This is a genomic window from Hoeflea prorocentri, from assembly GCF_027944115.1.
In the GTDB taxonomy this organism is placed as follows: Bacteria; Pseudomonadota; Alphaproteobacteria; order Rhizobiales; family Rhizobiaceae; genus Hoeflea_A; species Hoeflea_A prorocentri.
Genome location: NZ_JAPJZI010000002.1, coordinates 340,001 through 455,026 on the forward strand (window position 1 = coordinate 340,001; position 115,026 = coordinate 455,026).

General features: G+C 57.7%; 101 protein-coding genes, 1 tRNA gene, 2 rRNA genes and 2 pseudogenes (1 of these 106 running past the window's edge). 61 read left to right on the forward strand and 45 right to left on the reverse strand.

Annotation, left to right across the window (positions count from 1 at the left end):
- The 9 genes from OQ273_RS23155 to OQ273_RS23705 all read left to right on the forward strand — a co-directional run.
- Positions 1 to 1,795, forward strand: a 23S ribosomal RNA gene (locus OQ273_RS23155); it begins 1,002 nt to the left of the window's first position.
- 390 nt (positions 1,796 to 2,185) lie between these two features.
- Positions 2,186 to 2,300 (forward strand): 5S ribosomal RNA (gene rrf / locus OQ273_RS23160).
- 113 nt (positions 2,301 to 2,413) lie between these two features.
- Positions 2,414 to 2,490, forward strand: a tRNA-Met gene (locus OQ273_RS23165).
- An 88-nt stretch (positions 2,491 to 2,578) separates the two neighbouring features.
- Positions 2,579 to 2,848, forward strand: coding sequence for a DUF736 family protein (locus OQ273_RS23170; protein WP_267993474.1), 270 nt, complete (start codon positions 2,579 to 2,581; stop codon positions 2,846 to 2,848).
- A 171-nt stretch (positions 2,849 to 3,019) separates the two neighbouring features.
- The gene (locus OQ273_RS23175; RefSeq protein WP_267993475.1) at positions 3,020 to 3,460 is read left to right on the forward strand and encodes a VOC family protein; all 441 of its coding nucleotides are present in this window, start codon (positions 3,020 to 3,022) and stop codon (positions 3,458 to 3,460) included.
- A gap of 1,339 nt (positions 3,461 to 4,799) precedes the next feature.
- Positions 4,800 to 6,056: an MFS transporter gene (locus OQ273_RS23180; protein WP_267993476.1), complete on the forward strand. Its 1,257-nt coding sequence runs from the start codon at positions 4,800 to 4,802 to the stop codon at positions 6,054 to 6,056.
- 22 nt (positions 6,057 to 6,078) lie between these two features.
- A complete protein-coding gene (locus tag OQ273_RS23185) occupies positions 6,079 to 6,657 on the forward strand; it encodes a GNAT family N-acetyltransferase (protein WP_267993477.1) in 579 nt (192 codons plus the stop codon).
- Positions 6,641 to 7,249: a LysE family translocator gene (locus tag OQ273_RS23190; protein WP_267993478.1), complete on the forward strand. Its 609-nt coding sequence runs from the start codon at positions 6,641 to 6,643 to the stop codon at positions 7,247 to 7,249. Before OQ273_RS23185 ends, OQ273_RS23190 begins: the two co-directional genes overlap by 17 nt.
- A 740-nt stretch (positions 7,250 to 7,989) precedes the next feature.
- The gene (locus tag OQ273_RS23705) at positions 7,990 to 8,226 is read left to right on the forward strand and encodes an alpha/beta hydrolase family protein (RefSeq protein ID WP_333781708.1); all 237 of its coding nucleotides are present in this window, start codon (positions 7,990 to 7,992) and stop codon (positions 8,224 to 8,226) included.
- A 93-nt stretch (positions 8,227 to 8,319) separates the two neighbouring features.
- Here OQ273_RS23705 and OQ273_RS23200 read toward each other — a convergent pair whose 3' ends face one another.
- A complete protein-coding gene (locus OQ273_RS23200) occupies positions 8,320 to 9,489 on the reverse strand; it encodes an MFS transporter (protein WP_267993480.1) in 1,170 nt (389 codons plus the stop codon).
- An 865-nt stretch (positions 9,490 to 10,354) separates the two neighbouring features.
- Here OQ273_RS23200 and OQ273_RS23205 point away from each other — a divergent pair.
- The gene (locus tag OQ273_RS23205; RefSeq protein WP_267993481.1) at positions 10,355 to 11,248 is read left to right on the forward strand and encodes a LysR family transcriptional regulator; all 894 of its coding nucleotides are present in this window, start codon (positions 10,355 to 10,357) and stop codon (positions 11,246 to 11,248) included.
- 199 nt (positions 11,249 to 11,447) lie between these two features.
- On the opposite strand, the gene OQ273_RS23210 is transcribed toward OQ273_RS23205, so the two are convergent.
- On the reverse strand, positions 11,448 to 11,912 hold the full coding sequence (locus OQ273_RS23210; RefSeq protein WP_267993482.1) for a PaaI family thioesterase: 465 nt from the start codon (positions 11,910 to 11,912) through the stop codon (positions 11,448 to 11,450).
- 433 nt (positions 11,913 to 12,345) lie between these two features.
- On the opposite strand from OQ273_RS23210, the gene OQ273_RS23215 reads away from it, so the two are divergent.
- Genes OQ273_RS23215 through OQ273_RS23225 form a run of 3 tightly spaced genes read left to right on the forward strand, consistent with a single transcriptional unit; the run spans position 12,346 to position 14,922 of the window.
- Complete coding sequence (locus OQ273_RS23215; RefSeq protein ID WP_267993483.1) at positions 12,346 to 12,828, forward strand: hypothetical protein; 483 nt, start codon at positions 12,346 to 12,348, stop codon at positions 12,826 to 12,828.
- Entirely contained in the window at positions 12,825 to 13,721 is an 897-nt protein-coding gene (locus OQ273_RS23220) for a DMT family transporter (RefSeq protein WP_267993484.1), read from the forward strand. The genes OQ273_RS23215 and OQ273_RS23220 overlap by 4 nt, the downstream gene beginning before the upstream one ends.
- Before the next feature lie 4 nt (positions 13,722 to 13,725).
- A complete protein-coding gene (locus OQ273_RS23225) occupies positions 13,726 to 14,922 on the forward strand; it encodes a multidrug effflux MFS transporter (RefSeq protein ID WP_267993485.1) in 1,197 nt (398 codons plus the stop codon).
- Between the two features lie 280 nt (positions 14,923 to 15,202).
- On the opposite strand, the gene OQ273_RS23230 is transcribed toward OQ273_RS23225, so the two are convergent.
- Genes OQ273_RS23230 through leuC form a run of 4 tightly spaced genes read right to left on the reverse strand, consistent with a single transcriptional unit; the run spans position 15,203 to position 18,773 of the window.
- On the reverse strand, positions 15,203 to 16,087 hold the full coding sequence (locus tag OQ273_RS23230) for an isocitrate lyase/PEP mutase family protein (RefSeq protein ID WP_267993486.1): 885 nt from the start codon (positions 16,085 to 16,087) through the stop codon (positions 15,203 to 15,205).
- Complete coding sequence (locus OQ273_RS23235) at positions 16,084 to 16,725, reverse strand: isochorismatase family protein (protein ID WP_267993487.1); 642 nt, start codon at positions 16,723 to 16,725, stop codon at positions 16,084 to 16,086. The genes OQ273_RS23230 and OQ273_RS23235 overlap by 4 nt, the downstream gene beginning before the upstream one ends.
- Positions 16,722 to 17,366 (reverse strand): 3-isopropylmalate dehydratase small subunit, encoded by a 645-nt coding sequence (leuD, locus tag OQ273_RS23240; RefSeq protein ID WP_267993488.1) that lies wholly within the window; start codon positions 17,364 to 17,366, stop codon positions 16,722 to 16,724. The genes OQ273_RS23235 and leuD overlap by 4 nt, the downstream gene beginning before the upstream one ends.
- Positions 17,367 to 17,369: 3 nt before the next feature.
- Positions 17,370 to 18,773, reverse strand: coding sequence for a 3-isopropylmalate dehydratase large subunit (gene leuC, locus OQ273_RS23245; protein ID WP_267993489.1), 1,404 nt, complete (start codon positions 18,771 to 18,773; stop codon positions 17,370 to 17,372).
- A gap of 178 nt (positions 18,774 to 18,951) precedes the next feature.
- Between leuC and OQ273_RS23250 the strand changes: the two genes are divergently transcribed.
- Together OQ273_RS23250 and OQ273_RS23255 are read left to right on the forward strand one after the other, a co-directional pair.
- Positions 18,952 to 21,009, forward strand: coding sequence for a hydantoinase/oxoprolinase family protein (locus tag OQ273_RS23250; RefSeq protein WP_267993490.1), 2,058 nt, complete (start codon positions 18,952 to 18,954; stop codon positions 21,007 to 21,009).
- A 4-nt stretch (positions 21,010 to 21,013) separates the two neighbouring features.
- On the forward strand, positions 21,014 to 22,792 hold the full coding sequence (locus OQ273_RS23255; protein ID WP_267993491.1) for a hydantoinase B/oxoprolinase family protein: 1,779 nt from the start codon (positions 21,014 to 21,016) through the stop codon (positions 22,790 to 22,792).
- On the opposite strand, the gene OQ273_RS23260 is transcribed toward OQ273_RS23255, so the two are convergent.
- Positions 22,793 to 23,851, reverse strand: coding sequence for a LacI family DNA-binding transcriptional regulator (locus tag OQ273_RS23260; protein ID WP_267993492.1), 1,059 nt, complete (start codon positions 23,849 to 23,851; stop codon positions 22,793 to 22,795).
- Positions 23,852 to 24,038: 187 nt separating this feature from the next.
- Here OQ273_RS23260 and OQ273_RS23265 point away from each other — a divergent pair, with 187 nt between their 5' ends.
- The 14 genes from OQ273_RS23265 (at position 24,039) to OQ273_RS23330 (ending at position 38,185) form a co-directional block, all read left to right on the forward strand.
- Entirely contained in the window at positions 24,039 to 25,157 is a 1,119-nt protein-coding gene (locus OQ273_RS23265; protein WP_267993493.1) for a sugar ABC transporter substrate-binding protein, read from the forward strand.
- Between the two features lie 5 nt (positions 25,158 to 25,162).
- Entirely contained in the window at positions 25,163 to 26,809 is a 1,647-nt protein-coding gene (locus tag OQ273_RS23270) for a sugar ABC transporter ATP-binding protein (protein WP_267993494.1), read from the forward strand.
- The gene (locus OQ273_RS23275) at positions 26,806 to 27,807 is read left to right on the forward strand and encodes an ABC transporter permease (RefSeq protein WP_267993495.1); all 1,002 of its coding nucleotides are present in this window, start codon (positions 26,806 to 26,808) and stop codon (positions 27,805 to 27,807) included. Before OQ273_RS23270 ends, OQ273_RS23275 begins: the two co-directional genes overlap by 4 nt.
- Before the next feature lie 149 nt (positions 27,808 to 27,956).
- On the forward strand, positions 27,957 to 29,288 hold the full coding sequence (gene hisD / locus OQ273_RS23280; protein ID WP_267993496.1) for a histidinol dehydrogenase: 1,332 nt from the start codon (positions 27,957 to 27,959) through the stop codon (positions 29,286 to 29,288).
- A gap of 546 nt (positions 29,289 to 29,834) precedes the next feature.
- A complete protein-coding gene (locus OQ273_RS23285; RefSeq protein WP_267993497.1) occupies positions 29,835 to 31,082 on the forward strand; it encodes a GAF domain-containing sensor histidine kinase in 1,248 nt (415 codons plus the stop codon).
- A complete protein-coding gene (locus OQ273_RS23290) occupies positions 31,083 to 31,838 on the forward strand; it encodes a response regulator transcription factor (protein ID WP_267993498.1) in 756 nt (251 codons plus the stop codon).
- 129 nt (positions 31,839 to 31,967) lie between these two features.
- Positions 31,968 to 32,177, forward strand: a complete 210-nt coding sequence (locus tag OQ273_RS23295) for a tautomerase family protein (RefSeq protein WP_267993499.1) — start codon at positions 31,968 to 31,970, stop codon at positions 32,175 to 32,177.
- Positions 32,174 to 33,064: an SMP-30/gluconolactonase/LRE family protein gene (locus tag OQ273_RS23300; RefSeq protein ID WP_267993500.1), complete on the forward strand. Its 891-nt coding sequence runs from the start codon at positions 32,174 to 32,176 to the stop codon at positions 33,062 to 33,064. The genes OQ273_RS23295 and OQ273_RS23300 overlap by 4 nt, the downstream gene beginning before the upstream one ends.
- Positions 33,065 to 33,141: 77 nt before the next feature.
- Positions 33,142 to 34,341 (forward strand): ABC transporter substrate-binding protein, encoded by a 1,200-nt coding sequence (locus OQ273_RS23305; RefSeq protein ID WP_267993501.1) that lies wholly within the window; start codon positions 33,142 to 33,144, stop codon positions 34,339 to 34,341.
- A 94-nt stretch (positions 34,342 to 34,435) separates the two neighbouring features.
- Positions 34,436 to 35,329: a branched-chain amino acid ABC transporter permease gene (locus OQ273_RS23310; protein WP_267993502.1), complete on the forward strand. Its 894-nt coding sequence runs from the start codon at positions 34,436 to 34,438 to the stop codon at positions 35,327 to 35,329.
- A gap of 3 nt (positions 35,330 to 35,332) precedes the next feature.
- On the forward strand, positions 35,333 to 36,256 hold the full coding sequence (locus tag OQ273_RS23315; protein ID WP_267993503.1) for a branched-chain amino acid ABC transporter permease: 924 nt from the start codon (positions 35,333 to 35,335) through the stop codon (positions 36,254 to 36,256).
- Positions 36,253 to 37,008 carry an ABC transporter ATP-binding protein gene (locus OQ273_RS23320; RefSeq protein WP_267993504.1) on the forward strand — a complete coding sequence of 252 codons (756 nt, stop codon included), beginning with the start codon at positions 36,253 to 36,255 and terminating at the stop codon, positions 37,006 to 37,008. The genes OQ273_RS23315 and OQ273_RS23320 overlap by 4 nt, the downstream gene beginning before the upstream one ends.
- Positions 36,998 to 37,699, forward strand: a complete 702-nt coding sequence (locus OQ273_RS23325) for an ABC transporter ATP-binding protein (protein ID WP_267993505.1) — start codon at positions 36,998 to 37,000, stop codon at positions 37,697 to 37,699. The genes OQ273_RS23320 and OQ273_RS23325 overlap by 11 nt, the downstream gene beginning before the upstream one ends.
- Before the next feature lie 21 nt (positions 37,700 to 37,720).
- Complete coding sequence (locus OQ273_RS23330) at positions 37,721 to 38,185, forward strand: OsmC family protein (RefSeq protein WP_267993506.1); 465 nt, start codon at positions 37,721 to 37,723, stop codon at positions 38,183 to 38,185.
- A gap of 268 nt (positions 38,186 to 38,453) precedes the next feature.
- On the opposite strand, the gene OQ273_RS23335 is transcribed toward OQ273_RS23330, so the two are convergent.
- Both OQ273_RS23335 and OQ273_RS23340 read right to left on the reverse strand, forming a co-directional pair.
- Positions 38,454 to 39,128 carry a Crp/Fnr family transcriptional regulator gene (locus tag OQ273_RS23335; protein ID WP_267993582.1) on the reverse strand — a complete coding sequence of 225 codons (675 nt, stop codon included), beginning with the start codon at positions 39,126 to 39,128 and terminating at the stop codon, positions 38,454 to 38,456.
- Positions 39,129 to 39,210: 82 nt separating this feature from the next.
- Positions 39,211 to 39,873, reverse strand: a complete 663-nt coding sequence (locus tag OQ273_RS23340) for a peroxiredoxin (RefSeq protein ID WP_267993507.1) — start codon at positions 39,871 to 39,873, stop codon at positions 39,211 to 39,213.
- A 102-nt stretch (positions 39,874 to 39,975) separates the two neighbouring features.
- Between OQ273_RS23340 and OQ273_RS23345 the strand changes: the two genes are divergently transcribed.
- A complete protein-coding gene (locus OQ273_RS23345) occupies positions 39,976 to 40,893 on the forward strand; it encodes a LysR substrate-binding domain-containing protein (protein WP_267993508.1) in 918 nt (305 codons plus the stop codon).
- Positions 40,894 to 40,914: 21 nt separating this feature from the next.
- Here OQ273_RS23345 and OQ273_RS23350 read toward each other — a convergent pair whose 3' ends face one another.
- From OQ273_RS23350 to OQ273_RS23405, 12 genes and pseudogenes are all read right to left on the reverse strand, one after another.
- A complete protein-coding gene (locus tag OQ273_RS23350) occupies positions 40,915 to 41,349 on the reverse strand; it encodes a DsrE family protein (protein ID WP_267993509.1) in 435 nt (144 codons plus the stop codon).
- A 25-nt stretch (positions 41,350 to 41,374) separates the two neighbouring features.
- A pseudogene (locus tag OQ273_RS23355) lies at positions 41,375 to 42,007 on the reverse strand (SLAC1 anion channel family protein); the annotation flags it as partial.
- A gap of 18 nt (positions 42,008 to 42,025) precedes the next feature.
- On the reverse strand, positions 42,026 to 42,250 hold the full coding sequence (locus OQ273_RS23360) for a hypothetical protein (protein WP_267993510.1): 225 nt from the start codon (positions 42,248 to 42,250) through the stop codon (positions 42,026 to 42,028).
- 30 nt (positions 42,251 to 42,280) lie between these two features.
- Positions 42,281 to 42,649, reverse strand: coding sequence for a DUF5368 domain-containing protein (locus OQ273_RS23365; RefSeq protein ID WP_267993511.1), 369 nt, complete (start codon positions 42,647 to 42,649; stop codon positions 42,281 to 42,283).
- A gap of 12 nt (positions 42,650 to 42,661) precedes the next feature.
- Positions 42,662 to 43,963, reverse strand: a complete 1,302-nt coding sequence (locus tag OQ273_RS23370) for an NAD(P)/FAD-dependent oxidoreductase (RefSeq protein WP_267993512.1) — start codon at positions 43,961 to 43,963, stop codon at positions 42,662 to 42,664.
- A 50-nt stretch (positions 43,964 to 44,013) separates the two neighbouring features.
- Positions 44,014 to 44,154: a cytochrome bd-I oxidase subunit CydX gene (gene cydX, locus OQ273_RS23375; RefSeq protein WP_267993513.1), complete on the reverse strand. Its 141-nt coding sequence runs from the start codon at positions 44,152 to 44,154 to the stop codon at positions 44,014 to 44,016.
- 14 nt (positions 44,155 to 44,168) lie between these two features.
- Positions 44,169 to 45,332, reverse strand: a complete 1,164-nt coding sequence (gene cydB, locus OQ273_RS23380; protein ID WP_267993514.1) for a cytochrome d ubiquinol oxidase subunit II — start codon at positions 45,330 to 45,332, stop codon at positions 44,169 to 44,171.
- 5 nt (positions 45,333 to 45,337) lie between these two features.
- Positions 45,338 to 47,005 (reverse strand): cytochrome ubiquinol oxidase subunit I, encoded by a 1,668-nt coding sequence (locus tag OQ273_RS23385; RefSeq protein ID WP_267993515.1) that lies wholly within the window; start codon positions 47,003 to 47,005, stop codon positions 45,338 to 45,340.
- Between the two features lie 127 nt (positions 47,006 to 47,132).
- Positions 47,133 to 48,731, reverse strand: a complete 1,599-nt coding sequence (locus OQ273_RS23390; protein WP_267993516.1) for an amino acid ABC transporter ATP-binding/permease protein — start codon at positions 48,729 to 48,731, stop codon at positions 47,133 to 47,135.
- The gene (locus tag OQ273_RS23395; RefSeq protein WP_267993517.1) at positions 48,728 to 50,398 is read right to left on the reverse strand and encodes an ABC transporter ATP-binding protein/permease; all 1,671 of its coding nucleotides are present in this window, start codon (positions 50,396 to 50,398) and stop codon (positions 48,728 to 48,730) included. The genes OQ273_RS23390 and OQ273_RS23395 overlap by 4 nt, the downstream gene beginning before the upstream one ends.
- A 1-nt stretch (position 50,399) precedes the next feature.
- On the reverse strand, positions 50,400 to 51,122 hold the full coding sequence (locus OQ273_RS23400; protein WP_267993518.1) for a Crp/Fnr family transcriptional regulator: 723 nt from the start codon (positions 51,120 to 51,122) through the stop codon (positions 50,400 to 50,402).
- A gap of 354 nt (positions 51,123 to 51,476) precedes the next feature.
- On the reverse strand, positions 51,477 to 52,502 hold the full coding sequence (locus tag OQ273_RS23405; protein ID WP_333781709.1) for a LacI family DNA-binding transcriptional regulator: 1,026 nt from the start codon (positions 52,500 to 52,502) through the stop codon (positions 51,477 to 51,479).
- A 413-nt stretch (positions 52,503 to 52,915) separates the two neighbouring features.
- Between OQ273_RS23405 and OQ273_RS23410 the strand changes: the two genes are divergently transcribed.
- The 4 genes from OQ273_RS23410 (at position 52,916) to OQ273_RS23425 (ending at position 56,151) form a co-directional block, all read left to right on the forward strand.
- Complete coding sequence (locus tag OQ273_RS23410; protein ID WP_267993519.1) at positions 52,916 to 53,425, forward strand: TRAP transporter small permease; 510 nt, start codon at positions 52,916 to 52,918, stop codon at positions 53,423 to 53,425.
- A complete protein-coding gene (locus tag OQ273_RS23415) occupies positions 53,422 to 54,705 on the forward strand; it encodes a TRAP transporter large permease subunit (protein ID WP_267993520.1) in 1,284 nt (427 codons plus the stop codon). The genes OQ273_RS23410 and OQ273_RS23415 overlap by 4 nt, the downstream gene beginning before the upstream one ends.
- 19 nt (positions 54,706 to 54,724) lie before the next feature.
- Positions 54,725 to 55,699: a DctP family TRAP transporter solute-binding subunit gene (locus OQ273_RS23420; RefSeq protein WP_267993521.1), complete on the forward strand. Its 975-nt coding sequence runs from the start codon at positions 54,725 to 54,727 to the stop codon at positions 55,697 to 55,699.
- 122 nt (positions 55,700 to 55,821) lie between these two features.
- Positions 55,822 to 56,151 (forward strand): hypothetical protein, encoded by a 330-nt coding sequence (locus OQ273_RS23425; RefSeq protein ID WP_267993522.1) that lies wholly within the window; start codon positions 55,822 to 55,824, stop codon positions 56,149 to 56,151.
- A 40-nt stretch (positions 56,152 to 56,191) separates the two neighbouring features.
- On the opposite strand, the gene OQ273_RS23430 is transcribed toward OQ273_RS23425, so the two are convergent.
- From OQ273_RS23430 to OQ273_RS23440, 3 genes are read right to left on the reverse strand one after another with little or no spacing between them, the layout of a single operon-like run.
- Positions 56,192 to 56,335: a hypothetical protein gene (locus OQ273_RS23430; RefSeq protein WP_267993523.1), complete on the reverse strand. Its 144-nt coding sequence runs from the start codon at positions 56,333 to 56,335 to the stop codon at positions 56,192 to 56,194.
- The gene (locus tag OQ273_RS23435; protein ID WP_267993524.1) at positions 56,301 to 57,098 is read right to left on the reverse strand and encodes a pyrroline-5-carboxylate reductase family protein; all 798 of its coding nucleotides are present in this window, start codon (positions 57,096 to 57,098) and stop codon (positions 56,301 to 56,303) included. The genes OQ273_RS23430 and OQ273_RS23435 overlap by 35 nt, the downstream gene beginning before the upstream one ends.
- Positions 57,086 to 58,279, reverse strand: a complete 1,194-nt coding sequence (locus tag OQ273_RS23440) for an alpha-hydroxy acid oxidase (RefSeq protein WP_267993525.1) — start codon at positions 58,277 to 58,279, stop codon at positions 57,086 to 57,088. The genes OQ273_RS23435 and OQ273_RS23440 overlap by 13 nt, the downstream gene beginning before the upstream one ends.
- A gap of 146 nt (positions 58,280 to 58,425) precedes the next feature.
- On the opposite strand from OQ273_RS23440, the gene OQ273_RS23445 reads away from it, so the two are divergent.
- The 6 genes from OQ273_RS23445 (at position 58,426) to OQ273_RS23470 (ending at position 64,519) form a co-directional block, all read left to right on the forward strand.
- Complete coding sequence (locus OQ273_RS23445) at positions 58,426 to 59,172, forward strand: GntR family transcriptional regulator (protein ID WP_267993526.1); 747 nt, start codon at positions 58,426 to 58,428, stop codon at positions 59,170 to 59,172.
- A 31-nt stretch (positions 59,173 to 59,203) separates the two neighbouring features.
- Positions 59,204 to 60,103 carry a 4-hydroxy-tetrahydrodipicolinate synthase gene (dapA, locus tag OQ273_RS23450; RefSeq protein ID WP_267993527.1) on the forward strand — a complete coding sequence of 300 codons (900 nt, stop codon included), beginning with the start codon at positions 59,204 to 59,206 and terminating at the stop codon, positions 60,101 to 60,103.
- A complete protein-coding gene (locus tag OQ273_RS23455) occupies positions 60,100 to 61,380 on the forward strand; it encodes a metal-dependent hydrolase family protein (protein ID WP_267993528.1) in 1,281 nt (426 codons plus the stop codon). The genes dapA and OQ273_RS23455 overlap by 4 nt, the downstream gene beginning before the upstream one ends.
- A 104-nt stretch (positions 61,381 to 61,484) precedes the next feature.
- Positions 61,485 to 62,633: a C4-dicarboxylate TRAP transporter substrate-binding protein gene (locus tag OQ273_RS23460; protein ID WP_267993529.1), complete on the forward strand. Its 1,149-nt coding sequence runs from the start codon at positions 61,485 to 61,487 to the stop codon at positions 62,631 to 62,633.
- A gap of 57 nt (positions 62,634 to 62,690) precedes the next feature.
- A complete protein-coding gene (locus OQ273_RS23465) occupies positions 62,691 to 63,218 on the forward strand; it encodes a TRAP transporter small permease (protein ID WP_267993530.1) in 528 nt (175 codons plus the stop codon).
- Positions 63,215 to 64,519 (forward strand): TRAP transporter large permease, encoded by a 1,305-nt coding sequence (locus tag OQ273_RS23470; protein WP_267993531.1) that lies wholly within the window; start codon positions 63,215 to 63,217, stop codon positions 64,517 to 64,519. Before OQ273_RS23465 ends, OQ273_RS23470 begins: the two co-directional genes overlap by 4 nt.
- 145 nt (positions 64,520 to 64,664) lie before the next feature.
- On the opposite strand, the gene OQ273_RS23475 is transcribed toward OQ273_RS23470, so the two are convergent.
- Genes OQ273_RS23475 through OQ273_RS23485 form a run of 3 tightly spaced genes read right to left on the reverse strand, consistent with a single transcriptional unit; the run spans position 64,665 to position 67,485 of the window.
- On the reverse strand, positions 64,665 to 65,969 hold the full coding sequence (locus tag OQ273_RS23475; RefSeq protein WP_267993532.1) for a TRAP transporter large permease: 1,305 nt from the start codon (positions 65,967 to 65,969) through the stop codon (positions 64,665 to 64,667).
- Entirely contained in the window at positions 65,959 to 66,462 is a 504-nt protein-coding gene (locus tag OQ273_RS23480) for a TRAP transporter small permease (protein ID WP_267993533.1), read from the reverse strand. Before OQ273_RS23480 ends, OQ273_RS23475 begins: the two co-directional genes overlap by 11 nt.
- Before the next feature lie 3 nt (positions 66,463 to 66,465).
- Entirely contained in the window at positions 66,466 to 67,485 is a 1,020-nt protein-coding gene (locus OQ273_RS23485) for a TRAP transporter substrate-binding protein (RefSeq protein WP_267993534.1), read from the reverse strand.
- A gap of 123 nt (positions 67,486 to 67,608) precedes the next feature.
- Between OQ273_RS23485 and OQ273_RS23490 the strand changes: the two genes are divergently transcribed.
- Positions 67,609 to 68,055 (forward strand): MarR family winged helix-turn-helix transcriptional regulator, encoded by a 447-nt coding sequence (locus tag OQ273_RS23490; protein ID WP_267993535.1) that lies wholly within the window; start codon positions 67,609 to 67,611, stop codon positions 68,053 to 68,055.
- A 213-nt stretch (positions 68,056 to 68,268) separates the two neighbouring features.
- On the opposite strand, the gene OQ273_RS23495 is transcribed toward OQ273_RS23490, so the two are convergent.
- The 7 genes from OQ273_RS23495 to OQ273_RS23525 form a co-directional block, all read right to left on the reverse strand.
- Complete coding sequence (locus tag OQ273_RS23495; RefSeq protein ID WP_425493439.1) at positions 68,269 to 69,876, reverse strand: GMC family oxidoreductase; 1,608 nt, start codon at positions 69,874 to 69,876, stop codon at positions 68,269 to 68,271.
- Positions 69,877 to 70,092: 216 nt separating this feature from the next.
- Complete coding sequence (locus tag OQ273_RS23500) at positions 70,093 to 71,181, reverse strand: ABC transporter ATP-binding protein (protein ID WP_271292130.1); 1,089 nt, start codon at positions 71,179 to 71,181, stop codon at positions 70,093 to 70,095.
- A gap of 133 nt (positions 71,182 to 71,314) precedes the next feature.
- On the reverse strand, positions 71,315 to 72,118 hold the full coding sequence (locus OQ273_RS23505; protein WP_267993537.1) for a carbohydrate ABC transporter permease: 804 nt from the start codon (positions 72,116 to 72,118) through the stop codon (positions 71,315 to 71,317).
- The gene (locus OQ273_RS23510; protein WP_267993538.1) at positions 72,115 to 73,038 is read right to left on the reverse strand and encodes a carbohydrate ABC transporter permease; all 924 of its coding nucleotides are present in this window, start codon (positions 73,036 to 73,038) and stop codon (positions 72,115 to 72,117) included. The genes OQ273_RS23505 and OQ273_RS23510 overlap by 4 nt, the downstream gene beginning before the upstream one ends.
- A 16-nt stretch (positions 73,039 to 73,054) precedes the next feature.
- Positions 73,055 to 74,404, reverse strand: a complete 1,350-nt coding sequence (locus tag OQ273_RS23515) for an ABC transporter substrate-binding protein (RefSeq protein ID WP_267993539.1) — start codon at positions 74,402 to 74,404, stop codon at positions 73,055 to 73,057.
- Positions 74,405 to 74,507: 103 nt separating this feature from the next.
- Positions 74,508 to 76,019, reverse strand: coding sequence for an aldehyde dehydrogenase family protein (locus OQ273_RS23520; RefSeq protein ID WP_267993540.1), 1,512 nt, complete (start codon positions 76,017 to 76,019; stop codon positions 74,508 to 74,510).
- A gap of 40 nt (positions 76,020 to 76,059) precedes the next feature.
- A complete protein-coding gene (locus OQ273_RS23525) occupies positions 76,060 to 77,178 on the reverse strand; it encodes a mandelate racemase/muconate lactonizing enzyme family protein (protein WP_267993541.1) in 1,119 nt (372 codons plus the stop codon).
- 204 nt (positions 77,179 to 77,382) lie between these two features.
- On the opposite strand from OQ273_RS23525, the gene OQ273_RS23530 reads away from it, so the two are divergent.
- From OQ273_RS23530 to OQ273_RS23540, 3 genes are read left to right on the forward strand one after another with little or no spacing between them, the layout of a single operon-like run.
- Positions 77,383 to 78,069: a FadR/GntR family transcriptional regulator gene (locus OQ273_RS23530; protein ID WP_267993542.1), complete on the forward strand. Its 687-nt coding sequence runs from the start codon at positions 77,383 to 77,385 to the stop codon at positions 78,067 to 78,069.
- Between the two features lie 46 nt (positions 78,070 to 78,115).
- Positions 78,116 to 78,556, forward strand: coding sequence for a cupin domain-containing protein (locus OQ273_RS23535; RefSeq protein WP_267993543.1), 441 nt, complete (start codon positions 78,116 to 78,118; stop codon positions 78,554 to 78,556).
- Between the two features lie 32 nt (positions 78,557 to 78,588).
- Positions 78,589 to 80,268: a GMC family oxidoreductase gene (locus OQ273_RS23540; RefSeq protein ID WP_267993544.1), complete on the forward strand. Its 1,680-nt coding sequence runs from the start codon at positions 78,589 to 78,591 to the stop codon at positions 80,266 to 80,268.
- Positions 80,269 to 80,319: 51 nt separating this feature from the next.
- On the opposite strand, the gene OQ273_RS23545 is transcribed toward OQ273_RS23540, so the two are convergent.
- The 6 genes from OQ273_RS23545 to OQ273_RS23570 form a co-directional block, all read right to left on the reverse strand.
- The gene (locus OQ273_RS23545; RefSeq protein WP_267993545.1) at positions 80,320 to 82,266 is read right to left on the reverse strand and encodes a tetratricopeptide repeat protein; all 1,947 of its coding nucleotides are present in this window, start codon (positions 82,264 to 82,266) and stop codon (positions 80,320 to 80,322) included.
- 147 nt (positions 82,267 to 82,413) lie between these two features.
- On the reverse strand, positions 82,414 to 82,845 hold the full coding sequence (locus tag OQ273_RS23550; protein WP_267993546.1) for a hypothetical protein: 432 nt from the start codon (positions 82,843 to 82,845) through the stop codon (positions 82,414 to 82,416).
- A gap of 23 nt (positions 82,846 to 82,868) precedes the next feature.
- Positions 82,869 to 83,447: a UDP-4-amino-4,6-dideoxy-N-acetyl-beta-L-altrosamine N-acetyltransferase gene (pseH, locus tag OQ273_RS23555; protein WP_267993547.1), complete on the reverse strand. Its 579-nt coding sequence runs from the start codon at positions 83,445 to 83,447 to the stop codon at positions 82,869 to 82,871.
- A 29-nt stretch (positions 83,448 to 83,476) separates the two neighbouring features.
- Entirely contained in the window at positions 83,477 to 84,532 is a 1,056-nt protein-coding gene (gene pseI, locus OQ273_RS23560) for a pseudaminic acid synthase (RefSeq protein ID WP_267993548.1), read from the reverse strand.
- 115 nt (positions 84,533 to 84,647) lie between these two features.
- Entirely contained in the window at positions 84,648 to 87,782 is a 3,135-nt protein-coding gene (locus tag OQ273_RS23565) for an efflux RND transporter permease subunit (RefSeq protein WP_267993549.1), read from the reverse strand.
- Positions 87,779 to 88,891: an efflux RND transporter periplasmic adaptor subunit gene (locus OQ273_RS23570; protein ID WP_267993550.1), complete on the reverse strand. Its 1,113-nt coding sequence runs from the start codon at positions 88,889 to 88,891 to the stop codon at positions 87,779 to 87,781. Before OQ273_RS23570 ends, OQ273_RS23565 begins: the two co-directional genes overlap by 4 nt.
- A gap of 210 nt (positions 88,892 to 89,101) precedes the next feature.
- On the opposite strand from OQ273_RS23570, the gene OQ273_RS23575 reads away from it, so the two are divergent.
- Positions 89,102 to 90,892, forward strand: coding sequence for a cytidylyltransferase domain-containing protein (locus OQ273_RS23575; RefSeq protein WP_267993551.1), 1,791 nt, complete (start codon positions 89,102 to 89,104; stop codon positions 90,890 to 90,892).
- A 29-nt stretch (positions 90,893 to 90,921) separates the two neighbouring features.
- Here OQ273_RS23575 and pseC read toward each other — a convergent pair whose 3' ends face one another.
- A complete protein-coding gene (gene pseC / locus OQ273_RS23580; protein ID WP_267993552.1) occupies positions 90,922 to 92,082 on the reverse strand; it encodes a UDP-4-amino-4,6-dideoxy-N-acetyl-beta-L-altrosamine transaminase in 1,161 nt (386 codons plus the stop codon).
- Between the two features lie 8 nt (positions 92,083 to 92,090).
- Entirely contained in the window at positions 92,091 to 93,083 is a 993-nt protein-coding gene (pseB, locus tag OQ273_RS23585) for a UDP-N-acetylglucosamine 4,6-dehydratase (inverting) (protein WP_267993553.1), read from the reverse strand.
- Between the two features lie 458 nt (positions 93,084 to 93,541).
- Here pseB and OQ273_RS23590 point away from each other — a divergent pair, with 458 nt between their 5' ends.
- From OQ273_RS23590 to OQ273_RS23665, 16 genes and pseudogenes are all read left to right on the forward strand, one after another.
- Entirely contained in the window at positions 93,542 to 94,021 is a 480-nt protein-coding gene (locus OQ273_RS23590; protein WP_267993554.1) for a universal stress protein, read from the forward strand.
- 33 nt (positions 94,022 to 94,054) lie between these two features.
- Positions 94,055 to 95,704 carry an MFS transporter gene (locus OQ273_RS23595; RefSeq protein WP_267993555.1) on the forward strand — a complete coding sequence of 550 codons (1,650 nt, stop codon included), beginning with the start codon at positions 94,055 to 94,057 and terminating at the stop codon, positions 95,702 to 95,704.
- Between the two features lie 110 nt (positions 95,705 to 95,814).
- Positions 95,815 to 97,179: pseudogene (locus OQ273_RS23600) on the forward strand (NarK family nitrate/nitrite MFS transporter); the annotation flags it as partial.
- Positions 97,180 to 97,347: 168 nt separating this feature from the next.
- A complete protein-coding gene (locus tag OQ273_RS23605) occupies positions 97,348 to 98,550 on the forward strand; it encodes a DegT/DnrJ/EryC1/StrS family aminotransferase (protein ID WP_276562525.1) in 1,203 nt (400 codons plus the stop codon).
- A gap of 99 nt (positions 98,551 to 98,649) precedes the next feature.
- Positions 98,650 to 100,104, forward strand: a complete 1,455-nt coding sequence (locus OQ273_RS23610) for an aldehyde dehydrogenase family protein (protein ID WP_267993557.1) — start codon at positions 98,650 to 98,652, stop codon at positions 100,102 to 100,104.
- Positions 100,105 to 100,374: 270 nt separating this feature from the next.
- Positions 100,375 to 101,322: a substrate-binding domain-containing protein gene (locus tag OQ273_RS23615; protein WP_267993558.1), complete on the forward strand. Its 948-nt coding sequence runs from the start codon at positions 100,375 to 100,377 to the stop codon at positions 101,320 to 101,322.
- 130 nt (positions 101,323 to 101,452) lie between these two features.
- Positions 101,453 to 102,490 (forward strand): ABC transporter permease, encoded by a 1,038-nt coding sequence (locus OQ273_RS23620; RefSeq protein WP_267993559.1) that lies wholly within the window; start codon positions 101,453 to 101,455, stop codon positions 102,488 to 102,490.
- On the forward strand, positions 102,487 to 103,230 hold the full coding sequence (locus OQ273_RS23625; protein ID WP_267993560.1) for an ATP-binding cassette domain-containing protein: 744 nt from the start codon (positions 102,487 to 102,489) through the stop codon (positions 103,228 to 103,230). Before OQ273_RS23620 ends, OQ273_RS23625 begins: the two co-directional genes overlap by 4 nt.
- Complete coding sequence (locus OQ273_RS23630) at positions 103,227 to 104,009, forward strand: SDR family NAD(P)-dependent oxidoreductase (protein WP_267993561.1); 783 nt, start codon at positions 103,227 to 103,229, stop codon at positions 104,007 to 104,009. Before OQ273_RS23625 ends, OQ273_RS23630 begins: the two co-directional genes overlap by 4 nt.
- Before the next feature lie 15 nt (positions 104,010 to 104,024).
- Complete coding sequence (locus OQ273_RS23635) at positions 104,025 to 104,672, forward strand: RraA family protein (protein ID WP_267993562.1); 648 nt, start codon at positions 104,025 to 104,027, stop codon at positions 104,670 to 104,672.
- A gap of 25 nt (positions 104,673 to 104,697) precedes the next feature.
- The gene (locus OQ273_RS23640) at positions 104,698 to 105,399 is read left to right on the forward strand and encodes a FadR/GntR family transcriptional regulator (RefSeq protein ID WP_267993563.1); all 702 of its coding nucleotides are present in this window, start codon (positions 104,698 to 104,700) and stop codon (positions 105,397 to 105,399) included.
- Positions 105,396 to 106,283: an SMP-30/gluconolactonase/LRE family protein gene (locus OQ273_RS23645; RefSeq protein WP_267993564.1), complete on the forward strand. Its 888-nt coding sequence runs from the start codon at positions 105,396 to 105,398 to the stop codon at positions 106,281 to 106,283. Before OQ273_RS23640 ends, OQ273_RS23645 begins: the two co-directional genes overlap by 4 nt.
- Before the next feature lies 1 nt (position 106,284).
- Positions 106,285 to 108,015 (forward strand): IlvD/Edd family dehydratase, encoded by a 1,731-nt coding sequence (locus OQ273_RS23650; RefSeq protein WP_267993565.1) that lies wholly within the window; start codon positions 106,285 to 106,287, stop codon positions 108,013 to 108,015.
- A 5-nt stretch (positions 108,016 to 108,020) separates the two neighbouring features.
- Positions 108,021 to 108,935 carry an aldose epimerase family protein gene (locus OQ273_RS23655; protein WP_267993566.1) on the forward strand — a complete coding sequence of 305 codons (915 nt, stop codon included), beginning with the start codon at positions 108,021 to 108,023 and terminating at the stop codon, positions 108,933 to 108,935.
- Positions 108,932 to 110,077 carry a fumarylacetoacetate hydrolase family protein gene (locus tag OQ273_RS23660; RefSeq protein ID WP_267993567.1) on the forward strand — a complete coding sequence of 382 codons (1,146 nt, stop codon included), beginning with the start codon at positions 108,932 to 108,934 and terminating at the stop codon, positions 110,075 to 110,077. The genes OQ273_RS23655 and OQ273_RS23660 overlap by 4 nt, the downstream gene beginning before the upstream one ends.
- Before the next feature lie 11 nt (positions 110,078 to 110,088).
- Entirely contained in the window at positions 110,089 to 111,594 is a 1,506-nt protein-coding gene (locus tag OQ273_RS23665; RefSeq protein WP_267993568.1) for an aldehyde dehydrogenase (NADP(+)), read from the forward strand.
- A 58-nt stretch (positions 111,595 to 111,652) separates the two neighbouring features.
- Here the strand turns inward: OQ273_RS23665 and OQ273_RS23670 are convergent, their stop codons facing one another.
- From OQ273_RS23670 to OQ273_RS23680, 3 genes are all read right to left on the reverse strand, one after another.
- Entirely contained in the window at positions 111,653 to 112,633 is a 981-nt protein-coding gene (locus tag OQ273_RS23670) for a YeiH family protein (protein WP_267993569.1), read from the reverse strand.
- Between the two features lie 140 nt (positions 112,634 to 112,773).
- Positions 112,774 to 114,495 (reverse strand): SulP family inorganic anion transporter, encoded by a 1,722-nt coding sequence (locus OQ273_RS23675; protein ID WP_271292131.1) that lies wholly within the window; start codon positions 114,493 to 114,495, stop codon positions 112,774 to 112,776.
- Positions 114,496 to 114,651: 156 nt separating this feature from the next.
- Positions 114,652 to 115,026 (reverse strand): hypothetical protein (locus tag OQ273_RS23680; protein WP_267993571.1); only part of this gene is annotated, 375 nt, incomplete at its 5' end.

Here is a 115,026-nt window from a genome sequence, read left to right on the forward strand (position 1 = left end):
CGTCGTGGAGAGGGCAACAACCCTGACCTCCAGCTAAGGTCCCCAAGTTATGGCTAAGTGGGAAAGGATGTGAGGATCCCAAAACAACCAGGATGTTGGCTTAGAAGCAGCCATCATTTAAAGAAAGCGTAACAGCTCACTGGTCTAAATAAGGGTCTTTGCGCCGAAAATGTACCGGGGCTCAAGCCATACACCGAAGCTGAGGGCTTGCTTTTGCAAGCGGTAGCGGAGCGTTCCGTAAGTCCGTGAAGGGATACCCGTGAGGGATCCTGGAGATATCGGAAGTGCGAATGCTGACATGAGTAACGATAAAGGGAGTGAGAGACTCCCTCGCCGAAAGACCAAGGGTTCCTGCTTAAAGTTAATCTGAGCAGGGTTAGCCGGCCCCTAAGGCAAGGCCGAAAGGCGTAGTCGATGGGAACGACGTTAATATTCGTCGGCCTGGCGGTAGTGACGGATCGCGTGTGTTGTCAGTCCTTATTGGATTGGTCTGGCAGCGAAGCGGTTCCAGGAAATAGCTCCGCCATATAGACCGTACCCGAAACCGACACAGGTGGTCAGGTAGAGCATACCAAGGCGCTTGAGAGAACTGCGTTGAAGGAACTCGGCAAATTGCACGCGTAACTTCGGAATAAGCGTGACCTTGCAGGAGGCAACTCTTGTGGGGTGGCACAGACCAGGGGGTAGCGACTGTTTATCAAAAACACAGGGCTCTGCGAAGTCGCAAGACGACGTATAGGGTCTGACGCCTGCCCGGTGCCGGAAGGTTAAAAGGAGTGGTGCAAGCTGCGAATTGAAGCCCCGGTAAACGGCGGCCGTAACTATAACGGTCCTAAGGTAGCGAAATTCCTTGTCGGGTAAGTTCCGACCTGCACGAATGGCGTAACGACTTCCCCGCTGTCTCCAACGCAGACTCAGTGAAATTGAATTCCCCGTGAAGATGCGGGGTTCCTGCGGTCAGACGGAAAGACCCCGTGCACCTTTACTATAGCTTTACACTGGCATTCGTGTCGGCATGTGTAGGATAGGTGGTAGGCTTTGAAGCCGGAGCGCCAGCTCTGGTGGAGCCATCCTTGAAATACCACCCTTATCGTCATGGATGTCTAACCGCGGCCCGTTATCCGGGTCCGGGACAGTGTATGGTGGGTAGTTTGACTGGGGCGGTCGCCTCCCAAAGAGTAACGGAGGCGCGCGATGGTAGGCTCAGACCGGTCGGAAATCGGTCGTCGAGTGCAATGGCATAAGCCTGCCTGACTGCGAGACTGACAAGTCGAGCAGAGACGAAAGTCGGTCATAGTGATCCGGTGGTCCCGCGTGGAAGGGCCATCGCTCAACGGATAAAAGGTACGCCGGGGATAACAGGCTGATGACCCCCAAGAGTCCATATCGACGGGGTTGTTTGGCACCTCGATGTCGGCTCATCGCATCCTGGGGCTGGAGCAGGTCCCAAGGGTTTGGCTGTTCGCCAATTAAAGCGGTACGTGAGCTGGGTTCAGAACGTCGTGAGACAGTTCGGTCCCTATCTGCCGTGGGTGTAGGAATATTGACAGGATCTGCCCCTAGTACGAGAGGACCGGGGTGGACACATCTCTGGTGGACCTGTTGTCGCGCCAGCGGCATAGCAGGGTAGCTATATGTGGAACGGATAACCGCTGAAGGCATCTAAGCGGGAAACCAACCTGAAAACCAGTAGTCCCCATAGAGCCGTGGAAGACGACCACGTCGATAGGCTGGAGGTGGAAGTGCGGTAACGCATGAAGCTGACCAGTACTAATCGCTCAATAGACTTGATCGTTCCCATTGATCAATGCCCATCTTCAAGCACCTTTGGTGCTTGAACATTACTTTATGTCCTCACGGGTGAACGCGGCTGCGCCGCTAACCTGCGGACAGCGCGGGCAATACCGGCGGGAAAACCCGCCGTGCCCGGCGCGCAGTCGCGCTTGCGAAGCAAAGCTTCGGGTTCTTCTTTCTTGAAAACTCAAGGGAAATGAACACGGTGCAAAGCACCGCAAGGCCGGCCAGCCGTCGCCGCAAATGCGGCGCGCACGCGCAGGCCAGATCATCAAAGATGATCGGTACGGCCGTGAGCGCAAACAAATCAATCCGGATAGCTTATCCAAAAAGTCGAACAACTTTTTGGGCATCCGGAAAAAACCAGCTTCTCATTTTTGCTCTTTGCCGACCTGGTGGTTATGGCGGGGTGCCTGCACCCGTTCCCATCCCGAACACGGCCGTGAAACACCCCTGCGCCAATGGTACTTCGTCTCAAGACGCGGGAGAGTAGGGCGCCGCCAGGTCCGCAAAACGCAAAACAAAAATATCTTCTCTGAATGATGTTCCGAACCCGATAGACAGATCCACCGCGTTGCGGTGACAGTTTCGTGTGAGGGTTGCTGAACAGAAAAGTTGACGCGGGGTGGAGCAGCCCGGTAGCTCGTCAGGCTCATAACCTGAAGGTCGCAGGTTCAAATCCTGCCCCCGCAACCACTCAGACCGACATTCCCGAACAGGGTATGTCGGTTTTTTGGTTTTTGTCGTTACTTGCCGACCATTCCAGGATCCTGCTGAAGTCACCATGCACGGTTGCGTCGATCTGACGGCGTTTGGAGCCAGGCATGAGCGCGATGCGCTCAATAGACCGCGTTTGGCCGCTGCCGCCTCGTCTCTCGTTCGTGGGGATTTTGGAGCGCTGTGGTCGAAGACCTCGACCGAGGGACGCAACTATCTTGGCTTCAAGCTGGACGGTCCCCGCTTCACTGCTTCGCTTGACACCAACCTCTTCGATGACGGGGATGAGGGCTACGGCCTCATCTACTCCCGCCCTGGCCGCCGGAACGGCGCCTGAGCGGCCGGCATGCGCCTCACCCGGGAACCCTCCGAGCGGTGCGGATCATGCGGTTGATTGGCGAGTTGAGCCAATAAACCACTATTGAACCGCCAGGTTCCGGAGGCTAGGTGTGTGAACAGCAGTTATGCGCATGGTATAGCGAGAAGCAGATAAATGATGGAGACAAACATGAACCAAGGTCTTTCGGAGCTTGGAGTGCTTTTTGTCGCTGGTTTTGGTCCGATAACCCGAGATTCGGAGAATAGTCGGACACTTTATGTAGAGACACTTGGTCTGCCACTCAAACCATACGGCGACAACAAGGACTATCTTTCGACTGAGGATGGCGAGCTAAAAGGGTGCAGGCATTTTGCGCTTTGGCCGCTGATGCAGGCCGCACAATCATGTTTCGACCGTGATGAGTGGCCTACCGATCTGCCAATACCACAGGCATGGGTAGAGTTCGATGTGGAGAACATCTCCATCGCTACCGAAAGGCTGTTGGCTCGGGGCCATCATCTGCTGATCTCCAACAGGCAAGAGCCCTGGGGCCAAAGAGTGACCCGCTTTCTTAGTCCAGAGGGCTTGTTGGTTGCTGTGAGCGAAACGCCGTGGTTGCGTAACTCGTAAAGTCCGCTACAGATCAGAAGAACCTGCGAAAGCCAGCCTGCTTGTGTCGTAAGTCGTTGTAACAAGTGCGACGTCATCTGGAGCACAGGTCGCTTGCAGCGATATCGCGCTTTGCCCATTGAGCAGACATCCAGTCTTTACTCAGAATCGTCCGCTCGCGCCCGATAGGCGATACGTCATACGCTTGTGCCAGTTCATACAAAGCAATCACGGCTGGGTTCCGGCAACGGTTTTTGAAACTATTGACATATCGTTGGCCTAAGCCGGGGCCTCGGCAGGTTGCAGCCAAGGTCAAGGCCGGCGACGAGTGGTTCAACTGTTGCGGAAAGAGCGTTTAGGTCGACTTCTGCCGACGATTGCCAAACGGGTTTCGGATATCACCGCTCGGCAGTAACTCTGAGTGAAACGATCAAATAGGACTGTGAGAGTTTCGAAATTTAAGTAGGTTCTGTTGGGGTTTGTAGAGCCGTCTTGCGAAGGCCTCGGCTTTGGTCGTGTCGTCAAATGCGTTCCTTCGTGCCACGTCGCCAACACCCCGAATGCGCCAATGGAAAAAGAGGCCCGAAGATCTTACTGGAACAATCGCCATGGGTGTGTTCGAAGTTATATCAGCGATGTACGATCAGAACAGATCACCCCGAAAGGTGATGTGGATTTTGTTCCCATCCAGATCGAAAAAGTAAGCCCCAAAGTAGCCCTCTCCATATTTTGAGCGAGGGCCCGGGCGCCCACAATCCTGTCCACCGGCGACGATAGCGGCCGCATGGGAGAGGGTCACCGCTTCCGCCGAAGGCGCACAGAATGCAATCATGACGCCGTTGCCAGGAGTTGCTGATCTGCCGTCATAGGGCTCGTATGCGTAGAACCTTGGCAGTGCCTTGCCATCCTGGATCCAGCACTTTGCTTGCGGGCCTCCATCTGGAGCAACCGGTCTTTGGTATAACCCAAGCGGATGCAGCACTGCATCATAAAACGATGCGGCAGCGCTCAGGTCCGTTGTCCCGAGTGTTATGTGACTAAACATCAAAACCTCAAAACTACATCGTATTCCTTGGGCTCACGGCAGGCTCTACCTGTAAGCGTGGCCAAAAGAAGTTATTTGCGACAAGAGCCATATGGTGTTCAGGAAGATGCATTTCACGATCGTTTCTCTATTGAATAATCATCAGAATATCTGGTTGTTTGGCTACATCGCTTTCGAAAATCGAATTTGTAAATTCCTCTATAAATGTTTGTGCCAAACTGGGATCTGACCATCCTTTGACTGACAGAGCGCAATGGTCAGCCGTTACTTGGGTTCGTTCAAGCGCCTGGATTTTATCTTGGGAGCGGCTTTCAGATGAGCACAAGGACGTCGAGCAACCTGATGCCGGTGCTCATCTCGGGCAGTGCGATCATACTCGTCAGTTTCGCGATCCGAGCTTCTTTTGGCGTTTTCCAAATACCGATCGCAAGTGAGTTTGGTTGGCTAAGGGCGGAGTTTTCCTTTGCGATCGCTATTCAAAATCTTTTCTGGGGGATAGGGACTCCAATATTTGGTGCGTTCGCCGACAAATTCGGTGACAGAAAGGCGATTGTCGCTGGCGCCCTTTGCTATGCAGCCGGACTGGTTTTGTCGTCCTATGCAGTAACGCCTGGCCAGCACCAACTTCTTGAGATGTTGGTTGGATTCGGTATCGCCGGAACGGGGTTTGGCGTTATCCTGTCCGTCATTGGTCGCGTCGCAAGTGACGAGAACAGATCCATAGCCTTGGGTATTGGAACTGCGGCAGGTTCGGCAGGTCAGATCGTCGGCCCGGTCACTGCAGAATTCCTCTTGAGGTTCATGCCCTGGCAATCGGTCTTCATCGTGTTCGCTGTCGCGATCCTCGCAATCTTGATCGTCCTGCCTTTCATTCGCAACACATCGGAGCAGAGTGTTTTGCAATCGGAACCTATGGGTGTCGTTCTCAAGAAGGCAGTCTCAGATCCGACTTACACTATGATTTTCATTGGATTTTTCTCCTGCGGCTATCAACTTGGGTTCATAACGGCACATTTTCCCGCATTCATAGCGGAGGTTTGCGGACCAATTGCATCCGGCGGTTTGCTTTCCTCGATGGGCATATCGACTACGTCGGCCCTCGGCGCTTTGGCGATCGCAGTTATCGGGCTGGCCAACATCTTTGGAACCATTGCTGCCGGCTGGCTTGGGCAGACATACTCAAGAAAGTACCTTCTAGCTGCCATCTATCTGGCGCGTACAGTTGTTGCGGCAACATTCATCATATTTCCGATAACGCCGGCATCTGTATTGATCTTTTCGGGCATCATGGGAGCGCTTTGGCTTGCAACCGTCCCTCTCACGTCAGGCCTCGTCGCGCAGATCTACGGCTTGAAATACATGGGCACGCTTTATGGGCTGGTGTTCTTTTCCCACCAACTCGGAGGTTTCCTCGGAGTTTGGTTGGGCGGCCGCATGTATGATCTGTCTGGCGACTACACACTGGTTTGGTGGATCGGCGTTGGTGTTGGAGCCTTCTCTGCGCTTGTTCACTTGCCAATCGACGAAAACCCACTTGAGCAAAGGCGGAGGCTGCAAGGTGCGGCGGCATAGTCTGGTCAGTTGGAAATTTCAGATGACGCACAAATTTGGGCATACGAACGACGGTCCGGTAGACGCTGCACCGGTGATTTCGACAAAGCGATTATTGCTCAGACCACATCACTTGGATGACTTGCCGGATATGTTCAAGATGTGGAGTGATCCAGAGATTGTAAAATACATCTGCGGAGCGCCTTCTACTCTTAGTGCTACCTGGCTTCGCATGCTGCAATACACGGGACATTGGCGGCATATGGGGTTTGGCTATTGGGCGATCGAGCGGCTGTCCGACAACCGATTTGTTGGCGAAGTCGGGCTCGCAAACTTCCGGAGAGGCTTCCCACCTGAACTGCTCGATGTCCCAGAAATTGGCTGGTGCATAACCAAGGCCTTTCAGGGGAAGGGCTACGCCAGTGAAGCGGTTGACGCAGCGCTTGAATGGGCCGCAAATTCTGCCGGTGAGCATAAGTGCGTCTGCCTGATTGATCCGGAAAACCGCATCTCTATATCGCTTGCCGGCAAGATGGGTTTCACGTTTCTTGATGAGATCTCAAACTCTGGACAAACACTGCTCGTCTTTTTTCGAACTTGCTTGCATGGATCTGATGATTGAGCACACACTCCTCTTATGGACATCGGCAGTCCCTTTGATGGGTAGTCCTGGACCGGCTACTTTGAGTCTTGCCGCAATAGGCTCAGCGTTCGGCTTCAGCCGCGGAATTCCATACCTTGCCGGCATTGTCTTCGGAACCACTGGTGTCCTCATCCTGATCGCGTCCGGATTAACCACGATGTTGTTGGCAGCACCAGGACTTATTGGGGTCTTAAGCATCCTTGCGGCTGGCTACATTCTCTACTTGGCTTGGAAAATAGCCACGGCGCCAGTTGGCGCGCAAGAATCGCGATCGGCAGCAAGCCCCGCCATGTTACCAGGCTTTGTTCTAGCAATCGCAAATCCAAAGGCTTTTGCCGCGATTGGCGCGGTTTACGCGTCCCATACGATAGTCCAGGCAGATCTGGCCCTGGATACAGCCGCCAAAACATTTGCATTGTTCCTGGTCATAGTTTTGGTGAACACCAGTTGGCTTGCCATGGGGGCCTTGTTTGCGTCCATGCTTACGGATCCGGTGATCGGGAGAATCACGAACATCGGAATGGCGGTTATATTGGTCATATCAGTCTGTTTCGCGCTGTTGCTCGGATGACGGCCGGTGAAATCCTGACGGGAAGTGTTTGAGTAGTCACTCGTGACCAAGTGCCGGCGTTTTCGTGTTGGCCTTCGATCAGAGTTCGCCTTGGGGCTGCCGGGGTCAATCAAGATGTAGAAAAGGGCGACATTCGAAAAAAGGTACTTTCAAGATGGACGCGCAGTCAGCAAACACTCAATACGGAGAAACAAAGAGACTACGCCTGAATGCAACCTGACATTATCAGAAGACTGTTGCCAAATTGGGGGGCCACTTACGGCCCGTCAACAAAGGGTCCATTCCCGGGCATCGTTTTGCTTCATGGCTCTGAGGGCGGCTTTTCGGGTTGGACACACCGAACAGCCGTCATCTTTGCGGCGCATGGCTACCTCTGCTACCCGCACAGCTATTCAACCGGAGGAAATGCGTGGAACTCTGGGAGTATTGAGGACGTAGATATCTCCCGCACTGCGGATGCACTTTCTGCCCTCCGAGGTTTCGAGCACTGCAGTGGGAAGGTCGCGGTCTACGGTGTTTCTCGGGGGGCGGAGCACGCCTTGCTGCTTTCCTTTTTGACCGCTAAGGGAAGTAGCCAAAGAAGGCCAGATGCGGTTGCGTGCCTTGCTGCACCTGACGTAATTTGTGGAGCATTCGATGCACGTAGATTCCGTGACAGTGGTGACCCGGGATGGCAGGTTTGGGACCCGTCTCGGCGTGCATGGTTGTGGAATGGATCTTCGGACGAACTATTACCGACCATGCCGATTGATGTTGAGACATTTGAAGGTCCTATGTTCCTTTCGGTAGGAACGAATGATCAAACATGGTCGTCTGAAATGACCGCAAGGCTGCAAGACAGGCGTGAAAAAGCCGGTTTGCCAGTTGAAGCGCACTATTACACGGGTGAAGGCCATGTGCCTGGCAGCGAAGGTGAAAACATGCACCATGCATTGCTGTTGTCGTTCTTCCGTCGAACCTTGGCTCCTGATGTTTGATCACTTTCCGATCGATGCAATCCAACCGAAAGAGTAATCGATTGCGCAAATAACAAACTGATCACGGCGATGCATCAGTCAAGTAAGCCCCTTTCACTTCAGGGCCTTACTCAAAAGCACCAACTCGACGAGGCACAGCGTCGCAAGTAGATAGACCAAAGCAGGCCAACCGAAACTGGCAGCGATTGCACCTATGACGGGTGGACCAACCAAGGCTCCGAGCCCACCCATTTGTGTCAGCATCCCATTTGCCGCGCCAACCTGGCTTGTCCCGTTCGACAAACGGGGTACTGCGGCGAAACACATTGCCACAAGGGCTCCGACGAAAAAGAGGACAGCAACACATCCGATAACCGCTACGACAAGGTTCATCGCGCCAAACGCGAAGACAGACGCCGAAGCGGCACCTATTGCGGACAGTACGTATATTGATCGGTCGGCAACTCTCGAATTGATTCTCCCGTAGAAAAGGTTCCCGGCAAGACTCCCGAGAGCAATCAGGCCGGTCAATCCGCCGGCTTCGGTCATAGAGATCGAAAATCGATCAGAAAGATACAGTGGCAACATGCTCAGTATCGCAACTGACAACAGCGTCGTGATCAAGAAAGCTGCCGAAAGCGTCCAAAGAGATTTGGAGAGCTGGCGGATGGTTGTCCGGAACGCCACCTCGCCGGACATTGGCGGCGGTACACCAGGTAAATACCTGGAAGCGACTACCGCGGCAGATGCCGTCGCCACACCACATAAAGCAAACCAAGCACGCCAGCCCAGTTCTTGTGCAATTGACCCGCCAAGCGCGGAGGCCAGACTAATTCCGGCAATGAAAAATGTTCCCCAGAATGCAAGTGCAGTAGCCTGTTGGTCGGGGCGGACCGTTGCCGCGATGATAGTGGGCGCCGCGACAACAACAGCAAGATAGGCGAAGCCTTCGAGGATTCTTAGAACAAGCAGGATCTGGAAACTTGGAGATACGGAAGCCAACAGCGTCAATGCAGCGAGAAGGTAAGCACCAAGGATGATCGATCTGATTAACCCGAAGGCGACCACGAGCAAACCTGCCGCAATACCCGAAAGGGCCGAGGCAAATGTTATCAGTGAAACGAACCAGCCAAAGCCGACAAAATTGACGTCGAAACTCTGTGCAAGCATTTCGAAAGTTGGAGAAATTCGCCCGACCTGCGCTGCTGCCAGCACACTCAACGCATAGACTGCTGTCCAAATTGCCCGAGACTGCCACTTACTTCGTTCTTTTTCTGTTTCCACTATCATAGCCTGCTAGAGCACAGCTTTAATCGATCTTCGCCGCACCGCTTGAACTTGGTTCAATGCAGTGTGCTGATCGAAACACGTCGCTGTATGTGACAACTGAAGTTTTGTTCTGGTTCTCTGTTTCGGCAGCGCTGATACGCTGAGAAGTCAGTCTGTGCACATGGTGACGTTTCACAACACATGACGCCAAAAACGGCATTGTCGGTCGGTTGGACCCGCTTTGCCGCTGCAACGACCTGACCTGCCAAGGGTTCGCGCAAAACGACGATTCCCTCGTCATCCTCCACAACATACTCTTGCTCTCCGCGACAATCATGAGTGTCGAAGGCGCCGTGCCAAGAACGTTGGCGCTCGTGCCTATCGGCTCCGATCTCGCGCCGCCCAAAACCCGCAAGGCGAGACGTTTCGCGGAAGTGGTGCGGCACAGCGCTGGCACATATCGGCAGACCTGCACTATCTGCCAGTTCAAGGGCCTGCCGTTCTGCTGTTGAAATGTCTGGACGAACACGAGTTGTCAGAACTACATCTCCCGGCTTAACGATATCGAGAACGCCTTGGATCCAATGGTCATTGGACGGCATCTTTACCATTGTCAGACGCCCATAACGGTGTAGCGACGCGCATGCGGGCTCCACCCAAACCGGAACACCTCGGGCGCAAGGCCTGGTTTCCGCACAACCATCCGCGATGTCTGTCCTTTCCGAAGCCGCTGGCTTCGACCGCAATCTCCGCATTTCTACGCATATGAGTAGTATGTACCGTCAGGGTTCGGCTCGGTTGCATGAGGTCAATCCTAGACATCAATTCGATATTCAGATATCAAATATGAGCCGTATTACAGTTTCGAAAAACGAAAGAGATGATTAGGAATTTTGATATTGATGCCCTGAGGACGATGGTGGTGGGCGTGGAACTTGGAAGTTTCACCCGCGCCGCTTCGGAGTTGGGTCGCTCTCAGTCCGCAATCAGTATGCACATCAAGAAGTTGGAAGACAGGGCGGGCAAAACTCTGTTCACTCGGCATGGTCGTGGCCTGGTTCCGACGGAAGCCGGGGAACAACTGCTTTCCTATGCCAGGAAGATCATCGCTCTGAATGATGAAGCTGCGATCGCGATGGGAGTCGGAGAGGTGGAGACCAGTGTTAAACTGGGACTACCCCAGGATTTCTTCGATGTCATCTTGCCCAAGACTGTTTCCTTATTTTCTTCACAGCACGAAAACGTTCATGTGGACGTCAGAGCAGGACGGAATTTTGCTCTTGAAGAGGATGTTTATTCAGGCCGTATCGATGTTGCTATTGCATTCTTTGCGGCAGGCTCCAAAGGACATGGTGAACTGCTTACAGAGATGCAGACGCGGTGGCTTGCGCCAGAAGGAGATGCGACGTCATTCCTGGAAGACCGGAAGGTGCCGCTGGTTTTGTTCGACCACCCCTGCCTATTTCGCACGAATATTTTGAAGGCCCTGGAGCAGGAACAACGTCATTGGCGAGTTGCTCTAACAACTCCTAGTCTGACCGGAATCTGGTCGGCGATAGCCGCAAAACAGGGTGTGACCTCGCGAACTTTGTATCGAGTTTCGCCTGATATTCAGGTTTTGCCACTCGAGTGTGGTCTTCCTGAAACTGAAGCGATCGAGGTCAGGCTTCTCGTTTCGGACAGGGCCTCTCCTGCGGCGTTGGCACTTCGCGACTGCATACGTGAAATTGCTTCTCAGGAACTCAAGACCGCTTTGGATCGGGTTGCGGCGTAGTGACGGATCGCCCTCAACCAGATACCGATCATCATCTTTCGTAGTACAACGCAAACATCGAATCGCGAACTTGGCAGTTCACCGCGACAGGAAATGATCTCATCGGCTCCGTTCCCGCTTCGATATAGTCCCAGCATTCAGGTTCTGCCTTGATGGTCCAGCGGCCGCTCCACCGAACCAAAAGCATTTCAGACTGGTGTCAAAGGCGAAGGTGGCTGCGCCCATAGAGCGCCATTATGGTGGCTGTCATGGTGGCGACCAACGTTTCTTGGTCACCCTGAACTGCCCAGGCGGAACCTTCGGTGTAGGTCAGAGTCTTTCCCGGTTTGAGCACGCGGCCCCGATAGATGAACCGTTCTCCATCTGCAGGAGTGATCAGCGTCGTTTTGAACTCTACGGTTAGCACTGCAGCTTCCGGCGCCATCAATGAAAATGCTGCATAGGCGCAGGCACTGTCGAGAGCGGTCGCCGTAACGCCTGCATGAATGAACCCGTGCTGTTGGGTGTAGGCGTCTCGGTGGTCCATACTGAGTTCGACTTCGCCGGCCCGTACAGAATTCAGATTTATCCCCATCGTGTTCATAACGGTTTGGAGAGCAAAGCTCTTTGCGACCTTGTCTCGATAATCGGGATCCCGAGGTTCAAACCGGGTTTTTGAGCTCATCTTCTGCCTTTCGGGCAACGGCATGCGTGAATTTAATGAAGCACCTGGATGAAATTTGACGCGCGTTTCATTTGCCAGTCACCTTCATCGGGCTCGCTTCCACGTCGACGTTCTGACGAGCGCGGCAACCGTCAAACCCGCCGTCCTGCCGGATCGCATCAAAGGTCCTGCAATAGCCAGTGTTGCAGGCCTTGGGCTGTCGACCGCAGGAAATTCAGCCACCAGGACCGGAGCCAAATTCAGATCACGGAACATCCATCGGCACTCGCCCGCACCAACTGTCAACGTCTTGTCAGCACCGTATCGACTGTGGGGACTTTTGAGAAAACTCGTTCTTCAAATGCCCCGGTTTCGAATTTTGGGAGGTATTTCGTGCGCTCGAAGGATGTCTACTGGCATCACATGAGGTTCGTTTTTGCGGTTTGCAGTGACGATGTCAGACTACATCATGAAGGACCGCGCGATGCGCCGTATGCTGTTGATCGCCCTGTTGCTTCTTGCTATCCCCGGTTGCAGCCTTGGGTACGCCGCTGGTGTGCATCAGATGAGCCTTCAGGTTGATGACGCGCGGGGCCTGCAGCTCGCGCTCTGGTATCCGACTGAAGATGACAGCCATGTGGGAGTAGCTGGAAATGCTGTCTTTTACGGTCAGCAGGCTACAGTTGACGCATCTTTGTCGGACCTGAAGCACCCATTGGTTCTGCTGTCACACGGAGGTTTCCGCGTCGGTGCAGCAGTCTTCGGTGTGACACCTATTGGTGCCCTCGTTCGGGCGAGACTTCGTGTACCCGGGCAAATCAAAATTGCCTGGGCCAACCGGCGCTGCCTGTTCGGGCTGATGATCTATTTTGCAGGAGCAGTTCTGGCGGCAAAGGGAGGGACAAGGCGAGTGCACAATTGGGCGGTCAACACGTGACTGCACGAGATCCGACATATCGAACGGGTCTCGCCGTTGCCGCTGTTGTTGTCGCGGTGCTGGCACTTTCCCTGGGAGACGCGATTATCAAAGGGACCGGGGCCGAGATGCCCCTTTGGCAAATGTATATCCTTCGGTCACTTTTCGCGTTGCCGGTTCTATGGTGGCTGGCATGTCGCAAGGCTCGAATTTCCTTCAACTCCCTGATCTGGGTGGTTTTGCGCAGCGTTCTGCTGGTCGCCATGTGGCTCAGCTACTACTCGGCCCTGCCGCTCATGCCGCTGTCTCTTGCGGCAGCGGCTTACTATACCTCGCCCATCATGATCACGGTTCTTACAGCTCTGCTCGCGCGGCAAAAGCCAACGCCGCGCGTCATGATGGCAGTTATTCTCGGTTTCGGGGGCGTCGTACTTGTCCTGCGGCCGAACGCTTCGAGCTTCGACTTTGCGGCACTGCTGCCGGTGCTTGCAGCGTTTCTCTATGCCTGCGCGATGGTGCTGACTTCGCTGAAATGCCGCGATGACAATCCTTTCGCGCTTGCTCTGGCATTGAACATCGCCTTCATCATCGCCGGAGTCGGTCTCGGCGCCTTTGCGGGTCAGGAAGGCTCTTTCATGTTCGGCCCATGGCAGAACCTCGACCTCAAGTTGATCGGGACGGTCACGGCGCTTTCGGCCGTGATCTTGGTCGGCAGCGTTGGCACAGCCATCGCCTATCAGAACGGGCCACCTGCGACGGTATCAGCCTTTGATTACAGCTATCTCGTCTTCAGTCTGATATGGGGGGCGCTGTACTTCGCAGAGCTGCCGGATGTTCTCTCCCTGGCAGGTATCGTCGTTATCGTTCTGGCCGGATTCCTGTCCCTGCCGCGCGAGGAAAGACATGCGGCGTGACAGAATGGATAACACGAGAACTCCGCCGCATCTGATCACTTTGATCCTACTGACTGGGTTTTCACCCATGTCGCTCAACATGTTTCTGCCATCGCTGGCCAACATCACCGTCGATCTTCGCACCGACTATGGAACGATGAGCTGGTCGGTATCGGGGTATTTGGCAGTAACAACTATCATCCAGTTGATTGCCGGCCCCATGTCAGACCGCGTCGGCAGACGGCCCGTTTTATTGGCGGCCTTGCTCGTCTTCACATTTGCGTCGGTGGGCTGCGCCTTCGCACAGAGCATTGAAGTCTTCTTGTTTTGTCGAATGCTTCAAGGAGGGATCATCAGCGGATATGCCCTCTCTCTGGCGATTGTTCGCGACACACGGTCAGAGCGAGAGGCCACCAGTCTGATCGGTTACATTGCAATGGCGATGGCTATCGCCCCCATGCTTGGCCCGATGCTGGGAGGCGTTTTGGATGCCTATTTGGGCTGGCGGTCGGTCTTTGCACTCTATGCTGTGGCGGGTTTCAGCCTGCTGATACTTTGCTGGTTGGACCTTGGAGAAACGAAGCCGAGACGGACAACTGGCTCCGATGCCCCCATGCTCGGCACAACCACACTTGTCCGTGAGCCGCTTTTCTGGGCCTACGCGCTCTGCGGAACCTTCTCTGTCGGCGGGTTCTATATCTTCCTGACTGGCGCGCCTCTTGTCGCCCAGTCCGTCTTTGAAACCACGACTGCTGAGCTGGGGTTCTACCTCGGGACGATTACAATCGGTTTCATGCTTGGAGGTTTTGTCGCTGGAAGCCTTGGGAAAGGGTTTGAACCGACGACCATGATGATCGCTGGCCGGGTCGTTGCCTGCGTTGGTCTGCTTGGCGGACTGGCTCTCTTGGCTCTCGGCATAACATCGACGCAACTCTTTTTCGCCAGCACCATGTTTGTCGGTCTGGGGAACGGAATCACCATGCCGGGAAGCAATGCCGGGGCGATGTCAATTCGACCAGAACTTGCGGGAAGTGCGGCCGGTCTGAGTGGGGCTCTGATCGTTGCAGGTGGCGCTGTTCTTACAGCGGTGACTGGCAACGTCGTGTCTGAAACAAGCGGCGCGCAGACGCTGCTCATGCTGATGCTCGCGACATCAGGAGCAGCCCTGGGTTTCGCCATTTGGGCGGCGCGGCTCAAACAAGAGGAAAGGGCGACCGTATGACAAGCGCACCAGATATGGCAGCGCTCGCCATTGCAATCGGTAAAGGTTAGGTGCTTCCGGTGAAACGGCGGAACGGGCTGGAGGCAGGTTTCCGGGGCTTTCCGGGCGGTTTGCCTTGCAAGACCAGGCATGCGCAGCAAGGAGGGGTTGTCGTTGTTGGGTGGCCAGACTGCACGGAATGGAAGGCAGCACTTCGCCCTTCTGTGCCGCCCGGGACGCAGGTGCGGAGCGCTCCTTGATCAAAGCGCAGGCGCTCGATGGACGAGATACAGGGCGCCGGCTATTTGACTGCGTGTGACCGGTCGGCCGACCATTTCGCTTCGAAATCCCAGATTTCCTGAAAGCCGATGAGCTGATTGAACTCGTTGAAATCGAAAAGTTCTAGTTGAGGGGAGGATGATGTGCCCTCCGTCTTGAGAACCTTGAGAGCATTTTCAACGGCTGCTGCCGCAGAAAGGCCTGTGATCGAAGGGAATATCGCAATGCTGTAACCGATCTCCTCGAGCTCTCGGGCGTTCAGGATCGGCGTTTTGCCGCCATCAGCCATGTTGGCGAGCATTGGTGCGGAGATGCGCCGACATGCTTCGTACATTTCATCCCGGCTTTCGAGCGCTTCCACGAAGATGATGTCAGCGCCGGCATCCTGATAGGCAAGCCCACGCTCCAGCGCGCCTTCAAGACCTTCCGTCTGGCGCGCATCCGTGCGGGCGATGATCAGCGTATCGTCCGGTTTTTCTCGTGCATCGAGCGCGACCTTTATCTTGTCGACCATGTCATCCTTGGTGATCACGCGCTTGTAGGGCGTGTGACCACATTTCTTGGGGAACTCCTGATCCTCGAGCTGTATGGCTGCGACACCGGCGCGCTCATAACCGCGGACCGTATAGTCGACATTGAGCAGACCGCCATATCCCGTATCTGCATCGGCAATAACCGATGCATCGGCGGTACGGCACAGTGTTTGCACGCGTTCGACCATTTCCGTGTAAGTCGCGAGCCCGGCGTCGGGCAACCCGTGAGCAGACGCGGTTCCCCAATAACCCGAGGAGTAAATGAAATCGAAGCCGATCTTATTGGCAACGACCGCTGAGATCATGTCGTGGATGCCGGGAGCGGCGACGAATTGTCCGGCGTCCAGCGCCTGCCTGAGGCTTGGCCTGCTCATGCTGGTTCTCCGATTGATTTGAAGTAGTCGAGAACATCCTTTTCCCCGACGACATCGCCGTATTTGGCGTCCATGTCGAACAGGTTGGCTTCATGCGGCGCGTGATGCCGGTCCCCCACGGCTTCGCGCGCGATGATAGGAATGAAGCCGTATGAGCAACAGTCCACGCATGTGGCGCGCACGCACCCGCTGGTGCTGACACCGGTGTGTACAAGCGTGTCTATCCCCCAGCTTGTCAGGGTCGGAGCAAGGGATGTTCCGAAAAAGGCGCTCGCATATTGCTTGGAAATGACCAGTTCGCCTTCGCCGACCTCCAATCCGTCCGCCCAACGCGCCATCGGGTTCCCCGCAGTGAAGTTGCGCAAGGGCCTGGCCTTCTGGAAGAAGCGTCCGCCATTCGAGCCGTCAGGCAGGTAGACTACATTGGTGTAGATGACCGGCACACCGGCTTCGCGAGCCGCGTCGCGGAGGCGCACCGCCGAGGCGAGGGTGTCGTCGACATCGGCATAAAGCTCACAATCAGGATCGAAATAGGCCCGGACGAGGTCGATCATGATAAGCGCCGGCTTCTTGCCGAAGCCGATGCGGTTGCCGTAGGCGCGCCGGTAGTTCTCTTCAAGATCTTCCGCATCCGTCATTTTTTCTGCCTTTGTTTGGTTTCCAGATATGCCAGGTGCTGCTCGTCCAGAGTCAGCCAGGGTTCCTCGTCTGAACGGCTCGCCTCAAATGCGTCAATGACGTCGCGATCCTCGGCGAGGATCATGCCGATCTCGTCCAGGCCGCCAACAAGTGCCTGCTTGCGGTGGGTATCGACATGAAATTCAATCTCGGTGCCGGACTGCAGTCTGATTGTCTGCTCCGGAAGATCGATCGTGATGGGCTCCATGGCGCTGGCGGCGGCCTCCAGAGCAGTCATATGCGGGTCTTCCAGCGTAATTGGAAGGACGCCGTTCTTGAAACAATTGGCGTGAAAAATCTCGCCGAAGCTTGGGGCGATCACATAACGTATCCCGAGATCGGCCAGCGCCCAGACCGCGTGTTCCCTGCTTGAACCGGTGCCGAAATTGGCGCCGACAACAAGAATTCGGGCATTGTCAAAAGGTGGCGTGTCCAAAATGAAAGGCGTATCGGGATGCTTGCGCCGCTCATGAAAGGCGTATTGTCCAATGCCTTCCCTTTCCAGCATGAGCAGAAAGCGGGCGGGAAAGATCACATCCGTGTCGATATTGCTCTCCAGCAGGGGCGCTGCGAGGCTGGTCAGCGTTGTGAGTTTCTCCATGGCCTACATCATCTCGCGGACATCGGTCAGATGACCGGCGACGGCTGCGGCCGCGGCCATTTTCGGGCTCATGAGATGCGTCCTGCCGCCTCTTCCCTGACGGCCCTCGAAGTTGCGGTTCGATGTGGAAGCACAGCGTTCACCCTCGGACAGGCGGTCATCATTCATGCCCACACACATGGAGCAACCCGCGTCGCGCCATTCGAAGCCGGCGCTGAGAAAGATGTCGTGCAGGCCTTCCTCTTCCGCGGCAATCCGTGTTGCCGCCGAACCAGGCACGACAATCGCCGAGACACCAGCGGCAACCTTGCGCCCTTTGACAACCTTTGCAGCCGATCTCAAATCGTCAATGCGGCCATTGGTGCACGAGCCGATGAACACCCGGTCGATCGGGATGTTGCGAAGGGCCATCCCCGGCTTGAGCGCCATATAGTTCAGAGACTTTTCGATCCGCGCGCGTCGGACCGGATCAGGTTCGGCTTCGGGGTCCGGCAGATGAGCGGTGACAGGCAGGGTTTCCTCCGGACTTGTTCCCCATGAAATCTGAGGTGCCAAATTGGAGGTTTCGAAATTGACCTGCCGATCGAATTGGGCGTCCGGATCGCTTTTCAGGGCCGTCCAGGCGGCCACTGCGGCATCCCATTTGTCGCCCTTTGGCGCAAGGGGTCGGTCTTTGAGAAATCTGATCGTCGTTTCATCAACGGCGATCAGTCCGACACGGCTGCCTGCCTCGATTGCCATGTTGCACAATGTCATGCGTTCGTACATGGACATCGCGTCGACTGTGGAGCCGGCAAACTCGACGGCATAACCAGCGCCGCCGCCCGTGCCGATCTCCGCGATCAACGCTAGAATGACGTCCTTGACCGTCACGCCCGGGGCGAGGCCGCCGTCCAGGATCACCCGCATGCGTTTCTGTTTTTTCTGGTGCAGCGTTTGTGTGGCAAGAACGGTGGCGCACTCACTGGTTCCGATGCCGAATGCGATACAGCCAAAAGCGCCGTGTGTGCATGTGTGGCTGTCGCCGCAGACCAGCGTTGTGCCGGGGAGGGTAAAGCCGAGCTCCGGGCCGATAACATGGACGATACCGTGTCGGTCGTCGTCAATCTCAATGTAGGGAATGTTGTGCCGCGCGGCGTTTTCCTCAAGTCGGCGAACCTGCTTGGCGGCCTGTCCCGAACGCAATTTAAAAGCACGCAATTTTGTCGGAACCGCGTGGTCGGCGACTGCTATATGCGCGTCGGGACGCCGGACGGCGCGGCCAGCCGCGTCCAGGGCCGCAAAAGCCTGGGGGCTCGACACCTCCTGTACCAGATGGCGGTCGATATAGAGCAGCGTGTTGCCACCGCCATAGTCGCGGACCGTGTGAGACTGCCAAATCTTATCGTATAGCGTTTGCCGTGCCATTCCTGTCGTGTCCGTCGTTTCAGGAGCCCCGTCAGCATTCGCGGCAATGCTGGTTTGCGGGCTGTTGCACCCAGATTTTTCTTGATGCCATGGCGAACTTACTATTAAATGAATGCGCATTCAACATATGCGAGAAGCCTTTTTTCCGATGCATGCTCTCGCCGTTTGGAGGAACACGATGCGACTAGGAGTTGACGTTGGCGGGACGTTCACGGACCTGCTTCTGCAGGATGACATACGCAATATAACCTATCGGGCAAAGACCCCCTCAACGCCGCAAGACCAGTCCATCGGCGTTGCCGCCGGTGTCAAACTGATCTGCGAAAAGGCGGGCATCGCGCCAACCGACATTTCCCTGGTCCTGCACGGGACCACTGTGGCCACCAATGCGGTTTTGGAGGGCAAGGGCGCCCGGGTCGGCCTGCTGGTGACAGAAGGCTTTGAACACACGCTGCATCTGGCCAAGTCGTGGACGCCCGGCCCGCTGTTCGGCTGGATCGTCATGGAAAAACCCGATCCACTTGCCTCGCTTGAGGATACGCGCGGCATTCCCCAGCGCATGGACGCGCGCGGCAACGTGGTTCGCGAACTTGACGAGGCCCGGGCCACGGCGCTGATTGATGACCTGTGTAACTCGGGTGTCGAGGCCCTGACCATCTCGCTTATGCATTCCTATGCAAACAATGCCCACGAGCGCCGTCTGCGTGACATTGTCAAGGAGCGTTTTCCGGATTTGCAGGTGTCGCTTTCGTCGGAGATTTTGCCTGAGTTCAGGGAATATGACCGCGCCATCACGACAGTCATGAACGACTATGTGCGACCGATTATGACCCGTTATCTGTCTCGGATTGAGGGACGCCTGGTCGACGAGAACGTCAACAGCAAACTGCATATCGTTCGTTCCGATGGCGGCCTTATGAGCGCCGCGGCAGCGGCGGACAGGCCTGTGCATACGGTGCTCTCGGGGCCGGCAGGCGGCGTGACCGCGACGGCGATGATTGCCAAGAGAACCGGACTGAACAAGCTGCTTGCCTTCGATATGGGCGGCACGTCAACGGACGTGTCGGTCATTATCGATGGTGAGCCCACGATCTCGCGTTCGACCGAGGTCGGCTATTTTCCCGCCAAGGTGCCGACCCTTGATGTGCGCAGCGTGGGGGCTGGCGGCGGTTCGATCGCGGAGTTGTCCGAGTTGACCAGCTCGCTGCGGGTCGGGCCGCGCAGCGCCGGGGCGATGCCGGGGCCGGTTGCGTATCGTCGCGGTGGAACGGAGCCGACCGTGAGCGATGCCAATGTGGTGCTTGGGTATCTGCCGGCAAAGCTGCTGGGCGGGGACATGGATCTCGATGTCGAAGGCGCCCGCAACGCGGTTGCCGCCATCGGCGAGAAGATCGGCCTCGACCCGGAACACGCGGCTCAGGGCGTTCTCGATATTGCCAATGAAGTCATGCTTGGCGCATTGCGGGTCATCACCGTGCAACGCGGCCTTGATCCGCGTGATTTCGGCATGGTGGCGTTCGGCGGGGCCGGGCCGCTGCATGCCAACGCACTGGCAGCGCTTCTCGGGTGCTACCCGGTGGTGGTTCCAGCCAATCCGGGCGTGTTGTCGGCGCTCGGGTTCCTGGAAGCCGAATTCAAGAATGAATTTGTCCGGACACTCATCGGGGCCGCGTCGGGGATCGACGACAACCAGATCTGGGCCGGGTTTTCGGAATTGGCAGACAAGGCCGTGGCCTGGATGGACGAGCAGGAGGTTGCAGAGGCGGATCGCGGCGTTACCTATTCGCTGGACCTGCGCTACGAACAACAGGGTTTTGAGGTCGCAATTAAGGTGCCGCCTGAACTGGTCGAGAACGCCAAGGGCCTGGACCGGGTGTTTGATGATTTCCACCAGACACACGAGCGGCTGTACGGCGTCCGCTTCGACCTTCCGATCGAGCTTGTGGCCTTGCGTGTCGTGGCAACCGGCGCCACGCCGCCGGTGAAGGAGTCGCCACCAGAATCGGGGACGTTCGACATATCGTCGGCGATTATTGAGACCGGCCGGGGCTTTTTCGATGGCGCCTGGGTGGACACGCCACACATCGATCGCGATCGGCTGGCGGCCGGTGCGCGTGTCGAAGGTCCGGCGATTGTACGCCAGTACGACACGACGACCGTATTGCTGCCGAACCACTATCTGGAAGTGGATGACCACGGCAACCTTTTGATCTGGCCGACCGCCAAGGGAGAATGACCGTATGACCAGGACCGTAGACCCGATCACGCTCGATCTGATCGAGAACGCCTTGCTGAACGCCCGCTTTGAGATGGACAGCGTTGTCGTCCGTATCGCCCTGTCGCCGGTGATCCGCGAGCAACACGACGAGTTTCCAATGATCTGCAACGCCAAGGGGCAGATGGTTGTCGGCCAGTTCGGCTCTTACATCCCGGGGATTGTCGAACAATATGGCGACGATATCCACGAAGGGGATGTGTTTGTCTGGAACGACCCCTATGCCTGCAAAGGCTCGATATCGCACAATAATGACTGGTGCGTGATGCTGCCGATCTTCCATGAGGGCGTGCATGTCGGCTTCAGTTCCATATTCGGTCACATGGTGGATGTGGGCGGCAAGGTGCCGGGCTCCATGCCCGCCGATTCACGGACGATCTGGGAGGAGGGCCTGCGTATTCCGCCGGTCAAGATCTATCAGAAGGGTACGTTGAACGAGGGTGTGCTCGACATCATGCTCAACAACTCCCGAACGCCCGACATGAACCGTGCCGATCTGATGGCGCTGATTGCCGGCTGCCGCACGGCGGCAAAGCGTGTCACGGAGATTTGCGACCGTTTCGGCCGTGATACCTATGTAGCCGCCTGTGACATGCTGCTTGACCGGACCCGCGAAGCGATGCGTATTCTGATCAACAAATATATTGCCGAAGAGCCGGTTACCTTCACCGATTATGTTGACGACGACGGGCTTGGCAACGGTCCCTTCAAAATGCATCTGTCGATTTACCGGCGCGGCGATGTGGCGGTCATCGACTGGACCGGCACGGACGATCAGGCCGAAGGGCCGATCAATTTCCATATCCATGAAGGCCTCTGCAAGCTGTTCTTCGGCGTCTATATGATCATGGCGTTTGACCCCAAGATCATGTTCAATGAAGGGTTCTACGACCTGTTCGAGATCATATTGCCGGAGGGCAGCCTGCTCAATCCACGGTTTCCGGCGGCGTTGTCGAACAGGCTGAATACGCATACACGGTTCTTCGATTGTCAGGCCGGTGCGCTGGGTCAGAAAGCGCCACACCTTTCGATGGCTGCCGGTTACGGTACGAGCCCGCATTTCATTTTTACCGGGCACGACAAGAACGACAAATATTTCCAGCTGATGGAGCTTTTGTTCGGCGGTGTGCCGGGGCGGCCTCTCGGAGACGGCTTTGACGGCCATGCCTGGTGGCCGTTGTTCAGCGCAACGCCGATCGAATATATCGAGAATTATTACCCGGTGCTGGTCGAGAGCTACCGGCCTGTCAAGGATGCCGGCGGCGCCGGTTTACACCGCGGCGGCGCCGGCATTGAAAAGACGTATCGCCTTCTGGAGCCGGGAACCATCTCGATCCACGATGATCGCGAGACGGTGCCGCCCTGGGGCATCAATGGTGGCCTGCATGGCGGCACATCCAGCAAATGGCTGCAGCGCGCCGGTTCGGACACGCCGGAGCGCATCAAGTCGAAGCTGGACAACCTGCCGGTGGAGCCGGGTGACAAGGTTATTTTCATTACCGCGGGGTCGGGAGGCTGGGGTGATCCGCTGGATCGTCCGGTCGACGCGGTTCTGCGGGATGTGCGACACCAGATTGTATCCCGCGAAAAAGCGGAACGGGATTATGGTGTTGTCATAGACGAGAACCACCAGGTCGATAAGGCGGCAACCGACGCGTTGCGTCAGCGTATGAAAGACGAGCGCGGCGCACCTGAACCCTTCGATTTCGGGTTTATCCCAGGTGTGCATGAGGCCGCCGAATAGTCAGGACCGGTCGCCGTCTCCCCCGGGGGCGGCGGTCCCTGCCGGAACGGTTTTTCCGGCAATCAGCTCACCCGTGACAACGAGGCTGTTTCCCGCGTCCTCCAGAGTCCCGCTCTGTTTGCGCTCCAGCAGGTCGAGTGTCTTTTCGACCATAACCTCAATAGGCTGCCGGATCGTGGTCAGTTCGTAGGGGGCACGCGTTGCCTCACGGACGCCATCGAAGCCGGCCAGCATGATGTCATCGGGGATCGCCAGCCCGAATTCCCCGCGCAGCGCATCCGCGCATCCGATCGCCATGATGTCGTTGACGGCGAATATGGCATCGGGAAACGGTCGTACCTTGTCCTTGAAGCGTGACAACACCGCGTCATAGCTTCCGGCGTAGCTTGATTGTCCGTCGATCTCCTCCACTCTGCCCGGGGCGACACCCAGCGCCTCAAGCTCCGAGCGGAAACCATTGACCCGGTCGCGGCTTGTCGAGCCCTGCGGATCTCCACGAATGATCAGAAATTCGCGTCCGCCCGCGTTGCACATTGCGCGGGCCAGCGTTGCAGCTCCCGCCTCATTTTCACAGCGGACGGATGCGAGCGCCGGATCGGCGGTACGTCGGTTGAACAAGACAATGGGTATGCCGGCATCCTGGCTGGTGCTGATGAGATCCGACGATAGATGCGCCGATGTCACGACAATTCCGTCAACATGGTAGCCGAGCGCCTGCATGAGTGCATCGTCGCAGTCCCTGCCATCTGAAATCGTGAATGCGAGGACGTGGCGACCGCTGTCCTGAAGCCTGGTGATGAATGCCTGAAGGCTTTCGGCATAAAAGGGATTGTGCATGTCGCCGACAATGACGGCGACGATATTGCTGCGTGCGTTGGCGAGGCTACGCGCGATGGAATTAGGCAGGTAGCTCAATTGCTTAGCAGCCGCGAGCACGCGGTCACGCTTGTCTTTGGTGATGCTTGCGCCTGGGGTGAACGCCCGCGAGACCGTTGGCTGGGATACGCCCGCCAATCTTGCAACATCGTAAGATGTAACCCGGTTCCTGGTCCGCTTCATCGGTGCTCGCTGCTATGCAGTCCATATCAATGAGACTGTCTGCTTTATAGGACCCGTGCCATCTATTTGCCAGCAGGTGATTGACAAACGGGCCTTTATCGCAGATTTTTATGAATGCGCATTCAAGTGCGAAACGTCAAGGTCTGCCGCGCTCCTAAGACCGGGTGACCTATCACGGAGGAAGTCGATGTTTAATTACAAAAACATAATGGGGCTCACGTCAGCGCTCGCCCTTTCCATGGCGGTTATGCCCATGAGCGCCTATGCGGACCAAGCTGGGATCGACCGTGCCAGCGAACGTCTTGCATCCTACTCGGAAAAACCGGTTTTCACGGCGCCCGGCGAGCCGTTTGATATTCGGGCCTGTGCCGAAGGCCGCAAAATGCTGTCTATGCCGAACAGCAGCGCCAATCCCTTTCTCAAGGGGATTATCAACCGCATGAAGGCGGTGGGCGACGAGATTGGGCTGGAGGTTGTCGAATGGGAAAATCAGGGTCAGCCGAGCCAGTGGGTGCAGGGATTTGACTTTGCTATTCGCGACAAATTCGATGTCATCAATCTGATTTCCGGTATATCGCCCGATACGGTTGAGCCCCAGGTCAAGGCAGCGACCGATGCCGGTGTGAAGGTCATGACATCGCATTTTTATGATCCTTCCTTTGAACCGCACCCGTTGCTCTCCAGCACGTTGCCTATTGGATTCAATGAAATCGGAAAGATTCTGGCGAATTGGGTCACGGTGAATACGGATGGCAAGGCGAAGATCGCATTGATCGTTTCGCGCGAAGTGCCGCCGACCATTCCGTTGGTGGACGGCATCGAAACGGAATTGGCCGAGAACTGCCCAGATTGTGAAATCGTCAGTGAAATCAATGTCGGGGTCTCCGAATGGGGAACGAAGATCCAGTCGTCGCTGCAAACGGTGTTGCAGGCCAACCCTGAAATTGACGTCGTCATCCCGATTTATGACTCCATGTCCCAGTTTGTCGTGCCGGCGTTGCGTCTGACCGGCAAGCTCGGCGAGGTCAAGGTCGCGACCTTCAATGGCACGCCTTTTGTGCTGGACTTCATCCAGCAAGGATCGGTATCCATGAATATTGGTGAAAGCCTGGATTGGATTGCCTATGCGACGATCGATGGACATATGCGCGACCTGTGCGGTCTTGCGGTGCCCGACAAACTCAATGTGCCGTTCTACATCTTTGATGAGAACAATGCTGCCGATGCGGGCACACCGGCGCAGTTCGACACGGGCTATGGCGATGCATATATCACCGGCTTCCGCGAACTCTGGGGCCTGAACTAGGCACTATGTCCGCGGTCGACCCATTGCAACCGCAATCAACCTCATTGGCGGCGTCCCAGACGCCGCCAACACTGCATCTAAAGAACATCTCCAAGACCTTTAACGCGACACGGGCACTTGACCAGGTCTCGTTCGACGTCATGCCGGGCGAGGTGCATGGTCTCCTGGGCACCAATGGGTCCGGCAAGTCAACCATGGTCAAGATACTGGCCGGATTCCATGTCCCCGATCAGGGCGGTCACATGGAGTTCAATGGCGCCGAGGTGGCACTGCCACTCAAGCCAAGCGATTTTCGGCGCCTGGGCATGAGCTTTGTGCATCAGAATCTTGGATTGGTGCCATCGTTAACGGTTCTTGAAAACCTTCGCCTTGCACAGATCGCGCTTGCCGGAGGCATGCGGATCAACTGGCGCCGGGAAAAGGCGGCAGCGCGAGAAACGCTTGAGCGCTATGGTGTTAAGGTCGAGCAATGGCGGCGTATCGATGAGCTGAGCGTGGTCAATCGCGCATTGTTGGCCATTGTGCGTGCCTTTGAGGAAATCCGCGAAGAGTGTGAGCTGACCGGCAAACCCGGTCTGGTGCTGCTCGACGAACCGACACCTTTTTTGCCGCGTGAAGATGTCGACAAATTATTCGACCTCGTGCGGCAGATTGCTGATCACGGCTCGAGCGTCATCTTCATCTCTCACGATATTGAAGAAGTGATGGAGATCACCGACCGGGTGACGGTTCTGCGTGATGGGAGGGTTTCGGGCGAAATCGAAACCGCCAAGGCTTCGCATGAAGACATGGTGGAAATGATCATCGGGCGAAAACTGAGCAAATCCCAGAAAGACAGGAGCACCGACGCGGACGAAAAACCCGTTTTTGCCTCCGTGCGCGACCTTGAAGCACCAGGTGTTGCCCGCTGCGATATCGATATTGCCAAAGGTGAGATCCTTGGCCTGACGGGTCTGATCGGCTCGGGCTATGACAAAATACCCTATCTGATGTTTGGCGCGAACCCCGCTCTGGCAGGCACCATGACGCTTGCCGACGGGAAGGCGTTCGATCTTGTCGAGATGTCACCCCGGCAAGCGATCGAGGCTGATTTCGCTCTTCTTCCGGGCGACCGGCATGAGCAGAGCGGAGTAGCGAGCCTGTCCATATTCGAAAACATGCTGCTTCCCGATCTGGACAGTTATGTTCGGCGCGGTTTTCTGCGCACCGGCGCCATGCGCCGCGAGGCGGCCAGGCTCGGGCGCGAATATGAAGTGCGGCCAAATGATCCCGAACTGTCACTTGCGGCCTTGTCGGGCGGCAATGCCCAAAAGGTGCTGATCGCCCGGTGGATGAACCGCAATCCGGTCCTGCTTTTGCTGGACGAACCCACCCAGGGCGTGGATGTCGGAACCAGAGCCAATATCTTCAAGGCGCTCCAGAAGGCGACAACGGATGGCATGTCTATCGTTTGCGCCAGTTCGGATGCTGAGCAACTGGCTGAGATCTGCGATCGCGTCCTGGTTTTTGCGCGCGGGCAGATCGTGCAGGAAATCACCGGCAATGCGGTGACCAAGGATCATATTATCGGGGCCTGTTACGGAACATCGCCGCGCGGTGCCGACCGGGCTCCGCAGACGCAGGCAGGCGTGCAGGATGAGGCAGGGTCATGACCGACATTAAAAACACGGCGGACAAATCCGCTCAACCCGAGATCAATTATCTGCGCCTGTTCGAGAGGTTTGCTCTGATACTTGTGTGGTTGCTTCTGATTGCGGGCTTCAGCATCGTCATGCCTGATTCCTTTTTCAGTTGGGGCAATTTCTCCATCATGTTCGCCTCCTATGCGCCGGCAGTTCTTCTGGCACTGGCGATCATCGTTCCCCTGACGGCGGGGGACTACGATCTCGCGGTCGGCGCAACGCTGACCATGTCCTCCTGCCTGATCGGTGTGCTCAATGTCTGGTACGGGGTTCCGATCGTCTTGTGCATAGCCATTGCGCTGGGGACCGGCGTTGTCATCGGCCTGTTCCATTCGCTGTTCATCATCTACTTCCGCATTCCGTCGCTGGTGGTCACATTGGGAACGACGTCCCTCATGACGGGTATCGTGCAGTGGATTACCAACTCGTCGACGATCGGCGGTATCGACAATGCGCTGATCATGGCGGTGGTCGGAGGACGTTTTCTCGGGGTGCCCTATGCATTTTACTACGCCTTGGCCGCTGTTGTGGTCATGTGGTACGTGTTCGACTTCACGGCCCTTGGTCGCCGTCTTCTTTTTGTCGGCCGCGGCCGGGAAGTCGCCCGTCTCAATGGCATAGCCGTCGACCGAATGAGGATGGGCGCGCTGATCACATCGGCGGTCCTCGCATCCATGGCCGGTGTGATCTATGCAGGTGTTCTGGGGTCGGCCGATCCCTATTCGGGACTGAATTTTCTTCTGCCTGCATTTGCCGCCGCCTTTCTTGGGTCGACAACCATTTTGCCCGGCCGGTTCAATCCTCTTGGCGCCATCGTTGCCGTCTACTTCCTGGCCACGGGAATTGCGGGGCTGACGATGCTGGGTATTCCGCTTTGGGTGACCAATGTCTTCAACGGTGGCGCACTGATCCTCGCGGTAACGATTTCGCAGCTGACCCGCGGGCGCGAAACGTCTGACATTGGATAGCGCCTTGCGCAACACGAAGGCCGGTTTAAGTACGTCGTGAACCGACGGCCTTCGTTGGCAGGGGAAGCTCAAATACCCGGCAGCAATGTGCGTAACTTTTACGGGCACGTGTCCCAACGGGGCTCCGGTCCAAAGGAAAGGATGACATCATGACGATACGGCTCCTGAAATCTGCAAAGCCGGAGACCGAGCGTGCAAAGGATGACGCCGAGGTGCGTTTGATCGTGGAGCAGACCCTGACAGACATCGAGAAGCGGGGCGATGCGGCGGTGCGCGAACTGTCGCAAAAGTTCGATGACTACTGTCCATCTGCTTTCCGGCTGTCGGATGGCGAAATCGAGGCGCTGATGGAGAAGGTTTCGGCGCAGGATATGGCCGATCTCCGTTTCGCGCAGGATCAGGTGCGTGGTTTTGCTCAGGCGCAGCGCGATTCGATGCTGGACATTGAGGTCGAACCGCTGCCGGGTGTGATTCTCGGTCACAAGAACATCCCGGTTCAGTCGGTGGGCTGCTATGTGCCCGGCGGCAAGTTTCCGATGGTCGCCTCCGCTCACATGTCCGTTGCTACCGCACAGGTCGCCGGCGTGCCGCGCATTATTGCCTGCACGCCGCCTTTCCGGGGCGAACCCAATCCCGCCGTAATCGCAGCAATGCATCTCGGCGGAGCGCATGAAATCTATGTTCTTGGCGGCATCCAGGCGGTGGGGGCGATGGCGATCGGCACGGAAACGATTGAGCCGGTGCATATGCTGGTCGGGCCGGGGAACGCTTTTGTCGCCGAGGCCAAACGGCAGTTGTTTGGCCGGGTGGGGATTGACCTTTTCGCCGGGCCGACCGAAACAATGATTATTGCGGACGAAACAGCGGCGGATGCTGAATTGTGCGCCACCGATCTCCTCGGCCAGGCCGAACACGGCTACAACTCGCCTGCTTGCATGATCACCAATTCGCAGAAGCTGGCGGAGGCAACTCTAGAGGAGATCGACCGCCTGCTGGCAATTCTGCCTACGGCTGACACGGCAGGTGTCTCCTGGCGTGACTACGGCGACATGATCGTCTGCGACACCTATGACGAGATGCTGGCGACCGCGAACGACATGGCCTATGAACATGTGCAGGTCATGACCGACCGGGATGACTGGTTTCTGGACAATATGCACTCATATGGAGCACTCTTCCTCGGTCCGCGCACAAATGTGGCCAATGGCGACAAGGTAATCGGAACCAACCATACGCTGCCAACCAGGAAAGCCGGCCGCTACACGGGCGGATTGTGGGTCGGCAAATACCTCAAGACTCACAGCTACCAGAAAATTCTTACGGATGAGGCGGCAGCGTTGATCGGGCAATTTGGTTCGCGGCTATGTATGCTCGAAGGATTTGTTGGCCATGCTGAACAGTGCAACGTCCGCGTCCGCCGCTACGGCGGTGTCAATGTGCCCTATGGTGGCGCAGCACCTTCTCAGGTGGTCACCGGATGACCGGTTATCGGGCACTGGCGTATTCCAGCCATAACAGTCCAACCAAACGAAAGACAGCCAGGTTGGCCCGTTGACGTGCCAATTTCGCTTGACGGAAAACAACGAACTAACCCGCGCGAAGATTTGGGAAAACCCGGACGCTCGACAGAGCCGATCATCATCCTTGGAGATTGAGATGAGCCGTGGGGCCACCTCCTTCCGCATCCCGCTTTGGTACTGAAGACCTGTCTGCTCAGCTGATCCAGGTCTTTGATGTCGGAGCTTCTTCAAATGGCAAAGAAGCGAAGAGACTCTCCTCGTCGCAGAGTGCGCTCTCGGCATCGTAAATCCGACCCACGACAGAGACATCTTGATCGTGGACATGTTCATATACCCGATACCGATCAGTCCTTCTGTGCGACAAGAGTCAAAAAAGGGGCCTCAAGATTGCCGGTTGCTCCCCAGCGGTGACGATCCGTGCAGTCCCGAAGCCATGGTTTGACTATTTTTGACAGATCAATCTAAGATGTTCACGTGAACAAGCCGCGCCATATCTCTAAACCTCATATGTCGGACTCGGTCGATCTGGACGAGCATCCTGATTCAATGCTCATGCGGCTCAGGGCAATCTCGCGCGCGATTGCGGGCCCGCTGGACTATGATCTGGTTCTTGAGAACTTTGCCAAGGAGATGCAGAAGATCCTTCCGCATAATCACCTGGATATTGTTCTGCTGCACGGGGCCGGTATGCAGGTGTGTTATGAGGCGGGTATTTCAACGGCCTGGACCGACAGCGCCAAGACACTGCGACCGACGGCAACCAGCCCGATCCGAGATCTCCTGTTGGGGCGCGTCGACAAGATTGTCTCTGCTGATGCGCAGACAGACCGGCGGTTCCTCTTCCTCGGCGCCGACAACCAGCCCATCTTCGATGCTGACTTGCGGTCGCGGATCATCGTGCCCCTGACGATCAAAGGCCGGATCATCGGATCGCTTGCGCTCAGCAGCCATCAGATCGGCCAGTATACAGAAGAGATGTGCGATCGTGCGCAAGCAGCTGCAGACCTTCTCGCACCATATCTCTTTGCTCTGGAGGAGGGGCGGCGCGCGCGCGAGGCAGCGGTCGCTCAAGCAGAGGCGCAGGGGCGGGAAGAAGCGTTGCGACTGGGTGTCCAAAGGCTGACCGAGGGAATTGAACGAGAACGTCAGCGTTTGGCCATGGATTTGCACGATCAAACACTGGCAGACCTAGCGCGCCTGGTGAGACGACTGGGGCGGCTGCGCCGGGAGGTTCCGCCTGATCTGGGCGAACTGGTAACAATAGAGACGGATCTTGGCCGGGCACTCGATGACCTGCGCTCGATCGTGGAAAACATGAGGCCTGGCGTGCTTCAACTGTTCGGGTTTTCTGACGCGGTGGAAGCACAGCTTGATCGAGCGGTGTCCGCACGCGGGCGAAAGCCTGAAACATCGGTTCGTGACCTTACCGGCGGTGCGGTCGACGCGCTTCCGGAAACAGTGCGCACGGCGCTGTTTCGCATAGCCCAGGAAGCCGTGACCAATGCGGTCAAGCATGCCGATGCCTCGCAGATCACTGTCGAGATTTCGAGTGCGCCATCCTCCATTGTCGTGGTGATCGAGGATGATGGGGTCGGGATCGATCCGCAAGCTCTGTCATCGTCAGGCGGGCTGGACAATATTCGCACGCGGGCTCGACTGATTTCAGCTCACGTCGAATTCGGATCGACACCGGGCGAAGGCACGCGGATATCAGTGAAGCTTCCGGTAACGCCTGCAGATGGGAGCCAAGCGTAGATGGACATCCTGATCGTTGAAGACGATGCCATGCATCGCGCGTTCTTGAAGGCTGTTGTGACCAATGCACTGCCTGAAGGCACATGCATTCGCGAAGCGGAAGACGGAGTGTCGGCGGTCCGGCAGGCGGAGGAGAACGAATCCATCGACTCCGTGATCATGGACTTGCAGATGCCGCAGATGAACGGTGTCGAGGCGGCCAAGCGGCTGTGGCGTTGCCGGCCGGATATGAAGATCCTGTTCTGGTCCAATTACTCCGAAGAAGCCTATGTACGCGGTATTTCGCGCATTGTGCCAGACGGCGCTGTCTACGGATACATCCTGAAGTCCGCGGCCGAAGAGCTGTTGCAGATCGCAATGCAGGGCGTCTTTATTGGCGAGCAGTGCGTCATCGACCGAACGGTACAAGACCTGCAGAAAACCGCCGGGAACCGGTCGATGACCCTGACTGAAGCCGAGCTTGAAGTGCTGGTCGATCTCTTTATCGGGCTAACGGACAAGGCTATTGCGCATCGCCGCAAGATCTCGTTGCGCAGTGTCCAAGCCAGGCTGCAGGGCCTTTATGGAAAGCTTGGCCTGGAACGCCATGATATTCCTACCGGCCCGTGGGGAGCGACGTTCAATCCCCGGAGCCGGGCGATCTCGGTTGCACTGTCGCGGGGACTCGTCACGCTTGACCTAATCGCGGTGGAAGAAGAGAGGGTTGCGCGCTGGCTGGATGAGACAGCCGACGGCAATGGCGCGCAGCGGGACTAGCGGGCTCACGCGGAAGATTTGCGGGTTCCCGCAAAAAACCTGCGGAAAACAGCGCAGACGTCGAATGCAGCGCTCAGTAACGTCCTTCCAACAAACTGACCAGGAAGCTGGATCAGATGGGAGGACATAATGCCGTTTGTGAACATTCGTATCGTCAGAGAGGTGATCGCCGCTGACCCCGAAGGCATCAAATCCAAGGTCAGCACAGCCGTAACCAGTGCGATCGCCGATGCTGCAGAGATTCCCGAAGACAATGTCTGGGTTGTTTTTGAGGAAGTCTCCGAGACCGATTGGTTTGCCGGCGGCACCCGCGTCAAAGAGTTGCGGTCAGGATCATGACCGCTGAAGTACGCGATCCTCGTTTCTCCGCCGTCATCGGAGAAACCGTTGAAGTCGAAAAACTCGGCTCGGGATTTCAATTCACCGAAGGGCCGATCTGGCATCACCTTGAGCGACATCTGACGTTTTCGGACATGCCAGGCGATCACATGCGCCGTTGGTGGCCCGATAGCGGGCTTATCGAGACCTTCCGCAAGCCTTCGGATATGGCAAACGGCAATGCCTATGACCGCTTAGGCCGTATGGTGTCGTGCCAGCATGCCACGAGCAGCGTCACCCGGACGGAAGCCGACGGTTCGATAACGACACTGGCCACGCACTTTGAAGGAAAAGAGCTCAACAGTCCCAACGACATCATTGTGAACAGTGATGGCCGTATCTTTTTCACCGATCCAACCTATGGACGCATGCCGGTCTTTGGGGTTGAGCGCGATTGTGAACTGGATTTCCAGGGCGTCTACTCGATGAACGGCGATGGATCGGATCTTCGCTGCCTCGCTGACGATTTCGGGCAGCCGAACGGACTGTGCCTTTCGGTCGATGAGACCACCTTGTTTGTGAACGATACCGACAAGCTTCACATCCGCAGGTTTGACATCGCCGACGATGGTTCGCTGAAGGGCGGTGATGTGTGGGCAAGTCCTGAAGGCGACAAGCCAGGCCATCCCGACGGGATGAAGGTCGATTGCCGCGACAACCTCTATTGCACAGGGCCTGGCGGCGTTCAGGTCTTTGCCCCGGATGCGGCATGCCTTGGCGTGATCCTTGTGCCGGAAATGGTAGCCAACTTCACTTGGGGTGATGACGATATGAGAAGCATCTTCTTTACCGCGTCAACGTCCTTGTATCGATGCAGAACCAACACGCCGGGACTGCATCTGTTTTGACGACCCGGCCAATTGGGAGGTTGGCCGGTTACGAAGCCAGGGTCGAACGATCGACCACACAAAAGGGAGGAATTGACATGCGAACGACTAATATTCTGAGTGCCGGCGTTATTGGCGCGGCGAGCGTGCTGAGTGCCGGAGCGGCCTCTGCAGCGGATGATGAGATCCGGATCGGCGCGCTTTATGCAACATCGGGCGCTTGCCTGATTTTCGGTGAGCTCGCGTTGAAAGGTCACGAGATCCTTGTAGACCGGATCAACGCCGAGGGCGGGCTGAATGGCAAAAAGCTTGTCACCTATCATCGTGACAGCAAGTGCAATCCCGGTGAGGCGACCGCTGCGGCGCGCGACCTGATCGCCAAAGACGGAGTTCATTTTCTGGTAGGCGGCATCTCGTCTTCAGAGGGGCAGGCGATTTCCGAAGTCGCCAAGCAAGAGGGTGTCATCTACATCGCGTCCATCCCCAAAACGACGGAGATGACGGACGAAGAGCACTTCCATCAGCATGTGTTCCGGGCAGCCGCCAATACCAACACGGAAGGCAAGTCTGCGGCGGTGATCGCTGACAAGCTCGGTCTCGACAAGATCTGCACGATGCTGCTCGATTACTCGTACGGTTACGGCCTCGATGAAGCCTTCCGCGAACATCTCGCAGAGATCCGGCCGGAAGCTGAAATCGTCGAGGCGGCTTGGCCAAAATTCGGCACCACGGACTACACACCGTTTATCACCAAGCTGATGGGCGCCGATTGCGACGGGGTTTTCTCCAACATCTGGGGCGGAATTTTCCCAACCTTTGCAAAACAGGCAAAACCTTTCGGTTTCTTTGACCGTTTTCAGTACATTAGCGCCGGCGAAGTCGGGGCGCCCGTGGTGGCTGAACAAATGGGTGACGATATGCCATCGGGGATTTGGACCAACACGTATGAGGCATTCTACTATTCGCCCAACCCCGAGCACGAGGCCTTTGTTGCAGAGCTGCGTGAAGTCCTGGGAACGGAGCATACACCATCGTGGCCATCGACCGGTTACATTGCGGCGCAGTGGTTGGCAGAAGCGGTGAAGGCCGCGGGGACAGATGAAACCGATGCCGTGATTGCGGCGCTGAAGGGGCTGACGATTACCACACCGATCGGCGAGCAGACGATGCGTGCCAGCGATCATCAAGCCAATCGTGGACAGTTCTGGGGGCAGATGGGCGAATCCACGCTCGAGGGGTATCCATACAAGATGCTCAAGAACATCGAATACGTCCCCGCGGATGGATTGATGGACTAGCAATCCTCCCAAACCTTCCGCCTTGGAGTGTACTTCTATCTCCAGGGCGGGGGGTTTTCTGTGATGATCCCGATTGCCTGAGGACCGTGCCCCGATGTTTGACAATCCAATGCTGCTCTTCATTCAGTTTATGAACGGCCTGTCGCTGGGGCTTAACCTGTTCATCATCGCCGCGGGGCTTACACTGATCCTGGGTGTGCTGGGCGTTCTGAATTTTGCGCATGGCGCCTTCTACATGATCGGTGGTTACGCCAGTTACACGCTGGTGAACTGGCTTTCCGGCGTGCCAGGCGGGTTCTGGTTCGCCGCTTTGGGGGCAGCCGGGTTACTTGCACTTGGCGCATGGGGCATTGAGCGGCTGATGCTGAGGCGTCTTTATGGCCGCGACCACGTTTATCAGTTGTTGTTCACCTTTGCGCTGGTGTTGATCATCGGCGATGTCGTGAAGGTGGTTTGGGGCAGCAGCATCCTGTCTGTGTCCTTTCCGCCGGGTCTTGACGGTGCGGTCAATCTCGGGATCGCCTGGTACCCGTCCTACCGGTTGTTGCTCTGCGCGATCGGTGTTGCCGTCGCCGCGGGCCTTTGGTTCTTTGTCAATCGAACACGTGCAGGGCGGTTGGTCCGGGCGGCAAAACAGGACCGAGAAATGTTGCAGGCGCTCGGTATCAATGTCGGACGGATCTACATGCTTGTCTTTGTGGCGGGATCCGCCCTGGCCGGGTTTGGCGGCGCGCTCGCCGCCCCGGCGATTGCGCTGGCTCCGGGGATGGATGCCGAGATCATCGTCGAGTGCTTCATCATTGTTATCATAGGCGGACTTGGCAGTCTTGGTGGCGCCTTTCTCGGAGCCATCATGCTCGGGCTTCTAACGGCCTTTGGCATCTCCTTGTTCCCCGATTTCGAAATTGTCATGGTTTATCTGATGATGGTTCTCGTCCTGCTCATTCGGCCATGGGGGCTCCTGGGCAAACCGCAGGCAGGAGGGTGAGCCATGCACCGCTTGACGACACCCTTTGTTTGCGCGTTTGTTCTGATCGCCTTGGCGCTGGTGCCGCTGACCGGAGACAAGTTCTTCATATATCTCGGCGCAGAGATCATTATCTTCGCACTGTTCGCGCTCAGTTTTAACCTTCTGCTGGGCTATGGCGGGATGTTGAGTTTCGGGCATGCGGCGTATTTCGCCATAGGCGCCTATACATGTGCGATATTCCTGACGACCCTTGAACTGCCATTCCTTGTTGCCTTTCTCGGCGCTGTCGGGTTCAGCGCAGTTGGGGCGGCCATAATCGGCTATTTCTGCGTCAAGCTGACGGAGGTGTATTTCGCAATGCTGACCCTGGCCTTCGGGCAATTGGTTTGGGCGATCGCGTTCAAATGGGTTGGCGTCACCGGCGGAGATACGGGCTTCATCGGTGTTGCTGTGCCGGAGATGCTCAAGGCACCTGCGACCTTCTACTACTTTGCATTGATCATCGTAACGCTGTGTGTCGGCGTGATCTGGATTATCGTGAACTCAGCTTTCGGCTATACGCTCCAGGCCACACGTGAGAACCGCAACCGTGCCGAGTTCATCGGTGTGAATGTTCGGCTCGTGCAGCACGTGACGTTTGTGATTGCCGGTACTTTCGCAGGCGTGGCCGGCGCGCTCTTCACTTTGTTCAACCACTCCGTTTTTGTTGAAAGTGCTTGGTGGTCTGCCTCGGCGGAAGTCCTGATCATGACGATTCTTGGCGGCGTCGGATCGTTTTTCGGCCCGCTTGTCGGGGCCGCTACCTTGATCATTCTTGATCGGATCACAACCGAGTTTACGGTCTATTGGCCAACAGTGCTGGGCATCATTCTTTTGATCGTTCTCTTCTTTTTCCCGGAAGGGCTGATGGGTGTTTTCAAGAAGAAGAAGGGTGGCCGGTCATGAGCCTACTGACGATTACCAATCTTGGGATGAACTTTGACGGCTTCCAGGCATTAAATGCCGTCGACCTCACACTGTCAGAGGGCGAGAAGCATGCGATCATCGGGCCGAACGGGGCCGGCAAGACGACATTTTTCAACTGCATTACGCGGCATCTGAAACCGACGACGGGATCCGTTACTTATTGGGACAGCGAGCTCACGGTGTTGAAGCCGCATCAAATTGTGAAGCTTGGTATCGCGCGGTCGTTCCAGCGCATCAACATTTACCCCGAATTGACGGTGTTTGAGAATGTACAGGTCGCGTTGATCGCGGATCACGGGCAAATCTTCAATATGATACGCCCCGGCGCTTCCCTTTACCGCGATGAAGTCGCGCGGATGCTGGAACTTGTCAGTCTGAGCGATGATGCGGACGCGATGGCCGGCGTTATGTCCTACGGCAAGCAAAAACAACTCGAGCTGGCAGTCGCGCTTGCGTCGGAGCCTGATCTTTTGCTTCTGGACGAGCCGACAGCCGGTATGTCACCGCAAGAGACAATCGACAGCATTACACTGATTGGCAAGATTGCGGAAGCGCGCAAGCTAACGCTGCTCTTTACTGAGCATGACATGAATGTCGTGTTCTCCATCGCCGACCGGCTTTCGGTCCTGCATCATGGAGAGTTGATCGCGACAGGCCGACCTGACGAGATACGGCAAAACCCGGAAGTGCGCCGGATCTATCTTGGGGAGCATGCCGACAATGCTGCTTGAAGTTGACACAATCCGCACATCCTACGGTATTTCCGAAGTGCTCTTCGGCCTGTCATTTCATGTCGCCGAAGGGGAAGTTGTCGGCCTTTTGGGCCGAAACGGAGTCGGTAAGAGCACGACGATGCGATCAATCGTCGGGCTGACACCGCCCCATGCAGGCGAAATACGCTGGCGAGGGAAGCGAATAGACGGGCGCCCCACCTATGACATCGCCCGCAACGGGGTTGGCTTCGTACCGGAAGACCGCCGCATCTTTCCCGAACTGACGGTTTGGGAGAATCTCGACATAGCCCGACGGGCAAGTGCCAGCGGAGAGGGCTGGACGGAAGCTAAAGTCTTTGCACTGTTTCCTGATCTGGAACGCATTCAAGGCCGCAAGGGTGGATTTTTAAGCGGCGGACAGCAGCAGATGCTTGCCATTGCCCGGGCGCTGCTCGGAAATCCCGAGCTGTTGCTTTTGGACGAGCCGTCTGAGGGACTGGCTCCCCTGGTTGTTGCCGACTTACGGGACCAGATTGCAACCCTGAAAGAGCAGGGGCTTTCGGTGGTGCTCGCCGAGCAAAACCTGGACTTCGTCCTGTCACTGAGTGACCGGGTCTACATCCTTGAAAGAGGCGAAATCCGCTTTGAGGGCATGCCCGGGGAAGTCCGCGGCAATAGCGACTTGATTGAACGGTACTTGACCGTCTGACACTGAGATAAGGAGACAGCCATGGCCCACACGATGCCGGACAGCTTTCCCATAGAAATTGATGGCATGGCGATTTCAGCCGCCAAGACAGAGCTGACGGCGCGTCAGCATACGATTGTCATCGATGAGCCTCCTGAGCGAGGCGGCACTGACATTGCCGCAACACCCCTGGAGCATATGCTGTCCTCGTTTTTGGCCTGCACCAATGTCATCACTCAGTTTGTGGCCGTTCAAAAGCGCTTGAAAATCAGAGGTATGTCGATGTCGCTGGTGGGCCATTTCGATACGCGCGGCGTGTTTGAGAAAGCCAGTGTCCGTTGTCCATTCCCGACCATCGAGATGAAGGTCGAGATACAGAGCGATATGAGCCTCGATGAACTTCATGATCTCAAGGCGGCTGTCGCCAGGAGATGCCCTGTCTCCGTGATCCTGAGGGAAGCCGGTTGCCAAATCGAGGATGTGTGGCAGCTTATGCCAAGCACGTGAGCGTAGTCACTCCGGCCGTTGTCGGTGTTTGTTGCTGTCGCGATACAAACCCAATTCCGCGGATATAGGCTGGTTCTGCTTGCCGGACCTTGGGTGAGAGAATGTCACTTTCCGCACGTGCAGCCTCATTCCAAACCCATTGGGCGCAGCCGGAATAACATCCCGTCTTGCCGCAATGTCTGACCGCATTGGCAGTGCGCAAGGCGATCAGCTGTGCGATTTGATCTCCAGGCCGGCAAACCCACCGGTTGTCTGGGGGTGAACGGGATCAAGCGTGCACACCCGATGACTTGACCAGCCGTTCAAGTCCGGAACGGCCGGCCAGGTGCACTTCTCCACGGAATTGCTCGATCCATCCGCGGCGATGAAACTCCGACAGCGTTCTGGAAATCACCTCGCGGGCGGTCCCGAGCTCGGTTGCCAGGACGGCGTGCGTGGCATGCACCACGTTATCCCGGTCGGCAAGTTCCAGAAGGCGCGAGGCAAGGCGTACATCCATCCGCTGGAACACGATGTCGTCGATAAGGGTAAAAAGATCGGTGATCCGACGCGAATAGGCGGTAAATACGAACTCCCGGAAGATCGGTGATTTTGCTACCAGATCATCGAAGGTGAGCCGCGGAATGGCGACGGCCCTGACGTTCGTCTCGGCAATCCCGTCCGCGGAGTAATCCTCAAATGCCAACATGCAGGCGGTGGTCAGAACACAGCTTTCGCCGGCATGTACGCGGTAGAGAAAGACTTCGCGCCCGGTTTCAGATCTTTGCTGCACCCTCACGATGCCGTCCAGCAGGAGCAGCAGATTGTCTGCCGACTGGCCCGGAGCGAAGATCTGGGTTCCGGCCGGCACCGACACGATCCGGCTTCCCGCCTCGAGTTCTGTCCGGATTTCGGCAGGCAGCCTGCCAAGTCCCTTGAACTGATCAATCCATGTTTCTTCCATATCCTCATGTCCTGACTGTATCCTGCCCAGATGGGTGGCGTGGGAAGGCACGCCGTTCATCGTCACGTAGATGTCTGTGCGCTTACAAAGCCTTGGTCGAGAAATACCAGTCCTTGGTCGCGTAGCCTTCCGACATCCGGGTCTCGGCGGCGTCGGCAGTTTGCGGCGGGGGCACGATGACATCCTGGCCGGGCTGCCAATTCTCAGGCGTTGCGACCTTATGCATATCGGATGTTTGCAACGCCTGGACAAGCCGGATGAATTCATCGACCGATCGCCCGTTGGTCATTGGATAATAGACCATGGCCCGCAGAATGCCTTCCGGATCGATCACGAACGTCGCGCGCACGGCTTGTGTGTCCGACGCACCGGGTTGGATCATGCCGAAAGATTGTGCGACGGCCATGTCCAGATCCGCGATGATCGGGAACGGGATTTCGATACCGAAGGTCTCCTTGATGGAGCGGACCCAGGCGATATGCGCATAGTGGCTGTCTATGGACAGGCCCAGCAGCTCCGTGTCGAGTGCGGCAAACTCTTCCGCCCGATTGGCAAATGCGGTGAATTCCGTTGTGCAGACCGGGGTAAAGTCGGCCGGATGCGAGAAGAGGATCAGCCATTTGCCGCGGTAGTCGGCAAGTGTCTTGCGGCCATGAGTGGTCAGCGCGTCGAAATCCGGCGCGGGTTCATTGAGGCTTGGCAGGCCATGTGGCGTGTCTGCGGGGGATATCGCTAGCGTATTCATGTCAAAGCTCCTGAGTTCGGCGATGAAAACAAGATAGTCATGCAATCGTAATCTCTGAAATTGATTGTATCCTCCTTTGTTATTCATTATTCCGATTACGCCATGACAACACTCCGCCAACTCCGTTTCCTGGTCGCCCTGGATGAAACGCAGAATTTCTCGCGGGCGTCCGAACTGTGCCACGTCACGCAATCCACATTGTCGACCGGGTTAAAGGAACTTGAAGAGCGATTGGGCGTCCGGGTGGCCGAGCGTACGAAACAAAGCGTCCTGATGACGCAGGTGGGCAGGGATCTCGCGGCCCGAGCCCGCACTATCCTTGCGGAGGTTCAGGATTTCGAAAACCGTGCGCAACGGGAACAGGTTGCCGGCGCCACAGTGGTTCGACTGGGCACAATTCCGACGGTCGGGCCGTTTTTAATGCCGCGCACCATGCCGATGCTGCGGCGCAGATTTGCCAACACAAAGTTCTATCTGCGTGAAGAGCTGACAGACCAGCTTGTTGAGGGGCTGCTCGAAGGACGGCTTGATCTGCTTTTAATCGCGCTACCGCACCCGTTGCCGCCGCAAATCGAAACGGATGTTCTGTTCTCTGACGGGTACTGGCTCGCCACGCCTCCGGATCACCCCTTGGGTAACTACGAAACTGTCGGCGCGAATGATCTGGTGGACCGGCAATTGCTGTTGCTTGAAAAGGGTCACTGCCTGCAAAGGCATGCGCTTTCAAGTTTTTCCGGCATCAACCTGGATGAGGATCAGAGTTTTTCAGCCACCAGTCTTTCGACGCTTCTGGCCATGGTCGAGGAAGACCTCGGCATGACGCTTCTGCCGAAACTGGCGGTCGATGCCGGCATCACAAAGGGCCATATGCTGCATCTCGGACATGTCGACGGGGCAAGTCCGCGACAGGTCGCGCTGGCGTGGAGAAGAAGCTCGCCAAGCAGGGCGCTTTTCAAAAAAATCGGCGCGATCCTCAAAGAGGCCCGCGCCGATCTGGAAAAGGTGGCAACGTCTGACTGACAGTCGCGGTAAAGCAGCCGGTCAGAAACTCAGCACGCGCGCATCCGGAGCCATCAGCCGCGCGGCCATCTCGGAGGGATTGGCAACGCCGATGCCATCCAGCAGGATTGAAGCATCTTCACCGCGACCTGGAAGGTAAATCGCGCAGACCTCGACACTGGCACCGGTTTTCTCGCGGATCATCTGCATGAGGCCTTGCGGGCTCATATCCCGGGGTGGTTGTCCCGCCGTGGCGGACTCCGGTGCATCGCGCAGTGCCAGGTCGCCCGCCGGGCCGCACAAGAGAATGTGAGCCTGGGCACCTTGCTGCGCGGCCTGCATGGTCAAAACCATGGACATGAGCTGCGTTTGCGGGTCGGGCGATGTCACCACGGTGACGACTTTGGCCGGGCCTTCGGCAAAGGCTGCAACTGTGGAGGCTGCAACGAGAACGGCGGAAATGAGAAGTCTCTTCATTGATGGTCTCCTGGAGGTTTCGGATTTAGTCGGGTTGGCAGATAGCTCCGGCCAGCGCCGCGTATCGGAACGTCGCCGTCGTCAGCGCGGCCAAGGGGAAAGACAGAGCCCAGAACGACATCGCGAAGGGCAGGCGCAGCAGGGCCGGAAGCTGGATCGCCACAAGCGCTGCAAAGAAGACACCGATGTTGAAAAGGACGTTCGCCGTGGCATCCATGGCGCCGCCGTTCAGCTCGATCCACGCCAGAAAGGCGACGGACGGCGGTGCTATGAGGATCACGAGGGTCGGCCGCAGTTTGCCCGGGAGCGGATCGTGAAAGATCAAACGATTGAAGACCAGCGTCAGAAGAACGATCCAGAACAGAACTCCGACAGAGAAAAAATACCAGCTCACGTCATAAAGCCCGAGATGAGCACCGCCGAGCGGCACGATCACGTTGGCGACTGCCGGGATAAACCAGGCCGGCGACAGCATGGCCGGCCCGAAGGGGCGATGAGAAATCCAGGCGGCAACGATCACCAGGGTCAAAAGCGCCTGCACCAGAGCGCCGACACCCCACAAGGCGGCGGAGACCGCTGGCATGGCGGTCTGAAGCAGCAAAGAGAGCAAAAGGATCGAGATGTTCGCAGCGGGAAAGAAGGACAGCTTGACGGGATGGTTCCATTCCCCGGCGACCTACGCCGGAAAGCGCAGCGCCTTCAGAATATATATGGCAGCGATCGACAAGAGAATGATCCCGCCCAAAACGGAAACAACCGTCGAGGCTCCTGCAAACCCGCCGGTCCGAAAGGCAAGGGCAAGCCCGAACACACCCATCGTCACTCCGAAGAAGGTGATGGGAAAATGCGCCAGGCGGGACTTTTCGGCTTCAGCTTCGGCGGACGTCTCACTGGTGTTCATTGCCCGGTCCTTTCTTAGGCATCTATGAGGTCAGGTTTCAGCGGCGCCTTTGGTCCGCTTTGAGCCCAGCAACGACTCCAGCGTGTAGACCATGATCGCCATGCCGATGGCCCCAAGGACGGCAATGCCAATAAAGAGGATGATATCGACCGGTCCGCCGAGATCGGACAACCGGGACTTCGTCATCACCATTACAAACCAGACGGCAAGAACTGCACCGACCGGCATGGACAGTTGGGCAAACAGGAACTTCTTCCAGCTGACCGCCCGGTCGCGAACGAGGACGTAGAGATATCCGAGCGTCACTGCTGCCGCGGCCGCAACCATGGCCCAGAACAGACCGCTGCCGAAGATTTCTTCAAAGACGGCGATGAGGGTTTCGAATGTGAGATCTTTCATGTCTCTTTCTCCTTATGCCCGGCCACGTAGCATGGCGTTATAGGTGGCTTTGAGCGCCACCTCTTTCATCAGCCAACTGATCCACAGTTCTTCGAGCGGGGCGATCACGCCTGGGAAGGACGGGACGAGGTTGTTGTTGTAGTCGAACTCCACCAGCATCGCGCGGCCGATGCGGGTAATCAGCGGGCATGATGTGTAGCCGTCATAGGTCTGTGTGCCCTCCCGGCCTTCGATGGCGGCGACGAGATGGTCCTCGACCACCGGAACCTGCCATTTGACGCTTGCCGCTGTTTTGCCCTTTGGTACGCCGGCGACATCGCCCAGGGCGAAGATCTCGGGATAGCGAAGGTGGTGCAGGGTCTGCCTGTCCGCTTCGACCCAGCCCTGGTCGGTCCAGCGGTCTGCCCAGGCAAGCCCGGACTGGACCACAAACTCAGGCGCGCGTTGCGGTGGAATGACGTGGATGTAGTCGTAGTCGACCACTTCCGTCCCCGTGTCGGTTGCGAATGTCGCGCGTTTTGCACCGGCGTCGATTGCGGTCAATGTGCGCTTCATCATGGTGCCGATGCCACGGTCCCGGAACAGCATGCGTACTTTCTCGGCCACGATCGGCACCCCGAAGAGTGTCGATTGCGGTGCTGCATAGACCATGTTTACGCGACCGGCATTGCCCGCCCGGCGGGCGATGTCGTCAATCAGGAATGCATGTTTGAGCGGCGCGCCCGCGCATTTCATTTCGGTCGCCGGGCGCGTGAAAAGCGCTGTGCCGCCGTCCTGGGTAAAGCGATTTGCAGCCGCCCATGTCCGGGCGGCATATTCGGGGCCGGCGTAAAGCGCGCCGATGCCGTTCTCACCGACCAGGTCAAGACTGAAGCCGTCAATGGCGTCGTGGTCCAGGATCAGTCCTGGTGCGACAACGAGCCAGTCATAACCGAGTGTTTCACCGCTCTCGGTCGAAACAGTCTTGGTTTCGGCATCGACTGCAGCCACGCGCTCGGGCAGCAAGGTGACGCCATCGGGCAACCAGTCCGTGGTTCTTGAAACCACATAGCCGGCCGGTCTCAGTCCCGTCGCGACCAGTGACAAACCGGGCTGGTAGAGATGGTCCCGGCGGGGATCGATCAGCGTGATCCGTGCCCCTTCAAGACGATGCACCAGACGGTTTGCCAAAGCGGTTCCGGCGGCGCCTGCGCCGATAATGACGATCCGGGCAGATGTCCGGACCGGGTTGGCCTTTGCAGTTCTGTGCCGTGCGACAAGCGTTGCGGCCGCGCTGCCAAATGCTGCTGTTTTCAGAAATTGTCGTCTGTCCATTCTTTCCTCCCTCCGGCGGGCGCCGCAGAAAGCGGCGCCCCGCCTATTCGTCATTCGCCCAAAACCGCCGGTGACGGTTCGTCATCCTCTTCGGCGAGCTTGCGGTCGCGCTGAAGTTCGAGCCACATTGCATTCATGACGGCAAAGATCGCGGCAAGGGGAAGGCCAAGCAGCCAGGCGAAATACCACATCGCACTCTCCTTTCTCAGTAAACGGTGTCGGAGTTGCCGGTGACATCTGCCTCGGTGACCTTGCCCCACAATACTTTGTAGACCCAGGCGGTGTAGGCGAGGATCAGCGGCATAAAGATCACCGTGCAGACCAGCATGATGAACAGCGTCTGGTGCGAGGACGATGCGTCCCAGACGGTCAGCGAGCTTTTCGGATCGACGGTTGACGGCAGGATGAAGGGGAACATCGTCAGTCCGACAGACGATATGACGCCGGTGATGCCGAGTTTTGACCACAGAAGCGTTGAAACCTCCCGGCCGGCGCGCAAACCCCGAATGGCAAGCGCCATACCCAGGAACCCCATTCCCGGAGCGACGGCAATCCATGGGCGTTCGGAATAGGCCGTAAGCCAGGTTCCGCCGTGCGTCACTTCGGAATAAAGCGGGTTCGACGGGCCATCTGTGACAATTTCACCGACAATGGCGAACCCGTCGACACCGGTTGCCAACCACAGACCGGCCAGGGCGTAGCCGCCCATCGCGACGAACCCGGCGATGGTGCCGATGCTGCGGGCGCGCGCGGCCACGGCCCCTTCGGACTTGAGGCAGAGCCATGCCGCACCGTGCATCAGCAGCATCGAAAACGACACAATACCGGCGATCAATGCAAACGGCCGCAACAAGCCGATGAACTTGATCAGAAAGTTGCCGTCATAGCGCGACATCAGCATGTCATTGAGGTGGAAGGGCACGCCCAAAAGCACGTTGCCGACCGCGACTCCGAATAGCAGCGCCGGAACGGCACCGCCCGCGAACAGAGCCCAGTCCCAGCTGTTGCGCCATCTCATGCTGTCGCGTTTTGAGCGGTACTTGAAGGCCACGGGCCGCACAATCAAGGCGGCAAGGACGACAAACATGGCAAGGTAGAAGCCGGAAAAACTGACGGCATAGAGCGGTGGCCAGGCGGCAAAGATCGCACCGCCGCCGAGGATGAACCAGACCTGGTTGCCTTCCCAGACGGGTCCGACCGTATTGATCGCAATGCGCCGTTCAACATCCGTCTTGGCGACAAAAGGCAGGAGCGCGCCCACACCCATGTCAAAGCCGTCGGTCAGAGCGAAGCCGATCAGCAGCACCCCAAGGAGTGCCCACCAGATTACGCGCAGGATATCGTAGCTGATAAGGTCGTGGAGGATCATTGCACTTACTCCGCAGGGGTTGCGCTTGGCCCGGGGACACCGGCATCGACCGCCGAGGCGGCGCGGGCACCGGCCGGTGCAAAGGGGCCGTTCCCGTCATGGGTGCGCAGACGATGTTCGTGACGCGCTTCCCAGGCGTCGGTTTCAGCCACGTCCTGGAAGGGGCCCTTGCGAATGTATTTCAGCATCAGGCCCATCTCGACGATGAAGAGGATCGTGTAGAAGATCATGAAGCCCGCAAGGGTGATCAGAAGGTCCTGAACACTCAGGTGGCTGACCGAGAGAGCCGTGGGCAGGACACCATCCACGGTCCAGGGCTGGCGGCCGAATTCAGCAACGAACCAACCCAATTCAGCGGCAATCCAGGGTGTCGGAATTGCAAAGACGGCAGCCCAGAGCGCCCAGCGCGGATAAGTCTGCCTCTTGAATGATGAGCGGTAGAAGAAATAGGCCATCACGCCGATGAAGGCGAAGCCGAGACCCACCATGATCCGGAAGGCCCAGAACAGCGGCCATACGGTCGGGATGGTATCCTCGGCGGCCTGTGCGATCTGCTCCAGCGTCGCATTGCGCGGATCATCCACATAGCGCAGCAGAAGATAGGCAAAGCCCAGATCGGCTGAATGCTCTTCAAATGTCGCGCGAACCTCTGCCGGTGTCGCATCGCGCTGATCGCGGATCGTCTGAAGGGCGTCGTAGGCGATGATGCCGCGTTCGACGCGGGCACGCCCTTCTTCCACCAACTCTTCAATACCGGGAATTTCCTGTGTCAGCGAACGGGTTCCGATCAGGCCCATCGCCCAGGGGATTTCGATGGCGTAATGTGTCTCGCGTGCATCCTGATCCGGAAAGCCGACCACGGTGAAGGGTGCCGGCGCGGCGTGGGTGTCCCACATGCCCTCGATGGCTGCGAGTTTCATGCGTTGGGTGTGGCTGGCCGAATAGCCGGATTCGTCGCCAAGAACGACCACGGAGAGGGCAGCGGCCAATCCGAACGACGCCGCGATTGTCATCGACCGGCGGGCAAGCTCCACGTGTCGGTCCTTGAGAAGATACCAGGCCGAAACGCCAAGGACGAAGATTGCGGCGGTCACATAGCCTGCCGATACGGTGTGCACGAATTTCGCCTGTGCGACCTCATTGAAGAGCACGTCGAAAAACGACGTCATCTCCATGCGCATCGTATCGGGATTGAATTGCGCGCCCACCGGGTTCTGCATCCAGCCGTTCGCGATCAGGATCCAGAGCGCGGAGAAGTTGGAGCCAATCGCCACCAGCCAGGTAACGACGAGGTGCTGAACACGGCTCAGCTTGTCCCATCCGAAGAAGAAGAGGCCGACAAAGGTCGCCTCGAGGAAGAAGGCCATCAACCCTTCGATGGCAAGCGGTGCGCCGAAGATGTCGCCCACATAGTGGCTGTAGTAACTCCAGTTCATCCCGAACTGGAATTCCATGGTGATCCCGGTGGCAACACCGAGTACGAAGTTGATCCCGAACAGCGTGCCCCAGAACTTTGTCATTTGCCGCCAGACCGGTCGACCGGTCATGACGTAGACGGTCTCCATGATCGCAACGATGACCGACAGGCCAAGCGTCAGCGGCACAAAAAGAAAATGGTACATGGCTGTCATCGCGAATTGCAGACGCGACAGTTCGACGACATCGAGCTCCATTGGACGCCCTCCTTGGGTTTGCGCAGGGTTCCGGCCGGGTCGATCACGGGCCGAGTCGGGCTCCACAGCGCTTCAGGAGGCGGTGTACATCTGCATCCCCGGTAACTTCGGTGACATCGTCACCAAGTCATGATGTCAGTCGGACGCAGATATCGAAGACCTGATGATCCGCACCACGATGCATGGCGACCACGACAAGCGTGTCCGGAAGCGCTTGCCGTAACCCGGTCAAAACGGAATCCGCGATGGTTGCGTCGAGACCTTCAGTTGGTTCGTCCAGTAGCAAAATCTGGGGCTTTTTCAACAGGATACGGGCCAATGCCAGCCGTCGCGCCTGTCCCCCCGACAAGCCCGCTCCGGCTTCGCCAAGCTGTGTGTCCAGGCCATCGCGGCCGTGAAGGTCGTGTGCCAGATGGACGGTATCGAGGGCCGCCAATAATGCGTCGTCGGTGAAATCGCCTGCGAGTGACAAGTTGTCACGGACGGTGCCGGCGATCAGCGCGCTGCGCTGAGGCAGGACAGCGAGCATTTTTCGCAAGGATGCCTCGGACCATGCGCTTGGCGGTATTCCCCTGATGAAAATGCCACGGTCGTCGTCAAGACCGGCGATCTGCATCAACAAGGTGGATTTGCCAACACCCGACGGCCCGGTCACGACAACCGCCTGACCCGCTTCCAGTTCGATCTTGAGATCGTCCCTCTCCACCGCTAGCAGCGGCCCGGCGGCGGTATGCAGCTTGCCTGAAGCCGTTGGCTCATTGGCTGCCTGCGGGACCACACGCCGTGCCGCGCCAACCATACGGCCAAGGTCGCAGAACCCTCGCAGGAGAGGCATAAGGGCCTCGGCAAGCGTCAGGGAGACAAACAGCCCGATAACCGCTTTCGCCGGTCCGATATCGCCGGCCCCGAGCAATCGGGCGCCCATCAGAAATGCGCCCATGGCGACCAGCGCCACCAGAAGGGAAAACACAAAGCCGGCGTTTCGTTGCGCCACGTCCAGGCTTCGTGCCGCATCCCGTGCCTGTTCATCAAGCGCGCGCAGATGGCTTTCCTTGCGCGGAAGTTGCGCGGCCAGGATCAGCGCCTCGCGATCCCGGATCGTGTCTATGACACCGCGGCGCAGGAGCTGACCGGCCTCTTCTGCAGCGGCCGACGGCGCAATGGTCCGGCGCACAAGAAAGGCAAGTGTCAAAGCCGCCACGGGCACATAGCCGGCAAGGACGATTGTTGCGACGGGCCAGCCAATCAGCCATGTGAGCACCAAAAAGACCAGGCCATGTGTCACGAGGGCGGCCGAAACCGGCAGCGCCAGTCTCAGGATCAGACCGTCCAATGCGTCTACGTCGGAGATAATCCGGGTCAGCGCGCCCTCGCTACGCAGTCCCGACAACTCTTTTGCATTGCCTTTTGCATATCCGCGCAAGAGCACGACGCGCAGCACGGCCAACGCCCGGAGCGTCGCGTCATGGGTCAACAACCGCTCTCCGTAGCGCGCTGCCGCGCGACCCAGGGCAAGGAACCTGACGCCCGCAGAAGGGCGGAACACGTCGAAGGCGATGCCAATCCCGGCCAGCCCGGCCAAACCGGTCGCGGTGATGAACCAGCCCGACAGACCGAGAAGCGCGGCCCCCATCGCCAACACGACAACAGACAATGCCGCGCCCCGCGCCATCGCCCATCTGTCAGCGTTTAAAAGCAAGATCACGATGCGGAGCACCGGCTTCATGACCGAAGCTCCACTTGAGTATCCATGGCGGCAGCCAGGTCGGGATCGTGGGTTGCCACGATAATGGTCCGTCCGTCCTGCTTAAGCCTTTGCAACGCGCTGGTGATCCGGTGTGCCGTTTTGCGGTCAAGGTCGGCTGTGGGTTCGTCGGCGAGGATAAGATCGGCGCCGGTGAAAATGGCGCGCGCAAGAAGCAGCCTGCGCGCTTCGCCCCCCGAGACACCGCCGCCGGTTTCACCGAGGCGTGTCTCCAACCCATGCGGGAGCTGCTTGACGACATCAGCGGCGTCAGCCAGCCGGAGCGCAGGCCATGGATCGCGGCCGCTCTGCCGCGTGTCCAGCCAGTCTGCGAGCGTTTCATCCGGAAAATGCGGGCGCTGGGGCATCATGGCAATGCGGGCGCGCCATGCATCGGCCGTGTCCTCATTCAGTCTGTGTCCGCAGACATCGATTTTTCCGTCAACCAAAGGCACCAATCCGGCGATCGCCGCCAGTGCTGTCGTCTTGCCGGCGCCGCTCGCCCCGGTGAGCGCCAGCGTGCCGCCTTGGCCTACAGCGCAATCGGCGAGCCGCACCGGTCGGCTGCCAAGCCTGGCAACGGCGCCCGCGACCGACACGCTGACGGGACCGTCGAGTTGGTCGGACGGCAGACCCGTGCCGATAAAGGAGACACGGTCTGCTGCATCCAGTGCGTCCAGTTCCGCAACCACAGAGTAGCCCGCCGCCCGGTCGTGCCAGGCGGCGGCGAGCTCCCGCATCGGCTGGAAGAATTCCGGCGCGATAAGCATCAGGAACAGGCCTTGCCCGAGGCTCAGGCCGCCGCCCCAGGACCCGAAACCGATTTCTCCCAGGAGCGTAAACCCGACAAAAACGGCAACCATCGCCACGCCCAGGGCTGAAAACAACTCAAGCACTGTTGATGACAGGAACGCGATGCGCAGAACCGCCATGGTTCGTGCCCGAAGGTTCTCGGCCCGGACGCCGAAATCTTCCGCGGCCCGGTCGGTTGCTCCCAGAAGCCTGATATCGAGCAATGCGGACAACCGATCCATCACCATGTCGTTCATCGTGCCGATCTCATCCATCTGGCGTTTTGAGGCGTCTTCCGCCGCCATCCCAACCAGTGCCATGAAGACCGGGATCAGCGGGCCTGCAATGAGGAGCGTCAGCCCCACGACCCAAGACTGTGAAAATGCAAGGACAAGCAGAAGCAGCGGCAGGATCGACACGCGTATCATCGCGACGTGGTACCGCGTGATCCAGGGCTGCAAGAGCGGCAGCTTTTGAACGATGAGCGATGCGATCGATGCAGACCCGGCATCCGTCGGGGACCGGGCTTCACGCGCGATCAGCGCCGCCCGTTCGCGAGCGATGGTCTGATCGGCCGCTTCGAACAACAGCGCAGCAGCGCGATGCTCAAGCCCTGCCCGCAGAAGAGCACATACGACAAACACAGCCGCCGCGAGCCCCGTGGGCCCGATCGGCGGAACACCCTTTGCCCATGCCGAAACCGCCCACGCAATGGCAGCCGCCTGTGCCGGCCAAAGCACCCCGGCAGAGACCGAAAGCCAGCCCGCGATTGTGAGGTTTTTCGCTACCGGGGCAATGATGCGCTGTTTGGCTCTCTGTCTGGATTGTGACGCCGTATCGGTTTTCCCGTTTTCCATGTCACTGTGGCCGCTTGTGTCCCGATGCCCGGCTGCTGTGGTTTTCCGAAAGACCGGTGTCAGGGCTGCAAGCCGAAAAGCTGCCCGTCGACAAGCGCGCCAGAGCCTCCGGAGCGCCAAGTCTGATGCGCCCGCGCTCTTGCACGATCCAGCCTTTCACGGCGAAACTCCTCAGCTTTCGAGACACGACTTCCCTGGCTGTCAAAAGGTCGTCGGCAATCTCCAGATGTGTCGCGACAACCTGGCCGGAATGCGCGTGGTTCAAAAGCCAATCCGCGATTCGCTGGTCGAGGCTGACCACGTTCCTGGAGGATATGCGTGCAAAGAAGGTTGGCAGGCGATTGGCGTGTGTTGCAAACAACGCCTGCCGAAACGCCATCTGTCCATGGACCAGCAAGACGAGGCTCGTCGGATGCAGTTCGATCCATCTGCAAGGCGCCGTGGATGCAGCGCGAACTGCAATTTGCCGGTCTGACAGTATGGCTGCAGTCACAGGCATGCAGTCCTGCCCCTCAATTGCCCTGCATTCAGCCCACGGAACGTGCCTGCCCCTGGTGCGGAAGTGAACTGTCAACCGACCGGAGATCAGCAGGATGAACGCCTTGGGGTGGCCTTGCCACCGGAACGCCGTCTGACCCTCGCCGGCATGACGCACGACACCACCGGCATCAAGGACGGCCTGCTGTAGGGAGAAGCATTTGTTCGCTGTTGCGTCAGATCTCATCCGCGCCTCCATTTTGCCCTGGCCCTGAGAGCCCGGCTGTCGGCGGGTTGGCAATCAAAGGTCTTCAAGGCGATTCTCCACAGATCGTGGAGATGAGGTGCCACAGACTGGTCTGATGCGACGGTGACTTGGTCACAGAGCCGGGTGTGGCGGCTGGTCTGACCCCGCGGACAGATGCATGAACCCGACAAGACTTTTGACTGCCGGAGGCTGCATCCGTTCGGTGGCGTCAAGCAATTCAGGGTGACGGAATGGCGATTTAGGAAGCGTTGCGACATTCGCCGATCGCAATGCGTGCTGAACTCAACTCCCTATTGAAGGCCGGTTGCTCACCATCAGCAGTCGGGATGCATCTTAAGTCGTGTTACCCAAAACCAGATTGGTTGGAACGGTAATGACGGGTTCGACCGGTTTGTCGTCCATCAAACTCAAAACGCAGTTCGATGCCGTCTGACCGACTCCGAACCGGTCCACGTCAATGGTTGTCAGATGCGTGCGCACCGATTGCGCCAGTGACGTTCCGTTGAATCCTGCGGCTGCGATTCTGTCCGGAACTTCAAAGCCCTGTGCGTGCAACCAGGACAATCCGCCCATGGCCATCGCATCGTTCAGATAGAAAATTGCATCGCAATCCGGTGCGTCCTCAATGAGCCGCTTGGTAAGCTCTCTTCCTGAAGCCGCCTGTCGCGGAAGCGCGTCGTCATGCACCTGTTTCACTTCTATTCCGGCGCCGTGCATAACCTCGACAAAGCCGGAAAGCCTGCGTCCGGCCAAGATGTCTTTGTTGAGTTCGGCCCCAACATAGGCGGGCCGTTGAAACCCGCGCGCCAGAAAATGTTCCGCTATTTTTTGCCCCGCTTCGCAATGGGACGGACCAACTGAGCAGTCGACGCCCTGGCCCTTGATGTCCCAGATTTCGATGACAGGACAACCCCAGTTGCGCAACAGGCTGCGGGACTGTTCAAGCCGTTCAAGACCGCCATATATGATAAAGGCGGCGGGCTGGAGAGACAGAATCGTGCTGATCGCTTCAACCTCGACATTCGGATCATAAAGCGACTCACCAACAAATGTGGTCAGCCCGCGGGGCCGGAGCACCGAGTTCATTCCACTTACCATCTCTCCAAAGATCACGTCACTTAAGGAAGGCAGGACCACGCCCACCAGATTGCTTGTCCTTGAGCTTAGAGAGCCGGCCAGCTTGTTTGGTACGTAGCCCAGTTCCTGAACGGCATCCCTGATCTTTTTCTGGGTCTTTTCAGAAATGCTGCCACGGCCGCGCAGGACTTTCGAAACTGTCATCGAGCTCACGCCAACATGGTTGGCCACATCAACCAAGGTAACCTTTGACAGTTTCATTTGCTCGTTTTCGTCCGCCATTTTCCCCTGCCTGCCTACCTAGGCAGATATCTTGAAAGGCAACAACCGGCAAACAGGCCGGGTGGCCTACAAATATATTTCCGATGATAGCGCTCAAAACAATGTTTGCATCGAATGATGTGACATCTCCTTAAAGCCGATGGCGAAATTAAAGGGGAAAGACCCGGGCGGTGACCTGCGGAGCAATGCCGTTCGATGCGGGCGGAATTCTCCCTGTTTTTGTTTTCCGGATCGGACGGTTGCCGGTCGACCGGACGGCCCGGCTCGCCGAAAACCTTCTCGTTCCTGTTGGCTGTGTGGTTCCCCAACGCTCGTCAAATCGGAATAGGCTAAGCAACGCAACGCTGGCAAATGACATCCTTGACAGGTCTTTGGGTTATCGATAACCTTATTATCTGGTTGGGAGGCCTGACTTGCAAGTCTTTCTTAGAAAATTCTGGTCCGGAGTGGACGCTGCCATCGCGCTTGTGCTGATCGTCATGATTGCGATGGTGTTTGCGAATGTGGTGCTGCGTTACGGGTTTTCGTCCGGGATTCGTGAGGCAATCGAACTCTCGCGGCTTGGTTTGGTCTGGCTCGTCATGGTCGGCGCGGCGGTTGTGCTAAGGCGCAGCGAACATCTCGCCGTACATGAGATTATTCTGCTGCTGCCAAAGCCAATCACGCTGTTTCTGAGGCGCCTGGCTTACTGTGTCATCCTCGTTTCGGTACTGATGCTGTTCTGGGGGACCTGGAAACAAACTGCCGCGAACTGGCAGAATATTTCTCCGCTGACGGGGCTGCCTTCCGGTCTTTTCTATCTCGCCGGGGTGGTGTCTTCGTTCATGATGAGTGCGATTGCGATTGTCCGGATCATCAACCCGGATGCGCGCCTTGACGGGGGCATTGACGATGATCTGGCGCGTCAGGAGTTTGACGCGTGACACTTGTTATATTCCTGTCCGTCCTGATTGTCGGAATCCTCCTGGGCCTGCCCGTTGCGTTCTCGCTGTTGCTCTCCGCCATGGCGCTGATGCTCCACATGGACATGTTCAGCTCCGACATCATGGCGCAATCCCTGATAAACGGCGTCAATAGCTTTCCACTCCTGGCAATCCCCTTTTTCCTTGTTGCGGGAGAGGTCATGTCCGTTGGCGGATTGTCCCAGCGCATCGTTCGTCTTGCGACGGCGATGCTGGGCCACCGGCGTGGCGGGCTTGGATATGTGGGCATATTCACCGCCGTTCTTATCGCGGGTCTGTCCGGTTCGGCCGTTGCCGATGCCGCGGCGCTGGTCTCCATCATCTACCCCATGATGAAAAAGGCCGGTTATCCCGAAGGCCGCTCGCTCGGCCTGCTTGCCTCGGGCGGGATCATCGCACCGGTCATACCACCGTCCTTGCCGCTGATCCTGATCGGCGTTGCTGGGGGTATCTCAATCAAAAACCTGTTTCTCGGCGGTATCGCACCGGGTCTCATGATGGGGATAACTCTCGTCATTTTGTGGAATATCCTGATGCGCCGGGAGGACCTTGAGGTGCTGCCAAAGGCAACCGCGGCGGAAAGGCTCACGGCCTTCCGCGAGGGTTTTTGGGCCCTGCTGTTGCCGATCATAATCATTGGCGGCATTCGGTTTGGCGTGTTTACGCCCACGGAGGCGGCTGTTGTCGCTGCTGTCTACGCGATCATCGTCTCTACGGTCATCTACCGTGAACTGAACTGGCAACGGTTTTACGGGGTTCTGGTATCGGCGGGCCGGTCGACGGCCATGGTCATGTTCCTTGTCGGATGCGCCATGGTCGCAGCGTGGCTTATCACAATTGCTCAACTGCCGCAGCAGCTGGCGGATTTGCTTGGCCCGCTGATCGATCAACCGCGCCTTTTGATGCTCGTGATCATGATCTTTGTCCTGGCGATCGGCATGGTCATGGATCTTGCGCCAACGGTTCTGATCCTCGTGCCGCTGCTTATGCCGATCGTCCGCGAAGCGGAGATTAACGAGGTCTACTTCGGCCTGATGTTCATCATCAACACATCGATCGGTCTGATAACGCCGCCGGTTGGAAATGTTTTGAATGTGGTGTGTGGCGCCAGCCGCGTGCCTCTGTCTCGAGCCGTGACGGGAACAGCCCCGTTCATTCTGGCTTATCTGATGCTTCTTGGGCTCTTCATTGCCTTTCCGAGCATCATCATCATTCCGATGGAATTCTTCATCGGGAAATAACTTTATTGGAGGAACCCTTATGAAAGTGAAACATATTCTAGCTGCACTTTGCGCCATGGCCGCCTTGACGACACCGCTGGCCGCCGAAACCACGCTGCGTTTTGCCCACCCGACGCCTGAAGCGGATATTCAGCACAAGATGGCCGAGTTTTTCGCCGCAGAGCTGGCTGAGCGCAGCGGCGGAGAACTGAATGTGCAAATCTTTCCCGGCGGCCAGCTTGGGTCGGACGCTCAAGCCATTGACGGCACCCGTTCCGGCACCATCGATATCACGATTGCCGGGCTGAACAACTATACGGGTCTCGTGCCGGAGGCTGCGGCTTTCACCTTACCCTTTATGTTCCCGACCCGCGAAACGGCCTATCGCGTATTGGATGGCGATGTCGGACAGGGCGTTGGAAAAAACCTGGAAGAATTTGGTCTGGTGCTTCTGGGTTATCCGGAAAACGGCTTCCGGAATATGACGAACAACACCGGCCCCATCCGCGTACCGGCTGATGTCGAAGGGCTTCAGATGCGCGTCAACAACTCCCAGGCCTTGTCCGATATGTTTCAGGCTCTCGGTGCAAATCCGATCCAGCTTGACGTAAACGAGCTTTACACATCGCTCGAAACCGGAGTGGTCAACGCGCAGGACCACCCGGTTCCGGTCACACTTTCATTCCGTTTTTATGAGGTGCAGGATTACCTGTCGCTGACCCGTCACGCCTACTCTCCTCTTGGATGGGTCATGAACAAAGCCAAATTCGACAAGCTCTCACCTGAGATGCAGTCAACGCTTATGGAGGTTGCGGCGGAATCGGTCGCCCACCAGCGTGGCCTTGCGGTCGAAGGTGAGGACGCAATGCTGGCTCAACTGAGTGAACATCTTCAGATCAATGACGATGTCGACGGCGCCGCGTTCCAGGCAGCGGTACGCCCTGCTTGGGACGGCTTTGTTTCCGAGCATGGCGACACGCTGATCAATGCGATTCTGGAAGCTTCATCAAAATAGTCGTCCTTTCTCAAGCGACGACTGAGCTGACATGGTTGGGTGCGAGAGCACCCGGCCATCTTCTTTGCCGAAACCCTCAAATTTCCCCCACAGCCCGCAAGCCGGTCACGGGAACCGCCTCAATGATCAAACGATTCGCAATCTTCGAAGGCCACATCCCCGCGGACCGCCGCAAGGCGTTCCAACAAGCGGTCGTGGAGCGGCTGCTTCCGGCGGTCCGCAAGTTGCCCGGCGTCAACTCGGTTGCCGCCAATTTCAGCTTTGAGCGGGATGAGGGCGCACCGGAGATCGCGTTGATCCTTACGACAACCTACCGGACCTACGATACGTTGAAAACGGCCCTGGAAGGCCCGCAACGTAAAGACGCGCAACGGGTGACGGAGCAAATCTTTTCGGAGTTTGCCGAGTGTCGCATACACCACCACCTGACCAAAACGCTTCCCCATTCGTGACGAGAGTTCACTCGGGTCGAGGCGCGTTGCGGTGTCAATTTTACATGGCGTTCGGCAACATCAGGGCGGTATCGGGTACGATGACGAGGATGATCAGGGCGATCGGCACGGCGAGCCAGAGTGCGGCATACTTGCTACTTCCTGCCAGTTCACCCGTGGCGATATTCAATCTCTGACAACTCACGCGCCCTCTCACGTGCATCTATCAGGCAATTCTTTACGAGCTGCGACAACACGCCGTTCGCTTCCAATGACTTTAGGCCCGCCTCAGTGGTCCCCTCTTGGCTGGTGACACGGTTGCGAAGCTCACTCGCGCCCGGAAGGTCGGTATCAGCCAGCATCGCCGCTGCACCAACCATCACCTGAGTTACAATTGAATCAGCAATGTCTTGATGAATATCGAGATGCGCGCAGTTGGCGGCAAGATGTTCCACAAACTGGAAAAAGTAGGCGGGGCCGCTTCCAGCGATCGCTGTAAAGGAATCTATCTGCTGCTCGTCAATGCAAAATGACTTGCCGAGCTTGTCGTAAACGGATGTCAGGTTTTGAACCATGGCCTCAGAAACACCGTTAGCAATTGCGATTCCGATTGTTCCGCTGTTGAGCGCAACAGCCAGATTTGGCATGGCGCGGGCAACAACGACGGTGTCGGAGACGAGACCATTCAGTGTTGTCAGGCGAACACCGGCGGCGACCGATGTTACGATGTCTCCCGGGTTAAGCAGTTGCGCATGTGCTTCGAGAACCGAGGCGACATATTGAGGTTTGACCGCCAATACGACCATCTTTGATTGCCCGGTATCGCGAAGCAGAAAATCCGCGCTGCCGCAGCAAAGATCCGCGTTCAGATCCGCTACCGCAATGGAGTTCTCCGGTACACCTGCATTTATCCATCCGTCGTACATCGCCCGGCCCATCGCGCCGCCGCCGATTATCACGATGCCCATTGGCGTCCTTTCCCTCCCGATACACCACGCTGGATTAGATCGCGGACGTCTTTAACAGACCTGCAACCGCATTGGATCATTGCGTTTTCCAGGTCTCGCTTGAGGATGTTCAGAGCCTCTTGAGCGCCGTGTTTGACGTCCGCGGCGACCCCGTAGATGAAGGGTCTTCCCAAGAAGACAAAGTCAGCACCCTGGTGTATGGCCCGCATGACATCAAGACCGGACCTCACGCCTCCATCCACGAACACCGGCAACTCGTTTCCTACCGCGCTTCGGATTATCGGCAACTGCTCAAGGGACGAGGGCGCCGCGTCAAACTGGCGGCCCCCATGGTTTGACACCCATACCGCATCCACACCGGATAAAACTGCCTGCTTGGCATCTGCCGGCGACAAAACACCTTTCATTACGATTGGGCCTTTCCAACGCGCTCGAATTTCCGCGACGTAATTCCAATCCAGAGTACCTCCCAGTTCTTCTGCAAAGAACTGGGACTGATTGCGCATTTTGTCCTTGGGAACGTACTTTTCCAGCGTCAGAAACCTTGGCTCTCCTCTTAGAAGTGTAGAAATTGCCCATACCGGCTTGGACACAATACTCAGCCAGAATGCCAGGCCCTTGCGTGGCGGAACTGAAAGTCCGGCCCTTTTTTGTCGCTCTCTGACACTTGGAATAGGCACGTCAACTGTCAGAACGAGTGCTTTAAAACCCAAAGCGCTCGCCTGATCGATCATCACATCGCGGATGTTGCGGTCTCGTGTTGGATACAACTGAAACCAACCAAATGAACCACATTCTGATGCGATGGATTCCATCGTTTCAGCCGCGAGTGAACTCATGCAAAATGGAATGCCGGAAAGGCGTGCCAATTCTGCAAGACGAAGTTCCGCACCCGGCCAGACAAGGCTTGCCATGCCAACCGGCGCGATACCGATGGGTAGCTCAAAATCTTGCTCAAACACTCGCGTCTTAACGTCAGGGCAAACATGGCCGGCTAGGAAGCGCGGTTCGAGTTTGATATCAGCAAAAGCTCTCAAGTTGGCCTCAACCGTCTCTTCACGGCCGGTTCCGCATTCGAGGTATTCCATAGAAAAATGGGGAACTTTTTTTGTCGCGCGCTTTTGCAAATCCGAGATGCACGGAAAGCGTTCTCTTACCTTAAATATTTGTTTTTTCTCCATTTATCACCTTGGAGCTGCCGATCATAAACTCGGGATTGATTTTGTATCTCATTCAGTATACTAATTGCATACTGAAATTTTGTAAAGTTTGCATACAACGATGAAATCGATGTTTGTCCGAGACGGCGAAGCTGAGGAGGGACGCAGTGTCTCAAGGTAAAAAGGCGAGCAGCGACGTCTACGATCGCTTGCGTACGGACATTTTGCGCATGCATCTCATGCCTGGCGACTATGTGGATGAAGCCAGCCTCGGGGAACGATACGGTATTTCGAGAACGCCTATCCGCGAGGCTCTTATTCGCCTTTCTGCAGATGGGCTGATTACATTTGGTGAAAAACGCGGCGCGCGCATCAGCTTTCTGCTGCTGCCGGATTTGCCGCGATATATGGAGGCATTGGATCTCCATAGGAGAACAGCCTGTCGTCTGGCCGCCATGCGGCGTCATGACCCGGAGATCCCACTCATCGCCGCTTCCCTCGAGGCCTTCAAGGCTCAGGGTAGTGCCGAGGGTGTAGGAAACGACGACATGAGTGCTGCTGTTGCTGACAGGGAAATGAAGCTCTACGAGCAGATCTCCGATGCGGGACATAACGCTTACATGGCCGATGGATTTGGCAAGGTCCTTCTTGTCGGATTGAGGATGATGCGTCTGCCCTATGCATATTCCCCCCGAAATGGACTGACCGTTAAAGAGTATCTGCAGCGGGTGTTTGAGGCGCACGACACCCTGTTTCAAGCCATCAGTGATCGCGACGGAGAACGGGCAGAACGGGTCGCTGGTGCTCTCCATAGCCTTTTGGTCAAGCGTCTGCGGGAGTTCAATGAAGAGAATTTGCTCTCTGATGTTTCGGTATCAGTGAAGCAAGAGTCTATCCAAAGTGAGAGTGAATGAGATGCTGATTGCGGCGAATCTTAGAGGCGTTATGACCGCACTTGTGACCCCGTTTGATAAACACAGTGATGTCGATGAGGGTGCATTGCGAGCACTTTGTCGAAGGCAGAAACAGGCTGGTGTGGGTGGCTTTGTCCCGGTCGGAGGTACCGGTGAGTATCCAGCATTGTCAAATGCCGAGCGCGCGCGGGTTGTCGAGATTGTTTCTCACGAGGCGTCGGGCAGTATCCCTGTATTGGCGGGTGTACTGCCAGCGGGATTTGAGGACGCGGTGGAGATCGGGAGATTGCTGCGAGATGCGGGGGCCGATGCGCTTATGCTGCTGACGCCGCACTATGCACCAGCCACCCAGGCTGGGATTGCAGAATACTATCGGCGCTACCGAGACGAGCTTCAGTGTCCAATCGTTCTTTATGAAATTCCAGGGAAAACCAATGTTGCGATGAGGGCGGAAACGATCGCCTCATTGGCGGAAGACGGAACGATCATCGGCATGAAGTATTCGAGCTATGATATGGCCGAGTTCATTCGTGTTGCGTCCGCTGTGCCTGATGAGTTTGCACTCCTCAGTGGCGAAGAGCCGCTGTTTGCGTCCCATCTGGCAGCCGGAGCAAAGGGCGGCATTCTCACCACGGTAAATGCTTTTCCTGAAATATGGGTGAGTATCTATAACAAGGTCGTGGTGGAGCATGATCTGCAAGGCGCCCTGAAAATCCAGGCGCAGCTGGACCCTCTGATTCAGGCCGCATTCTCGGAGACAAACCCCGGCCCACTAAAGTCCATTCTCGAAGAGGTCGGTTTTTCCTGTGGCAAACCCAGATTGCCGCTGTATCCGCCTGCAGGTGAAAACCTCCGGACCATAGCAAGCGCCGTGCGAGGCACCTTTGAAAAGTTCGGTTGTAGTTCGGCTCAAAGGGTTGAAAACGCATGACGCCGGTTTCCAACGATACACCGCCCGGCCGTTCTGCTGGTCCTTCCGGCGTTTTGCTGACGAATGGCCAGCTGATTGACGGTATTGAAGATCAAGCTGTCGACGGTTGCCATGTATATGTCGAAAATGGCGTCATCAAAGCGGTTGGAAAGGAGGCCTTGTCTTCTGCCGCAGAGCTTAAGATTGACCTGAAGGGCAAGTTCATTTTACCGGGTCTAATCGACTGTCATGTTCATGTAATCGCCACCACCGTCAGGCTTGCCGAAAATGCGCTTCAGTCGGACTCTCTGATCACAGCAAAATCCATCAGCATCTTAAAGGGAATGCTTGAAAGGGGCTTCACAACCGTGCGGGATGCCGGTGGAGCTGATTTCGGCCTACAGCAGGCCGTTGAGCACGGTTATATCGATGGGCCCAGATTGGTCATAAGCGGCAAAGCATTGTCACAGACAGGTGGTCATTCTGATTTTCGAGGCCGATACGACACAAGGTCGTCCGAGTGGTTCGCCACTCGACTGGGTGCACTTGGATATGCCGTGGATGGTGTTGAAAACCTGCGGTGCGCCATTCGCCAGCAGATCAAGGGCGGCGCAAATTTTGTGAAACTGATGGTCAATGGCGGTGTCGCCTCTCCGACGGACCCGATCAATTTCCTCGGGTTCGCTGAAGACGAGATTCGAGCAGCCGTTGAAGAAGCTGAAATGGCGCAAACTTATGTTGCGGGTCATTTGTACACTGCCGAGGCCATCAAGCGCGCAATACGATGCGGCTTGCGCAGTGTTGAACATGCGACACTTGTCGATGATGAAGGCGCAAACCTGATCCGACAATACAACGCTGTGGCAGTTCCCACCCTGATCATTTTTGAAGCGCTTCACCGCCACGGCCAGGCTCTGGGTTTCCCCGATGAAGCGATCGCAAAAATTGACTCGGTGAGACTACCGGGACTGACGTCGTTGGAAACGTTGAAGAAGGCGGGTGTGACGATGGGCTTTGGCTCGGATCTGTTGGGAGAACTGCATGATCTTCAGTCAGAAGAGTTTTTGCTAAGGTCTGAAGTCTTGTCAGCACAAGAAATCATCCGGTCTGCGACCTTGGACGCTGCGAAAGTCTTGCAGATGGAAGACGAAATTGGCTGCGTGCAAATCGGTGCGAACGCAGATCTCCTTGTTATGGATGAGGATCCTTTGCTCGATATCACCGCATTGAACAAACAAGGACGGAACATGCCGCTCATCATGAAGGGCGGCAAGTTTTACAAGAACATGCTGAATTAGCATGAAAATCGTTCGGACACTTTTGCACAAGCATCCGAACGACCTCAATTGGCCTCACCTGCGACGTGAGGCTGCGAACACAACGATCCCCGGGAGGTATCAACATGATCAAATATCAACCAAAAACTGCTGTGCTGGCAGCGGCAACACTATCCTGCTTTGTTGTGACCAGCAATATTGCAATGGCCGAGACACGAGAGTTCAACGCCAGCAACTGGTTGCCGGAAAGCACCGCTCTGGTGAAAAACGGTTACATCGAATGGGCCGAGGATCTCGAGAAAAGATCAGGGGGGACCTTGAAGGCCAATGTGTTCACCGGATCTGTCCTGCTGCCCCCGGCCTCACATCTTACCGGTATTCGAGATGGCGTGGTCGATGTCGGGTATCATGCCGGCACCTACACACCTGCTGATCTGCCGCTGGACAATATCCTGGCACAGGTTGCGATCAGCTATTCCGACAACTTTGTTGCTGCTCTGGCCATAACTGATCTGAACATCAACAATGCGGACCTTCAGGCTGAGTGGGCATCGCACAACATCGTCTTTGGTGGTGGTTACGCGACAATTCCCTACCGGCTCTTTTGCACCGAACCGGTTACCTCGCTTGAAGATATTGCAGGTAAAAAAATGCGGATGACGGGGTCCGTTCACTCCGACTGGGCAAAAAGCGTCGGAGCGATCCCTGTCAACGTGCCATCAAGCGAAATGTACAGCGGTCTCGAGAAAGGGCAGCTCGATTGCGCATCCAATACGATTGAACAGCTCAAAACAAGTTCGCTTTGGGATGTCTCCAAGCACACCTCGATGGTTGAGCTGGGAATTTATTACGCAGGCTATCATTACGGGATCAACAGAGACTTCTGGTCTTCCCTCACGAGCGAACAGCGGCGTACGATGCTGGACAGTTTTTCGCTATCCATTGCGCGCACGATGATCGGATACACAGCGGCAGGTGAAGCAGTTGCAGCAGAAGCATTGGAGCAAGGTGTAACGCTCCATGAGCCTGACGCCGATCTGGCTCAGTCTATTACAGACTACAAAGAGATCGCCCGGCAAACAGCCTTGGAAGTTGGCAAGGAAAAGTTTGGCGTCGACAATGCCGAAGAGCTGATTTCAGCATTTGAAGCCTCAATCTCCAAATGGGAAGAGCTTCTGGCAGACGTTGATCGCACCGATGAAGACGCCTTGGCCAGCCTGATACAGTCAGAGATCTACGACAAAGTTGACGCAGACAAGTATGGCTTGAAATAGGACCAGCGGGCGATCGGATCAAATCGATCTGATTGCCCGCTCTGGGAGCGATTCACAATGCAATTGGTGTTGAACCGGTTCAGCTGGTTTCTATCGTACATCGCGATGGCATGCTTGTTACTCATGATGCTTCAAGTGGTTGCCGATGTGGTGCTGAAATACGTCGCCAATGCACCGATCGAGAACAACCTTGAGATCGTGTCCTTTTACTACATGGTCGCTGTTGTGTTCTTGCCATTGGCAATGGTCGAAATGAGGCATGAGCATATCAATGTAGATTTGTTCTACCGTATGCTGCCTCGCCGCCTACAGACAATTGTGTACAGCTTGGCTTCGGTTGCGGCGGCCTCGTTCTTCGGAATTTTGGCCTACCAAACCGCGATTGACGCGGTGCGGGCAACTCATATCGGTGAGGTGATGATGGGTACTTCCCTGGTACCCATCTGGCCGAGCCGATGGTTTCTCCCCATAGGCCTTTCTGCGACTGCCCTGATCTGCCTGAACCACGCGTTTCAAGCCGTGGTGAATCCCCATTTTGATCCAGAGCCCGAGACTCCGGAATTGACAGAAGACGAAACGAAATGAGTAACTTGGTTATCGGGTTCACCGGATTGGGTATTGGCCTGTTGTTGATGGTGTTTCGCGTTCAGATCGGCGTTGCTCTCGGTCTCATCTCTTTTTTCGGAATTGCCGCTATCCTCAACATGAAAGCAGCTTGGGGAATTGTAACAGCGGTCCCGTATAGCTTTGTCGGAGACTGGAATCTCTCTGCCGTGCCGATGTTTTTGTTGATGGGTTATGTCGCCTCCTCGGCCGGTTTGACCGCGGGGTTGTTTCGCTTCATGAGGCTCCTCCTCTCGCGACTGCCGGGCGGTCTGGGTGTTGCAAGTGTTGGTGCTTGCGCGCTGTTTGCGGCGGCATCCGGTTCAAGTGTTGCAACATCCTCGGCGATGGCACGTATCGCAACTCCGGAGATGCTCAAATATAAATATGAGCCTGGGCTCGCAAGCGGTGTAATTGCAGCATCGGGAACACTCGGCTCGCTTATACCACCAAGCATCTTGCTGGTTCTTTACGGCTACTTTGCAGAAGTCTCTATCGCAAAATTATTCGTAGCGGGTTTTTTGCCCGGCATCCTGTCGGCCGCACTTTACATGGGCATGATCGTAGCGCGTGCTTCCTCAAATCCAGAGCTTGCACCGCCGCTCAAAGAACACCCGCATATGCGGGAGATTTTTGAAGCCTTGAGAGAAGTTTGGCCGCTCCCGGTTCTAATCGGGGGCGTCCTCGCGGGTATATTTATTGGCGTCTTTACACCAACAGAAGCAGGCGCAGTCGGAGCATTTCTGGCTTTCCTTATCGCGGCACTAAGAGGAAGTTTGTCAATGGCCGTGGCCCAGGAGGCCATGATGCGTACCCTCTCGGGAACAGCCGGTATTTTTATCGTTGTGATCGGAACCGTGTTGTTGACGCGATTTGTCGCCCTGGCCGGTGTTCCGACGTATTTGGCGGAACTCATGCTGAGTATCAGCCATAACCCTTTGATAATCATTCTGGTGATTGCCGGAATGTATGTCTTGCTTGGCATGTTTGTTGACTCGATCGGTCTCCTGCTTCTGACGCTTCCAATAATCCTGCCAGTGGTCAATGAAGCCGGAATGGACCTTATTTGGTTCGGCATCATAGTGATCAAGTTACTCGAGATAGGGCTGGTAACGCCTCCGGTTGGCTTGAACGTATATGTCATCAAAGGTGCGCTTGGAAACCTGGTTAGCCTTCAGGCGATATTTCGCGGCATTTGGTGGTTTATACTGATGGACATCGCGGCCTTTGCACTTATCGTCGCGTTTCCGCAAATTTCTCTCTTCCTGCCATCACTGATGTGACTCATGGTCTGGCCGTGTTGGCTGGCGTGTCCTCCTCGGGTGGTCCGGTTTGAGGGTCCGTGCATCGAGGGTTTTTTGTCTAGCAGATCGGATGCGTCGCCTGCTCGGTGACTATCTCAGTGCGAGCTTGTCTGTCGCTTCCGCGCTAATTGTACATGGCGTTGGGCAGTATCAGCGCGATTTCGGGTACGATAACGAGGATGATCAGGGCGATTGCCATGGCGAGCCAGAACGGCATGATGCCGGCGAAGATGGTCTCGATCTTCACATCCGGCACGATGCTCTTGACGACAAAGACATTGACGCCGATTGGCGGCGAGATGAGGCCCATCTCCAGGACGATCACCATGATCACGCCAAGCCAGATCGGGTCGAAACCGAGCGAGACAACCAGCGGAAAAACAATCGGCAGCGTGATGACCAGCAGCGACAGGCCCTCGATGAACATGCCGAGCACCACGTAACCGAACAAGATGATCGCCAGCGTCCCATAAGCACCGAGCGCCAGTCCGGTCATGGCGCCGGCAATGGTCTCCGGCAGGTGGGACAGGGCGACGAAGGGTGCGAACACATTGGCACCGATGAGAATGAAGAATGCCATGCCCGTGGTGCGCAACGTTTCGGCGCTGGCGCCCCAAAGGGTGCGCAGGGTACATTTGCCGCGGGCGATCAGCATTATGAGGGCAAAGCAGGCGCCGACCCCGGCTGCCTCGACGGGCGTGAAGAAGCCGGTATAGATGCCGCCGATGGTAATTATGATGATTGTCAGTATGCCGGTGGCGCGAAACATGCTTGTGAGTTTTTCGCGCAGGTTGAAGACCGGCCCCCTGGGTCCTTCTTCCGGCGTCAGCAGGGTGACCAGCGCAATGGCCACAAGGAAGAGGCTTGTCAGCAGCAGGCCGGGCAGGACGCCCGCCATGAACAAGCGGCCGATGGATTCCTCGGTGAGCACCGCATAAATGACGAAGCCAGTGGATGGCGGGATCAAAATGCCCAACGTGCCGCCGGCGGCGATCGAGCCGGTGGCCAGCCGCTCGCCGTAACGGTAGCGCCGCATTTGCGGGTAGGCGACCTTGCCCATGGTGACCGCAGAGGCAATGGATGAACCGGACAGGGCGGCAAAACCGGCGCAGCCGAGAATGGTGGCGGCGGCCAGTCCGCCCCGTAGATGACCGATCAGCCGATAGGCAGCGTCGAACAGGTCACGGCTCAGTCCGGCGGCGGAGGCGAGGTTGCCCATCAGGATGAACAGCGGAATGATCGACAGTTCGTAGACCGTCACCGTCGCAAAGGCCTGACCGCTCAGCGTATAGGCAGCCGCCTGGAAACCGGACAGCAGGAACGTGCCGGCAAAACCGACGATCAGCAAGGCGATGGCGACGGGGGTTCCGATGGCCATCAAGGCAAACAGGACGCCGAAGCCGGCGAGCCCCAGCAGTTCAGTGCTCATGGCGCCCGCTTTCGGTCAAAAGCAACACAGCTGACAGGGCGCCGCCGGCTGCAATGGCGTAATAGGATGTGTCGAGCGGCAGCTGGAGCAACAGGGTGGTTTCGGCAAACCGGGCGGCTTCCCGGGCGTTGAGGAAGGCGCGCCAGGCGAGATAGCCCATCATCACCGCGCCCGCGAGTGAAACGGCCAGGTCGACCGGCCGGCGCAAGCGGTCCGGAAAGAGGGCGACCAGCGTGGTGATGGCGATCACCCGGCCGGCAAGGACGCAAAGCGGCAGACTGATCGATACGGCAATCGACAGAATGACCTGGGTGTAATCATTGGCACCGAAAATCGGCGCGTCGAACAGCGAACGCAGAAGCGCATCGCTGACGGACAGGAACATCATCGCGAATATGGTAATGCCGCCACATGCAATCAGCGGTGCCTCTACCCACTGCCGCCAGCCGCCCGGATCACCTGGCTGGCTGGTGCTCTCCCTGTCGCCGGACATGCCCTATTGCCCGGAGAATCCGGCTATGATCTTGCGGGCGTCGGTGCCTGTTTCCTTGGAGGTCTTTTCGATCAGCGCATCAAGCGCGTCGGCCATCGCGGCCCGGAAATCGGCATCGGCTGCGCCGTCGATCTCGATGATTTCGACGTCGCTGTCGCGGGCAAGCTGGATGCCGGCCTGGCCTGCTTCATAAAAGGCCTTTGCCCCGCGAAGACTGAGGTCGCGACCGATCAGTTCGCTGAGTTTCGCCTTGTGTTCGTCGCTCAGGCCGTCCCAGCTCTGCTTGTTCATCAGCAGATAGAAACTGTCGACTGCGGAGGGGATATTCACGGTGGCATATTTGCCGATTTCATTGAGCTTGTAGGAGCGAATGCCCGACGGCCCGATCATGACGGCGTCGATTACGCCCGTGTTCATGGAGTTATAGATGTCGGGCGTTGGCATGGAGACCGGAATACCGCCCCAGGCCTTCACCACTTCGGCCATGACCGGATTGGGCGTGCGGATCTTGAGCCCCTCGATATCAGCCAGCGTGCGGACCGGTTTGTCGCGGGTGATCAGCACCGATGGGTTATTGGCCCAAAGGCCGAGCAGCTTGGTCTCGGCATATTCGTCTTCAATGGCTTCAAGATTGTCCCATAGTGCATTGGTGGCCTGCTCACCGCTCGCAAACAGGCCGGGCATGTGGATCATCACGGTCTTGTCGAACTGGGTTGGCGTATAGGCCGGGATGCCGAAGACAATGTCCGCAACGCCGGTGACGACGCGTTTATACTGCTGCACGGGACCTTTGCCGAGTTCCCCGGCCGGATAGATACGGATGGTCAGCTCCCCGCCGGTCACCTCGGCCAGCTCTTCCGACAGAGGCGTCATCACGCCGCGGTCCATCGGATGCATCGGCGGCATGAAATGCGCCGCCTTCAGTTCGCCGGCGGAGGACACGCTGGCGACTGGCAGGACCGCGGAAACAGCAACGGCCACGATTGCGATCATGGCGCATTTCAGGCCTCGTACAGACTTCATACCAATCCCTCCCAGAACTCATTATGTATAATTAACAATGGTAGTTATCTATGTTAACGAGATAATCGGCATTGACGGCGAAGCTGTCAACTGCGTTTGCAGCGGAAATCGGAGGGAGACACCTTGCAAGATTTCACACTCCACAACCGTATCGGATACAAGGTGACCCGGCTGGCCCGGCTGATGGAGGCGCGTCTTGAAAAGCAGATTGGCGAGTATGGCATCACGCGGCTGATGTGGTGCGTTCTGCGTGGGGTCGGCATGGAGGGTGTAACAACGCCATCGGGGCTTGCAAGCTATATCGGCATTGCCCGGCCGGCAGTCTCCCGGCTCTTGAAATCCATGGAGCAACGCGGCCTGCTTCAACGCAATGGTATTGATCGTGATGGCCGGGTAACCGAGGTGCATCTGACCGATGAGGGCAGGCGGCTCATGGAGGCCTGTCACGGGCTGGTCCGGGAGCTGAACTCGCATTTTTCCGAAAAGCTCGAGCCGCTGGCTTACGACAGTTTCATGCAAACCATCGACCGGTTGACGGAAGGCGAAAATGCCACGCTGATGCGGCTTTGACTGGGCATTCAAATTCAAACACGGCCGATGCGTTGCAACCTGTCATCCGCCTGACGGACGCCGGATATGTGGCGGGCTGGCGAACAGTCATTCTAGTGCCGGCTGAGGGACCGATTGTCGGATGCTGCAATGGTAAGGCCCGACCGCCTGGAACTGTCGAGCCCCAGCGGGCAGACGCGCCCGTTTGAGAAGGATTGGCAAGGCCTGCACATTCTAACCGGTTGCACGCACCCTGATCATATCAGCGGCCTTTTCGGCGATCATGACCACCGGAGAAGCCGTATTGCCGGAGACGATCCGTGGCATGATCGACGCGTCGACGACCCGCAGGCCGTCCATCCCGTGAACGGTAAGATCGGCGTCAACGACGGCCATCGGGTCCGCGCCCATCTTGCAGGTGCCGACGGGATGGAAGATCGTCGTACCGATGTTTCCGGCCTGCTCGACCAGTTCGTCGTCACTTTGATGGCGCGGACCGGGCAGGATCTCTTCCGGTTCATGGCGCGCGAGGGCCTTTGCCGTCATGATCGTGCGTGCCTGACGCAGTGCTGCCACGGCCACGGTCTGATCGGCCGCGGCTGAGAGATAGTTCAGTCGAATTTCCGGCTGTTGCTCAATATCGGTAGATGCCACATGGCATGTGCCGACACTTTCTGGCCGCAGGTTGCAGACCGAAACGGTGATCGCCGGGAAGGGATGCAACGGATCGCCCAGCCGGTCGGTGGAAAGCGGCTGGACGTGATATTCAAGGTCCGGTGTTGCCCTCGAGGGGTCCGATTTGGTGAACATTCCGAACTGGCTCGGCGCCATCGACATCGGTCCGCTTCGGGTCAGGAAATATTGCAATGCGATGCCGGCCTTGCCGATCAGGCTGCCCGCCCTGGTGTTCAGGGTATCAGCATTCTTGACCTTGAAGACGGTTCTGAGCTGCAGATGATCCTGCAGGTTCTCGCCAACGCCCGGCAATGCGTGGTGCACATCGATGCCGAGCGCCTGCAGTCGCCCGGGCTGGCCGATGCCGGAATGCTCAAGAAGCTTGGGTGTATTGATCGCGCCGGCGGCCAGGATCACCTCTGCCTTGGCGGTGACGGAAAAGCTCTGGCCACCGCGCCGGTAAGTTACGCCGACCGCACGCTTGCCTTCAAAGCGGATGGCTTGCGTCATTGCGCCGGTCACAACGCGAAGATTGTCCCTTTTCATCGCCGGGCGAAGGAAGCCCTTGGCCGTGTTCCAACGCACGCCGCCTTTCTGATTGACCTCGAAAAAGCCGGACCCTTCATTGTTGCCATTGTTGAAGTCGTCGCGCGGCATGATGCCGAATTCCTTCGCACCCTCCTGAACGGCGCGAAGAATGTCCCAGGAAAGCCGTTGCTGCGCGACCTTCCATTCCCCGCCGGCGCCGTGCATCGGTGTCGCGCCGCGGTAATTGTCTTCGGATTTGAGGAAATAGGGCAGGACGTCGTCCCAACCCCAGCCGACATTGCCGGTCTGGCGCCAATGGTCGTAGTCGGCTGCCTGGCCGCGCATATAGATCATGCCGTTGACCGAAGAGCAGCCGCCGAGCACCTTGCCGCGTGGATAGACGAGGCTGCGGCCATTGAGGCCCGGTTCCTCCACGGTCCGCATCATCCAGTCGGTGCGCGGATTGCCGATGCAATAGAGATAGCCGACGGGAATATGCACCCAGTGGTAATTGTCGGAACCGCCCGCTTCGAGCAGGAGCACCCGTTTTGACGCATCCGCGCTCAGCCGGTTGGCGAGCACGCAGCCGGCCGTGCCGGCGCCGACGATGACATAGTCATAAGTGCCGTCGTCCCTAATTGTCTGATGGTCCGCCAAGCCCCGCTCCACATGTCTTTCGTGCCTTGCGACGATCCGGCGGATCGTCGCGACAGCCCATCATGGAGCAGGCAATCCCTCCGGTCGATAGGCAATCCTGTCGAATTCGTAAGGCTTTGGTCGTATCCGTCGCCGGCGGATGGCGACAAACGAAAACACTAGCAGTGGCTGCCGGGGCAGGGCCGGTTTTAAGGCTGCCTAACGGATGCGCCCGCCTTGCTCATCGAAGAGGAATGCACGTTCGGCGGGGATGAAGGTTTCGAAATTCTCGCCTTCCTTGCTGGTGCGGTCGTCGCGCAAGCCGATGATCAGCCGTTCGCCGCTTTCGGATTCTGCGTAACGGTAGGCGATATCGCCCAACTGCTCCACCAGTTCGCACTGCAGTTTGATCTGAGCGCCGGGGCAGCTTTCAAAGGAAAAGTGTTCCGGCCGCACGCCGAGCGTGATGGTCTGGTCCTTTGAGAGTGCCTTGGTCTCAACCTTTTTGGTCAGTTGCGCCGAGCCCAGAGACGGCAGCGTCACGGTGACGCCGGCTTCGCTGATTTCCGACACAGTTGCCGGCACAAAGTTCATTTTCGGCGCGCCGATAAAGCCGGCCACGAACTGATTGTCGGGATCGTCAAACAATTCCAGCGGCGTTCCGACCTGTTCAATAAGACCGGACTGCAGGACGACGATTTTGTCGGCGAGCGTCATCGCCTCAACCTGATCGTGGGTGACATAGACCATCGTCGCGTCCAGCCGCTTGTGCAGGCGTTCAAGCTCGAAGCGCATATGGACCCGCAGTTCCGCGTCGAGATTGGATAGCGGTTCATCGAAAAGGAAGACTTCAGGATCGCGGACAATAGCCCGGCCGATCGCAACGCGCTGGCGTTGACCACCCGAAAGGGCGGCGGGTTTACGGGCAAGATAATCCTCGATATGGAGAATCTTCGCCGCCGCGTCGACGCGGCGGGTGGCTTCCGCCTTGTCCATGCCGTTTGCTGTCAGCGCGAAACTCATATTTTGCTCGACCGTCATGTGCGGATAGAGCGCATAGGACTGGAAAACCATGGCGACGTTGCGGTCGACTGGCGCAAGATGAGTGACCTCGCGGTCGCCGATCCAGATTTCGCCCTCGCTTGTTTCCTCCAGCCCGGCAATCATGCGCAAAAGCGTGGACTTGCCGCAGCCGGACGGGCCGACAAAAACCGCGAACTCCTGATCCTCGATCGTCAGATCGACACCGTGGATGACCTGTTGCGTGCCATACCGTTTTTTGACGTTGTTCAGGCGAATTCCAGCCAAAGCGCACCCTCCCTTGGCAGCTTGACCCAGAAAGGGCCGTCAAGCCGCCGCGCATTACCTTGTATGTTCTCGTTTTGCGGCCTCGGTCCGTTGTGAGGCCGGTTTGTTGCCGCCGGATCTTGTCGGCGCCCGATCATTTTCCCGCTCCGCTGGTCAGGCCGCCGACAAGCCAGCGCTGGAAGAACACAGCGAGCAGGTAGATGGGCAGCATGGCGGCAAGCGATGCGACGGCAATCTGTCCGAACCGGAGCTGGCGATCGCCCTGAAACAGCGACAGGCCGATGGGCACGGTCTGGGTGTCTTCGCTGCGGGCCAGAAACGATGCGAAGAGAAACTCGTTGTAGCTCAAGATCAGGCAGATGATGCCGGTGCTGGCTATGCCGGGCATAAGCAGCGGAATGACGATGGAGCGAAGCGTGCGCCAATAGCTGATCCCGTCAACCCTGGCGGCTTCTTCAATTTCCGTCGGCAAACGCCTGATGAATGAGGACAGCAACCAGAACGCAACCGGCAGGTTCATGACGCCGTAGACGATGATCATGCCGAGATGGGTATTGACGAGCCCCAGGCTTTTCAGAAGGAAGAAGAGGGGAAACAGCGCGACGATTGGCGGCGCGACATAGGTTCCAAGGATGGTCGCTGGCAGCCAGGACTTGCCAAGGCCGAAGCGCACGATTGCGTGCGTGGCCGGGACGGCAATGATCAGCGTGAAGGCGGCACCACAGGTCGCGACAATGGCGGAGTTGCGCAGATATTTGGCAAGCGCGACGGATTCAAATGCCGCTGGATAGTTTTGCCAGAAAAGAACAGTTGGAAAAATATCGCCGGTAGAGATGTCAGCCTGCCCCTTGAGCGACACCAGCGCCATGAAGATGACGGGAAAGGTGAAGAAAGCCAGAACGACCACAATGAGCGGGACATAATATCGACGCTTCATGACAGCTTCTCCTCGGATTTGTCATGCGCAACCGTGAACGGCACGGTGGCAAGACCCACGACGAGCGCAAACATCAGCGTTTGGGCTGCCGCCAGCCCGATATCGAACTGCTGCACGGCGACGCGGTAGATGTAAAAGCTGGAGACCGTTGTGGCTTGTCCCGGGCCGCCTGCGGTGAGAACGAAAATCAGATCGAACACCTTGAACGAAATGACCAGTTTCAACACCGCAATGCCAAGAAGCGCGGGTAGAAGCATCGGCAGCGTGATGTAACGGAAGACCGTCCAGTTGGATCGTACGTCCAGACGCGAGGCCTCGAAGACTTCCCTCGGCAAAGTCTGCAATGCGGCATAAACCATCAGTGCGACGAACGGGCTCCACTGCCACACATCGACAGTCAGAACCGAGGCAAAGGCCGATGATGGATGGCCCAGAAAGCTGACCGGCGAAGAAATTATCGACAGATCGCTGAGCACGGCGTTCAGCCAGCCGCCCTGCGGCATAAGGATCAGCTGCCACATGATCGCGGCGGTGACCGGCGGTGTCAGAAGCGGCAGCAAAATAAGGGTTCGAATGAGGTCGCGCCCCCGGACCGCTTTGTCGAGAAGCAGCGCGACGGCGGTGCCCAGCAACATTGCGGTTGCCGTCGATAAAAGCGCCAATAGGGCAGAGCGCCACACGGAGCCGACAAACAGCTCGTCAGACAATGCGTCGGCAAAGTTCGCAAGGCCCGTCCATTCCTGAAAGGGGCGTGCGAGGCTGCTGTCCGTCAGGGCAAGCGCGATCAGATAAACGAAGGGATAGAGGGCAAAGACGCCGATGCCCATGATCATGGGCATCGCCGCAAGCCAAGCGATGTGCCGCCCCGTACGCAATGATTTGCGCGGGGCGGCGTTCAGTTCAGATGCCGTGTTTGGCAATGGAGGATTCCCTGTCCTAGCCCAGGATCTTTTCCCAGGAAGCCTGGGTATCCGTCATTGCCTGTTCGGCGGTCTTGTTGCCGGCCAGCATGAGGCCAAGCTCGTCCGTCAACGACTGCATCAGTTCCGGCGATTCCGGATTGCGCGGCCAGGGGAAGGCATCCATGATCGCCTGCTCGACAACTTCGCCCTGTTTCGGTGCGAATTCCTTGTAAGCAGGAATTGCGGAGCGCCGTGTTGGATCGACACCGGTCTTGTTGTTGGTCAGAACCGACAGGTGGAAATCCTTGGACGAGGCCATCTTGACGAATTCCCAAGCCATGTCGCCATCCTTGGCGCCGGTGGAGGCGCCGAATCCAAAGCCGGCATTCATCGCGGGACGGTGGACCTTGTTCGATCCGCCCACCGGCATGGGGACGACACCCCATTTGCCGACGATCTTGCTCTGCTCCGGATCTTCAGCCCAGGTGCCCATATCCGTCCAGAACTCGATCATGCCGGCCTGACCGCCAAGGAACAGCGGTATGGAGTTGCCGAATGCCGTCTCCAGCGGTGTCGGTGTGGCATGCGGCGCTGCATCGAGCATGGCCTGTGCCGCAGCGATCGCTTCATCGGTCGCCATGGTCGGTTTGCCATCTGCATCCATGAAGTCGCCGCCAAAGCCTCCAAGCCGGTTGGCATAACTTGACCCGATAATGACGGGAACCTGTTGCGCAAGGATCAGTGCGCCATAAATGCCGTTGTCCTTCTCAGCGGCAGTGATTGTTTCGGCCGCGTTCCGGTAATCGTCCCATGTCTTCGGCGGTTTGAGGCCATGCTTGTCGAACAGTTCCGTGTTGTAGAACAGGACATGCGTGTCGCCGTCATAGGGCAGGCCGTAACGGCGATCGCCAACAAGCGTGTAGGTGTCGTAGAGGGAGCCGAGGAAGTCGTCGGGATCGATGACGCCCTTGTCCGCCTCAATCCTGTCGGTGATGTCGGCCAGCACGCCGTCTTTCACCATGGCTTCAATATCAGTGTAGAAATATTCGAATACGTCGAATTCATTGGTGCCGGAGACTACATCGAGCGTTGCCTGTGCACGAAGCTGATCGTAAGGAATCGGAACGCCTTCGACCTCAGCGCCGGTCAACTCGGCAAAGCCTGCCGACAACGGGTCAATTGAACCCGCATGCGGCTGGTTGATCATGACTTTCAGCTTCTTGCCGGAGTAGTCCATCGCCCGCAGCCGCGTTACGAAGGCCGGGTTGGCGAGCAACGGCGCCGCCAGGGCCGCTGAAAGCGCGCCCCGTGTGAACGTTCGGCGGGTTATGCCGTTTTTTGTCTTCTCGATCTGTTTGAGATCCTTTTGTGTGACCTTTGTCATGGTTTCCTCCCTTTGGATCAAACGGTTCGGGTTTTTCGGATCCGGCGTCCTCAGCGCCGGTTCCCTTTTGCGATTTCAATAATCACAAAATGCCAGAGACGCCTCATTCTCCGATGTACATGCTGACGGCCTTTGTCTCGAGGAAAGCCTCAAGGCCTTCAATTCCAAACTCCCGTGCCCAGCCGGATTCCTTATAACCGCCGAACGGCAGGTTCGGGTCGAAGACGCCGAAGGCGTTGACCCAGACCGCGCCGGCCCGAACACCGTGGGCGATGCGGTGTGCGCGTCCGGAATCTCCCGTCCAGATCGATGCAGCCAGCCCATAATCCGTGTCGTTGGCCTGCTGAAGAATGGCTTCATCGCCATCGAACTTCATCGCGCAAAGCACAGGGCCGAAGATCTCATCGCGTGCGATGCGCGAATCCTGTTTCATGCCGGTTAAAACGGTTGGTGAATAGAAATAGCCCCTGTCGCCTTCCCGGCCGCCACCGCTAAGGACCGAAACGCCCTCATTGCGGGCTTCGTCGACCAGCGAGCTGACCCGTCCAAGCTGAACCGAAGACATAAGCGGTCCAAGCTGGCTGGCTTCGTTCATTGCACAGCCGAGTTGCATGTCCTCGCCGATCTTGACGATGCCCTCGACAACCCGATCGAAGACGCTTTCTTCCACGTAGAGACGCGAGCCGGCATTGCAGACCTGTCCGGAGTTGCCGAATATGGCCGCGGCAGCGGTTGGTATCGCCCGGTCCATATTGGCATCGGCAAAAATGATGACCGGCGATTTGCCGCCGAGTTCCAGCGTCAGCCGTTTGAGATTGGATGTGCCGGAGGCCTCGACAATGCGGCGGCCGATCTCCGTTGAGCCGGTGAATGTCACCTTGTCGACACCAGGATGCGCGGCCAGCGCAGCACCGGTGGTGTGGCCAAGACCCGTCAGCACATTGACCGCGCCTGCCGGGAATCCGGCCTCAGCAGCCAGTTCGGCAAGACGCAAGGCCGATAGCGGTGTCTGCTCGGCCGGTTTCAAGACAACTGTGCAGCCGGCAGCAAGGGCCGGTGCAATCTTGAACGCAGCTTGAGCGAACGGAAAATTCCACGGGATAATACCGGCGACAACGCCAACCGGTTCGACGCGAGTGTAGGCGTGAAACGCCTCGGGGTTCAGTGCCAAATCGAGGGTGGAGCCCTTAATCTTCGTCGCCCAACCGCCATAATAACGAAAAACCTCGGCAGAAAAAGGGATATCGAGCGCTTTGGCGATGCTGACCGGTTTTCCGGTGTCGAGGCCCTCCAGTTCGGCAAGCTCGTCAAGGTTTTCATAGATGAGATCGGCCATCTTGAAGAGACAGGCCGCACGTGCGGCCGGCACCATTGCCGACCATTCGCCTTCGAACGCCCGACGTGCGGCATCCACAGCAGCGTCGACATCGGCCTGATTGGCCGCCGGCACCTCGGCCAGGATTGTTCCAAGCCCGGGGTCCTCGCTTTCGATGGTTTCACTTGCGGCGCTATTGACGAACTCCCCGCCGATGAAGAGTTGCTTCGGCCTGTCCAGGAACGACCGTACGGCGGCGCTCATTGTGGACAACTCGTGATACAATACTGGCTTGTTCATCTTAAAATCCTGCTCCCGGGAATTGGGGTTTGCGTCCTTCTCAGAATTTGAACTGCGTTGCGGCGATTACTTTTTCATCGGGTGTAACGCCAAGGCCGGGGCCGTCGGGCAGCGTCACCTTGCCGCCGACCGGAACAAGATCCTCCACCACGATGTCATCGCGCAGCGGAGCAGCGGCGACGTCACGCAGAACAAGATCCGACCGTTCGCAGGCGGCCATGATGTGCAACATGGCGGCAAAGCCGAGATCGGAGCCGTAATGATGGGCCGAAACAGGCAGCCCTTCGGCATTGGCGATGCGTGCCGCGTCAAGTGCCGTGCCCATGCCGCCGCCCCGGCAGGGATCAGGCATCAGGTAATCGGCCAGTCCTTTTTCCGCGACATGGCGGTAGTGCGACAGGCGAAATGCATTCTCACCCCAGGCAAACGCAATATCCGGAAACTCGCTGCGAAGGCGGGCCTGTGCCTCAAAATCGTCACTGAGGACCGGCTCCTCGATCCAATAAGGGTCGACTTCGCCGAGCAGGCCGATCATCTTTCTGGCCCGCGGCAGGTCGAAGGCCTGGTTGGCATCGATCAGCAGGGCTATGTCAGGCCCGATTGCTTCGCGCACGGCGCGGGCGACGGCAATATCCTTGTCATCTCCGAAACCGACCCGGATTTTGACGGCACGGTAGCCGTCATTGATGGCATCGAGTGCGCCACGCACCGGATCATCGGCGCGCAGGCCCGTCGCATAACAATCGAATTCCTTCCGGCATATGCCGCCAAGCAGGCTCGCCACCGGTTGTGACAGCTCCTTGCCGCGCGCATCCCAAAGGGCCATTTCGACGCCGGAGATCGCCTGCGCGATCGCGCCCTCGGACCACATGCGGGTAAACGGGCGGGTGGCGGCAACCATCTTGTCGCGCAGCCGCAGCACATCGCTTGCGTCTTCGCCCTCAAGAAGCGGCGCCAACCCCTCTTCGATCGTTGCCGCCCGTTCCCGGTAGGTCCATGGGGGGAAGTTGATGGATGTCTCGCCCCATCCAGTGATGCCGCCTTCGGTTTCCACGCGGACGAGGCCAAAATTTCGATGCGTCAGTGATCCGCAGGAAAGTGGAATGGGCGCGGCGAGTTCCATTCGGCACAGGACATAGTGTACGCCCTTTATGCGCATCAAAGCTGCCTCCCTTTTTACATCGCAACCCGTGCTTTGGGTTGGCGTTTTAGGCTTGTTTAAAAAATCTTGTGACTTCTCATATCATGTGGTAGGACCACTGACAAGATGCATCGGAAATGTTACCTATCCACATGGTCTTGGAGGTGATCTGTGAGAAAATATTGATTCTCCAGTCACCAACTTTACCGCAGGAAAAACAGCATGGCTCAGGACCCATTTGAATTTGAAACGCTGCGGCGTGCGCCGCTTCCGGTTCAAGTTGCAGGCATGATCCGCGACCGCATCGAATCCGGCGCTATCGAACCGGATGCCCAATTGCCGAGCGAACGAAAGTTGAGCGAAACGTTCTCCGTTTCACGCGTTGCGGTACGGGAAGCGATTCAGCTTCTTCAGGCGCAAAGATATGTCGACGTGCACCATGGCAAGGGCATCTATGTTGTCGATCCTGCAGTGCGCAAAGCCTCATCACTGGACAATTGGCTGAGCGGCCGTGGGGAATCCCTTGGGATGATGGTTGAGATGCGCAGGATCGTTGAGTCGGGCATCGTGGAGCTGGCGGCAAAAAAAGTCACCTCCGAGGGTGCGCAACGGCTGATTGATCTGGCCAGGGAGCTTGAAACGGGGCCGCTCGAGGAGCTGTCGGAGATTGATGCCCGGTTTCATCGCGAGATCGCTTCGCTGACTGAAAATGTCCTCGTCATTGAGCTGCTGACCACATGCCTTGACCGCACCGAGCCTTTGAGAATGAGAACACTGCGCGACGGGCACGGCCGCGAACTGGCCGCCCGGGGACATATGGCCATTGCGCAGGCCATCGCGTCAGGAGATGCGGCGGCGGCTCGCAAGGCAATGGAAGAACATATGAACGATGCGATGCGCAGCATTTAGGTGCTGGTTCGCGAATGACAACTCACAAGCAGATAAGGGGAGTTAGATGGACTTTTCAAAGAAACGGACAACGATTACGCCGGCAGATGTTCTGGACGGTGCGCCCATGCAACAGGCCGACAAGGCAGTCCGCGACCTGAAACTAGTCTATCCGGATACCGGCCTTGATGCGCGGACACTGTGCATGGGACTGGTGGAGATCGATCCGGGTCACGCCTCGCCGATCCACCGTCACCACTGCGAGGAAGTCTATTATGTGCTTTCCGGCAAGGGCGAACTCGAGATCGATGGGGAAACGCATCCGCTGGTCGCCGGCGGCGCATCGCTTCAGCGCCCCAATCTGACCCATCGTGTTGTCAATACAGGTGACGAACCGCTGCGCCTCATTGTCGTGGGAGGCATCATGATGGTGCCGCTGTGGCCCGAATGGCCGACTGACTCACCCTATGAGGTTTTTGAAGGCGATACGGCGAACGCTTCCGCCTGATTCGCAAACTGGGGGCGATGGGAGACAGACGCATGTATGATTACGTTATCGTCGGCGGGGGTGTGGCTGGGTGCGTTATGGCATACCGGCTCAGCGAGGATCCGAATGTGCGGGTTGCCGTGCTGGAATACGGCAAGGGCAACAACGCCAAGAAAACCATCGTGAAAATGCCGCTCGGCATGGTCACCTTCATGATGCCGAACCTTGCCTTTCTTGGCGGCCCGAAAATGACCTACATGTACAAGGGCGAGCCGAACCAGGGACTGGGTGGCAATGCACTCGACCTGCCGAGAGGCAAGGCCGTGGGCGGCTCTTCGATGATCAACGGCATGATTGTCATTCGTGGTCAGTGGGAGGACTTCGACCATTGGGAAGAGCTCGGCGCGACGGGCTGGTCCCGCGATGAGATGAAGAACTATTTCATCAAGTCCGAGAATTTTGAAATCACCCATAATCCCGACTACACGCCCAATCACCATATGCAGGGCAAGCTTCTCAAGGACCTGGTGGACTACAGCTATCACGGCACGGGCGGACCCTATAATGTGGCGCCGCCGCGAAGCCCGAACCCGATGTGCGAGGTCTATTTCAAGGCCTGTCAGGAAGCCGGCTACAAGCTCAATCCCGACTTCAACGGTGAAGACCAGGAGGGGATCGGTTACCATTGGCTGCAGCAAAAGGGCGGCGAACGCTGGGGTATGCAATCGGGCTATGCGGCGCTGGCCGACAGCCGGTCGAATGTCGACTTCATTACCGAGGCCAAGGTTCTGAAACTGAATCTCGACGGCAAGCGTGTGACCGGTGTCGACTATGAGCAGGGCGGCCAGAAGAAGACGATCGAAGCCAAGCGCGATGTGATCATGGCGCTCGGCGCGTTCAATACGCCGCAAACGCTGATGATCTCCGGGATCGGCCCGGGTCATGAACTGGTCAAGCAGGGGATCGAGGTCAAACACGAATTACCGGGTGTCGGCCAAAACCTGCACGATCACCTGGACACCTGGGTCAAGCAGGAGGCAACCAATTACGAAACCTACGGTTTGTCACCGCGTGTTCTGCACAAGAATATCGGGCATGTCCTGAAATGGATTTTTGCCCGGCGCGGCGCCTTTACCTCCAATACGGCAGAGGCCGGCGGCTTCGTTAAATCCTATCCGGATGTCGAGCGCCCGGACCTACAGCTGTTCTTTTGCACGACGATCGCATCCGCTCAGGCGGCCGACAGTTTCTTCACCCATGGTTGGGCGATGCATGCGACGGACCTGAGGCCCCACTCGCGCGGCTTTGTCGGTCTCCACAGCGCCGATCCGCATGAACAGCCCCTGATCCAGCACAATTTCTGTCAGGACGACCGCGACATGAAGCGCCTGATCCGCGGGATCGAGATCATGCGCGAGATTACCGATCAGCCGGCATTCAAGGAGTATGTCGGTCAGGAGGTCGAGCCCGGCCGCGATCTACAGAGCGAAGATGAACTACGCGACTACATCAAGAGCCATTGCATGACGATGTATCACCCGACATCAACCTGTGCGATGGGCACCGGCAAGATGGCGGTGACCGATCCGCTGACGATGAAGTTGCACGGGCTCGAAGGGATCCGAGTTGTCGATGCATCCGTTTTCCCGGCGGTCACGTCGGGCAATACGATGGCCCCGACAGTGGCCGTGGCGGAACGTTCGGCAGATCTTATCCGCGCAGACAATGCGTGAAGCCGCCTCCCGGCGCCTGGGCCGGATTTGACCTTTTGGGGTCTGCCGGCCTCAGGCTGCGGGGGCGACATATTCCAGATCAAGGGCCGAGGCGGCGGAGCGAACGGTGCCTGCCGCGGCATTATCTGAATCATCCCTTTGCGCTGTGGTCACCGTTTCGGCCCATTGCATGATCGACGGCCAGCGATTGACAATGTCCGTGATCATCTCCTCGCCGCCATCGGGCGCCATGCGAAGCGACATGCAGGTCGGGTACCAAGGAACGTGATCCGTCCCGAGGAATATCTCCGAACTCTTCTTACCGATCTGGACAACCGGAACCCCTAGACCGGCCGCCAGGTCGGCGACCGAAACGCCGACGGATATGACAATGTCGCAGGCGCCGATCAGGCCGCAGGCGCCGACGAGGTCTTCCTTCTGGTCAAGATTGGCGTAGTGGTTGAGGTCGAGCCCGAGCTTCCTGATGTCGTCGACCTCGTCCTGTTCGCAGTCATACTGGACATTCAGGAAGACACTGTTGGGGATTGCCTGCAGCGGCACCAGTTGCGTGCGGTCGAGGAAGTAGCGGTTACGCGAAGCAACGACGTTTGAGGAACGCCAGCATACGCCGATCAAAGTCTCATCGGGCTTGATCGCCAGTTCCCGGCGCACCCGGTTCTCGGTCTCCGTGTAGCGCCTGATCCAAGGCACCTGTTTCTTTTCGTAATCGTCAACGGTCGGGCGGAAGATCGCCCCAAGCGAGCCGATCGGTATCTGGTAGTCGAAATCGGCGTAGGTTTCGTCGCCGCGGCATTCGGTTTCACCTTCATGCTCGATCTGTGCCCAGGGAAAAGAGCGGTCCCAGAGCGGCGAGAGTTTGGGTGAGCACTCGAACGTGACTGAGCCGCCCAGCGCCTCCAGCTCGGGCAGGATCGATGCATATCGCACTTCGTCGCCGATGCCCTGCTCGCGCCACACCAGAAGCTTCTTGCCCTTGATCGGTTCGCCCTGCCAGCGCGGCGCGTCGAATTTGCGCCGCTTGGATGGAAATTCCCTGCGCTCCCAGCGGGCTTCGTAGTTTTTGTAGCCTTCCGCGACGTCGCCGGTTTTGAACTGCAACAGGCCAAGATTGAAGCGGCCTGCGACATGGTCGGGGTTTTTGCCGAGCAGGTCCTGGTGATAGGCGATGCCTTCTTCAAGCTTGCCGGTCTCGGCATAAAGAAGGCCCAGCGATGTGACGCATTGCTCCTGGTGGATCGTATCGCGGCTGACCCATGGTTCGAGCGTCTCGATTGCCTCGTCATAACGGTCGTGGGTCTGAAGATAGCTCGCCCAGATATTGTCAAGCTCGGCCGTCTCGTCGAGTGTCAGGCCGGTCCGGTCTATGCGGTCGCGGTTGCTGGTGATGTAATCAAAATCCTCCAGCCGGGCGGCAATGTGCATGCGCTTCAGGCGAAGGCTTGGCGTTACCGTGTGGGCGGCCTCAAGCAGGGTGTCCATGACCTCCTCGGCCTTTTTGTAGTGCCGGCTGTCGATGAGCATATAGACAATGTTCAAGAGGGGCTCGATCTGCGTGCGGTCGCGCATATAGGCGCATTTGAACGCCACTTCGGCGGCGGGAAAGCGTTCGGCGTGGCGCAGCGCGATGCCAAGGTTCTTCCACGGATCGTAAAGATCGGGATTGGCCTTCGTGGCCTTCTTGAAGAGCTCGATAGATGCTTCAAGTTCCTTCATCTGCAACATGATGACGCCGAGCGTATTCATGATCATTGCGTCGTTGGGTTTTTGCTGGTGGGCCGCATAGACCTTGACCAGCGCGCCCTCAAGCTCCTTGCTGGCCGTCATGGCAAGCCCGTGGAGGTGCAGGAAATCGGGATGTTCGAAGCCCTGCGCTTCCAGCGCATCACACAGCGGCTTGCTTTCTGCGAACTGTCCGCGTTTTTGCAGCGCGTGGATTTTCTTCAGCAGTTTCTGCGGAGGCGCGTTCTTGTGAACGGGTTTGCGGGCGAGTTTCGTCATTGGCGCAGCCGACCGGTTTGCTCAGGCTTTGCGGGCGCAAGCGGATCGTATCTTGAAGCCTTTGTCCGGAGCTGAAGCAGCCAATCGTCCCTGTTTCTTTTTCCGGTCCCACGATTAGAGGATGAAACTTGTGCGTGGCTGATGCACTCAGTCGATTGCGCCAACGATGTAGGTGACCTGCGCGACGGCAAGGCCATGTTTTTCCAGCGCCGCCATGAGTGCCGAATCCGTCGGCGCGACGTTGATCGAGAAGCTCCCGTTCCTGACCGACTTGACCGCCGGAAGCGGCTCGAAGCGCTGCATTATCTCGTGCAGTACCGGCTTGAGATGTTCGTCCAGTTTGCCGTCTTCAAGATGAATGCCGATGGAGTTGTCGGCGTGGAGGTAAACCGAGCCGATGCAGTTGCCGGCGTCTTGGACAAGGAACCAGGCACGGTAGGGATGAGTGCGGACGAACTCGTCATGTTCGACAAAGGACGGGTTCTGTTTGTGGCTGATGCCGTGCTTGCGCGATTTCAGCAGCCGGTAGAGGGCGTGCACCTGCTCGTCATCGGGTATGATTTCTTCCAGGGTCATCATGGCATTTTCCAATGAGTGGGTGGTTATTCCTCGATGATCACGGAAAAACGATCGAGCACAGACCGGTGGTTTTCCTCAACATTGCCGCGCCGCGCTGACCAGTCCGGCCTTGTCAGGCCCAGAAAATGAACGCCGATCCGCTCGCCATTCTTGATGACATTCGAACGGCGAAGTCCTTCCCGCTCGAAGCCGAACTTTTGGTGCATTTTCACCACGGCCGGGTTGGTCTCCAGAACCTCGCAGTTGAGTTTCTCAAGCGCCAAATCGTCAAACACATGGTTGATCAGGGCAAATTCGATGGCAGCGCCCAGCCCGCCGCGCTGATTTTCGTCCAGATAGAAGGCCCAATCGGCCTTTTTGTGTCGGCGATCCATGGCATTGATACTTGCCGCGCCGGCGACATTGTTGTGGACGAGAACAATGAAGAAGATCTGGTTCGGATCGTTCAGCGTACGCTCGAGCCAAGCCAGGTGCTCCTCTGATGTAATCTCGTGATCGGTATACATGGATGTGCGGACCGAGGGCTGGTTCCTGACCAGCCGCATGGCGCTTTTTTGTTCATCCGTACATTGCGCGATCTTTCGCAAGACGACCGATTGCATGTGTTTATCCGCCTCGCCGGCACCGGAGCCTAGCGTTGTTCCAGTGCATCCCAGGACACCGGCTCGTTGATTGTGATATCGCGTGTAACGCGTCTGCCTACAATATCATCCAGATATTTCGGAGCCAGTCCGTAGCCCGGACGGACGCTGCGGACATGTTTATTGCTGATTATGTCCCCTTGTTTCAGGGCGACGACAAAATAGAGCGAGCGGCGAAATTTCACATTGCCGGCTTCACTCGATTGTTTTCCGTAATCAACGCCGCCGAGGGCCGACCATGCCGTCTTGCTGTCGGTGCACAAGGCCGCCAGTTCGTCCGCTTCAAGTGAAAAACTGTCGTCCGGCCCTCCACCATTACGGTCGAGCGTGACATGTTTTTCGATGATCGCGGCACCGAGCGCGATGCTTGCGATAGCCGTTGTGTTATCCCGGGTATGGTCGGACAGCCCCGTCACGCAGCCGAAGCGCTCGATCATGTCGGGAATGGTTTTCAGATTGTAGTCGCCGGGCGGCGCTGGATAGCCGCTGACGCAATGAAGAATGGCAAGTTCCTTGCACCCGGCGTCCCGGGCTGCAGCAATGGCCTCCTCGATTTCCTCGATGTCGGCCATGCCGGTTGAAACGATCATCGGTTTGCCGGTCGCGGCGGCATATTTGATCAATGGCAGATCAACGGCTTCGAAGGAGGCGATCTTGTAGGCCGGCGCTCCGAGATCCTCCAGAAGGTCGACAGCAGTCGTGTCGAAGGGCGAACTGAACAAGGTTATTGCGCGTTTGCGGGCATGGTCGAACAGCGGTTCATGCCATTCCCATGGTGTGTGTGCCCATTCGTAGAGATCATAGAGGCTGCGTCCTGCCCAAAGCCCGTCCCTGATCAGGAACTCATCGCTGTCGGAGGCGAGTGTGATCGTATCCGGGCGATAGGTCTGCATTTTGACGGCGTCCGCGCCGGCTTCCTTGGCGAGATCAATGATTTTGAATGCGTTCTCGATGCGTCCGTTGTGATTGGCCGACATCTCGGCAACGACATAGGGTGCGGCGTCCGCGCCTATGGTCCTTCCGTCTATTCTGATCGGTGCGGTCATTTCATCTGTTCCGATGTGTAACGGTGGCCGGCGGCGTGCTGATGGCGTCGGACCGAACGATAGGTCACCCGCCCAAGCCCGGGCAACACTATATGCGCTGGAGCAGTATCGGACATCATGCGCGGGCAGGCGCGCGATGCAAGCGCGCCCTGATTTTTTCCCGCATCCTCTGAAATGCCACATAGAGAACCGGGATCATCAGCAGGCCAATCGTGCTGTCGACGATCATTCCGAAGAAAACGGGATAACCGATGGAGATGCGGCCGGCGGCGCCGGCGCCGCTGGACAAGACCAGTGGCAGGACACCGACGATGAAGCACAGACCGGTCATGGTGACCGGCCTGAAACGCAGTCTTGCCGCCGCCAGCGCGGCCTCGGTTATGTCCATCCCGTCATCGTGCCGGCTCTTGGCGAACTCGACCACCATGATCGCCTTTTTAGCTGCAAGGCCGATTAACAGGACCATGCCGACCTGTGTGTAGATATTGTTGTCCAGACCGGGGATGAAGGCGAGGGGCAGCAGTGCACCGAAAAGCGCAAAGACGGTCGAAACCATGACCGACAGCGGCAATGTCCAGCTTTCATATTGGGCGACCAGGCAAAGATAGGCGAATATGACCGCCAGAAGGAGGATAGATACGACCAGCCCGCCCGCCTCGACCTCCTGAAGCGTTACCCCGGACCAGGTGATGCCATAGTTGTCCGGAAGTGTTTTGTCGGCGATTTCCTGCATGGCGGCGATCCCTTCGCCGGTGCTGACGCCATCGGCCAGCTGACCGTTGACGGATGCCGTCTGGAAAAGATCGTAACGTTCGATTGCCGCAGGTCCGATGGTTGCGTCGGTGCTGACAAGAACACTCAGGGGCAACATGTCGCCATCGCCATTTTTCACGTAGATGCTGCCGACATCTTCAATGGACTGGCGAAATTCAGCATCCGCCGAAATAATGACCCAGTAAACACGGCCATTCCTGATGAAGTTGTTGACGTAGAGGGCGCTGAGGTTCGCCTGCAACGCAGTGAAGATATCGCTGATATCCACACCGAGCGTCTGCGCCCGGTCCCGGTCGATGGACAAGGAGTATTGCGGGGTGTTGGCGGAAAAACTGCTGAAGGTCTGATCGAACTCCGGCGCCGCGTTCAATGCGGTGACGAGGGCATTCTTGACGGCTTCCAGATCGGTGATTGCGCCGCCTGCATAGTCCAGCAATTGCGCCGAGACACCGTTTGTCGAGCCGACTCCGTGGATGGCCGGCATTGAAAAGACAAAGCCGGTGGCCTCCGGCAAGGTGTCGAGCCGCGACTTGATGTCGGCCTGGATGCGCGGCCACTGGAGTTCCGGTGTGGTTCGTTCGTCCCACGGCTTCAAGGCATAGATGACCATTCCCGCGTTGGAACCCGCGCCGGTAAACCTGCTGACGCCGGAAATGGCGGTGATCTTGTCGACGCCGGGCGTGTCGCGTGTGAGTTCCGTCACCCTGTCCATGACGGCTTGAGTGCGCAACAGCGAAGCGCCGTCCGGCAGTTCGATGCTTGCCATCAGCGTGCCGCTGTCTTCGGTCGGAATGAACCCCGTCGGCACGGTGCGAAACATGTAGACCGTCGCTAGCGTAACCGCAGCAAGGATCATGAGCGAGACCGCGATATGGCGGATCATGAGTGCGACCAGGCGGACATACCGGTCCCGCAGACGCTCTACAAACTGCGGAATGCGTCTCAGAAACCCGGCCGGCTTGCGGGAAGACCGGCTAAGAAGGGAGGCGCACAGGGCGGGGCCGAGCGTCAGCGCGTTGACCGCCGAGATCATGAACGCAATGGTTATGGTCAACGCAAACTGGAGATAGATTTTCCCGGTGATGCCCGGGAAGAAACACACGGGAATGAAGACCGCAGCGAGAACGAAGGTGGTGGCAATAATCGGCCGTGTGACCTGCTTCATGGCCTTGCTTGTCGCCTCGCGCGCCTCAAGGCCCTCTTCCTCCATGATACGCTCGGTGTTCTCGATAATGACGATCGCGTCATCGACCACAAGCGTGATCGCCAGCACCATCGCAAAGAGCGTGATCATGTTGGCGCTGAAGCCGATCAGATAGATGACCGCGACCGCGCCGAGAAGCGAGACCGGGATTGCGATGGCTGGGATGGCGGTCGCCCGGGCACTGAGCAGGAAGGCAAATGTCACGCCGATCACAAGGACTGTGGTGATGGCCAGAGTGAAGATAATATCCTCGATCGAGACCCGCACCGCCCTTGTGACGTCCATAGCCGTTGCATAGCGCATGCCCGAAGGAAACTTCTCAGACAGACGATCCATTTCCGCGGTAACGGCTTCGGCCACGTCAATGGCGTTGGCGCCGCTCTCCTGGTAGACGGCGATAGATGCGGTCTGCTGACCGTTAAATTTTGTCGACGCGGAATAGTTCTGAGCGCCAAGTTCCACACGCGCGATGTCTTTCAGGCGTACAATGGATCCGTCCGCATTGGACAAAACGATGATATTCTCGAACTCCTCGGCGGTGTCGAGCAGTCCCTGGCCTTGCAACGTGTACTGGAAATCCGGCCTGGTTGAACCAAAGGGCGGAGCACCGACTTCGCCGGCCGCGCCCTCAACATTCTGGTTCTGGATCGCCGTCGACAGATCGCTGGCTGTTATGTTCAGCGCCGCCATGCGATCCGGCTGCATCCAGATGCGCATGCTGTATTCCAGACTGCCCATCATGGAGATGTTTCCAACACCTTCGACGCGGGTCAGGGCATCCACCACGAAATCGACTGCGTAATTGCCCAAAAACAGGGCGTCATGATCTTCATTGCTGGACAGCAGGTTGAAGATCATCAGCATGTCGCCGAACTGCTTTGTGGTGCTGACGCCTTGCTGGGTAACGGATGAGGGCAGGGTCGGCGAGGCCAGTGTCACCTTGTTCTGCACATTAACGGCAGCAACATCCGGGTCGGTCCCAAGATCGAAAGTAACAGCAAGCGAATAGCTGCCGTCATTCGAACTCGATGACGACATGTACATCATGTTTTCGACCGCGTTGATCTGCTCCTCAAGCGGCGCGGCAACTGCTTCCTGAACGAGTTCGGCATTGGCGCCGGGATAAGTCGCATGAACAAAGATTTGCGGCGGAGCGATGTCCGGATACTGAGCGACAGGGATAGTGCGAATGGCAATGGCTCCGACAAGCATCGTCAGTATTGCGATGACGACCGCGAATTTCGGACGGTCGATGAAGAATTCGGAGATCATTGGTCGCTCTGCCCCTGGGCGGTGACCGCTTTGACCTGTTGCCCCGCATGGACTTTCTGGAGACCTTCGACGATCACCCTCTCGCCGTCGGTCAATCCCTTCTCAATCTCCAGAAGGGTGCCCTTTGTCCTGCCGACCGAGACATTGCGGCGCTCAACCGTGTCCTTGTCGTTGACCACGAAGACGAAGTGTCCCTCCTTGTCGAGCTGGAGCGCGGCCTGCGGGACGGCGACGATGGGTTGGGCGTTCGGGTTCTCGAGCGTCAGGGAAACAAACTGGCCCGGTAGCAGAACGGAATCGGCATTGGGGAAGCTGGCGCGAAGTTCGATCGTATCGGTCGTTTCCTGGACTTCGGTGTCCACGTAGACCACCGCGCCCTTTTGAGGATAGGTTTCGCCGTCTGCGAGCGTGAGCGTTGCGGCGAACGTTGACGAACCGCCGGTGATCAGGCCGTTTCGCCGCTCCTCCAGCAGATCCCGTTCGCTGATGTAGAAAATGACGTGTATCGGATCGACGCTGTTAATGGTGGCGAGTGTTCCGCTGTCGGTGCTGACAACGTTGCCGACGTCTATGGCGCTGATGCCGATCCGGCCGTCGATCGGGCTGTAAATTCTCGTGTAACCGAGATCTATTTGCGCGGCCTCCAGTTCGGCCCGCGCGTTGGCGGTTGCGGCACGGGAGACGCCCAGGGTCGCGGTCGCAGCATCCACGACGGTTTGCGCAACGTCGCCCTTGCTCAGCAGATATGTCTGGCGCTCAAGATCGAGCGTGTCGTTCTTTAGCGTTGCTTCCGCACCCTCGACATCGGCCTTGTACTGGGCGACCGCGGCCTCGAAAGGACCACGCTCGATCTGATAGAGCAGATCTCCCCTTTTGACGAAACTGCCTTCGGTGAAATTCCTTGTCTCAAGATATCCGGTGACCCGCGCCTCCACATTGACCGTGTTGATCGCCGCTACCCGCGCGACATAGCTCTCGATCTGGCTGACGATTGTGCCCTTGACGGTCGCAATCACGACGCTTGGTACGCCGGATTCCTGCGCATGGGCGATATTCCCGATCGTTGCCGCCAGCAGTGCGCAGGCTGAAACGAAGCGAATAGTTTTCATATTCCTGTCCCCATAAGGAGAATCACCCCACGTAACAGCTTAGCATTTGTGGGTTTCGCGGGGCTGGACAATTGCGGAAAGATTGGTCTTCCTTGCGCATTCCTGTTGCGTTGCATTTGGGGCAAGGCAATCAAGCCCGATCCGGTGAGTAAGGAAAACCTCAGACATTTCGGGGACAACGTTGCAGACCATTTTTTTCGAGGCCGATTGATGAAACCGGAACATCCCATTTTGATATTCGAGTGCGCGAATGCGCATGGCGGCGACGCACAGGTGCTCAAGCAGACGATCACCAGGTTTGCCGAAATCGATTATCCGGAAAAGCACATCAAGTTTCAGCCGCTTCATCCCGACAGGATCGCCTTACCCGATTTCAGCGCCTACGGTATTTATCAGGAGCTTTTTTTCGAGGAAGGGGAATGGGCGGACATCATCGACCTCGCAGATAGCCGTTTTGACGGCGTGTGGCTGGATATCTTCGACAGCTACGGCGTTGACATCCTTTCCCGGAACATCGGCCGGATCGCCGGGATCAAGCTGCAGTCTTCCGTATTGGAGAATTATGAGGTCATCACGCGGCTGAAGGATCTGTCCCTGTCCGACACACGCCTGATGATCAATATCTCAGGCCATGAACTGCCGTCGATCGAGCGTTTTGCCGTGTTTTTTGCTGCGCTTGAGCCCGCCGAGATTGTTTTGCAATTGGGTTTCCAGGATTACCCCACGAGGATCGAGGATACGGGGCTCAACAAGATCGCGCCGCTGCGTGCGGCCTTTCCCGGCTTGACGTTGTGCCTGGCGGATCACGCGCCCGCCGAGGATGATCTGGCAACCATCGTTCCCCTGCTTGGCGTTGCAGCCGGCTGTGCCATGGTGGAGAAGCATATCTGCCTCGACAGAACCGGGGCGAAATACGATTTTCATTCCGCTCTGCATCCCGATGAGATGCGGATTGTCGCCGATCGTCTCGCACAGCTTCCGGCAATGTCGGGTGTGCCGTTCATATCGGACCCGGAAAAGAACTATCTGGCGACGACCGTTCAGGTGCCGGTGGCGGCGCATGATCTCCCGGAGGGATCCACGCTCGCTTTCTCCGACCTGATTTACCGCCGGACCGCGCAGGCGGGCGAACCGCTCAGCGAGTTGATGCGGGCGCAAGGGCGACCAAGCGTTCTTGGGCAGCCAATCGGTGAGGGGCAGACAATCAACGCCAGTCAGTTTCGTCCGGCAAAGGTTGGCGTTATCGTTGCCTGCCGCATGAAATCTTCGCGTCTTAAGAACAAAGCCGTTGCTCCGATAGCGGGCCGTCCGTCGGTCGAGCGCTGCCTGGAGAACTGCCTGATGATTGACGGCGCTGATCTTGTCGTGCTGGCAACGTCGACGTTGGAAGACGATGCAGGTCTTGAGGATTACACGCTGGATGGACGGACGCGTTTCTGGCAGGGCGATCCTGACGATGTCATCCAGCGTTATCTCGGCGCTTGCGAGGCCTTTGGTATCGATGTCGTGATCCGTGTGACGGCGGACTGCCCGGTTGTCTCGCCGGAAATCGCAGCCGCCCTGCTGGAACGCCATTTCACTTCCGGTGCAGACTATACCGTGGCTGCGCAATGCGCTGTGGGAAGCGGAACTGAGATCATCAATCGCGAGGCGCTGCAACGGGTGATCGACCTGAAGGGCGGGGCGCAGCACTCCGAGTATATGACCTGGTATTTCCAGAACAACACACACATCTTCAAGGTCGAAACGGTTGATCTGCCCGGCGATCTTGTAAGAGACTACCGTCTTACATTGGATTATCCTGAAGACTTGGAGTTGTTCTCACAGCTCTATGAACGCCTGGCGCGGGATGGGCGGGATGCCTCACTGAAGAATGTCTTCGCGGTGCTGGATGGCGATGAACAACTGGCCAATGTCAACCGGCACCTCAGCCTTTCCTACAGGACTGATCACGATCTCATATCCAGGCTCAACAAAGAGACGAAAATCGACATTGGATGATGCGGCCGGGCGGTTTGCTGCTGTTCGATCTATTTCTCGAGAGCCAGCCGCAGACCTTCGATGACCTTGTCCTGTTCGGCATCTGTCAGCGCCGGGAACAGGGGCAGGGATATCGCTTCTTTGTAATAGCCCTCGGCGTTGGGGAAATCACCGGGGCCAAATCCGAGATTGCGGTAATAGGGCTGCAGGTGGATCGGGATGTAATGCAGATTGACGCCGATGCCGGCTTCTCTCAGTTTTTCAAACACATCCCGTTGATCTAACGCAATCCGGTCCCTCATCAGGCGCACGACATAAAGATGCCAGGCCGATGTGGTGTCTGCGGGTTGGACGGGCAGGGTCAGCGGCAGAGATTGCAGCAGCGTTCCGTAGCGGTCTGCAAGCTGCGTGCGGCGCGCAACAAAACCATCAAGCTTTTGAAGCTGGCTGTAACCCAGGGCCGCCTGAATGTCGGTCAGCCTGTAATTGTGCCCAAGTTCGAGCTGCTGATAGTACCAGGGGCCGTCGGAGGGCTGATCCATCAGCTCCGGATCGCGGGTGATGCCGTGCGAACGCAGCATGGCCATTTTGTCGGCAAGCTGGGGCTGATTGGTGACAGCCATGCCGCCTTCTGCGGTGGTGATGATCTTGACCGGATGAAAACTGAAGACGGCGATATCGCTGTAGCGGCAATTGCCCACCTTTTCACTCTGATAGGTTCCGCCGATCGCGTGCGAGGCATCTTCCACCACCGAAAAGCCGTACTGGTCGGCAAGTCGGCCGATTTCCTCCATGGCACAGGACTGACCGGCAAGATGGACGGGAATGACGACCTTCGGCAGACGGTTTTTTTTGGCCGCCTCCGAAAGCTTATCTGATAGGGCGGCAACGCTCATTGTCACAGTGTCGGGATCGATGTCGACAAAATCGACATCAGCACCGCAATAGCGCGCGCAATTGGCGCTGGCGACAAAACTGACCGGGCTGGTCCAGACAAGGTCGCCGGGGCCGACTCCGAGGGCAAGGCAGGCCAGATGGAGGGCAGCGGTCGCATTGCTTACCGACACGGCCCGCTGCGCTGTGCAATAGCCGGCAACAGCTTCCTCGAACCGTTCGACCGCTGGCCCTTGTGTCAGGAAATCGGATTTCAGCACATCGACGACGGCATCGATGTCTTTCTGTGAAATCGTCTGTCGGCCGTACGGAATCATGGGGCCGCCTATTGTAAATGTTGCCGGTTCAGCTCAATCCATTCGGCGAGTTCCGCCGGTGACATCCACTCGGTGTTCTGGTCGGAGCTGTATATAAAGTCGGGCGAAACCTTTTGGCCGTCGCCGATACGCGCCGGGTCCTTGGACCAGTTGTTGATCGCCGGCAAAATCTTGTAGTGGCTCTCATATTCATACGTGTAGGGCGCGTCCTCGAAGCCGATCATCTGCTCGTGCAGTTTTTCGCCGGGACGGACCCCAATGATGTCTCTCGACGCATTCGGTGCGATCGTATCGGCGATATCCATGATGCCCATCGACGGGATTTTCTTGACGTAGATCTCGCCGCCGACCATGTCGTCAATCGCCGTCCAGACCAGTTCAACCCCCTGCTCGCGAGTGATCATGAAGCGTGTCATCCGGGTATCGGTGATCGGCAGTGCGCCCTTTTCGCGCAGGGATATGAAAAACGGGATGACCGATCCGCGCGAACCCATGACGTTGCCATAGCGTACGACGGCGAACCGGGTTCCATCCGTGCCGGCGTAGGAATTGCCGGCAATAAAAAGCTTGTCGGATGCAAGCTTGGTCGCGCCGTAGAGATTGGCGGGGCTGCTTGCCTTGTCCGTGGACAGGGCGACGACGCGTTTGACCCCGGCATCGATGCAGGTGTCGATCAGGTTCATTGCGCCATTGATATTCGTTTTGACGCATTCGAACGGATTGTATTCTGCGGTCGGCACAATTTTGGTCGCCGCGGCATGGACGACAAATTCGATGCCGTTCAGTGCGCGGGCGAGGCGCTCCTTGTCGCGGACATCGCCGATGAAAAAGCGTACGCGGGGATCGTCGCCATAGAGTTTGGCCATCTCCCATTGCTTCATCTCGTCGCGCGAAAAGATCACCAATCGCTTGGGATCGTATTTTTTCAGCGTCAGGGGAACGAATGCGTGGCCGAACGACCCGGTGCCGCCGGTAATCAGGATTGAGGCATTCGTCAGCATTGTTGTCGGCTGTTCCGTTCGAAAAATGACACAAAGCAGATGTACGAGCTACCAGCCTGTCCGCGATATCGGACCGGGGCATGATTTGCAAGCCGGCCTATCCACAGCCATTTGACGGCAGGCGCTATGGAAAGAGACACGACGGGCTGCCGGGTCTCAATTTTTTGCTCATGCGCGACTCGCGGTGTGGCGGATGAAGCTGCTTCCACGCGCGCTTGATATTTATCAATTTTGTTTCGGAGAAATATCAACGGCCACGCGCTCATTGGCGGTGCTGCAGTGCCGCATTCTGTTCCGGCGCTTATGATATTTTTATCTAACGTATTTATTTCGTTATATAATATTTCTTCACATGACTTAGATCAAGTTATCTGAGCGCATCTGGCGCAACTACTATTGTCGACCGACTGCGGGTCGGTGGCCTTTTTCTGGGCCGCCCAATGCCGAAAGGAACGACAATGGATCTAATGCTCGCCTATGACAACTCGCGAAACGCGCGAATAACGCTCGATGCGGTGAAGGAGATGTTCGGGCCGCTGAACCCTTCGATCACGCTGGTTTCGGTGATTGAGGATGTCGGCAGTGCGACGTCCGGAGCCGATGATCTTTTCAATGAGCAGTATGAAGAGCAGAAGGCCGGTGTCGAGGCCGCTGCTGCAGAACTGGTCGCCGCCGGGATCCCGGCCACGGTCATGCTGGCCGAGGGCGATGCCCGGAAAATGATCCTGCGGGCGACGGAGGAGAAGAATCCCGATGTCCTGGTTATGGCCCGTCACAGCCATCAGCCGGATCACAAACCGCTCGGTTTCATAACCAAGCGTATCGACGCAATCGTCGAGGAGTTCGATCATATGACCTTCGGGTCGGTGTCGGCCTTCCTGGCGCGCCGCGTCAAATGTCCTGTCCTTATCATTCCTACCCACGAGCCCGCCGCCTAGTCCGACGGTCCGCAAACGCAAAGGACACCTTCAATGCAAGTCTCTGACCTATTCCGGTTCAGGAACCGTGAGATACGCGCTCTCCACCTGACATGGATCGCGTTCTTCATTACCTTCTACGTCTGGTTCAACATGGCGCCGCTGGCGTCGTCCATCCTGGCATCGTCCGACTGGCTGACGCGCGACGACATCCGCCTTTTCGCGATCGCCAACGTGGCGCTGACCATTCCGGCGCGTATTATTGTCGGCATGGCGCTCGACAAATGGGGGCCGCGCCGGGTCTTCTCGGTTCTGATGGTCTCAATGGCCATCCCGACCTTCTTCTTCGCCTTCGGCGATTCAAAGGAACAACTCTTCGTCTCCAGGCTGGTCCTCAGCTCCGTTGGCGCGTCCTTCGTTGTCGGTATTCACATGACGGCCTTGTGGTTCAAGCCTCGCCATATCGGCTTTGCAGAAGGCTTTTATGCCGGCTGGGGTAACTTCGGTTCCGCTGCCGCGGCGATGACCATTCCAACGGTCGCGCTGGTCCTTTACGGCGGCGATGATGGCTGGCGTTATGCCATCGCGACATCCGGCGCGATCATGGCGATCTACGGTGTCTTCTACTGGTTCGCGATCACCGACGGGCCAACCAAGGATACGCACAAGAAGCCGCGCAAGGCTGCTGCCCTTGAGGTGTCGAGCTTCCGTGACCTGGTGCTTCTTGTGATCTTCACCGTGCCGTTGGTCGGGATCCTGTCGATCCTCGTCTACCGCGTGCAGATGATGGGCTATATTGACGGGTTCGTCGCCTCCCTGTGCTACGGCGCGATCGCGGTGGTCGTCCTTTATCAGGTCTGGCTGGCAATTCGCGTCAATGTACCGATCCTGAAGAAAGGCGTTCCCAAGGACGACCGCTATCCGTTCAGCTCGGTTGCGGCGCTGAACACCACCTATTTCGCCAACTTCGGTGCGGAACTGGCGGTGGTCTCCATGCTGCCCATGTTCTTTCAGGAAACCTGGGGATTGAACCCGGTCACAGCAGGCCTGATTGCCTCGGCCTTCGCCTTTGTCAACCTGGTGGCACGGCCAATGGGCGGACTGGTGTCCGACCGCATGGGCAACCGCCGTTTCGTGATGCTGGCCTATATGATGGGTATCGCCATCGGCTTTGCGCTGATGGGGCTTTTGAACTCCTCCTGGCCGCTCATCATCGCGATCGCAATCACCATTTGCTGCTCCTTCTTCGTGCAGGGAGCGGAGGGTGCAACGTTCGGCATCATCCCGTCGATCAAACGCCGGGTTACCGGACAGATCGCCGGCATGGCAGGCGCTTACGGCAATGTCGGGGCAGTGTTCTACCTGTTCATCTTCATGTTCGTCACGCCTTCCCAGTTCTTCTTCATCATCGCCACGGGTGCGGCGGTCAGCTGGCTGGTCTGCTACTTCTGGCTGAAGGAGCCCCAGGGCGGGTTCGGAGAAGAATATGTGCTGTCCTCTGTCGATCAGGCGATCGCCGCAGAAGCACGGCAGAAGATCGAAGCCGAGGCCGAACTGGCCGAACTCTTCACCGGATCTGAAAAAGTCACGCTTGCCGATCGCGGCAGCAGCCTGACCTTGACGGCCCGGTTCAAGGATCTCGACGATTTGCGGGCGGCTCTTAGCCGCATAGGCAAGCGCGGGAAAGAGCAGCCGGCGCAATGATGTGCCACGGAGCGCAGGATTTGGCTGTGCCGGCCTGCGCTCCTCATTTCAATACGCCAGATCGGGGAGGTTAACCCATGGCGCATTCAGATACCCCCACAGCCAATAAAGGTCACGTGCTGACCGATTGGCGTCCCGAAGATCAGCAGTTCTGGGAAAGCCAGGGCCGTGCGATCGCCAGCCGTAACCTGTGGATCTCCATTCCCAATCTGCTCATGGCCTTCTCGGTCTGGATGGTGTGGTCGGTCGTCGTCGCAAAAATGCCGGCTATCGGATTTGATTTCTCGGTTGGCGAACGCTTCTGGCTTGCCGCGCTGCCCGGTCTCTCCGGCGCGACACTGAGGATTTTCTACACATTCATGATCCCGATTTTCGGCGGCCGGAAGTGGACTGCGATCTCAACCGCCTCGCTGCTTTTGCCGGCGCTTGGAATCGGGTTCGCCATTCAGGATCCCAACACGTCGTACTTCACCTTCCTCATCCTGGCGCTGATGTGCGGCTTCGGCGGTGGCAACTTCGCCTCCTCCATGGCGAATATCGCTTACTTCTATCCCAAGAAGACAAAGGGTAACGCCCTGGCGCTGAATGCCGGGCTCGGCAATGCCGGCGTGTCCGTCATGCAGTTCGTCGTTCCTCTGGTCATCACAGCAGGTGTTTTCGGCGCGATCGGCGGCGAGCCTCAGCAGCTTTCCGATGGCGGTCAGCTCTGGTTGCAGAATGCCGGCTTCATCTGGGTGCCGTTCCTGGCGGTCGGTGCGATTGCTGCGTGGTTCGGCATGAACGATATTGCCGATGCGAAGGCCTCGCTTGGCGAGCAGATGTCGATCCTCAAGCGCTACCACAACTGGGTCATGTGCGTTCTCTATATCGGAACGTTCGGCTCCTTCATCGGTTACGCTGCCGGCTTCCCGCTGCTCATGCGGACCCAGTATCCCGCGGTTGATGCCTTGAGCTACGCCTTCCTCGGGCCGCTTGTGGGCGCGCTTTCACGGGCTGCAACGGGCTGGGTATCGGATAAATACGGTGGCGGACGGGTGACCTTCTGGGTTTTCCTCGGCATGATCATCGCCGTCTTCGGTGTCCTGCAGTTCCTGCCTTCCGAAGCGGATGCGGACGGTAATTTCTGGGGTTTCTTTGCCTGTTTCATGGCGCTGTTCTTCCTGACCGGTGTCGGCAATGCCTCCACCTTCCAGATGATCCCTTCGATCATGAAGCAGGAAATCCCGCGCCTTGAGCCGCAACTGGACGAAACACAGACCCAGCGATCCATCGAGCGTGAAAGCGCCGCGATCATCGCCTTCACTTCGGCGATTGCCGCTTACGGAGCATTCTTCATTCCGAAACTCTACGGAACGTCGATCGAAATGACAGGCGCACCCAATGCGGCGCTGTGGTCATTCCTGAGCTTCTACGTGCTGTGCCTCGTGGTGACCTGGTTCTACTACAGCCGCCGCGGCGCCTCGGTGCCCTGCTAAACTGAAGCAAAGGGGCTGGATGAGGAACATACCCATTCAGCCCTTTTCCAGCTCTTGCTGGGCTGGTAGATTTCCAACATATACAGCCCCTTCCGGGGCCCTGGAACAGACCGGTGGAGCAAGTCTCAGGACTGCCGCCGGTCAAGCCGTTTGTGGCTGGAGATGCCGTTGGACATACGCCCCTTTACCGGGAATTTCACCCAGCAGGAGCCGATCGGTGACGATGCGATCGCCGCAGCGGTGGACGTTCTCAAAGGCGGACGCCTGCACCGTTACAACACGGCGTCCGGCGAAGTGTCGCAGGCCGCTCTTCTGGAAGCGGACTATGCTGCCTATCAGGGCGTGGAGTACTGCCTGGCCTGTGCATCGGGCGGATATGCGATGGGCATTGCCTTGCGGGCGGCCGGCGTCACGCAGGGCGAACCGGTCCTGACCAACGCCTTTACCCTTGCTCCTGTTCCGGGCGCGATTGCGGGGGCAGGCGCTCGTCCGGTGCTTGTCGAGATCACCCGTGATCTCACGCTTGATCTGGGTGATCTTGAGAAGAAGATCCGATCGAGTGGCGCGCGCTTCATGCTCTTGTCGAATATGCGCGGTCATCTGACCGATATGGACACGCTGACAGCGCTGCTTGAACACCATAGCGTCACCCTCATTGAAGATTGCGCCCACACGATGGGCAGCACATGGTCGGGCAGGCGCAGCGGAAATTTTGGACTGGCCGGCTGTTTCAGTACCCAGACCTACAAGCACTTGAACTCCGGAGAGGGCGGTATTCTGACATCCGACGATCCGCAGTTCATGGCCAGGGCGATCGTCCTGTCAGGGTCCTATATGCTTTATGAGCGCCATGGGGCGGCTCCGCCGTCTCAGTATTTTTCGACTGTGCGGCTTGAAACGCCAAACCTTTCGGGACGCATGGACAATCTGCGGGCCGCCATTCTGCGTCCGCAGATAACCGGCCTCGATGCAAATATCGCGCGCTGGAATGAACGCTACCGGGCTTTGGAGGAGCAACTGGCGCAAACGCCAGGCGTTTACGTGCCGCACCGACCGGATCAGGAAGGCATCGTCGGCAGCTCCTTTCAGTTTCTCTTTCCCGGGGTCAGCGCGCAGTCGGCGCAAACCCTCGTGAGCGATGCTCTTTCGCTGGGAGTGGAGCTGAAATGGTTTGGTGCGGAGCGGCCCGTCGGGTTCACCAGCAGGCACCAAAGCTGGCAGTATCTGGAGCCCGCGCAGTTGCCGCAGACGGACGAGATCCTGGCCGGGCTATTCGATATGCGCATTCCGCTGACATTCAGCGTTGCCGATTGCAGGCATATCGGCGCAATTCTTGACCATTGCTTACGCCGCGGATCGTACGTTGCGTAGTTTCACTGGATTGATTCCGCGTGTCAGATATTGGAAGTAACCGGTTTGCCGTTGCGCTGCGGTGCCTGATCCTGCGACTTATAACCCGATGGTATTTTGATGACCCTTCGTCCATTCGATTTTGATCCCGCCAATTGTTTCATCGCCGATGAGTGGGTGCCGCCTCTGGCCGGTGAAACGCTTGATCTGATCAATCCGTCCGACGGCTCCACTCTTTGTGCGGTGGCGCGAGGCAGTGCGGAGGACATCGACCGCGCGGTTGCCGCAGCTTCGGCCGCGCTCGAGGGGGAATGGGGCAAAAGCACCGCAGTGGAACGCGGCCGCGTGCTCTATCGTATCGGACAGCTCGTGCTGGAGAATGTCGAGGAACTGGCAAACCTGGAAGCGATGGATGTCGGCAAGCCTCTCAAACAGGCCCGCGCCGACGTTATCGCGCTGGCGCGTTACATGGAATTCTACGCCGGAGCGGCGGACAAGCTCCACGGCACGACGATCCCCTATCTTGACGGCTACACCGTTTATACGCTGCGCGAGCCGCACGGTGTGACGGGGCACATCATTCCCTGGAACTATCCCATGCAGATTATCGGCCGGTCCGTGGGTGCTGCTCTCGCGGCCGGCAATGCCGCCGTCCTCAAGCCGGCGGAAGAAGCATGTCTTACAGCGCTGTCCTTTGCCGAACTTGCGCGGCGTGCAGGATTGCCGAAAGGTGCGCTGAACGTCGTGCCGGGGATCGGCGCCGAGGCCGGAGCGGCGCTGAGCGCCCATGAAGGGATCGATCATGTTTCCTTTACCGGTTCGGTCGGTGTCGGCAAGCTGATCCAGGCATCAGCGGCCCAGAACGTGACGCCGGTTACGCTCGAACTGGGCGGTAAGTCGCCGCAACTGGTCTTCGAGGACGCCGATATCGACGAGGCCCTGCCGTTCCTTGTCAATGCCGGCCTGCAGAATGCCGGCCAGACCTGCTCTGCATCCTCGCGCATTCTCGTCCACCATAGCCGCTACGATGAGGTCATATCGCGCATGGGGGATCGCTATCGTGTCATGAAAGTGGGGCCTGCGCTGTCCGACCTTGATGTCGGGCCGCTCATATCCATGCGCCAAAAGGAGATCGTCGAAGGGTTTCTGGCAAAAGGCGAGGGCCTGGAGGTTGCGGCAAGAGGCAATGTGGAGGCGGATGCCCCGTCGGGCGGGGCCTATGTCACGCCGACCCTCTTTGCCGGCGTTTCACCTGATCACACCCTGGCCCAGGACGAGATTTTCGGTCCCGTGCAGGTCGTTATTCCGTTCGGCGACGAGGAGGAAGCTGTCGCCATTGCCAACGGGACCGATTTCGGGCTTGTCGCTTCAGTATGGAGCCGTGATGGCGGTCGCCAGATGCGGCTCGCGCGCAAGCTGCGCGCCGGGCAGGTTTTTCTCAACAATTACGGTGCCGGCGGCGGCGTCGAACTGCCCTTCGGCGGAACCGGTCTTTCCGGGCATGGGCGCGAAAAAGGTTTTGAAGCCTTGTACGGGTTTTCAGTCCTCAAAACGGTGGCGGCCAAGCACGGCTAGCCGTTTCCGGCCTCTGAGAACCCATCTGCCAGACCCGGCCTCACGGATCATCCCAAGCTTTTCTGCCTTGTCGCCCTGCGTGGCGGCAAGCCCTGCCGCATAGTGATTTTGAGCGAGCCAAACAGATCCTCTGATTAGGATTTCTCAGGATAATCCATAAAAATCAATTATTTAAAAAGTAGTATTTTTAATGTTGAAAAGTACTACTTATTTTGATACCAAATTTGGCATCAACGTTTGCGCTTCAAGCAATATCCAAGGGAGGACATCATGAAGGCATTCCTGAAGGCGGCTGTTATTGCATCCGCGCTGGCCGTACCCGCACCTGCATTAGCGGCTGACGAGCCCATCGACATCACCATGATCATCTACGCATCGGCGGGCGTTCCGTTTTTCCAGCCGCTTGAGCTGGGAGCCAACACCGCCGCGGAGATGCTCAACGTCAATCTGGATATCCAGTACGCGCAAAATGATGTGGTGCGTCAGAACAACATCATGGAAACGGCGCTGGCCAACGGGGTCGACGGCCTTCTTGTCGAAATCTGGGATGACAACGCCTTTGATGAAGGTGTCTGCAATGCCATGAAAGGCGGCACGCCCGTCGTCGGCTTCAACATCGATGACAGCGAGGGTGCCGAAGGCAATTGCCGGATGGCCTTTGTCGGCCAGAATTTTGTCGATGCGGGTTATACGATCGGCAAGCGGATGATCGAGGAGCACGGTATCTCGGAAGGCGATGTCGTCTTTACGCCGGTTGAATATCCGGAGGCCGCCTATGCGATCCTGCGCCACAAAGGCGTACAGATGGCGCTGGACGAAGTCGGAGCCAAGGCGGACCTCGTTGGCGTGACAGACCGGCTTCCCGAGGTACTGACCGCCATGACACAGTATCTGATCGGCAATTCGGACATCAAGGCGATCATCGGACTTGGCCAGCAACCAATGATGATGGCTCAGCAGGCGCTGGATGAAACCGGTGTGAGCGTGCCGATCGGAGGCTTTGATGTTGCCCCGGAAATCCTTGACGGGATCGCCAGCGGCCGCATCACAGCCACTGTGGACCAGCAGCCATACAGTCAGGGTTTCTATTCGGTGGCCCAGCTCGCCCACTACATTCGTCACGGACTTTATCCGGCTGACTTGAGCACCGGCGGGCGCGGCCTGATCGACAAGTCGAACTATCAGAATGCGGTCGACCAGGCTGGCAAGTACAGATAACTCCCAGGACGCGGCCCGGGCTTGCATGAACGCAGGTTCGGGTCCGTCAACCGCTTAAGACCATTGCGCGGCCTGCCGGGTGTTATAGCCTTTCACGCTGTCACGTCTTCCGGACGAAAGAATCGTATTCATGACTGAAAACACCACACAGGCCGGCGCCACGCCAAATCCCGAGCGTATAAAGAAGCGCACCGGCCTTGGCGGTGCGCTGGACAGGCTGCTGGCGACGCCGGCAGGCAATATCCTGATCGCCTTTCTGATTATCCAGTTTCTGTGCATCACGGCGGGTCTCTTATATCCGGACGATTTTCGTTACCTGTCGTCTTCGAATATCGCGATCATGCTCAAGGCGATCCCGACCCTTGGAATACTCGCCCTCGGTGTCGGCATGCTGATGATCTCCGGGGAATTCGATCTGTCGGTGGGATCGATCTACGCCTTTACCGCTGTCGTGTGTTCCATCGTTATTGCATCGGGCCTGACAGCATGGATTGCCGCCCCGCTGCTGATTGCGGCCGGTGCGGCGATCAGCATGGCGAACGGCGTCGTGTCGTTGCGGTTCGCGCTTCCATCGTTCATCGTGTCGCTGGGAGCAATGCTCTTCTGGAAGGGGATGATTTTCTTTGTGCATGGTGCACAGGCCATTCGCTTCGAGGGTTCGGACGGCTTCCGCAACCTGATGGCCGGGCGCATCGGGCCTCTCGAAATGCCATTTGTGTGGTTCTTTCTCCTGGCCTTTGTCTTCCACCTTGTTTTGCGCCACCACTCTTTCGGCAATCACATATTTGCAGTCGGCGGCGACCGTAATGCAGCGACCGCCAACGGCGTCAATCCGGTCAAGGTCAAGCTCGTGTGTTTCGCGCTGGCGGGCAGTTGTGCGGCTTTTTCGGGCATTATCAGCGCAGCGCGGGTCGGAAGCGTGACGCCGGCCCAGGGCGGCGGGCTTGAACTTCAGGCAATTGCCGCCTGCGTGATCGGCGGCGTGGCGCTCGCCGGCGGACGCGGATCGATGATTGGCGTTTTTCTCGGTTCGGTACTGATCTACACCATTCAGGACGTTCTGCTGCTGATGCGCGCGCCGGGCTTTTATCTCGATATCTTCGTCGGTGCGTTGATTGTGCTGGCAGCCATTGCCAACCAGCTGGTTGGCGGAAAGGGCACACGATGAACCAGAGCCAGACACCGCTTATCGAAGTTCGCAACATCTCCAAACGCTACGGCAATCTGGAAGCTCTGCGCGGGGTGGATTTCCACATCTCTCCAAATGAGATTGTCGGCCTCCTGGGTGACAACGGCGCCGGCAAAAGCACGCTAGTCAAACTTCTTTCCGGCATCAATCCGCCGTCCGGCGGGGACGTGCTGGCTTTTGGAAAGCCTGCATCCCTCAACAGCCGTCAGGACGCCGAAGCCATCGGTATCGAGACGATCTATCAGGATATGGCGGTCGTCGGCGAGATGGAGATCTGGCGGAACATGTTCCTGGGGCGCGAATTGCGCGGTCCGCTCGGCTTCCTAAGGGAGCGCGAGATGAAAGACATCACGATGCGTGAGCTTTCCTCGGGCGTCGATATTTCGGGTATCGACTCAGCCGACCAGATGGTCGGTTCTCTGTCGGGCGGACAAAGACAGGCCGTTGCAATTGCAAGGGCAGTTCATTTCCGCAAATCAATCCTGCTTCTGGACGAGCCGACCAGTGCGCTCTCGGTCCGGGAAACCAATAAACTGCTTGAGTATATTGACGGTCTTCGCGACAAGGGAACGTCAGCCGCTTTCGTCACGCACAATATCTATCATGCCTATAGTATATGCGACCGGTTCGTCGTCATGAGTCACGGCAGCAAGGTTCATGATGTGGTGAAGGGCGACACGAGCGTTGAAGACCTTACTCAAATGGTGATCAATTCATGACGAATACATCCGAGTCATTTGCGGTTTTTCCCAGTCTGGCGGATCGGTCCGTGCTCATTTCAGGGGGCGGTAGCGGGATCGGCGCCGAAATCGTCCGGGGCTTTGTCCGACAGGGCGCGAAGGTTGCATTCGTCGATCTTGATGAGGAGGCCTCTTCTCAACTGATCGACGGCATTGATGTTTCAGACACCGGACACAAGCCGCTCTACCGGCATGTGGATGTCACTGACATCGAAGCCTATCGGAACGTGATTCAGGATCTGGACGCGCAACTCGGCGGCTTCGATGTTCTCGTCAACAATGCGGCCAACGACCAACGTCACGCGATTGGAGAGGTGACGCCCGAGTACTGGCGCAAGGCGCTTGCCGTCAATCTCGACCATCAATTTTTTGCCGCCCAGGCCGTTGCCAAGGGTATGGCGAAGCGCGGCGGCGGGGCGATCGTCAATATGGGCTCATGCAGTTGGCGTGTCGGTCTGGACCAGCTCTCCGCTTATGTGACATCGAAGGCGGCGATCGAAGGGCTAACGAACGGGCTCGCCCGCGAGCTTGGCCCGGACGGTATCCGTGTCAATTGCGTGATCCCCGGCTTCATCAAGACAGAGCGGCAGGTGAAATTATGGCTGACGCCGGAACTGGAACAGATTGTTTATGACAGCCAGTGCCTCAAGGAACTGATCGATCCGGTCTATGTCGCCAATTTGGTGGCGTTTTTGAGCTCCAATGATGCGCGCATGTGCTCGTCGGGCACCTACACGGTCGACGGCGGCTGGATCTGAACAGGAAGGAAGATAATGGCAACGCTCGCTGAACGTTTGGAGAAGTGTTACACCGGCGCCGTGTTCGACGTCCTGAGGGGCCGCGGCATCACTGATACGGTGCTTCCCAAAGATGTCCGCCCGATCGATCCGTCGAAGACCCTTGCAGGGCCCGTATTCACCGTGAAAGGCAGTCCGAAGCCAGGCATTGACGGGCATGAGTCCTTGCTGCGCTGGACGGAGTTTTTGTCGCAAGCGCCCGAAGGCCATGTGGTCATGTCCACGGGTCAGGATGATGAGAGAGCACTGATGGGCGAGCTCAGCGCCGAAACGCTGCAATATCGCGGCGTGAGGGGGTATGTCACCGATGGCGGCTGCCGCGATTGCGACTTCATCATCAATATCGGTTTTCCGGTCTTTGCCCGTTTCTTCACACCGCGCGATATCGTTGGCGCATGGACGCCGGACAGCTTTGAGGAGCCGCTGGATTTCATGGGAGTCCGCATCAATCCAGGCGATTACCTGATTGCCGATATCGACGGTGCAGTGGTGATTCCGGGTGCCATTGCCGAGGACGTGATTTCAGAAGTCGAAAAGATCATGGAAACGGAGAGCCTTGTGCGCAAGGCGATCCTGGAAGGTGTCTCACCCAAGGATGCTTATCTCCAATACGGCAAATTCTGACTGACCCCGATTGAGCGGAGCAAGCATGAATATAGCGCAGTCCATTGTTGACGATCTGGGGCGAAGAATTGTCCGGGGGGAACTGCATGCGGGCGGACCGGCCCTGATCGAGCAGGATATCGTCTCGGAATTCGGCGCCAGCCGCAATGTCGTGCGCGAGGCCGTCAAGACGTTGGCCGCCAAGAACCTGGTGCGCTCGGAGCGCCGTGTGGGAACGATTGTGCAGCCGCCACAGGAATGGAACCTGCTGGATCCGCAAGTCATTGAATGGATGCTATCGGAGGAATCGACGCACGAAACGCTGCTTTCCGCGCTATCGGAACTGCGTTTGATATTCGAGCCGGAAGCGGCTGCCCTTGCTGCCCGGCGTGCAACGTCGAGACAGATTTTGCGGCTTTTCGATTGTTTTGAACAAATGCAGCACTACGCGGAAGATCCGAAGCGGGCGATCGAGCACGACGTTCTGTTCCACGAGGCGCTTCTGGACGCATGCGGCAACCCCTTGCTGCGTTCCCTGAACCACTCGATTTCACTGTTGTTGCGGGCGAATTTCAAGCTGTCCATCCAGGTGGATAATGCGTTTATCCGAAACCTGGAAGATCACGGCTTCATCGCTGAAGCAATCCGAGACCGGGAACCGGAAAAAGCGCGTCAGGCGGTGATCACGCTGCTGAGGAAGAACCAGCTGGACATCGACTCCATGCAACCCTCGGGGAATAGACAATGACACCTGAATTGTTCCTAAACCGCGCCGAGATGCTTGGTGAGGGCATGATGTGTCTGCCGGGCGGTGAGCGCCTGGCCTGGGTCGATATTCTGGGTAAGCGGTTGATGCTGGCGAACGCCGATGGAGCCATGGTGCTTGAGCGCAGTTTTGATAGTGAGATCGGAGCGGTCTTGCCCGGCGCAGGTGATGAGCTGATCCTGGTTTTGCGCAAGGATGTTGTTGCTTTCGACCCGACAAGCGGTGCCGATCGGCACATATGGTCCGCCGACGGGCTCGAACCGGAAACCAACCGTTTCAATGATGCGGCGGTCGATGCGGCCGGCAATCTGTGGATCGGTTCGATGGATTTTGATGCCGAGGCGGAAACCGGTGTCCTGTGGCGGCTGACGCCTTGCGGACAGGCTGAACCAATGGCCCGTGGTTATCGTTGCCTGAACGGGCCGGCCTTTTCGCCCGATGGGCGTACGCTCTATCTCGGTGATACGATGGGCGGCAAAGTTCTGGCCTTTGATCTCGAGCTTCAGTCCGGCGGTCTCTCCAACGAGCGCCTGTTTGTCGACCTCGGTGCGTTTGGCGGCCTGCCGGACGGGATGACAGTTGATACCGCAGGTAATGTTTGGCTCTGCCAGATCACCGCCGGACGGATCGGTTGCTACGCACCCAACGGAAAAAAGCTGAAGTCGGTTGCCCTGCCGGTGCCGATGGTGACGAGCTGTTGTTTCGGGGGCCCCGATCTGAAGACGCTTTACGCGACGACGGCGCGTATTCTGCTGGACGATGTCGATCTTGAGGCCTACCCGGACAGCGGCTCCCTCTACACAATAAGGGCCGATGCCACAGGCCTTGTCGCCAACCGGTTCGGTGTCGGCGCGGGGGCGCGGTAATATGGCGGAGAAGAAAAACGGCCGCCGTTCGCAAGCCTGGTTCGGCGGTACCGACAAGCGCAGCACGATCCACAGGGCGTGGATGCTCAATCAGGGGACGCCGCCGGATAATTTTGACGGCCGCCCGGTCATCGGAATTTGCAATACCTGGAGCGAATTCACACCTTGCAATGCTCATCTGCGCGATCTGGCCGAACGGGTCAAGCGGGGCGTGCTTGAGGCGGGCGGCGTGGCGTTCGAGTTTCCCGTGATGTCTCTTGGCGAAAGCAGCATACGGCCGACAGCCATGTTGTTTCGCAATCTTGCAAGCATGGATGTCGAGGAGAGCATCCGAGCCAATCCGATGGATGGCGTCGTCTTGTTGTGTGGATGCGACAAGACAACCCCGTCACTGGTGATGGGTGCGGCAAGCTGCGACCTGCCGACCATCGTTGTGTCGGGCGGCCCGATGCTGAACGGAAAGCACCGCGGCTGCGATGTCGGATCGGGTACAGCGGTCTGGAAGATGTCGGAGGACATGCGTGCCGGCGAGATGAGCCCTGAGGCGTTTATGGATGCCGAACAGGCCATGTCACGCAGCGCCGGCAGTTGCATGACCATGGGAACCGCCAGCACCATGGCCAGCATGATGGAGGCGATTGGTCTGGCGCTGCCCCAGAATGCGGCGACGCCTGCGGTGGACGCGCGGCGGCGAACGCTTTCGCAATATTCGGGGCGTCAAATTGTCGATCTGGTCCGCAGGAATATCCGGATGTCGGACATCGTGACACGTCGGTCGCTTGAGAACGCGATCCGCGTCAATGCGGCCATCGGCGGTTCGACCAATGCCATTCTTCATATGATCGCCATTGCCGGCAGACTTGAACTTTCACTGACCAGCGAGGACTGGGACGAGATCGGCCGGGATATTCCAACAATCCTGAACCTGCAGCCGTCGGGCAAATATCTGATGGAAGATTTTTATTATGCGGGCGGGCTGCCGGTCGTGATGAAGTATCTGCTCGATCGCGGATTGCTGCACGGCGATGCGAAGACTGTCAGTGGAATGACGGTCGGTGATCAGGTGGAAGGAGCCGAGAACTTCAATGACGATGTCATTCGCAGCGATGGAGCGCCGTTGACCGAAAGCGGTGGCATTGCGGTGCTGCGCGGCAATCTTGCGCCACTTGGCGCGGTCATCAAGCCGTCCGCGGCGACAGCGGAACTGATGCAGCATACAGGACCGGCTGTCGTGTTCGAGGATATCGACGACTACAAGGCGCGGATAGACGATCCCGACCTGGATGTATCCGAAGACAGTGTTCTCGTGCTCAAGAACTGCGGGCCGAAGGGTTATCCAGGTATGGCCGAAGTCGGCAATATGGGGCTGCCGTCCAAACTGTTGAAACAGGGCGTACGCGACATGGTCAGAATTTCCGATGCGCGTATGAGCGGCACCGCGTTCGGTACCATTGTCCTGCACGCCGCTCCCGAAGCGGCTGCGGGCGGGCCGCTTGCACTCGTGCGCGACGGGGACATCATCACGCTCGACGTTGAGAAGCGCCGGCTGGAGTTGCAGGTTTCCGACGAAGAGTTGAACGAGCGCCTGAAATTCTGGACCGCGCCTGACCCCGCCATGCGGACTGGATATCAGAAACTCTATGTCGACCATGTGCTTCAGGCCGATCGCGGCGTTGATCTCGATTTCCTCGTCGGCAAGCGCGGCGCTGATGTTCCGAGGGATTCCCACTAGCCGCGTTGACGATCAGATCTTCGCAATACATGGCGGACATCGAACCGGATCACGGCGGCCTCATTGCCGCTCTGCAGTTCACCGGTCGGGACGGACCTGTCGATATCCTGCGTCCCGCGCCGTCTCTTGGCGGATATATCGATGGCCTGCCGGTGTTCGGTTGCTTTCCGATGGTGCCATTCGCAAACCGGCTGACGGTTCCTGACTTGCCGATGGAAAACGGCGTTGCGCGATTTCCGATCAACTGGCCATCCGAAGGTGTTGCAATGCATGGGGTGGCATTTGCAAGCGCTTGGCAAGTCGAGTCCCTTCAGGACGATCGTGTCCGGCTCTCCAACGCGATAGGAGATCTGGATGGTCGATTTCTTGGGACCGCGAAGCAGGATTTGAGCCTGTCGGATGATCAGGGGTTGCAGGCACAGTTGAGCTATCGCCACCAGCATGAAAAAGCGATGATTGCCGGGGTCGGGTTTCACCCCTGGTTTCATGCGCCGGTGGGCGAGGTGCCTTTTGCGATCGGCTTCAGCGCCGCCGATCGCTTCGAGATGGGATCGGATCAGTTTCCCGTCGGCTACACACGCGTCGATGCAAAGCGGATTGGGCTGAATAATGATGATAACGGCCTCGACACCTGCTTTGCGGGGTGGTCCGGAGAAGCGCATCTGCGTCGCCCGTCACAGTCGTTGGCCGTCAATATCCGTTCAGACGCATCGATATTGCACTGTTTTATCGCCGGAGCATTTGACGCCGTTTGCCTTGAGCCTGTAAGTCACATCCCCGGCGCTGCGCATGATGCGCGTTGGCGTTCAAAAGGCCCAATGCGGCTTCTGAATACGGGCGAGGAGATTTCTTTGGAAATGACCATATCTGCGGCAACATGCGATGACGTTGACCGCCCCCGCAACGGGGCGCGGGTATGACGGCTTTCAATTTGCCGGCAAACGGCACCTATCTCGGGCGTGTCTGGAACCCGGCGGTGGAAGGACCCTCGGTTGTCACGATCCGCGACGACCGGCTTATCGACATTACCGGCAGGCAAGCGCCGCTGGTGCGCGACATCTGCGAAATGGATGATCCGGCCGGATATGTGCGCAGTGCCGCGGGCGTCGATCTCGGGCCTGTTTCGGCGATCGAAACCAATCGTCCGGGCGATCCGGCCGCCGTTCATTTCCTGGCACCGTGCGATCTGCAAAGCGTGAAGGCCTGCGGCGTGACCTTTGCCAGTTCCATGGTGGAGCGCGTTATCGAAGAGCGTGCAGCCGGCGATCCGCAGCTTGCCGAGGATATCCGCAGCCGGGTTGCCGCTGCGATCGGCGATAGCCTGCGCGATATCAAGGCCGGGTCGGACGAGGCCGCAAAGGTCAAGGCCGCTCTGATCGAAGAGGGGCTGTGGAGCCAGTATCTGGAAGTGGGGATCGGTCCCGACGCCGAGGTATTTTCCAAGGCGCAGGTGCTTTCGTCCGTCGGCCCCTTGGCCGAGGTCGGCCTGCACCCGATTTCACGGTGGAACAATCCCGAACCCGAGGTGGTTCTGGCCGTATCGTCTGCCGGGCGCGTTGTGGGCGCAACGCTCGGAAACGATGTCAATCTGCGCGATGTCGAGGGGCGCTCAGCGCTCCTGTTGAGCAAGGCCAAGGACAACAATGCGTCCTGCGCCATCGGTCCCATGATCAGGCTGTTTGACGCGACGTTTTCACTTGATGACGTGCGTGCTGCCAAGATCGACCTCACGGTCACGGGCGAAGACGGATTTGAGCTGAAAGGCCATTCGTCGATGAAGGAAATCAGCCGCGATCCGCAAGAGCTTGTCGCTCAAACGCTGGGGCGGCATCATCAATATCCGGACGGCATCGTCCTGTTTTTGGGAACGCTCTTCGCACCAACACAGGATCGTGATGCTCCAGGAGAAGGTTTCACTCACAAACTGGGCGATGTGGTTGAAATATCTGCACCGCAGTTGGGACGGCTGACAAATACTGTACGGCTTTCCACTGAATGTACTGAATGGACCTTCGGCATCAGTCATCTGATGCGTAATCTTGCAAAACGAAACCTTATTTGAGGACCCGATATATGCTGAACGGAACACATCTGGTTGCCGGTGAATGGATTGGCAGCGACAACAGTTTTTCAAATGAGCCGGTGAGTGGTGAAGCCGATCAGTTTGCTGTCGGAACGGTGGAACTGGTCAATCGCGCCGTTGAACAGGCCGAAGCTGCGTTTGCCAGCTACTCTTCGCTTGCACGTTCCGAGCGGGCTAAGTTTCTCAGGGCGATTGGCGATGAGATCGACGCACGGGGCGATGCGATCACACAAACGGGCATGAAGGAAACCGGCCTGCCGGAAGCACGGCTGATCGGCGAACGCGGCCGCACGGTCGGGCAACTCAAGCTGTTTGCTGACCATATCGAAGCGGGTGACTATCTCGATCGCAGGCACGATCCGGCGCTTCCGGATCGCGCGCCGCTGCCGCGTCCCGATCTTCGCCTGATGCAGCGTCCGGTCGGGCCGGTGGCAGTGTTCGGCGCCTCGAATTTCCCACTGGCGTTTTCAACGGCAGGCGGCGATACAGCGGCTGCACTGGCCGCAGGCTGTCCGGTTGTCGTCAAGGGCCATTCGGCGCATCCGGGTGTCAGCGATCTTGTGGCGCAGGCTATCGACGCGGCGCGTATTGCATGCGGCCTTCATCCCGGCGTCTTCAGCCAGATACAGGGCGGCAACCGTGCCGTCGGTCAGGCGCTTGTCCAGCACCCGCTGATCAAGGCGGTCGGCTTTACCGGTTCGCTTGGCGGCGGCCGGGCTCTTTTCGATCTTTGCGCCAGCCGCCCCGAGCCAATTCCGTTTTTCGGGGAACTGGGTTCAGTCAATCCGATGTTTATCCTCGACAGTGCCCTTGGCGGGCGCGGCGGCGATATCGCAGCCGGATGGGCCGGATCGCTGACCATGGGCGCGGGCCAGTTCTGCACCAATCCCGGCATTGCGGTGGTTAAGGCCGGGCCGGAGGCCGACGCCTTTATCGAAGCAGCAGCAGCGGCGCTTGAAAAGGTCGACAGTCAGGTGATGCTGACCGGCGGCATTGCCTCTGCCTATCATTCAGGCCGTGACCGGGTTGCCGGGTCGGCGGGTGTGCGGACGGTTTTGACCACGATCTGCGATCTGCGTAACGCAACGCCCTATCTTTTCGCCACGACCGGTGCGCAATGGCTTGCCGATGAAGAACTCGGCGAAGAGGTGTTTGGCCCGCTCGGAATGGTCGTTGTTGTCGAAAGCGATGACGAGCGTATGAAGGTGGCGCAATCGCTTCAGGGTCAGCTGACCGCGACCATTCACATGGATGATGCGGATGCACCTTTGGCGCGCGATCTTCTGCCGGTGCTGGAACGCAAGGCCGGCCGGCTGTTGGTCAACGGATTTCCGACTGGCGTGGAGGTTTGCGATTCCATGGTCCATGGCGGCCCCTATCCCGCATCCACCAACTTCGGAGCGACGTCGGTCGGTACCATGTCCATTCGCCGCTTTCTTCGTCCGGTCTGCTATCAGAACATCCCGGAAAGCATTCTTCCGGACGATCTGCGCTAGAATTGAAACACCGGAACCGGCGGTCAGGTGGCTGCCGGTTCCGAAAACAGATGCCGATCTAGCCGGCCAGGAACATAAGCGACCCCATCACCAGCAGAGCAATGAAGATCGTCTCGATCGAGATGATCGCAATCGCACGCGTGCCGACGCCCATCAGGCTCTTGAAGGATGTCTTTATGCCGATCCCAACAATGCCGGCGACAAGAAGCCAGCGCGACAGGCTGACGAGGAGTTCAAGGGCGACGTCGGGAAGCACCTGGAAGCTGTTCAGTGTCACCGCCGCGCAAAAGCCGAATATGAATGGTGGGAAAAGCGACAGGACCGGACCGCCTTCCTTTGATGCGAATGCGAAAGTAAACAGCAATATGACCGGCACAAGCAGTGATACGCGAAACAGCTTGATGACGGTTGCGACGTCTCCCGCTTCTCCGGATACAGAATAGCCGGCGCCGACGACCTGGGCGACATCGTGAATGGTTGCCCCAAGGAAGATGCCGGTCGTCTGATCGTCAAACCCGACAAGCGATGCGATAATCGGATAGACCACCATCGCGATCGTGGACAGTGTTGTCACCGCGACGACCGTAAAGATCGTGTCGCGTTCACGTGTCTCGCTTTTGGGCAGGATACTGGCGATGGCGAGTGCGGCCGATGCGCCGCAGATCGCAACAGCGCCGCCCGTCAATACGCCGAACCGGGCACGCCGCCCCAGAAGATAGGACAGGCCGATTCCCAGCATGATCGTGGCGGCAACTGCACCGGCAACAAGGCCGATGGTGGATAATCCGAGGTCGGAAATCTGGTCGAAGGTGATGCGGAAACCAAGCAGCGCGACACCGGTTTTGAGCAGTGTCTTTGAAGCAAACTCGACCCCAGGCTTTGCTGCCTCGTCTTCCGACAGAAAGTGAAAGGCCAGCCCGAGCAGCAAGGCAAAAAGCATCTGCGGCGCTGCGTAATGATCGGACAGGAACTGGGCGGCGGCGGCGACGGTGAGGCAGCAAAGGACGCCCGGCATCAATTGTCTGAAGGGTATGGTCATGTCTACTTAATCCGGCAGGAGGGAGAGGCCGTTGTGCCGACCGGGACGGCGGCGACGGGCTGAACTGCAATTCTCTCGACAATATCGAATCTGGCCGATGGTGTAGAGGGCCAACTCTTGCGAACGGGCTGTCCATTGTCTCAATTCTTCGGTCGGCCCGGTTCCGATGATTTTCGCAAGCAATGGGCTAGAACGTCATCGAGAGAGTTGAAGAAGGCGGCGTCGGGGAAAAGGCCGCGCAATTGTCCGCGGGTTTTTTCATTGATGTCATCGACGTCCTGGGCAAAGGCGAGCCGGACGTTTGTCGCCGCCAGTTCCTCGGAAATTTCACGCAAGGTCCGGGTAGCTGTGTAGTCAACATCATCGACGGCGGATGCATCCAGGCACAGCCAGCGCAGCGGCGGGCGGGCCTGCCTTGCCAATTGGAGGATCTCCGACTTCATGCGCTCTGCATTGGCATAGTACATGCTGTGATTGAAGCGGTAGATGATGAGCCCGGGAGCTGCTTCGGCACCGCTGTCCAAGGGCTTGCCGCGCCAGCGGCCGGAATCCTCCCGAACGATGAGAAGGTTTGTCGGCCTGTATCCATGGCGGGTGTGGACGACCAACGAGAACAGGATGGCAAAGACGATGCCCTGTTCCACCCCGAAAGCGACAACAACGCCGGCCGTGACGATGGCAACCCAGAATTCGGGCCGCCGCCGGCGATGGATTTCGCGAAGCCCGTCAATGTCGATGAGTTTCAAGCCGATCAGAAACACCACCGCGGACAAGACAGCCTCGGGCAGGTAACTCAACGGCCTGGTCAGGAACAGCAGGGTCAGCAGGACAACCAGGGCGGCACAAAGCAGCGAGAGCTGACTGCGACCGCCGGCGGCATCCACCATCTCGGTCTTGGTAGGGCTTCCGTTGACAATGAAGGTGCCGCTTAGCCCCGCGCCGATATTGGCTATCCCCAGAGCTCTCAAATCCTGTGTCTCGTCCAGCCGCTCGCCATATCTATCCGCGTATGCCCTTGCGGTTGCGGTGCTTTGCGCGAGGACGACAACCACCATTGCAAGGGCTGTCGGCAGGAGTTGCCATATCAGGGCGAAACTTAAAGAAATCTGCGGAATGGAAAATTGCGGCACGCCCCCTGGCACCGTTCCGACAACCGGCATATGAGAACCAAGATCAAACAACCAACTGGCGGCGATCGCGCCGATGACCGCCAGCATCGCGGCGGGAATGGCGCGGCCGGTCCGGTTTTCCATGAGCTTGCCGCCGGTGATCACGACAATCACCGCGATTGCCATGGCAATCGCGGCAAAATTGATATCGAAGGTCCGCTGCGATGCGAGCCGGATCATCATCAGTGTTCCCCGGTGTGGTGCGTCGAAACCAAGCAGATCCGACAACGCGCGCAGGGCAACCTGTATGCCCACGCCGGTAAGAAAACCGACGAGCACCGTTCGCGACAGGAAGTCAGCCATGAAACCAAGGCCGATGGCGCTTGCCGCGACAAGCAGCAGGCCGACAACAATCGCAATCAGGCCGGCAAGGGCAACATAGTCCGCCGAGCCGGTCGCGGCCATCGCCGCAACGCCGCTTGCCAGGATGGCGGCGGTTGCCGAGTCCGCTCCGACAACCAGATGTCTGGATGATCCAAGCAGAGCGAAGAGGACGGCGGGGATCAAAAGGGTATAAAGGCCGGTGACAACCGGTGTGCCTGCAATCTTGGTGTAGCCCATGACTTCAGGGATCGCGAGAGCGGCAAGGGTAATGCCGGCAATGATTTCTGCCGGCAGGCGTTTGCGGTCTATCGGCAGGACCGCGGCAAGAATATGGGATTTAAGCCAGCCGGTGAAGTTGCGGCCGGACATCATGATTTTTCTGAAACCGGCATCGTTCAGTCCCCCGCTCAATCCTTGGCAGACAATGCAATACCATGATCGCGGCGGGGGTGGCGAGAACAGGCGTTTGTTTGCCGGATCGGTTATGTCTTTGGAGAAAAACGACAGCGGACACCAAATCCCTGGTCATCCAGGCGCGCGGATATTGCCGGTTTTCGGTGCCGCTGTCGCAGGGTTCGGTTTTAGACCTGTTTGTGACGCCACTCTGTGGTTTTGGCCACAATTTCCAACAAGAGGAGTTTTTAATTTAAGCAGGCTGGTGATGTGCGAAAACGTCGCGCTTCGGGCCTTTGAAACAACGCCCGTGCATCCCCATATGGTAAAAGCGTGAGCGTCTGAACTCTCCCGAATTTTTGACGGGAAATACACAGTTGTTTTCCGGCGGCACGGCAGCATCAAAAAAAACTCGTTTTTTTGAAAGATTGCTGTTGACGGGAAATTTGTTTGGGGCTTATAAGGCGTCCGTAACGAGGGCGGTTGGCCGCTGGCGGCGGTTTTTTT

Coding starts and splice junctions, on each gene's coding strand:
- OQ273_RS23170 (WP_267993474.1), top strand. CDS start 2,579: ATGCACGGTTGCGTCGATCTGACGGCGTTTGGAGCCAGGCATGAGCGC.
- OQ273_RS23175 (WP_267993475.1), top strand. CDS start 3,020: ATGAACCAAGGTCTTTCGGAGCTTGGAGTGCTTTTTGTCGCTGGTTTT.
- OQ273_RS23180 (WP_267993476.1), top strand. CDS start 4,800: ATGAGCACAAGGACGTCGAGCAACCTGATGCCGGTGCTCATCTCGGGC.
- OQ273_RS23185 (WP_267993477.1), top strand. CDS start 6,079: ATGACGCACAAATTTGGGCATACGAACGACGGTCCGGTAGACGCTGCA.
- OQ273_RS23190 (WP_267993478.1), top strand. CDS start 6,641: ATGGATCTGATGATTGAGCACACACTCCTCTTATGGACATCGGCAGTC.
- OQ273_RS23705 (WP_333781708.1), top strand. CDS start 7,990: ATGCCGATTGATGTTGAGACATTTGAAGGTCCTATGTTCCTTTCGGTA.
- OQ273_RS23205 (WP_267993481.1), top strand. CDS start 10,355: ATGATTAGGAATTTTGATATTGATGCCCTGAGGACGATGGTGGTGGGC.
- OQ273_RS23210 (WP_267993482.1), bottom strand. CDS start 11,912: ATGAGCTCAAAAACCCGGTTTGAACCTCGGGATCCCGATTATCGAGAC.
- OQ273_RS23215 (WP_267993483.1), top strand. CDS start 12,346: ATGTCAGACTACATCATGAAGGACCGCGCGATGCGCCGTATGCTGTTG.
- OQ273_RS23225 (WP_267993485.1), top strand. CDS start 13,726: ATGGATAACACGAGAACTCCGCCGCATCTGATCACTTTGATCCTACTG.
- OQ273_RS23230 (WP_267993486.1), bottom strand. CDS start 16,087: ATGAGCAGGCCAAGCCTCAGGCAGGCGCTGGACGCCGGACAATTCGTC.
- OQ273_RS23235 (WP_267993487.1), bottom strand. CDS start 16,725: ATGACGGATGCGGAAGATCTTGAAGAGAACTACCGGCGCGCCTACGGC.
- leuD (WP_267993488.1), bottom strand. CDS start 17,366: ATGGAGAAACTCACAACGCTGACCAGCCTCGCAGCGCCCCTGCTGGAG.
- leuC (WP_267993489.1), bottom strand. CDS start 18,773: ATGGCACGGCAAACGCTATACGATAAGATTTGGCAGTCTCACACGGTC.
- OQ273_RS23250 (WP_267993490.1), top strand. CDS start 18,952: ATGCGACTAGGAGTTGACGTTGGCGGGACGTTCACGGACCTGCTTCTG.
- OQ273_RS23255 (WP_267993491.1), top strand. CDS start 21,014: ATGACCAGGACCGTAGACCCGATCACGCTCGATCTGATCGAGAACGCC.
- OQ273_RS23260 (WP_267993492.1), bottom strand. CDS start 23,851: ATGAAGCGGACCAGGAACCGGGTTACATCTTACGATGTTGCAAGATTG.
- OQ273_RS23265 (WP_267993493.1), top strand. CDS start 24,039: ATGTTTAATTACAAAAACATAATGGGGCTCACGTCAGCGCTCGCCCTT.
- OQ273_RS23270 (WP_267993494.1), top strand. CDS start 25,163: ATGTCCGCGGTCGACCCATTGCAACCGCAATCAACCTCATTGGCGGCG.
- OQ273_RS23275 (WP_267993495.1), top strand. CDS start 26,806: ATGACCGACATTAAAAACACGGCGGACAAATCCGCTCAACCCGAGATC.
- hisD (WP_267993496.1), top strand. CDS start 27,957: ATGACGATACGGCTCCTGAAATCTGCAAAGCCGGAGACCGAGCGTGCA.
- OQ273_RS23285 (WP_267993497.1), top strand. CDS start 29,835: ATGTCGGACTCGGTCGATCTGGACGAGCATCCTGATTCAATGCTCATG.
- OQ273_RS23290 (WP_267993498.1), top strand. CDS start 31,083: ATGGACATCCTGATCGTTGAAGACGATGCCATGCATCGCGCGTTCTTG.
- OQ273_RS23295 (WP_267993499.1), top strand. CDS start 31,968: ATGCCGTTTGTGAACATTCGTATCGTCAGAGAGGTGATCGCCGCTGAC.
- OQ273_RS23300 (WP_267993500.1), top strand. CDS start 32,174: ATGACCGCTGAAGTACGCGATCCTCGTTTCTCCGCCGTCATCGGAGAA.
- OQ273_RS23305 (WP_267993501.1), top strand. CDS start 33,142: ATGCGAACGACTAATATTCTGAGTGCCGGCGTTATTGGCGCGGCGAGC.
- OQ273_RS23310 (WP_267993502.1), top strand. CDS start 34,436: ATGTTTGACAATCCAATGCTGCTCTTCATTCAGTTTATGAACGGCCTG.
- OQ273_RS23315 (WP_267993503.1), top strand. CDS start 35,333: ATGCACCGCTTGACGACACCCTTTGTTTGCGCGTTTGTTCTGATCGCC.
- OQ273_RS23320 (WP_267993504.1), top strand. CDS start 36,253: ATGAGCCTACTGACGATTACCAATCTTGGGATGAACTTTGACGGCTTC.
- OQ273_RS23325 (WP_267993505.1), top strand. CDS start 36,998: ATGCTGCTTGAAGTTGACACAATCCGCACATCCTACGGTATTTCCGAA.
- OQ273_RS23330 (WP_267993506.1), top strand. CDS start 37,721: ATGGCCCACACGATGCCGGACAGCTTTCCCATAGAAATTGATGGCATG.
- OQ273_RS23335 (WP_267993582.1), bottom strand. CDS start 39,128: ATGGAAGAAACATGGATTGATCAGTTCAAGGGACTTGGCAGGCTGCCT.
- OQ273_RS23340 (WP_267993507.1), bottom strand. CDS start 39,873: ATGAATACGCTAGCGATATCCCCCGCAGACACGCCACATGGCCTGCCA.
- OQ273_RS23345 (WP_267993508.1), top strand. CDS start 39,976: ATGACAACACTCCGCCAACTCCGTTTCCTGGTCGCCCTGGATGAAACG.
- OQ273_RS23350 (WP_267993509.1), bottom strand. CDS start 41,349: ATGAAGAGACTTCTCATTTCCGCCGTTCTCGTTGCAGCCTCCACAGTT.
- OQ273_RS23360 (WP_267993510.1), bottom strand. CDS start 42,250: ATGAACACCAGTGAGACGTCCGCCGAAGCTGAAGCCGAAAAGTCCCGC.
- OQ273_RS23365 (WP_267993511.1), bottom strand. CDS start 42,649: ATGAAAGATCTCACATTCGAAACCCTCATCGCCGTCTTTGAAGAAATC.
- OQ273_RS23370 (WP_267993512.1), bottom strand. CDS start 43,963: ATGGACAGACGACAATTTCTGAAAACAGCAGCATTTGGCAGCGCGGCC.
- cydX (WP_267993513.1), bottom strand. CDS start 44,154: ATGTGGTATTTCGCCTGGCTGCTTGGCCTTCCCCTTGCCGCGATCTTT.
- cydB (WP_267993514.1), bottom strand. CDS start 45,332: ATGATCCTCCACGACCTTATCAGCTACGATATCCTGCGCGTAATCTGG.
- OQ273_RS23385 (WP_267993515.1), bottom strand. CDS start 47,005: ATGGAGCTCGATGTCGTCGAACTGTCGCGTCTGCAATTCGCGATGACA.
- OQ273_RS23390 (WP_267993516.1), bottom strand. CDS start 48,731: ATGAAGCCGGTGCTCCGCATCGTGATCTTGCTTTTAAACGCTGACAGA.
- OQ273_RS23395 (WP_267993517.1), bottom strand. CDS start 50,398: ATGGAAAACGGGAAAACCGATACGGCGTCACAATCCAGACAGAGAGCC.
- OQ273_RS23400 (WP_267993518.1), bottom strand. CDS start 51,122: ATGAGATCTGACGCAACAGCGAACAAATGCTTCTCCCTACAGCAGGCC.
- OQ273_RS23405 (WP_333781709.1), bottom strand. CDS start 52,502: ATGGCGGACGAAAACGAGCAAATGAAACTGTCAAAGGTTACCTTGGTT.
- OQ273_RS23420 (WP_267993521.1), top strand. CDS start 54,725: ATGAAAGTGAAACATATTCTAGCTGCACTTTGCGCCATGGCCGCCTTG.
- OQ273_RS23425 (WP_267993522.1), top strand. CDS start 55,822: ATGATCAAACGATTCGCAATCTTCGAAGGCCACATCCCCGCGGACCGC.
- OQ273_RS23435 (WP_267993524.1), bottom strand. CDS start 57,098: ATGGGCATCGTGATAATCGGCGGCGGCGCGATGGGCCGGGCGATGTAC.
- OQ273_RS23440 (WP_267993525.1), bottom strand. CDS start 58,279: ATGGAGAAAAAACAAATATTTAAGGTAAGAGAACGCTTTCCGTGCATC.
- dapA (WP_267993527.1), top strand. CDS start 59,204: ATGACCGCACTTGTGACCCCGTTTGATAAACACAGTGATGTCGATGAG.
- OQ273_RS23455 (WP_267993528.1), top strand. CDS start 60,100: ATGACGCCGGTTTCCAACGATACACCGCCCGGCCGTTCTGCTGGTCCT.
- OQ273_RS23460 (WP_267993529.1), top strand. CDS start 61,485: ATGATCAAATATCAACCAAAAACTGCTGTGCTGGCAGCGGCAACACTA.
- OQ273_RS23465 (WP_267993530.1), top strand. CDS start 62,691: ATGCAATTGGTGTTGAACCGGTTCAGCTGGTTTCTATCGTACATCGCG.
- OQ273_RS23470 (WP_267993531.1), top strand. CDS start 63,215: ATGAGTAACTTGGTTATCGGGTTCACCGGATTGGGTATTGGCCTGTTG.
- OQ273_RS23475 (WP_267993532.1), bottom strand. CDS start 65,969: ATGAGCACTGAACTGCTGGGGCTCGCCGGCTTCGGCGTCCTGTTTGCC.
- OQ273_RS23480 (WP_267993533.1), bottom strand. CDS start 66,462: ATGTCCGGCGACAGGGAGAGCACCAGCCAGCCAGGTGATCCGGGCGGC.
- OQ273_RS23485 (WP_267993534.1), bottom strand. CDS start 67,485: ATGAAGTCTGTACGAGGCCTGAAATGCGCCATGATCGCAATCGTGGCC.
- OQ273_RS23505 (WP_267993537.1), bottom strand. CDS start 72,118: ATGAAGCGTCGATATTATGTCCCGCTCATTGTGGTCGTTCTGGCTTTC.
- OQ273_RS23515 (WP_267993539.1), bottom strand. CDS start 74,404: ATGACAAAGGTCACACAAAAGGATCTCAAACAGATCGAGAAGACAAAA.
- OQ273_RS23520 (WP_267993540.1), bottom strand. CDS start 76,019: ATGAACAAGCCAGTATTGTATCACGAGTTGTCCACAATGAGCGCCGCC.
- OQ273_RS23525 (WP_267993541.1), bottom strand. CDS start 77,178: ATGCGCATAAAGGGCGTACACTATGTCCTGTGCCGAATGGAACTCGCC.
- OQ273_RS23530 (WP_267993542.1), top strand. CDS start 77,383: ATGGCTCAGGACCCATTTGAATTTGAAACGCTGCGGCGTGCGCCGCTT.
- OQ273_RS23535 (WP_267993543.1), top strand. CDS start 78,116: ATGGACTTTTCAAAGAAACGGACAACGATTACGCCGGCAGATGTTCTG.
- OQ273_RS23540 (WP_267993544.1), top strand. CDS start 78,589: ATGTATGATTACGTTATCGTCGGCGGGGGTGTGGCTGGGTGCGTTATG.
- OQ273_RS23545 (WP_267993545.1), bottom strand. CDS start 82,266: ATGACGAAACTCGCCCGCAAACCCGTTCACAAGAACGCGCCTCCGCAG.
- OQ273_RS23550 (WP_267993546.1), bottom strand. CDS start 82,845: ATGATGACCCTGGAAGAAATCATACCCGATGACGAGCAGGTGCACGCC.
- pseH (WP_267993547.1), bottom strand. CDS start 83,447: ATGCAATCGGTCGTCTTGCGAAAGATCGCGCAATGTACGGATGAACAA.
- pseI (WP_267993548.1), bottom strand. CDS start 84,532: ATGACCGCACCGATCAGAATAGACGGAAGGACCATAGGCGCGGACGCC.
- OQ273_RS23565 (WP_267993549.1), bottom strand. CDS start 87,782: ATGATCTCCGAATTCTTCATCGACCGTCCGAAATTCGCGGTCGTCATC.
- OQ273_RS23570 (WP_267993550.1), bottom strand. CDS start 88,891: ATGAAAACTATTCGCTTCGTTTCAGCCTGCGCACTGCTGGCGGCAACG.
- OQ273_RS23575 (WP_267993551.1), top strand. CDS start 89,102: ATGAAACCGGAACATCCCATTTTGATATTCGAGTGCGCGAATGCGCAT.
- pseC (WP_267993552.1), bottom strand. CDS start 92,082: ATGATTCCGTACGGCCGACAGACGATTTCACAGAAAGACATCGATGCC.
- pseB (WP_267993553.1), bottom strand. CDS start 93,083: ATGCTGACGAATGCCTCAATCCTGATTACCGGCGGCACCGGGTCGTTC.
- OQ273_RS23590 (WP_267993554.1), top strand. CDS start 93,542: ATGGATCTAATGCTCGCCTATGACAACTCGCGAAACGCGCGAATAACG.
- OQ273_RS23595 (WP_267993555.1), top strand. CDS start 94,055: ATGCAAGTCTCTGACCTATTCCGGTTCAGGAACCGTGAGATACGCGCT.
- OQ273_RS23610 (WP_267993557.1), top strand. CDS start 98,650: ATGACCCTTCGTCCATTCGATTTTGATCCCGCCAATTGTTTCATCGCC.
- OQ273_RS23615 (WP_267993558.1), top strand. CDS start 100,375: ATGAAGGCATTCCTGAAGGCGGCTGTTATTGCATCCGCGCTGGCCGTA.
- OQ273_RS23620 (WP_267993559.1), top strand. CDS start 101,453: ATGACTGAAAACACCACACAGGCCGGCGCCACGCCAAATCCCGAGCGT.
- OQ273_RS23625 (WP_267993560.1), top strand. CDS start 102,487: ATGAACCAGAGCCAGACACCGCTTATCGAAGTTCGCAACATCTCCAAA.
- OQ273_RS23630 (WP_267993561.1), top strand. CDS start 103,227: ATGACGAATACATCCGAGTCATTTGCGGTTTTTCCCAGTCTGGCGGAT.
- OQ273_RS23635 (WP_267993562.1), top strand. CDS start 104,025: ATGGCAACGCTCGCTGAACGTTTGGAGAAGTGTTACACCGGCGCCGTG.
- OQ273_RS23640 (WP_267993563.1), top strand. CDS start 104,698: ATGAATATAGCGCAGTCCATTGTTGACGATCTGGGGCGAAGAATTGTC.
- OQ273_RS23645 (WP_267993564.1), top strand. CDS start 105,396: ATGACACCTGAATTGTTCCTAAACCGCGCCGAGATGCTTGGTGAGGGC.
- OQ273_RS23650 (WP_267993565.1), top strand. CDS start 106,285: ATGGCGGAGAAGAAAAACGGCCGCCGTTCGCAAGCCTGGTTCGGCGGT.
- OQ273_RS23660 (WP_267993567.1), top strand. CDS start 108,932: ATGACGGCTTTCAATTTGCCGGCAAACGGCACCTATCTCGGGCGTGTC.
- OQ273_RS23665 (WP_267993568.1), top strand. CDS start 110,089: ATGCTGAACGGAACACATCTGGTTGCCGGTGAATGGATTGGCAGCGAC.
- OQ273_RS23670 (WP_267993569.1), bottom strand. CDS start 112,633: ATGACCATACCCTTCAGACAATTGATGCCGGGCGTCCTTTGCTGCCTC.
- OQ273_RS23675 (WP_271292131.1), bottom strand. CDS start 114,495: ATGTCCGGCCGCAACTTCACCGGCTGGCTTAAATCCCATATTCTTGCC.